At 62.2% G+C, this 115343-nt stretch carries 102 protein-coding genes, 1 pseudogene and 1 riboswitch (1 of these 104 running past the window's edge); of the genes and pseudogenes, 54 read left to right on the forward strand and 49 right to left on the reverse strand.

The features are described from left to right. The 6 genes from etfB to AC515T_RS26860 all read right to left on the reverse strand — a co-directional run. Positions 1 to 751 carry the 5' portion of an electron transfer flavoprotein subunit beta gene (gene etfB / locus AC515T_RS26835; protein ID WP_496530633.1) on the reverse strand. It extends 20 nt beyond the left edge of the window, so 751 of the gene's 771 nt are visible here — the first part of the coding sequence; its start codon is at positions 749 to 751; its stop codon lies beyond the left edge, outside the window. A gap of 13 nt (positions 752 to 764) precedes the next feature. Continuing rightward, the gene (etfA, locus tag AC515T_RS26840) at positions 765 to 1985 is read right to left on the reverse strand and encodes an electron transfer flavoprotein subunit alpha (protein WP_496530634.1); all 1221 of its coding nucleotides are present in this window, start codon (positions 1983 to 1985) and stop codon (positions 765 to 767) included. Continuing rightward, a complete protein-coding gene (dgcB, locus tag AC515T_RS26845; protein ID WP_496530635.1) occupies positions 1985 to 3934 on the reverse strand; it encodes a dimethylglycine demethylation protein DgcB in 1950 nt (649 codons plus the stop codon). Before dgcB ends, etfA begins: the two co-directional genes overlap by 1 nt. 170 nt (positions 3935 to 4104) lie before the next feature. Next, positions 4105 to 6165, reverse strand: a complete 2061-nt coding sequence (gene dgcA, locus AC515T_RS26850; protein WP_045157161.1) for a dimethylglycine demethylation protein DgcA — start codon at positions 6163 to 6165, stop codon at positions 4105 to 4107. Between the two features lie 15 nt (positions 6166 to 6180). Continuing rightward, positions 6181 to 6711: a 4-vinyl reductase gene (locus AC515T_RS26855; RefSeq protein ID WP_003177589.1), complete on the reverse strand. Its 531-nt coding sequence runs from the start codon at positions 6709 to 6711 to the stop codon at positions 6181 to 6183. A gap of 79 nt (positions 6712 to 6790) precedes the next feature. Next, positions 6791 to 7768: a dipeptidase gene (locus AC515T_RS26860; RefSeq protein ID WP_030139307.1), complete on the reverse strand. Its 978-nt coding sequence runs from the start codon at positions 7766 to 7768 to the stop codon at positions 6791 to 6793. Positions 7769 to 8003: 235 nt separating this feature from the next. Between AC515T_RS26860 and AC515T_RS26865 the strand changes: the two genes are divergently transcribed. The 3 genes from AC515T_RS26865 to AC515T_RS26875 all read left to right on the forward strand — a co-directional run bounded on the left by AC515T_RS26865 (position 8004) and on the right by AC515T_RS26875 (position 9733). Beyond that, the gene (locus AC515T_RS26865; protein WP_496533198.1) at positions 8004 to 8405 is read left to right on the forward strand and encodes a lysozyme inhibitor LprI family protein; all 402 of its coding nucleotides are present in this window, start codon (positions 8004 to 8006) and stop codon (positions 8403 to 8405) included. Between the two features lie 86 nt (positions 8406 to 8491). Next, positions 8492 to 9211, forward strand: a complete 720-nt coding sequence (locus AC515T_RS26870; RefSeq protein ID WP_496530636.1) for a bestrophin-like domain — start codon at positions 8492 to 8494, stop codon at positions 9209 to 9211. Positions 9212 to 9316: 105 nt separating this feature from the next. Then, entirely contained in the window at positions 9317 to 9733 is a 417-nt protein-coding gene (locus AC515T_RS26875) for a DUF3010 family protein (protein ID WP_496530637.1), read from the forward strand. 165 nt (positions 9734 to 9898) lie between these two features. Here the strand turns inward: AC515T_RS26875 and AC515T_RS26880 are convergent, their stop codons facing one another. After that, entirely contained in the window at positions 9899 to 11074 is a 1176-nt protein-coding gene (locus AC515T_RS26880; protein ID WP_496530638.1) for an ATP-binding protein, read from the reverse strand. Positions 11075 to 11142: 68 nt separating this feature from the next. Further along, complete coding sequence (locus AC515T_RS26885) at positions 11143 to 12102, reverse strand: GlxA family transcriptional regulator (protein ID WP_496530639.1); 960 nt, start codon at positions 12100 to 12102, stop codon at positions 11143 to 11145. Positions 12103 to 12322: 220 nt separating this feature from the next. Between AC515T_RS26885 and AC515T_RS26890 the strand changes: the two genes are divergently transcribed. From AC515T_RS26890 to AC515T_RS26915, 6 genes are all read left to right on the forward strand, one after another. Continuing rightward, complete coding sequence (locus AC515T_RS26890; RefSeq protein ID WP_496530640.1) at positions 12323 to 13267, forward strand: choline ABC transporter substrate-binding protein; 945 nt, start codon at positions 12323 to 12325, stop codon at positions 13265 to 13267. 71 nt (positions 13268 to 13338) lie between these two features. Next, on the forward strand, positions 13339 to 14226 hold the full coding sequence (gene cdhC / locus AC515T_RS26895; RefSeq protein WP_014340599.1) for a 3-dehydrocarnitine:acetyl-CoA trimethylamine transferase CdhC: 888 nt from the start codon (positions 13339 to 13341) through the stop codon (positions 14224 to 14226). A gap of 142 nt (positions 14227 to 14368) precedes the next feature. Beyond that, positions 14369 to 15334 (forward strand): L-carnitine dehydrogenase, encoded by a 966-nt coding sequence (locus AC515T_RS26900; RefSeq protein ID WP_496530641.1) that lies wholly within the window; start codon positions 14369 to 14371, stop codon positions 15332 to 15334. A gap of 167 nt (positions 15335 to 15501) precedes the next feature. Further along, the gene (locus tag AC515T_RS26905; RefSeq protein ID WP_496530642.1) at positions 15502 to 15978 is read left to right on the forward strand and encodes a thioesterase family protein; all 477 of its coding nucleotides are present in this window, start codon (positions 15502 to 15504) and stop codon (positions 15976 to 15978) included. Between the two features lie 19 nt (positions 15979 to 15997). Beyond that, on the forward strand, positions 15998 to 17161 hold the full coding sequence (locus tag AC515T_RS26910) for a gamma-butyrobetaine dioxygenase (protein ID WP_496530643.1): 1164 nt from the start codon (positions 15998 to 16000) through the stop codon (positions 17159 to 17161). A 380-nt stretch (positions 17162 to 17541) separates the two neighbouring features. Beyond that, a complete protein-coding gene (locus AC515T_RS26915) occupies positions 17542 to 17802 on the forward strand; it encodes a hypothetical protein (protein WP_496530644.1) in 261 nt (86 codons plus the stop codon). 147 nt (positions 17803 to 17949) lie between these two features. Here AC515T_RS26915 and gbdR read toward each other — a convergent pair whose 3' ends face one another. Together gbdR and AC515T_RS26925 are read right to left on the reverse strand one after the other, a co-directional pair. Further along, a complete protein-coding gene (gene gbdR, locus AC515T_RS26920; RefSeq protein ID WP_060740272.1) occupies positions 17950 to 19053 on the reverse strand; it encodes a choline metabolism transcriptional regulator GbdR in 1104 nt (367 codons plus the stop codon). 505 nt (positions 19054 to 19558) lie between these two features. Continuing rightward, complete coding sequence (locus AC515T_RS26925) at positions 19559 to 20935, reverse strand: L-serine ammonia-lyase (RefSeq protein ID WP_496530645.1); 1377 nt, start codon at positions 20933 to 20935, stop codon at positions 19559 to 19561. 425 nt (positions 20936 to 21360) lie between these two features. Here AC515T_RS26925 and AC515T_RS26930 point away from each other — a divergent pair, with 425 nt between their 5' ends. From AC515T_RS26930 to choV, 3 genes are all read left to right on the forward strand, one after another. After that, positions 21361 to 22308 (forward strand): choline ABC transporter substrate-binding protein, encoded by a 948-nt coding sequence (locus tag AC515T_RS26930; RefSeq protein WP_496530646.1) that lies wholly within the window; start codon positions 21361 to 21363, stop codon positions 22306 to 22308. Between the two features lie 71 nt (positions 22309 to 22379). Further along, on the forward strand, positions 22380 to 23225 hold the full coding sequence (gene choW, locus AC515T_RS26935; protein WP_014340605.1) for a choline ABC transporter permease subunit: 846 nt from the start codon (positions 22380 to 22382) through the stop codon (positions 23223 to 23225). Further along, positions 23222 to 24400 carry a choline ABC transporter ATP-binding protein gene (gene choV, locus AC515T_RS26940; protein WP_496530647.1) on the forward strand — a complete coding sequence of 393 codons (1179 nt, stop codon included), beginning with the start codon at positions 23222 to 23224 and terminating at the stop codon, positions 24398 to 24400. Before choW ends, choV begins: the two co-directional genes overlap by 4 nt. A 330-nt stretch (positions 24401 to 24730) precedes the next feature. Here the strand turns inward: choV and AC515T_RS26945 are convergent, their stop codons facing one another. Next, entirely contained in the window at positions 24731 to 26266 is a 1536-nt protein-coding gene (locus tag AC515T_RS26945) for a BCCT family transporter (protein WP_496533199.1), read from the reverse strand. 365 nt (positions 26267 to 26631) lie between these two features. Here AC515T_RS26945 and betI point away from each other — a divergent pair, with 365 nt between their 5' ends. The 9 genes from betI to yccS all read left to right on the forward strand — a co-directional run bounded on the left by betI (position 26632) and on the right by yccS (position 41015). Further along, the gene (gene betI, locus AC515T_RS26950) at positions 26632 to 27252 is read left to right on the forward strand and encodes a transcriptional regulator BetI (protein WP_122566596.1); all 621 of its coding nucleotides are present in this window, start codon (positions 26632 to 26634) and stop codon (positions 27250 to 27252) included. 79 nt (positions 27253 to 27331) lie between these two features. Further along, complete coding sequence (gene betB / locus AC515T_RS26955; protein WP_496530648.1) at positions 27332 to 28804, forward strand: betaine-aldehyde dehydrogenase; 1473 nt, start codon at positions 27332 to 27334, stop codon at positions 28802 to 28804. Positions 28805 to 29025: 221 nt separating this feature from the next. Next, complete coding sequence (gene betA, locus AC515T_RS26960; RefSeq protein WP_496530649.1) at positions 29026 to 30729, forward strand: choline dehydrogenase; 1704 nt, start codon at positions 29026 to 29028, stop codon at positions 30727 to 30729. A 367-nt stretch (positions 30730 to 31096) separates the two neighbouring features. Next, positions 31097 to 32539, forward strand: coding sequence for a TldD/PmbA family protein (locus AC515T_RS26965; RefSeq protein WP_496530650.1), 1443 nt, complete (start codon positions 31097 to 31099; stop codon positions 32537 to 32539). Beyond that, complete coding sequence (locus AC515T_RS26970) at positions 32539 to 33876, forward strand: TldD/PmbA family protein (RefSeq protein ID WP_496530651.1); 1338 nt, start codon at positions 32539 to 32541, stop codon at positions 33874 to 33876. Before AC515T_RS26965 ends, AC515T_RS26970 begins: the two co-directional genes overlap by 1 nt. Before the next feature lie 204 nt (positions 33877 to 34080). Then, positions 34081 to 35508 carry a multidrug transporter subunit MdtD gene (mdtD, locus tag AC515T_RS26975; protein WP_496530652.1) on the forward strand — a complete coding sequence of 476 codons (1428 nt, stop codon included), beginning with the start codon at positions 34081 to 34083 and terminating at the stop codon, positions 35506 to 35508. A gap of 340 nt (positions 35509 to 35848) precedes the next feature. Beyond that, a complete protein-coding gene (gene dbpA / locus AC515T_RS26980; RefSeq protein ID WP_230149652.1) occupies positions 35849 to 37186 on the forward strand; it encodes an ATP-dependent RNA helicase DbpA in 1338 nt (445 codons plus the stop codon). 194 nt (positions 37187 to 37380) lie between these two features. Continuing rightward, the gene (locus tag AC515T_RS26985; RefSeq protein WP_496530653.1) at positions 37381 to 38559 is read left to right on the forward strand and encodes a BaiN/RdsA family NAD(P)/FAD-dependent oxidoreductase; all 1179 of its coding nucleotides are present in this window, start codon (positions 37381 to 37383) and stop codon (positions 38557 to 38559) included. A gap of 272 nt (positions 38560 to 38831) precedes the next feature. Beyond that, positions 38832 to 41015 carry a YccS family putative transporter gene (gene yccS, locus AC515T_RS26990; RefSeq protein WP_496530654.1) on the forward strand — a complete coding sequence of 728 codons (2184 nt, stop codon included), beginning with the start codon at positions 38832 to 38834 and terminating at the stop codon, positions 41013 to 41015. A gap of 134 nt (positions 41016 to 41149) precedes the next feature. Here yccS and AC515T_RS26995 read toward each other — a convergent pair whose 3' ends face one another. Next, a complete protein-coding gene (locus AC515T_RS26995) occupies positions 41150 to 41887 on the reverse strand; it encodes a substrate-binding periplasmic protein (RefSeq protein WP_496530655.1) in 738 nt (245 codons plus the stop codon). Positions 41888 to 42147: 260 nt separating this feature from the next. On the opposite strand from AC515T_RS26995, the gene AC515T_RS27000 reads away from it, so the two are divergent. Further along, entirely contained in the window at positions 42148 to 42600 is a 453-nt protein-coding gene (locus tag AC515T_RS27000) for a GNAT family N-acetyltransferase (protein ID WP_496530656.1), read from the forward strand. Positions 42601 to 42726: 126 nt separating this feature from the next. Here AC515T_RS27000 and AC515T_RS27005 read toward each other — a convergent pair whose 3' ends face one another. From AC515T_RS27005 to AC515T_RS27015, 3 genes are read right to left on the reverse strand one after another with little or no spacing between them, the layout of a single operon-like run. Then, entirely contained in the window at positions 42727 to 43023 is a 297-nt protein-coding gene (locus AC515T_RS27005; protein WP_496530657.1) for a winged helix-turn-helix domain-containing protein, read from the reverse strand. A 4-nt stretch (positions 43024 to 43027) separates the two neighbouring features. After that, positions 43028 to 43531 carry a M48 metallopeptidase family protein gene (locus tag AC515T_RS27010; protein WP_122566584.1) on the reverse strand — a complete coding sequence of 168 codons (504 nt, stop codon included), beginning with the start codon at positions 43529 to 43531 and terminating at the stop codon, positions 43028 to 43030. A gap of 42 nt (positions 43532 to 43573) precedes the next feature. Further along, entirely contained in the window at positions 43574 to 45697 is a 2124-nt protein-coding gene (locus AC515T_RS27015) for a putative bifunctional diguanylate cyclase/phosphodiesterase (protein ID WP_496530658.1), read from the reverse strand. Positions 45698 to 46019: 322 nt separating this feature from the next. On the opposite strand from AC515T_RS27015, the gene AC515T_RS27020 reads away from it, so the two are divergent. From AC515T_RS27020 to AC515T_RS27055, 8 genes are all read left to right on the forward strand, one after another. Then, positions 46020 to 46685, forward strand: a complete 666-nt coding sequence (locus tag AC515T_RS27020; RefSeq protein WP_496530659.1) for a polysaccharide lyase family 7 protein — start codon at positions 46020 to 46022, stop codon at positions 46683 to 46685. A gap of 282 nt (positions 46686 to 46967) precedes the next feature. Then, a complete protein-coding gene (locus AC515T_RS27025; RefSeq protein WP_496530660.1) occupies positions 46968 to 47636 on the forward strand; it encodes a polysaccharide lyase family 7 protein in 669 nt (222 codons plus the stop codon). A gap of 331 nt (positions 47637 to 47967) precedes the next feature. Then, positions 47968 to 48636, forward strand: a complete 669-nt coding sequence (locus tag AC515T_RS27030; protein ID WP_496530661.1) for a polysaccharide lyase family 7 protein — start codon at positions 47968 to 47970, stop codon at positions 48634 to 48636. A gap of 455 nt (positions 48637 to 49091) precedes the next feature. Further along, positions 49092 to 49376, forward strand: coding sequence for a fructose-bisphosphate aldolase (locus tag AC515T_RS27035; RefSeq protein WP_496530662.1), 285 nt, complete (start codon positions 49092 to 49094; stop codon positions 49374 to 49376). Between the two features lie 749 nt (positions 49377 to 50125). Beyond that, on the forward strand, positions 50126 to 50404 hold the full coding sequence (locus tag AC515T_RS27040; protein WP_208665885.1) for a ribbon-helix-helix domain-containing protein: 279 nt from the start codon (positions 50126 to 50128) through the stop codon (positions 50402 to 50404). Beyond that, a complete protein-coding gene (locus tag AC515T_RS27045) occupies positions 50405 to 50719 on the forward strand; it encodes a type II toxin-antitoxin system RelE/ParE family toxin (protein WP_496530663.1) in 315 nt (104 codons plus the stop codon). A 273-nt stretch (positions 50720 to 50992) separates the two neighbouring features. After that, positions 50993 to 51289, forward strand: a complete 297-nt coding sequence (locus tag AC515T_RS27050) for an I78 family peptidase inhibitor (protein ID WP_496530664.1) — start codon at positions 50993 to 50995, stop codon at positions 51287 to 51289. A gap of 433 nt (positions 51290 to 51722) precedes the next feature. Then, a complete protein-coding gene (locus tag AC515T_RS27055) occupies positions 51723 to 52247 on the forward strand; it encodes an RICIN domain-containing protein (protein ID WP_496530665.1) in 525 nt (174 codons plus the stop codon). Between the two features lie 209 nt (positions 52248 to 52456). Here the strand turns inward: AC515T_RS27055 and fba are convergent, their stop codons facing one another. From fba to tkt, 6 genes are all read right to left on the reverse strand, one after another. After that, on the reverse strand, positions 52457 to 53521 hold the full coding sequence (gene fba / locus AC515T_RS27060; RefSeq protein WP_003177554.1) for a class II fructose-bisphosphate aldolase: 1065 nt from the start codon (positions 53519 to 53521) through the stop codon (positions 52457 to 52459). Between the two features lie 273 nt (positions 53522 to 53794). Then, the gene (locus tag AC515T_RS27065; RefSeq protein WP_496530666.1) at positions 53795 to 54130 is read right to left on the reverse strand and encodes an MliC family protein; all 336 of its coding nucleotides are present in this window, start codon (positions 54128 to 54130) and stop codon (positions 53795 to 53797) included. 56 nt (positions 54131 to 54186) lie between these two features. Beyond that, on the reverse strand, positions 54187 to 54411 hold the full coding sequence (locus tag AC515T_RS27070; RefSeq protein ID WP_122566574.1) for a hypothetical protein: 225 nt from the start codon (positions 54409 to 54411) through the stop codon (positions 54187 to 54189). A 31-nt stretch (positions 54412 to 54442) separates the two neighbouring features. After that, entirely contained in the window at positions 54443 to 55606 is a 1164-nt protein-coding gene (locus AC515T_RS27075; RefSeq protein ID WP_496530667.1) for a phosphoglycerate kinase, read from the reverse strand. 24 nt (positions 55607 to 55630) lie between these two features. Beyond that, positions 55631 to 56686, reverse strand: a complete 1056-nt coding sequence (gene epd / locus AC515T_RS27080; protein ID WP_014340625.1) for an erythrose-4-phosphate dehydrogenase — start codon at positions 56684 to 56686, stop codon at positions 55631 to 55633. Positions 56687 to 56835: 149 nt separating this feature from the next. After that, positions 56836 to 58833, reverse strand: coding sequence for a transketolase (gene tkt, locus AC515T_RS27085; protein ID WP_305491258.1), 1998 nt, complete (start codon positions 58831 to 58833; stop codon positions 56836 to 56838). Positions 58834 to 59144: 311 nt separating this feature from the next. Here tkt and AC515T_RS27090 point away from each other — a divergent pair, with 311 nt between their 5' ends. Both AC515T_RS27090 and metK read left to right on the forward strand, forming a co-directional pair. Then, positions 59145 to 60140: an ArsR/SmtB family transcription factor gene (locus AC515T_RS27090; protein WP_496530668.1), complete on the forward strand. Its 996-nt coding sequence runs from the start codon at positions 59145 to 59147 to the stop codon at positions 60138 to 60140. A 19-nt stretch (positions 60141 to 60159) separates the two neighbouring features. Continuing rightward, on the forward strand, positions 60160 to 61350 hold the full coding sequence (metK, locus tag AC515T_RS27095; RefSeq protein ID WP_013694443.1) for a methionine adenosyltransferase: 1191 nt from the start codon (positions 60160 to 60162) through the stop codon (positions 61348 to 61350). 219 nt (positions 61351 to 61569) lie between these two features. On the opposite strand, the gene AC515T_RS27100 is transcribed toward metK, so the two are convergent. Further along, positions 61570 to 62190 carry a LysE family translocator gene (locus AC515T_RS27100; protein ID WP_496530669.1) on the reverse strand — a complete coding sequence of 207 codons (621 nt, stop codon included), beginning with the start codon at positions 62188 to 62190 and terminating at the stop codon, positions 61570 to 61572. 204 nt (positions 62191 to 62394) lie between these two features. Here AC515T_RS27100 and ligB point away from each other — a divergent pair, with 204 nt between their 5' ends. Further along, positions 62395 to 64068 (forward strand): NAD-dependent DNA ligase LigB, encoded by a 1674-nt coding sequence (gene ligB / locus AC515T_RS27105; RefSeq protein WP_496530670.1) that lies wholly within the window; start codon positions 62395 to 62397, stop codon positions 64066 to 64068. Between the two features lie 90 nt (positions 64069 to 64158). Beyond that, positions 64159 to 64554 carry a DUF1090 domain-containing protein gene (locus tag AC515T_RS27110; protein ID WP_496530671.1) on the forward strand — a complete coding sequence of 132 codons (396 nt, stop codon included), beginning with the start codon at positions 64159 to 64161 and terminating at the stop codon, positions 64552 to 64554. Positions 64555 to 64615: 61 nt separating this feature from the next. Here AC515T_RS27110 and AC515T_RS27115 read toward each other — a convergent pair whose 3' ends face one another. Continuing rightward, on the reverse strand, positions 64616 to 65065 hold the full coding sequence (locus AC515T_RS27115) for a c-type cytochrome (protein WP_496530672.1): 450 nt from the start codon (positions 65063 to 65065) through the stop codon (positions 64616 to 64618). Between the two features lie 125 nt (positions 65066 to 65190). On the opposite strand from AC515T_RS27115, the gene mltA reads away from it, so the two are divergent. Then, complete coding sequence (gene mltA, locus AC515T_RS27120) at positions 65191 to 66378, forward strand: murein transglycosylase A (RefSeq protein ID WP_496530673.1); 1188 nt, start codon at positions 65191 to 65193, stop codon at positions 66376 to 66378. Positions 66379 to 66532: 154 nt separating this feature from the next. Here the strand turns inward: mltA and AC515T_RS27125 are convergent, their stop codons facing one another. Together AC515T_RS27125 and AC515T_RS27130 are read right to left on the reverse strand one after the other, a co-directional pair. Further along, entirely contained in the window at positions 66533 to 66916 is a 384-nt protein-coding gene (locus AC515T_RS27125; protein WP_496530674.1) for an MAPEG family protein, read from the reverse strand. 43 nt (positions 66917 to 66959) lie between these two features. Then, positions 66960 to 67793: an EamA family transporter gene (locus tag AC515T_RS27130; RefSeq protein WP_496530675.1), complete on the reverse strand. Its 834-nt coding sequence runs from the start codon at positions 67791 to 67793 to the stop codon at positions 66960 to 66962. A 209-nt stretch (positions 67794 to 68002) separates the two neighbouring features. On the opposite strand from AC515T_RS27130, the gene AC515T_RS27135 reads away from it, so the two are divergent. After that, the gene (locus AC515T_RS27135; RefSeq protein WP_496530676.1) at positions 68003 to 69163 is read left to right on the forward strand and encodes an MFS transporter; all 1161 of its coding nucleotides are present in this window, start codon (positions 68003 to 68005) and stop codon (positions 69161 to 69163) included. A 54-nt stretch (positions 69164 to 69217) separates the two neighbouring features. Here AC515T_RS27135 and AC515T_RS27140 read toward each other — a convergent pair whose 3' ends face one another. Both AC515T_RS27140 and AC515T_RS27145 read right to left on the reverse strand, forming a co-directional pair. After that, positions 69218 to 70099, reverse strand: coding sequence for a formate/nitrite transporter family protein (locus AC515T_RS27140; protein WP_496530677.1), 882 nt, complete (start codon positions 70097 to 70099; stop codon positions 69218 to 69220). Between the two features lie 186 nt (positions 70100 to 70285). Further along, positions 70286 to 70687, reverse strand: coding sequence for an acyl-CoA thioesterase (locus AC515T_RS27145; protein WP_072346269.1), 402 nt, complete (start codon positions 70685 to 70687; stop codon positions 70286 to 70288). A gap of 190 nt (positions 70688 to 70877) precedes the next feature. Beyond that, a riboswitch (S-adenosyl-L-homocysteine riboswitch) is annotated at positions 70878 to 70984 on the forward strand. A 23-nt stretch (positions 70985 to 71007) separates the two neighbouring features. Between AC515T_RS27145 and ahcY the strand changes: the two genes are divergently transcribed. The 5 genes and pseudogenes from ahcY (at position 71008) to rhlE2 (ending at position 77732) form a co-directional block, all read left to right on the forward strand. Further along, a complete protein-coding gene (ahcY, locus tag AC515T_RS27150; RefSeq protein WP_122566560.1) occupies positions 71008 to 72417 on the forward strand; it encodes an adenosylhomocysteinase in 1410 nt (469 codons plus the stop codon). Positions 72418 to 72600: 183 nt separating this feature from the next. Beyond that, a complete protein-coding gene (gene metF / locus AC515T_RS27155) occupies positions 72601 to 73446 on the forward strand; it encodes a methylenetetrahydrofolate reductase [NAD(P)H] (protein ID WP_496530678.1) in 846 nt (281 codons plus the stop codon). Positions 73447 to 73529: 83 nt separating this feature from the next. Further along, positions 73530 to 74612 (forward strand): hypothetical protein, encoded by a 1083-nt coding sequence (locus AC515T_RS27160; RefSeq protein ID WP_496530679.1) that lies wholly within the window; start codon positions 73530 to 73532, stop codon positions 74610 to 74612. 209 nt (positions 74613 to 74821) lie between these two features. Further along, positions 74822 to 75629: pseudogene (locus AC515T_RS27165) on the forward strand (substrate-binding periplasmic protein); the annotation flags it as partial. Positions 75630 to 75863: 234 nt separating this feature from the next. Next, on the forward strand, positions 75864 to 77732 hold the full coding sequence (gene rhlE2 / locus AC515T_RS27170; RefSeq protein WP_496530680.1) for an RNA helicase RhlE2: 1869 nt from the start codon (positions 75864 to 75866) through the stop codon (positions 77730 to 77732). 253 nt (positions 77733 to 77985) lie between these two features. Here rhlE2 and AC515T_RS27175 read toward each other — a convergent pair whose 3' ends face one another. From AC515T_RS27175 to AC515T_RS27185, 3 genes are all read right to left on the reverse strand, one after another. After that, a complete protein-coding gene (locus tag AC515T_RS27175; protein WP_496530681.1) occupies positions 77986 to 78582 on the reverse strand; it encodes a YceI family protein in 597 nt (198 codons plus the stop codon). 32 nt (positions 78583 to 78614) lie between these two features. Further along, positions 78615 to 79166, reverse strand: a complete 552-nt coding sequence (locus AC515T_RS27180; RefSeq protein ID WP_496530682.1) for a cytochrome b — start codon at positions 79164 to 79166, stop codon at positions 78615 to 78617. Between the two features lie 290 nt (positions 79167 to 79456). Beyond that, positions 79457 to 81199 (reverse strand): flavin monoamine oxidase family protein, encoded by a 1743-nt coding sequence (locus AC515T_RS27185; RefSeq protein ID WP_496530683.1) that lies wholly within the window; start codon positions 81197 to 81199, stop codon positions 79457 to 79459. A gap of 222 nt (positions 81200 to 81421) precedes the next feature. Between AC515T_RS27185 and AC515T_RS27190 the strand changes: the two genes are divergently transcribed. Further along, complete coding sequence (locus AC515T_RS27190) at positions 81422 to 82828, forward strand: adenosylmethionine--8-amino-7-oxononanoate transaminase (protein ID WP_208665893.1); 1407 nt, start codon at positions 81422 to 81424, stop codon at positions 82826 to 82828. A 169-nt stretch (positions 82829 to 82997) separates the two neighbouring features. Continuing rightward, on the forward strand, positions 82998 to 83717 hold the full coding sequence (locus AC515T_RS27195) for a 16S rRNA (uracil(1498)-N(3))-methyltransferase (RefSeq protein WP_496530684.1): 720 nt from the start codon (positions 82998 to 83000) through the stop codon (positions 83715 to 83717). Positions 83718 to 83848: 131 nt separating this feature from the next. Here the strand turns inward: AC515T_RS27195 and AC515T_RS27200 are convergent, their stop codons facing one another. Further along, the gene (locus AC515T_RS27200) at positions 83849 to 84751 is read right to left on the reverse strand and encodes a transporter substrate-binding domain-containing protein (RefSeq protein WP_496530685.1); all 903 of its coding nucleotides are present in this window, start codon (positions 84749 to 84751) and stop codon (positions 83849 to 83851) included. Positions 84752 to 84772: 21 nt separating this feature from the next. Then, positions 84773 to 86014, reverse strand: coding sequence for a D-amino acid dehydrogenase (locus tag AC515T_RS27205; RefSeq protein ID WP_496530686.1), 1242 nt, complete (start codon positions 86012 to 86014; stop codon positions 84773 to 84775). A 105-nt stretch (positions 86015 to 86119) separates the two neighbouring features. Here AC515T_RS27205 and AC515T_RS27210 point away from each other — a divergent pair, with 105 nt between their 5' ends. Continuing rightward, positions 86120 to 87043 carry a LysR family transcriptional regulator gene (locus tag AC515T_RS27210; RefSeq protein WP_496530687.1) on the forward strand — a complete coding sequence of 308 codons (924 nt, stop codon included), beginning with the start codon at positions 86120 to 86122 and terminating at the stop codon, positions 87041 to 87043. Here the strand turns inward: AC515T_RS27210 and trhA are convergent. Next, positions 87031 to 87648, reverse strand: a complete 618-nt coding sequence (gene trhA, locus AC515T_RS27215; protein ID WP_122567374.1) for a PAQR family membrane homeostasis protein TrhA — start codon at positions 87646 to 87648, stop codon at positions 87031 to 87033. The two genes, AC515T_RS27210 and trhA, sit on opposite strands and share 13 nt — an antisense overlap. A gap of 280 nt (positions 87649 to 87928) precedes the next feature. On the opposite strand from trhA, the gene AC515T_RS27220 reads away from it, so the two are divergent. Continuing rightward, entirely contained in the window at positions 87929 to 88843 is a 915-nt protein-coding gene (locus AC515T_RS27220) for a LysR family transcriptional regulator (RefSeq protein ID WP_496530688.1), read from the forward strand. Between the two features lie 100 nt (positions 88844 to 88943). Here AC515T_RS27220 and madM read toward each other — a convergent pair whose 3' ends face one another. The 9 genes from madM to mdcA all read right to left on the reverse strand — a co-directional run bounded on the left by madM (position 88944) and on the right by mdcA (position 96197). Continuing rightward, positions 88944 to 89708, reverse strand: a complete 765-nt coding sequence (gene madM, locus AC515T_RS27225) for a malonate transporter subunit MadM (protein ID WP_496530689.1) — start codon at positions 89706 to 89708, stop codon at positions 88944 to 88946. A 5-nt stretch (positions 89709 to 89713) separates the two neighbouring features. Beyond that, positions 89714 to 90106, reverse strand: a complete 393-nt coding sequence (gene madL / locus AC515T_RS27230; protein ID WP_496530690.1) for a malonate transporter subunit MadL — start codon at positions 90104 to 90106, stop codon at positions 89714 to 89716. Positions 90107 to 90173: 67 nt separating this feature from the next. Then, positions 90174 to 91094, reverse strand: coding sequence for a malonate decarboxylase subunit epsilon (mdcH, locus tag AC515T_RS27235; RefSeq protein ID WP_496530691.1), 921 nt, complete (start codon positions 91092 to 91094; stop codon positions 90174 to 90176). After that, the gene (locus AC515T_RS27240) at positions 91091 to 91714 is read right to left on the reverse strand and encodes a malonate decarboxylase holo-ACP synthase (RefSeq protein ID WP_496530692.1); all 624 of its coding nucleotides are present in this window, start codon (positions 91712 to 91714) and stop codon (positions 91091 to 91093) included. Before AC515T_RS27240 ends, mdcH begins: the two co-directional genes overlap by 4 nt. Then, complete coding sequence (gene mdcE / locus AC515T_RS27245) at positions 91708 to 92511, reverse strand: biotin-independent malonate decarboxylase subunit gamma (RefSeq protein ID WP_496530693.1); 804 nt, start codon at positions 92509 to 92511, stop codon at positions 91708 to 91710. Before mdcE ends, AC515T_RS27240 begins: the two co-directional genes overlap by 7 nt. Next, on the reverse strand, positions 92508 to 93359 hold the full coding sequence (locus AC515T_RS27250) for a biotin-independent malonate decarboxylase subunit beta (protein WP_496530694.1): 852 nt from the start codon (positions 93357 to 93359) through the stop codon (positions 92508 to 92510). The genes mdcE and AC515T_RS27250 overlap by 4 nt, the downstream gene beginning before the upstream one ends. Beyond that, entirely contained in the window at positions 93352 to 93651 is a 300-nt protein-coding gene (locus AC515T_RS27255) for a malonate decarboxylase subunit delta (RefSeq protein WP_003206454.1), read from the reverse strand. Before AC515T_RS27255 ends, AC515T_RS27250 begins: the two co-directional genes overlap by 8 nt. Then, positions 93651 to 94526 carry a triphosphoribosyl-dephospho-CoA synthase gene (locus AC515T_RS27260; RefSeq protein ID WP_496530695.1) on the reverse strand — a complete coding sequence of 292 codons (876 nt, stop codon included), beginning with the start codon at positions 94524 to 94526 and terminating at the stop codon, positions 93651 to 93653. Before AC515T_RS27260 ends, AC515T_RS27255 begins: the two co-directional genes overlap by 1 nt. Next, positions 94527 to 96197, reverse strand: a complete 1671-nt coding sequence (mdcA, locus tag AC515T_RS27265) for a malonate decarboxylase subunit alpha (protein WP_053126194.1) — start codon at positions 96195 to 96197, stop codon at positions 94527 to 94529. Between the two features lie 319 nt (positions 96198 to 96516). On the opposite strand from mdcA, the gene AC515T_RS27270 reads away from it, so the two are divergent. Beyond that, complete coding sequence (locus AC515T_RS27270; RefSeq protein ID WP_496530696.1) at positions 96517 to 97011, forward strand: hypothetical protein; 495 nt, start codon at positions 96517 to 96519, stop codon at positions 97009 to 97011. A 329-nt stretch (positions 97012 to 97340) separates the two neighbouring features. Then, entirely contained in the window at positions 97341 to 97835 is a 495-nt protein-coding gene (locus AC515T_RS27275; protein ID WP_496530697.1) for a hypothetical protein, read from the forward strand. Between the two features lie 368 nt (positions 97836 to 98203). Here the strand turns inward: AC515T_RS27275 and AC515T_RS27280 are convergent, their stop codons facing one another. From AC515T_RS27280 to AC515T_RS27305, 6 genes are all read right to left on the reverse strand, one after another. Continuing rightward, entirely contained in the window at positions 98204 to 98665 is a 462-nt protein-coding gene (locus AC515T_RS27280; RefSeq protein ID WP_496530698.1) for a chemotaxis protein CheW, read from the reverse strand. Next, the gene (locus AC515T_RS27285; protein ID WP_496530699.1) at positions 98658 to 104594 is read right to left on the reverse strand and encodes an Hpt domain-containing protein; all 5937 of its coding nucleotides are present in this window, start codon (positions 104592 to 104594) and stop codon (positions 98658 to 98660) included. The genes AC515T_RS27280 and AC515T_RS27285 overlap by 8 nt, the downstream gene beginning before the upstream one ends. Positions 104595 to 104782: 188 nt before the next feature. Then, the gene (locus AC515T_RS27290; RefSeq protein WP_496530700.1) at positions 104783 to 106843 is read right to left on the reverse strand and encodes a methyl-accepting chemotaxis protein; all 2061 of its coding nucleotides are present in this window, start codon (positions 106841 to 106843) and stop codon (positions 104783 to 104785) included. A gap of 158 nt (positions 106844 to 107001) precedes the next feature. After that, entirely contained in the window at positions 107002 to 107541 is a 540-nt protein-coding gene (locus tag AC515T_RS27295; protein ID WP_060740212.1) for a chemotaxis protein CheW, read from the reverse strand. Between the two features lie 10 nt (positions 107542 to 107551). Next, the gene (gene pilH, locus AC515T_RS27300; RefSeq protein ID WP_003206465.1) at positions 107552 to 107917 is read right to left on the reverse strand and encodes a twitching motility response regulator PilH; all 366 of its coding nucleotides are present in this window, start codon (positions 107915 to 107917) and stop codon (positions 107552 to 107554) included. Between the two features lie 45 nt (positions 107918 to 107962). Further along, positions 107963 to 108394, reverse strand: coding sequence for a response regulator (locus tag AC515T_RS27305; RefSeq protein ID WP_413793069.1), 432 nt, complete (start codon positions 108392 to 108394; stop codon positions 107963 to 107965). Positions 108395 to 108618: 224 nt separating this feature from the next. On the opposite strand from AC515T_RS27305, the gene gshB reads away from it, so the two are divergent. The 7 genes from gshB (at position 108619) to AC515T_RS27340 (ending at position 114667) form a co-directional block, all read left to right on the forward strand. After that, positions 108619 to 109572, forward strand: a complete 954-nt coding sequence (gene gshB / locus AC515T_RS27310) for a glutathione synthase (RefSeq protein WP_496530701.1) — start codon at positions 108619 to 108621, stop codon at positions 109570 to 109572. A 76-nt stretch (positions 109573 to 109648) separates the two neighbouring features. After that, positions 109649 to 110545 carry an energy transducer TonB gene (locus AC515T_RS27315; protein ID WP_496530702.1) on the forward strand — a complete coding sequence of 299 codons (897 nt, stop codon included), beginning with the start codon at positions 109649 to 109651 and terminating at the stop codon, positions 110543 to 110545. Between the two features lie 227 nt (positions 110546 to 110772). Beyond that, complete coding sequence (locus AC515T_RS27320) at positions 110773 to 111342, forward strand: YqgE/AlgH family protein (protein WP_496530703.1); 570 nt, start codon at positions 110773 to 110775, stop codon at positions 111340 to 111342. Next, the gene (ruvX, locus tag AC515T_RS27325) at positions 111342 to 111779 is read left to right on the forward strand and encodes a Holliday junction resolvase RuvX (protein WP_003177497.1); all 438 of its coding nucleotides are present in this window, start codon (positions 111342 to 111344) and stop codon (positions 111777 to 111779) included. The genes AC515T_RS27320 and ruvX overlap by 1 nt, the downstream gene beginning before the upstream one ends. Positions 111780 to 111863: 84 nt before the next feature. Continuing rightward, positions 111864 to 112370 (forward strand): bifunctional pyr operon transcriptional regulator/uracil phosphoribosyltransferase PyrR, encoded by a 507-nt coding sequence (pyrR, locus tag AC515T_RS27330; protein ID WP_496530704.1) that lies wholly within the window; start codon positions 111864 to 111866, stop codon positions 112368 to 112370. A gap of 24 nt (positions 112371 to 112394) precedes the next feature. Beyond that, positions 112395 to 113399 (forward strand): aspartate carbamoyltransferase catalytic subunit, encoded by a 1005-nt coding sequence (locus AC515T_RS27335; protein ID WP_003177495.1) that lies wholly within the window; start codon positions 112395 to 112397, stop codon positions 113397 to 113399. Continuing rightward, positions 113396 to 114667 carry a dihydroorotase gene (locus AC515T_RS27340; protein ID WP_092442757.1) on the forward strand — a complete coding sequence of 424 codons (1272 nt, stop codon included), beginning with the start codon at positions 113396 to 113398 and terminating at the stop codon, positions 114665 to 114667. The genes AC515T_RS27335 and AC515T_RS27340 overlap by 4 nt, the downstream gene beginning before the upstream one ends. Before the next feature lie 131 nt (positions 114668 to 114798). Here AC515T_RS27340 and AC515T_RS27345 read toward each other — a convergent pair whose 3' ends face one another. Then, positions 114799 to 115227: an NINE protein gene (locus AC515T_RS27345; protein ID WP_057449544.1), complete on the reverse strand. Its 429-nt coding sequence runs from the start codon at positions 115225 to 115227 to the stop codon at positions 114799 to 114801. Positions 115228 to 115343 lie beyond the last annotated feature (116 nt).

The following is a 115343-nucleotide window of genomic DNA, read 5'->3' on the forward strand; positions in this document are numbered from 1 at the left end:
CCACCAACAACTTGAGGATCGCCTCGGCGCCCGCCTCCGGGCTCACGCCCTTGAGCACTTGCCCACCTCCGCCGCTGGCCTTGGCCGTGGCGGCTTTCATACGATCGGCGCCGCTCTTGGCTTTGATCACTTTCAAGCGCTTGGGCCGTGGCTTGGCCGGTTGCAGGATCGCCGCCGCCAGCAGGGTGTCGTCGATCACGTCGACTTCCTCGGCATGCAAAGCCCCTCGCCGGGCCGGGCCGTAGGCGCTTTGCCGAGGTTTTGGCGCGGCGTTATCCACAGTGGCCAGGAACGGCAGGCGTACTTTGAGACGGCGCCTTTGGCCGCGGGGCAAGGCTTGCAGCACCAGGGCCACGCCGCCGTCGATGGACTCGACCTGAGCCAGCCCCACCACCAGCGGCCAGCCAAGGTTTTCCGCCAACAGAAATGGAAGCATGCCCGAGCCTTCACCGGTTTCCGCCTGGCTGCCGGTGAGCACCACTTGGGCGCCAGCGTCACGCAGGTAATCGGTCAGGGCCGGCAGGGCGTCGGCCCCGTCGGGATTTTCCAGGACGTGGAGTTCATCCAGGCCCATGCCCAGGTAGGCGCGCAGCGCTGGTTCGGCGACGTCGCCGGCGTGCAGCACTTGCAGGTCGTTGCCAGCCAGTTGCAGGCCCAGTTCCACGGCCCGGGCGTCCTGTTCGGCGCGCCGGGGCCGACCGGAAGTGGGGTGTGCGCCGATGGACACGAGGCTGATCACTTGGGTACTCATCAACTTATCCTTCTTAAGCCGCATCGCGCTTGGCTTCGTTGCGGTAAGCCTCTACCGCCGCGATCAAGGCCTGGAGAATCGCCGCGCTGTCACCAATCACCGACAGGTCCGCCCGTTTGATCATGTCGCAGCCCGGATCGAGGTTGATCGCCACCACTTTGTCGCAAGCGCCAATACCCTGCAGATGCTGGATCGCCCCGGAAATCCCCACGGCCACGTAGACCCGTGCCGTGACCCAGGTACCGGACGCACCGACCTGGCGATCGCGAGCCATGAAGCCATCGTCCACCGCCACCCGCGAAGCGCCTTCGGTGGCGCCCAGGGCCGCGGCGGTCTGGTGGAACAGCGCCCAGTCCTTGACCCCGTTGCCGCCGGAGAAAATGAATTCGGCCTCGGCCATCGGGATCGCCCCCGGGTCCACCGCCACCGCGCCAAGGTCTTCGATACGCGACAAGCTGCGGGCTACGCTTGTGGATAACTCCACCGGCAAGGCTTCGTGGCGGGTTTCGCTGACCGGTTCGGCGCATTCGGCCGACGCCAGGATCAAGCGCGCCAACGGCCGGGCCAAGTCTTGCAGGCCCGCACCGGCGCGGCCGATGCACTCCTCGCCCTTGACCTGCCAGACCCGCGTGGCTGGGCGTTCGCCCAGGGCAGCGGCAAAACGCCGGCCCAGTTCTCCGCCACCGGTGCGGCTGTCAGGCAGCAGCCAATGACGTGGATTGAACTGGTTATCCACAGCCCGCAGGCCTTGCACCCGTTGTTCCGGTGCATAACCACTGAATTCTTCGCCATCAAGCACCAGCAAGCGGTCGACGCCCGCCGTGGCGAAGGCGCTTTCCTTGTGCTCACCGAACACCACCGCCAGCACCGCGCCTTCGCTGCCTGCAAGCTGATGGGCCAGGCCCAACAGGTCGCGGTCGTGGCTGCTGAGACGGCCACCGACCATGTCCGGAACGACGCAGATGTGAAACGCCGGTTGCGGTACTTGATGCAGCGGCAATTGCACTTCAACGGCTGCAGTGCGTTTGCTCGCACCACCCTGCTGGGCACCACTGCGGTCGATGCGCTTGATGCCGTTGGGGCCGATGAAACCGATGCCATGGACGTTCTTGCGAATGACGCCGTTGGGCCCCATCCAGCTGTGCTGTACCGGTTGCATGGCCGCATGCAACGGGTGCAGACGGTTGCGGGCGATCCACTCGGCGCGAGGGTCGCGGCGGATGATGTCGCTCATTAATGCACCTCCGCGGGTTCACGTTTGGCTGGGGCCACGGGCTTGCTCGGGGCCGCGTCTTCCAGCAGCGCATCGGCCACCAGTTCGGCAATGTCCTTGATCATCGGCCGCGGTTCGACCACGCCTTCGAGCATCGCGGTGCACTGTGGACAACCCACGGCCACCAGCTCGGCACCGGTTTCGCGGATGTCGTCCATGCGCATGTCGGGGATCCGCTGCTTGCCCGGGATGTCAGTGATCGGCGCACCGCCGCCACCGCCGCAGCAACGCGAACGGAAACCGGAACGCTGCATCTCCTTGACCTCGATACCCAGGGCACGCAGCACCTGGCGCGGTGCCTCGTATTCGCCGTTGTAGCGGCCCAGGTAGCACGGGTCGTGATAGGTCACGCTGTCGCCCTTGTGCTGGCCGAGGTTCAACGCACCGGCGTCGATGATCTCCGCCAGGTAGGTGCTGTGGTGCTGCACCAGGTAGTTGCCATCGAAAGCGCCGTATTCGTTTTTCAGCACGTGGAAGCTGTGGGGGTCGCAGGTGACGATGCGGTTGAAGCTGTATTTGGCCAGGGTCTGGATGTTGCGTTTGGCCAACAGCTGGAACGTCGCTTCGTCACCCAGGCGCCGGGCCACGTCGCCGCTGTCGCGTTCTTCGAGGCCGAGCACGGCGAAATCGATTTTCGCCGCCTTGAGCACTTTGACGAAGGCGCGCAAGGTGCGCTGGTTGCGCATGTCGAAGGCACCGTCGCCGACCCAGAACAGCACGTCGGTGGATTTCTTCTCGCTGAGCAGATTCAGGTTCAGGTCCGCCGCCCAGTTCATCCGCCCGCCTGGGGCGAAGCCGCCAGGGTTGTCGGTGGCGATGAGGTTTTCCAGGACCTCGGCGCCCTTGTTCGGCGTCGCGCCTTTTTCCAGGGTCAGGTGGCGGCGCATGTCGACGATGGCATCGACGTGCTCGATCATCATCGGGCATTCCTCGACGCACGCCCGGCACGTGGTGCAGGACCACAGGGTCTCGGCGTCCACCAGACCGTTGACGATGGGCTGGTGTGGATTGCCGCTGTGTTCGCCCACCGGTTTACCCGGATACGGGCTGCCGGCGAACTTCGCATCGGTGCCGCCGGCCAGGCCGACGACCATGTCCTGGATGAGCTTTTTCGGGTTCAGCGGCTGGCCGGCGGCGAACGCCGGGCAAGCAGCCTCACACTTGCCACACTGCACGCAGGCATCGAAGCCCAGCAGTTGGTTCCAAGTGAAGTCCTTGGGTTTTTCCACACCCAGCGGTGCGGCGGGATCGTTCAGGTCCAGCGGCTTGAGGCCAGTGGAACGGCCACCGCCAAAGCGCTCGGCACGGCGGTGCCAGGCCAGGTGCAAGGCACCAGCGAAGGCGTGTTTCATCGGCCCGCCCCAGGTCATGCCGAAGAACAATTCCGACACGCCCCACAACACACCGACACCCAGGACCGCCGCCACCAGCCAACCGCCAAAGTTCTCCGGCAGGATGCCCGCCACCGGCAGGGTCACCAGGAAGAACGACGCCGAGAAGGCCAGCAGGCTTTTCGGCAGGCGCATCCACGGGCCCTTGGACAACCGGGCCGGCGGGTTGCGCCGACGCAGGTAGACGAAGATCGCGCCGACGAACATCACGGCCGACATCAACAGCAACGCGTAGCCGAGGAAGCGGTTATGCAGGCCAAACCCGTGGACCAGGATCGCCAGCACCACCGACGCCACCGCGCCACCGGCCGTGGCCACGTGAGTGTTGGCAATGTATTTGTCCCGCGCCACCACGTGGTGCAAATCCACCATGTAGCGCTTGGGCATGGCAAAAAGACCGCCGATCAGGTCGACCTTGGCCGGTCGTCCCCGGCGCCACATGTTCACCCGCCGCAAGGCGCCGAGGACCGCGAGGCCCAGGGCAGCGAACAGCAGGATGGGGAGAAGGGTGTTCAGCATGGTGAAGCTCCCAAAGACCTCAGGTCTTGCAGGCACAGAAACCTGGATGTCTTGCTCGATTCCTGTGGGAGCGGGCTTGCTCGCGAAGACGGACTGACATTCAACATCGATGTCGACTGATCCACCGCTTTCGCGAGCAAGCCCGCTCCCACAGGGTTATCCACAAGCCGTTAGAAATCCTTGCACAACCGCAGGGCGTCGTAGATGGCCGCGTGGGTATTACGCTGGGCCACGCAGTCGCCGATGCGGAACAGCAGGTAGCCATCGCCGCTCTGCTCCAGGCACGGCTGGGGCTTGATCGCGAACAGGGCTTCGACGTCGATCTGGCCCTTGTTGCGCGAACCTTCCTTGAGCGCGTAGTAGATTTCTTCGTCCGGCCGCACGCCGTTTTCCACCACCACCTGGTCCACCACGCGTTCTTCCTTGGCACCGGTGTATTCGTTCTCCAGCACCGCCACCAGCTTGTCGCCTTCGCGGTAGACCTTCTCCAGCATCATGTCCCCGGTCATGATCACTTCCTTGGGGTACATGCTGCGGTAGTAGGTAGGGAACGAAGTCCCGCCAATGGCCACGCCCGGCTTGATGTCGTCGGTGACGATCTCGACCTGGCTGCCTTTGTCAGCGAGGAAGTCGGCCACCGACATACCGGTGAACTCGCAAATGGTGTCGTAGACCAGCACGTTCTTGCCCGGCGCCACCTTGCCGTCGAGCACGTCCCAGCTGCTGACCACCAGCCCTTCGGCGGCGCCCCAGTGCTCGTTCTGCTCCAGGTTCGGATGCCCACCGACGGCCAGCACAACCACGTCCGGACGCAGGTCCATGATGGTCGCCGCGTCAGCCGCCACGCCCAGGCGCAGGTCGACTTTCAGCCGCGCCAGTTCCAGTTGGAACCAGCGGGTGATACCGGCGATCTGGTCCCGTTGCGGGGCTTTCGAAGCGGTGGTGATCTGCCCACCGATGAATTCTTTCTTCTCGAACAGGGTCACGTCGTGGCCACGTTCGGCGGCCACACGTGCCGCTTCCATCCCGGCCGGGCCGGCACCGACGACGACCACTTTGCGTTTCGGCCCGGTGGACTTCTCGATGATGTGCGGCACGCCCATGTATTCACGGGATGTCGCGGCGTTCTGGATGCACAGCACGTCCAGGCCTTGGTACTGGCGGTCGATGCAGTAGTTGGCACCGACGCACTGCTTGATCTGGTCGATCTGGCCCATCTTGATCTTGGCGATCAAGTGCGGGTCGGCGATGTGGGCGCGGGTCATGCCGACCATGTCGACGTAACCGCCCTCCAGGATCCGCGTGGCCTGGTTCGGGTCCTTGATGTTCTGCGCGTGCAGCACCGGGACCTTGACCACTTCCTTGATACCGGCGGCCAGGTGCAGGAACGGCTCCGGTGGATAACTCATGTTCGGGATGACGTTGGCCAGGGTGTTGTGGGTGTCGCAACCCGAGCCCACCACACCGATGAAGTCCAGCATGCCGGTGTCGTCGTAGTACTTGGCGATCTGCTTCATGTCCTCGTGGGACAAGCCGTCCGGGTGGAACTCGTCGCCGCACAGGCGCATGCCCACGCAGAAATCGTCGCCCACTTCGGCGCGCACGGCCTTCAACACTTCCAGGCCGAATTTCATGCGGCCTTCGAAGCTGCCGCCCCATTCGTCGGTACGCTTGTTGACCCGCGGGCTCCAGAACTGGTCGATCATGTGCTGGTGCACGGCAGACAGTTCGACGCCGTCCAGGCCACCGGCCTTGGCCCGCCGTGCCGCCTGGGCGTAGTTGCCGATCACCCGCCAGATTTCTTCCGGCTCGATGGTCTTGCAGGTGGCACGGTGCACGGGCTCACGCACGCCGGACGGCGACATCAGGGTCGGCCAGTTGAAACCGTCCCAACGTGAGCGCCGGCCCATGTGGGTAATCTGGATCATGATCTTGGCGCCATGCTTGTGCATGGCGTCGGCCAGGTTCTGGAAGTGCGGGATGATGCGGTCGGTGGACAGGTTCACCGAGCTCCACCATTCCTGCGGGCTGTCGATGGCAACCACCGACGAGCCACCGCAGATCGCCAGGCCGATGCCGCCCTTGGCCTTCTCTTCGTAATACTTCACATACCGGTCGGTGGTCATGCCGCCGTCGGTGGCGTAGACCTCGGCGTGCGCGGTGCTGAGCACGCGGTTGCGGATGGTCAGCTTGCCGATCTGGATCGGCTGGAACATTGCTTCAAAAGCCATGGCGCGATCCTCGACTTACAACGGCTTGACGATGAACAGGCCGTCGTCGTGGCCTTCTTCGGAACCGCCATAGACCTGCTCGGCCACGGTGCGGATCTTGCTGCCGCGAGCGGCGAGGATCTGGTCCATGGCACCGGCGAACCAGCCGGTGAACATGTAGTCGACCTTGCGCCCGACCTTGCCGTACACGTAGACGAACGCCGAGTGTTCGAGCTTGACGCTGGCGGTGCCTTTGTCCAGGTCGATGTCCTGGATCTTGAACAGGCCCCAGCCACGCTGGGACAGGCGCTTCATGTAGTGTTCGAACACCGCGACGCCTTCCAGGCCATGGCATTCGGCTTCTTTTTCACACCAGTGCCAGGCGGATTTGTAGCCAGCCTTGTAGAGGATCTCGGCGTAGGCGTCGGCGCCCAGCACTTCTTCGATGCCCATGTGGTTGTTCACGAAGAAGTGACGCGGTACGTACAGCATCGGCAGGGCGTCGGACGTCCAGACACCGGTTTCGCTGTCGACTTCGATAGGCAGTTGCGGGGCGATTTTGGCCATGAAAACTTGACTCCGGAAATTCGTGGTATTGCCTGCGGCGCAGAGGGCCGCAGGTAGAGGATTAGCGAGGCGGCGGCGGTTATTCGCCCCAGACGTCTTTCAGCACGTTGACCCAGTTCTCGCCCATGATCTTGCGCACCACCCGCTCAGGATGGCCGCGCTTGAGCAGCGTCTCGGTCAGGTTCGGGAACTCGCCCACGGTACGGATGCCCAGGGGGTTGATGATCTTGCCGAAGCTGGTCAGACGACGGGCGTAGCCCTTGTCGTGGGTCAGCATTTCGAAGAAATCCTGGCCGTGGCCCTGGGTGAAGTCGGTACCGATGCCGATGGCGTCCTCACCGACGATGTTCATGGTGTATTCGATGGCTTCGGCGTAGTCGTCGATGGTCGAATCGATGCCTTTGGCCAGGAACGGTGCGAACATGGTCACACCGACGAAACCACCGTGGTCGGCAATGAACTTCAGCTCTTCATCGGATTTGTTGCGCGGGTGCTCTTTCAGGCCGGATGGCAGGCAGTGGGAGTAGCAGACCGGCTTCTTCGATTCGAGGATGACCTCTTCGGAGGTCTTGGAACCGACGTGGGACAGGTCGCACATGATGCCGACCCGGTTCATCTCGGCGACGATCTCGCGACCGAAGCCCGACAGGCCGCCGTCGCGCTCGTAGCAACCGGTGCCGACCAGGTTCTGGGTGTTGTAGCACATCTGCACCACACCCACGCCCAACTGCTTGAAGATCTCGACGTAGCCGAGCTGGTCTTCGAAGGCGTGGGCGTTCTGGAAGCCGAAGATGATGCCGGTCTTGCCCTGTTCCTTGGCACGACGGATATCGGCGGTGGTTTTCACCGGGATCACCAGGTCGCTGTTCTCGCGGATCAGCTTCTGGCTGGCAACGATGTTGTTGATGGTGGCCTGGAAACCTTCCCACACCGACACGGTGCAGTTGGCTGCGGTCAGGCCGCCCTTGCGCATGTCTTCGAACAGGTCGCGGTTCCACTTGGCAATGATCAGCCCGTCGATAACGATGCTGTCGGCGTGCAATTCGGCTGGGCTCATCAGGCAGTCCCCTTTTATCAGCGATTCATGCGCCGAATCGTGTGCCGGCGCTTTGGGGCCAGCATATGCCTGAGGGCCGTTGCGACCCGGTGCAAAAACGACAGGGGAATTGCCGAAAGCGTCAATCCACGACAATGGGCTACGACAGGCCTACCCTGCCCGTCTGTTCTTTACCCGACGCTTGCGCCAGAATCCGCCGCATCACTGGTTTCCACTGGACTTGAGCGGCAACGCGATGAAATCAATCTTCCTGGCTTTGGCACTGATCAGCACCCTGGCACACGCAACCGAAGACACCGAGCCCAACCCCTGCGACGAAGTTGAAAACGACGTCCAGACCCTGGCCTGCTCGGCCTATGGCAAAACCGCCGCCGAACAATTGCTGGGCGAAAATCTGCAAAGCCTCCTCGATCGCCTGAAAACCCGCTACGCCAGCGACAAGACCCAACTCAACGACATCACCGCCAAGGTCAAGGCCGCCCAGCAAATGTGGCAAAAACAGCGCGACGCCGACTGCGCCATCGCCGCTTTCCCGGCCAAACCCGGTAGCGAAGCCTACAAAATCGCCGAAAACGACTGCATGGCCCAGGTGAGCGACGATCGGTCGGAGTTTTTGGAGTCGATTGGGCAGGAATAACCCTCCAGCACTGTCTACACTGTCCGCATACCCGTCCGAGCCGGGCTGTACAGACGAGCCACACACGACAATCAAAGGATTCTCGTATGCACTCTCTTACCGCCCTGCCCTTCTACGGGTTAGTGATCTTTATCGCCATCGTGCTCGGCATCGAGGCCGGTCGTCGGGTCGGCAACCGTCACCTGGCCCAGGACCCCGACGGCGCCCGCCAGGGCATCGGGGCCATCGAAGGCGCGGTGTTTGGCCTGCTGGCGCTGCTGATTGCCTTTACCTTTTCCGGCGCGGCTTCGCGCCTGGATCAGCGCCGTGCCCTGATCGTTGCCGAAACCAACGCCATGGGCACGGCCTGGTTGCGCCTGGACCTGCTGCCGGCCAGCGAGCAGCCGGCCCTGCGCCAAGCGTTCAGGGATTATGTCGACGCCCGCATCGAGTACTACCGCGACCTGCGTGAGGACGAAGTCGACGAGGCCGCCCATGACCGGGCCAATGACTTGCGCCAAACCATCTGGAAACGCACCGTCGCTGCCCTGCAACAGATGCCCACCCCGACCCTGGGAACCCCGGTGCTGCAGGCGCAAAACGAAATGATCGATATCACCACCACCCGCGCCGTGGCCCACGAAACCCACCCACCGCTGATCATCTACTTGATGCTGGTGGTCATGGCCTTGATCAGCGCCGTGTTGATCGGCTATGGCATGGCCGGTACAAAGCAGCGCAACTGGCTGCACAGCCTCGGCTACGCGGCGGTCATGGTCTGCGTGCTGTATGTGATCCTGGATTCGAGTACCCGCGCTTCGGCGTGATCCGGGTCGACTACTTCGACAAGATCATGCTGGACCTGCGCGCGAGCATGAATTGATCAAGGCGGATAAACTGACGCCCCAGACCTCCCGAATCCAAGGCCAAGCATGATCATCTGCGGCATCGAAATCAAAGGCAGCGAAGCGATCATCGCCGTTGCCTCGCTGGATCAACAGGCGTTGAGCCACGTCGCGCTGAACACCAAGAAAATCGCCCTGGACGACGATGACGACGCCGCCAACGTCAAGGCTTTCGCCGCCCAGGTGCGGGCGTTCGTGACGGACAACGGCATCGAACGCATCGCCATCAAGAAGCGCAGCAAGAAAGGCGAGTTCGCCGGTGGGCCGACGACGTTCAAGATCGAAGGGGTTTTCCAGTTGCTGGAAGGGTGTGAGGTGACGCTGCTGTCACCGCAGACCATCAACGCCCAGAGCAAAAAACATGACTTCGCCCTGCCGGCGACGCTGAACAAGTATCAGCATGAGGCTTATAAAGCGGCGTGTTCGGCGTTGATGAAGAAATAGACCTCCTAACACCACTCCCGTGGCGAGGGAGCTTGCTCCCGCTCGGCTGCGCAGCAGTCGCAAACCGGTTTGCAGGGTTTACCTGTTGCACCGCGGCGTCTGTTTTTGGGCGGCTGCGCCACCCAGCGGGAGCAAGCTCCCTCGCCACGGGATGCATGTCCAGGCTCAATATTGCTTGCGATACCCCTTCAACCAATCCGCAAACGCTTTATCCTCCAGCGCATAACCGCCGCGATTGGACTTCCACACCAATTCCTTGTCACGCAGCGCGTCGATGCACGATTGGATGGTCTGGGTACCGGGCACGACTTCGCTTCCCATGCTCTTCAGCGCCTTGCCCACCGCCTCCAGTGTTGAATCGGTGAAGGGTGCGAAGGGCTCGTTGTTTTGCGAGCGCTCGGCCATGACCTGCAGCACGGCGCGTTGCGGCACCGTCAGGGCGTTCCAGGCGCTTTCGAACTCGGTCCAGACGCCGGCGCGCAGCATTTCGGCGCTGTTGCGCAGCAATTCACCCAAATGGCTCGCTTCACCCAGCTCCAGAGCAATTTCGCCGATGACGCTGCGCAACATCTCGGGACGACGCCCTACCAGCTCAAAGGCCTGATCGAGGTCATCGGCGTTGAACTGGTTGGTCTGGGCCAAGTGTGCGTTCAAATGGGCGGTGTAGGCTTGGGTGAAGGCTTTGCCCAGCAACGGAAACGGCGTAATGCTGGACCCGTAGAACGGTTGGTTGCGGCTGAGTACCAAGTGGGCGAGCTTGTCGCGATTGGAGCCGGTGAACACCAGGCGCAGTCCGCTGGTATCACCCTCACGCCCCTGATTGAGCTGATCGCGAGCGGCCTTGAGGCCGAACATCGCATTGACGCCGGCCTCGGTGGTCAACGCATGCTGGGCCTCGTCGATGACCAACACCACGGTTTTACCGGCAGCACTGTGCAGCAACTCCAGCGCCTGGGTCAGCGTCGCGCCTTCGGGCAGTTGCGGCTGGCTGAAATCCCAGGACAACGTGCGCAAGAAGCTGAGTTTGTCGATACCCATGGACTTGGCAAGCTTGCGGATGCCCTTTTCATAAGGCACCAGTGCCCCGGCGATGGCCGAGGCGATCAGCTCGGCAGGGTCCTTCTCCTTGTTGGCCCAGAGGTCGACGTAGACCGTGAGCCAACCACGGGCCTCGCATTCGGGAATCAAGTCTTCGCGCAGAAAGGTACTTTTTCCGGTGCGTCTCGGCGCGGCCAGGAACAGGCCGGAGGTGTAATCCTGAATCCCGGCACCGACCAACCCATCGACAATATTGCGGGCCAGATCGGGGCGCCGAAAGACAAAACCGGGGTGCTTGGACATGGTTTTATACTCAATTATGGCGACAGGTATAATTTATAGTCGCGAGTATAATTAACTATAAAAGCCTGTCAAACCAGCTCCCGCCCATCCCCCTGTCGCCGCCGATCCTCCCGTGGGCAGCGCGCAAACCTGGCCCGATAGCTGCGGGTGAAGTACGACGGCGACTCAAAGCCGCAGGCAATGCTCACCTCCAGCACGCTCATGTCGGTCTGGCGCAGCAACTGCCGGGCCTTTTCCAGGCGCAGGCGCAGGTAGAAATTGCTCGGGGTGTCGTTCAGGTGCAGGCGGAACAGGCGTTCGAGCTGGCGACGGGTGACGTTGATCGACTCGGCCAGCGCCAAGGTGCTCAGGGGTGGTTCGCTGTGGGTTTCCATCTCGCCGATGACGTGCACCAACTTCTTGTTGCGAATGCCATAGCGGTTGGCGATTTCCATGCGCTGGTGGTCTTTGCGCGGGCGGATGCGGCCGAGCACGAACTGCTCGCTGACCTGGATCGCCAGCTCCGAACCATGGGCCTGGCCGATCAAGTCCAGCATCAGGTCGATGGACGCGGTGCCGCCCGCACACGTGATGCGGCGACGGTCGATTTCAAACAGTTCCTGGGTCACGCCAAGCTGTGGATAAGACTCCTTGAACGCTTCGATCGCTTCCCAGTGCAAGGTCACGCGGTGCCCTTCCAGCAGCCCCGCTTCGGCCAGGACCACACTGCCGGTGTCGATGCCGCCCAGGATCACGCCGTCGCTGTCCAACCGATGCAGCCAGCGCTCCAGGGCCGGGGTGGCGAATTTCAGCGGCTCGAACCCCGCCACCACCCACAGGGTCGCGCCTTTCTTCAAGGGCTCCAGTGCGGCATCGGCGTTGACCGACATGCCATTGCTCGCCAGCACCGCCCCGCCATCGATACTCAGCACGTGCCAGCGGTACAGCTCGCCGCGAAAACGATTGGCCACCCGCAACGGCTCGATGGCCGAAATGAAGCCGATGGCTGAAAAACCCGGCATCAACAAGAAATAGAAATCCTGGGACATGGAGCGCACTCGGTTGGCGGGTAGCGTGCGGATCTTGATACGCCAGTTGCAAGGGCTGTTCAAGCGCTGCAGGCCCCTATTCGTGAAACAGGACACTAGGTCGCCGCAGTGCAAGAGCACGTCGCCGCTGTGCGTTTTGCCAGGCGTGGGGCTGCGTAACTTGGCATCACCGGCGCACAGACACCGGACCCCATAACAATAAGCTGCCGAGGAACCCGACATGAAACGACTGATCAGCTCCTGCGTCCTTGCACTCAGCGGTACCGCTTTCCTGAATGGCGCGGTCATGGCGGCCGAGCCCGCCGCGTGCCAGAACGTGCGCCTGGGCGTGGTCAACTGGACCGACGTCATCGCCACCAGCGCCCTGACCCAAGTGATGCTCGACGGCCTCGGCTACAAGACCAAGCAGACCAGCGCCTCCCAGCAAATCATTTTCGCTGGCATCCGCGACCAGCGCCTGGACCTGTTCCTGGGCTACTGGAACCCGCTGATGACCCAGACCATCACCCCGTTCGTCGAGGCCAAGCAGGTCAAGGTGCTGGAGCAGCCCAGCCTCAAGGACGCCCGCGCCACCCTGGCCGTGCCGACCTACCTGGCCGACAAGGGCCTGAAGACCTTCGCCGACATCGCCAAATTCGAGAAAGAGTTGGGCGGCAAGATCTACGGCATCGAACCCGGTTCCGGCGCCAACACCCAGATCAAGGCGATGATCGCCAAGAACCAGTTCGGCCTGGGCAAATTCCAACTGGTGGAGTCCAGCGAAGCCGGCATGCTCGCCGCCGTGGACCGCGCCGTACGGCGCAAGGAAGCCGTGGTGTTCTTCGGCTGGGCGCCCCATCCGATGAACGTCAACGTGCAAATGACCTACCTCACCGGCAGCGAAGACGCCCTCGGCCCGAACGAAGGCATGGCCACTGTGTGGACCGTCACCGCGCCGGACTACACCCAGCGATGCCCGAACGTGGGTCGCTTGCTGAGCAACCTGACGTTCAGCGCCGAGGATGAAAGCCGGATGATGCAGCCGCTGCTGGATCACAAGGACCCGCTGGAATCGGCCCGGCAATGGCTCAAGGATCATCCGCAAGACAAGCAGCGCTGGCTCGAAGGCGTGACCACCTTCGACGGCAAGCCGGCCGCCGACAACCTGAAACTCACCAGTAACTGACCCACCGTTATCCATCTGCGCAGCACCAACGGGCTGCGCAGTGACTCACCACGCCTGAAGGAATCCGCACCATGAACCACGACGTCATCATCACCTGCGCACTCACCGGTGCTGGCGACACGACCGCCAAGAGCCCACATGTGCCGGTCACTCCGAAACAGATCGCCGCCGCTGCCGTCGAAGCTGCGAAAGCCGGGGCCACCGTGGTCCACTGCCATGTCCGCGACCCGCAGACCGGCAAGTTCAGCCGCGACGTCGCGCTGTACCGCGAAGTGATGGAGCGCATCCGTGAGGCGGACGTGGACATCATCGTCAACCTCACCGCCGGCATGGGCGGCGACCTGGAGATCGGTGCGGGCGAACGGCCGATGGAATTCGGCCCCAACACCGACCTGGTGGGACCGCTGACGCGCCTGGCCCACGTCGAAGAGCTGTTGCCGGAGATCTGCACGCTGGATTGCGGCACCCTGAACTTCGGCGACGGCGACACCATTTACGTCTCCACCCCGGCGCAACTGCGGGCCGGTGCCAAGCGCATCACTGAACTGGGGGTCAAGGCCGAGTTGGAGATCTTCGACACCGGCCACCTGTGGTTCGCCAAACAACTGATCAAGGAAGGCCTGCTGGACAACCCACTGTTCCAGCTCTGCCTGGGCATCCCGTGGGGCGCACCGGCCGACACCACCACCATGAAAGCCATGGTCGACAACCTGCCTGCCGACGCGGTGTGGGCTGGCTTCGGCATCGGCCGCATGCAAATGCCGATGGCCGCCCAGGCGGTGCTGCTGGGGGGCAACGTGCGGGTCGGGCTGGAAGACAACCTCTGGCTGGACAAAGGCGTCCTCGCCACCAACGGCCAACTGGTGGAACGCGCCGGCGAAATCCTCAGCCGCCTCGGCGCCCGCGTGCTCACGCCGGCTGAGGGGCGCAAGAAGATGGGCCTGACCCAGCGCGGCTGAACCCAACTGACACCTTTCCCTGTGGGAGCGAGCTTGCTCGCGATAGCGATATTCCGGCCTCTGAAGATGCATCGGATGTAGCACCGCCATCGCGAGCAAGCTCGCTCCCACAGGTGATCTTCACTCTTTTCAGGAAATCACCATGAGCTTCATCACCAACATCAAGACCTTCGCCGCCCTGGGCAGCGGTGTGATCGGCAGCGGCTGGGTCAGCCGGGCCTTGGCCCATGGCCTCGACGTGGTCGCCTGGGACCCGGCACCCGGCGCCGAAGCGGCATTGCGCAAACGCGTCGCCAACGCCTGGGGCGCCCTGGAGAAACAGGGCCTGGCCCCCGGTGCCTCGCAGGATCGCCTGCGCTTTGTCGCCACCATCGAAGAATGCGTGCGCGACGCCGACTTCATTCAGGAAAGCGCCCCCGAACGCCTGGAGTTGAAACTCGAGTTGCACGCCCAGATCAGCGCCGCCGCCAAGCCGAACGCGCTGATCGGCTCCAGCACCTCGGGGCTGCTGCCAAGCGAATTCTACGAAGGCTCCACCCACCCGGAACGCTGTGTGGTCGGCCACCCGTTCAACCCGGTCTACCTGTTGCCACTGGTGGAAGTGGTCGGCGGCAAAAACACCGCGCCCGAAGCGGTGCAAGCGGCAATGAAAGTCTATGAATCCCTCGGCATGCGGCCACTGCATGTACGCAAGGAAGTACCCGGTTTCATCGCCGACCGCCTGCTTGAAGCGTTGTGGCGCGAAGCCCTGCACCTGGTCAACGACGGTGTCGCCACCACCGGGGAAATCGATGATGCGATCCGTTTTGGTGCCGGGTTGCGCTGGTCATTCATGGGCACGTTCCTGACCTACACCCTGGCCGGCGGCGATGCCGGCATGCGGCACTTCATGGCCCAGTTCGGCCCGGCGCTGCAACTGCCGTGGACCTACCTGCCAGCGCCGGAACTGACCGAGAAGCTGATCGACGACGTGGTGGACGGCACGAGCGAGCAATTGGGCAGCCACAGCATTTCGGCCTTGGAGCGCTATCGTGATGATTGTCTGCTGGCGGTGCTGGAGGCGGTGAAGACCACCAAGCAAAAGCATGGGATGGCCTTCAGCGAGTAAACCCGGGCTTGTTGGGCCAGCAGGTCTGGCCCCATCGCGAGCAAGCTCGCTTCCACAAGGATTTCGCGGTGTGAATACTCTTTTATTTCACTCAGAAGATCCCCTGTGGGAGCGAGCTTGCTCGCGATAGCGCCCGCCCAGTCACCACAACTGTCGGAACCAGGACCATGCCCACCCTCACTACCTACCAAACCCGCATCCTCCCCGAATGGGTCGATTACAACGGCCACCTGCGCGACGCCTTCTACCTGCTGATCTTCAGTTACGCCACCGACGCGCTGATGGACAGCCTCGGCATGGACAGCCAGAACCGCGAAGCCAGCGGACACTCGCTGTTCACCCTCGAACTGCACCTGAACTACCTGCACGAAGTGAAACTCGACGCCGAAGTCGAGGTGCACACGCAGATCATCGGCCACGACGCCAAACGCCTGCACCTCTACCACAGCCTGCACCTGGTCGGCGGTGATAAAGAGCTGGCCGGCAATGAACAGATGCTGCTGCACGTCGACCTGGCCGGTCCGCGCTCGGCGCCCTTCACGGAACCCACCCTGGACCGCCTCAAAGCCCTGCTCGACCAACAATCCGACCTGCCGCCCCCGGCGTACATCGGCCGGGTCATCGCCCTGCCCCCCGCCCGATAAGCCTCGCACAGGAGATCGCATGAACACCGCCGCCGCTTTTGCCGACTTCCGCCGTTATCCCCTGATCTTCGCGTTAACCGCCGCAACCCCCTTGGCCGACCAGGTGCAAGTGACATGGGCCGATGGCCGGACCAGCCCCTTTCATCACCCATGGCTGCGGGACAACTGCCCTTGCGCCCAATGCGTCTACAGCGTCACCCGCGAACAGGTGCTGGAAATCGTCGACGTCCCTGAAGACATGTCACCCAGGGCGGTCCGTCTCGACGCCGAAGGCTGCCTCTGCGTGGACTGGCAGGACGGCCACCAGAGCCGTTTCGATCCGGGCTGGTTGCGCGCCCACGCCTACGACGATCAATCCCGGGCCGAACGCCTGGCGAACAAACCCCGGCGCCAGCTGTGGCGGCACGACCTGCCACTGCCGGTGTTCGATTACCCGGCGCTGATGGACGATGCCGATGCGTTGCTGCAATGGTTGCTGGCGGTACGCGACATCGGCCTGACCCAAGTGCGCGGCGTGCCTACCGAACCCGGCTCACTGAAACGGGTTGCCCAACGCATATCCTTCATCCGCGAGAGCAACTTCGGCGTGCTGTTCAACGTGCAATCCAAGGCCGATGCCGACAGCAACGCCTACACCGCTTTCAACCTGCCGCTGCACACCGACCTGCCAACCCGGGAGTTGCAGCCGGGGCTGCAGTTCTTGCATTGCCTGGTGAATGACGCCGACGGTGGCGAGAGTATTTTTGTCGACGGTTTTGCCATCGCCGAAACCCTGCGCCAGGAAGACCCCGAGGCCTTCGACGCGCTATGCCAGATCCCGGTGGAATTTCGCAACAAGGATCGCCGCAGCGACTACCGCTGCCTGGCACCGATCATCGCCCTGGATGCCCTCGGGCAGGTCTCGGAAATCCGCATGGCGAATTTCCTGCGCGGACCGTTCGACACCTCGGTCGAGCAGATGCCCAGGCTTTACCGTGCCTACCGCCGCTTCATCGCCCTGACCCGCGAGCCACACTTTCGCCTGGTGCAGCGCCTCGAACCCGGCCAGCTCTGGTGCTTCGACAACCGCCGCACCCTCCACGCCCGCAACGCCTTCGACCCGGCCTCAGGGGCCCGGCATTTCCAGGGGTGCTATGTGGATCGGGATGAGTTGTTGTCGCGGATTCTGGTGTTTCAAAGGTAGACCGCGTAACGGCCATTCGCGAGCAAGCTCGCTCCCACATTGAATTTGTGAACGCCACAGAACCCCTGTGGGAGCGAGCTTGCTCGCGATAGCGCCCTGTCCGACAACCCATCACCACCTGATTCGCCCAGGCAAAAAAATCCCCGATCAAGCCGTGACAGGATCGGGGCAGGAGCGTTACTGGAGGAGCTGTCGCGCGAGGGTGACCAAACCATCGTGATTCAGCTTGGGGCCAGTGTGCCCAGTCCAGGCCTGGGCAAGTTAGCCGAAAACGACGCCTCCATAGTCATTCATGACATTGCGACCATTTGCCCTTGCCGCCGCTTCGGGTGGCTACCAGAATCGAGTCAGACCCCAATCCCTGAACAAGGAAAAGCGTCATGATGCACGCCGATTTGATCGACCAGGAAGACCTGCTGGGCCAGCTCAAGGCCCTGGGGTTGCAGATACCCAGCGGCGCCACTGCCGAGCAGGCCTGCGAATATGCCGTGCGAGGGCTGGACACGGCCCGCGCCAATGAACTGCGCCTGATGGTCAAAAACATGTACACCAGCAGCGCGACGATCCTGCCAGCCGTGCGCCAGGCGATCAATGAGCAGCTGTTACCGGCGTTGAGCGATTACCAGCAGACCCATAGCTGACCTTGTGGCGAGGGAGCTTGCTCCCGCTCGGCCGCGTAGCGGTCGCAAACCCGGCGCACGCGATATCCCTGGGACATCGCGAAATCAGGTTTTGGGGGGCTTCGCCCCCAGCGGGAGCAAGCTCCCTCGCCACAAAAGCCGTCGGTCTTAAAGCCTCACACTGGCAAACGTCGACTCATTGCGCGCCTGGCTCAATGCCGACAGCGGCCCGGACAACGGCGACAGTACCAGCGCCTGCGGCAGCGGCATCATCGCCACCTGTTGCGTGGTATTGGAACCGACGCGTTCGTCCCGTGGCGGAATGCCGAAGTATTCGCGGTAGCACTTGGAGAAGTGCGGGGTGGAGACAAAACCGCACACCGACGCCACTTCGATGATCGACATCGGCGTCTGCTTGAGCAGTTGCCGCGCACGAATCAGCCGCAGCTTGAGGTAATAGCGCGACGGCGAGCAGTGCAGGTATTTCTGGAACAACCGCTCCAGCTGACGCCGGGACACGGCCACGTACACCGCCAGTTCATCCAGGTCGATCGGCTCTTCGAGGTTGGCTTCCATCAGCGCGACGATTTCCTGCAACTTCGGCTGGTTGGTGCCAAGCATGTGCTTGAGCGGCACACGCTGGTGATCCTGCTCGTTGCGGATACGCTCGTAGACAAACATTTCCGAGATCGCCGCCGACAGCTCGCGACCGTGATCGCGACTGATCAGGTGCAGCATCATGTCCAGCGGCGCGGTGCCACCGGAGCTGGTGAAGCGGTTGCGGTCGAGGGTGAACAGGCGGGTGCTCATCGATACCCGCGGGAAAGCTTCCTGCATCGCCGCCAGGCATTCCCAGTGCACGCTGCAGTCGAAACCGTCCAGCAGGCCGGCGCAGGCCAGGGCCCAACTGCCGGTGCAGACCGCGCCGAGGCGACGGGACTGGCGAGCCTGGCTTTGCAGCCACGACACGTGTTCACGGGTCACGGTGCGCTGGATACCGATGCCGCCACAGACGATGACGGTGTCCAGAGGCGGCGCCTTGTGCATGGAGGCGTCGGGGGTAATCTGCAAACCGTCGCTGGCCCAGACCTGGCCGCCATCGACCGTGAGGGTGGTCCAGCGATACAGCTCGCGACCGGACAGCTGGTTGGCCATGCGTAGCGGTTCTACCGCGGACGCCAGGGAAATCAGCGTGAAATTGTCCAGCAGCAAAAAGCCGATGGATTGAGGCGCACGGTTCTGGGGTTGGGCCCCGGAGTTGGACGTCGTCATCGCGGTATCTCCTCACACAAAGCGGGTGATGGCCTCAGGCGGAGGCTCTTGTTATTGCCACGTTCTCTTGCGCGAGACAGGGCTTTATCGGAATAGAGCAATTGCCATGCCTAAAATTGAATGTGCGTTCAATAAATCCTGAAAACGACATCGCGACCTGTCTATATAAGGCGCGCATCGAGTGCAGGTTTCAGGTGCCATCAAGGGCGGCAGGTACCGATCACAGAAGGCTGTGAGCAGTTCGGTAGCACTTGTGGGAACTGGGCTGCGCGGCTTGCGCAAGGAGTAGCACCGCAGGTGCGGGTGACGGACGGTCGAGCGCGATTCAGCGGCTGGCTCGACAACCGAGGGCTTGTCTGTTTGCGACGCGCTAAAAGGTGGCGCATTTGTGGATGGGTGTTCATTTTACGAGCGATTTTCGATGTCGCGAATAAAGGGAATCTCTGTGGGAGTAAGCTTGCTCCCACAGAGCCCCTCTTGTGACAAAGGTTGTGCGAACGCGCTTTCAGCACTCCACCGCACTGACCGCCAAACCGCCGCGCGAGGTCTCTTTATATTTGTCATGCATGTCGGCACCAGTATCACGCATGGTGCGGATCACCCGATCCAGGGAGATGAAATGCTGGCCATCCCCGCGCAGGGCCATTTGGGCGGCATTGATGGCCTTGACCGCGGCGATTGCATTGCGCTCGATGCACGGCACCTGCACCAGACCGCCCACCGGGTCGCAGGTCAGGCCGAGGTTGTGCTCCAGGCCGATTTCCGCCGCGTTGCACAATTGCTCCGGCGTGGCCCCGAGGATTTCCGCCAGACCCGCCGCCGCCATGGCGCAGGCCGATCCCACCTCGCCCTGGCAACCGACTTCGGCGCCGGAAATCGATGCATTCTTTTTGCACAGGATCCCGACGGCCGCCGCGGCGAGGAAATAATCCACGACGTTGGCGTCGGTGACCGCTTCGCTGAATTTCATGAAGTAGTGCAGCACCGCCGGGATGATCCCCGCCGCACCGTTGGTGGGCGCCGTAACCATGCGCCCACCGGCCGCGTTCTCTTCGTTGACCGCCAGGGCGAACAGGTTGACCCACTCCATGGCGCTGAGGGTCGAGCCGATGACATTGGGCTTGTTCAGCTCTTGCAGGCTGCGGTGCAACTTGGCCGCCCGCCGACGCACATTCAAACCGCCCGGCAGGATGCCTTCGTGCTTGAGGCCCTGCTCGACGCAATCCTGCATGGCCCGCCACAGCTTCATCAGGCCACTGCGGATCTCTTCTTCGGAACGCCAGACCTTTTCGTTGGCCAGCATCAACTCGGCCACCCGCAAGTTGTGGGTACGGCATAACTCAAGCAACTCTTCGGCACTGGAAAAATCGTAAGGCAGCTCAGTGCTGTCCAGGTCCACCACGCCGCTGGAGGCCTGGGCCTCATCGACGACAAAGCCACCGCCAACCGAGTAATAAGTGTCACGGTGCAGCTCACCGTCGGCGCCTTCGGCCACCAACGTCATCGCATTGGGGTGGAATGGCAGGTTCTCGTCGATCAGGCGCATGTCCCGGGACCAGATGAACGGCACCGGCAGGCGACCGTCGAGCAGCAGGGTCTGGGTTTCACGCAGCAACTTGATGCGCGGGCCGATCTGCGACGGGTCGATAGCGTCCGGCCACTCCCCCATCAGGCCCATGATCACAGCGTTGTCGCTGCCGTGGCCGATGCCGGTGGCCGACAGCGAACCGAACAACTGCACCTCGAGCCGGCGCACATCATTGAGCAGGGCCTTCGCTTTCAGCGCTTCGACGAACAGCGCCGCGGCGCGCATGGGCCCCACGGTGTGGGAACTGGATGGGCCGATACCGATTTTGAACAAGTCGAAAACGCTGATTGCCATTGCCGATAACCTCCAGAACAGGCACATCCGGGCGCAGGAGCGTCCGGTGACGGAGCTGCTACGCTCAACGCCGGGATGGCCGCATCATCCGGTTTTTACCTGAGTGCCCGACGTCTGACACCGACGCAATCATGCCCACCAACGCCGCCGGTCCCCGCCCCCGGTTTTGCGGCGTTTTTCTGCGTATCAGAGGCCCGTCGGGGGCGGAAAAAATCTGTAAACGACGTCACCGACACTGGATGCGACCATCCCTGTACTGGATACGACCCACCCTGTAGGCGTCAGATTTGCACTGGTACATGATCGGTTACGGCTCGTTTGCAAGGCCGCGTGTCAGAGAGTGCCCACGCGCCACCAACCGCAACATCCAATTAAGCGCGGTTGTCCTGACCGGACACCGCCGATAAAACACCAGGAGTCCACCCATGAAAGGTTCCAAGCCGTTGTTGTTGGCCGCCATGCTGAGTCTTCCGATGCTGGCCAACGCTGCAGAACCCGAAAAGTGCAGCACCGTCAACTTCTCCGATGTCGGTTGGACCGACATTACCGTGACCACGGCGACCACCAGCGTGGTGCTGGACGCGCTGGGCTACAAGACCAAGACCACCATGATTTCCGTGCCGGTGACCTACAAGTCCCTGGCCGATGGCAAGAACATGGATGTCTTCCTCGGCAACTGGATGCCGACCATGGAAAACGACATCAAGGCCTACCGCGAAGCCGGCACCGTGGAAACCCTGCGCGCCAACCTGGAGAACGCCAAGTACACCCTGGCCGTTCCCGAAGAGCTGTATAACAAAGGCCTCAAGGATTTCGCCGACATCGCCAAGTTCAAGAAAGAACTGGACGGCAAGATCTACGGCATCGAACCGGGCAACGACGGCAACCGCCTGATCCAGAGCATGATCGACAAGAACGCCTTCGGCCTCAAGGACGCCGGTTTCAAGGTCGTCGAGTCGAGTGAAGCGGGCATGCTCTCGCAAGTCGACCGGGCCCAGCGTCGCAGCACCGCGGTAGTGTTCCTGGGCTGGGAACCGCATCCGATGAACACTCGCTTCAAGATGAAATACCTCACCGGTGGCGATGAGTATTTCGGCCCGAACTTCGGCCAGGCAACCATCTATACCAATACCCGCAAGGGCTACGCCCAGGAATGCAGCAACGTTGGTCAGTTGCTGAAAAACCTGGTCTTCACCCTGGACATGGAAAGCACGCTGATGGGCAACGTGCTCGACGACAAGATGAAACCAGAGGCCGCCGCCAAGGCCTGGCTGAAGAAAAACCCACAGGTACTCGATACCTGGCTCGCTGGCGTGACCACCATTGACGGTAAACCTGGCCTGGAAGCCGTGAAAGCCAAACTTGCGCAATAACTGCCTATGTTATGCCGGGCGAGTTCGCTCGCCCGGGCTGTTTATTCCCTTGCATGCGGACGTTCACTACCATGCTTATTGATCAGAAAATACCCTTGGGCCAGTACATCGCGGGCTTTGTCGAATGGTTGACGCAAAACGGCGCCAACACCTTCGACGCAATCGCGCTGTTCCTGGAAACGATGATTCACGGCGTGACGTTTGCGCTGACCTGGTTCAACCCCCTGGCCCTGATCGGCCTCATCGCGCTATTGGCGCACTTCATCCAGCGCAAATGGGGCCTGACCGTATTCGTCATCGCGTCCTTCCTGCTGATTCTCAACCTGGGTTACTGGCAAGAGACCATGGAAACCCTGGCCCAGGTGCTGTTCGCGACCCTGGTCTGTGTGCTGATCGGCGTGCCGCTGGGCATCGTTGCCGCGCACAAGCCGATGTTCTACACCATGATGCGTCCGGTACTCGATCTGATGCAGACCGTACCGACCTTCGTCTACCTCATTCCTACCCTGACCCTTTTCGGTCTGGGTGTGGTCCCGGGCCTGATCTCCACGGTGGTGTTCGCGATTGCCGCGCCCATCCGCCTGACCTACCTGGGCATCCGCGACGTACCGGACGAACTGATGGACGCCGGCAAGGCCTTCGGCTGCTCCCGTCGTCAACTCCTGTCGCGTATCGAACTGCCCCATGCGATGCCAAGCATCGCGGCCGGTATCACCCAGTGCATCATGCTGTCGTTGTCGATGGTGGTGATCGCCGCGCTGGTGGGTGCCGATGGCCTGGGCAAACCCGTGGTCAACGCACTGAACACCGCCGATATCGCCCTGGGCTTCGAAGCCGGCCTGGCGATCGTCCTGCTGGCGATCATGCTCGACCGAATCTGCAAACAACCCGACGCCAAAGTAGGGGGTGACGCATGAGCATAATTCGCTTTGAAGACGTTGATGTGATCTTCGCCAGGGACCCTCGCGAGGCCCTCAAGCTGCTCGACCAGGGCATGACCCGCAACGAAATCCTGAAGAAAACCGGGCAAATCGTCGGCGTGGAAAAAGCCAGCCTGGACATCGAGAAAGGCGAAATCTGTGTCTTGATGGGCCTTTCCGGCTCCGGCAAATCCAGCCTGCTGCGCTGCATCAACGGCTTGAACACCGTCAGCCGTGGCAAGCTGTTCGTCGAACACGAAGGCCGACAGATCGACATCGCCTCCTGCACCCCCGCCGAACTGAAGATGATGCGCACCAAGCGCATCGCCATGGTGTTCCAGAAGTTCGCCCTGATGCCTTGGCTGACGGTGCGCGAGAACATCAGCTTCGGCCTGGAAATGCAGGGCCGCCCGGAAAAGGAACGGCGCAAGCTGGTGGATGAGAAGCTCGAGCTGGTGGGCCTGACCCAGTGGCGCAACAAGAAGCCCGACGAACTGTCTGGCGGCATGCAGCAACGGGTCGGCCTGGCCCGCGCCCTGGCGATGGACGCCGACATCCTGCTGATGGACGAACCGTTCTCGGCCCTCGACCCGCTGATTCGCCAAGGCCTGCAGGACGAACTGCTGGAACTGCAGCGCAAGCTGAGCAAGACCATCGTGTTCGTCAGCCACGACCTCGACGAAGCCCTGAAGCTGGGCAGCCGTATCGCGATCATGAAGGACGGCCGGATCATCCAGTACAGCAAGCCCGAAGAGATTGTACTGAACCCGGCGGACGACTATGTGCGCACCTTCGTCGCCCATACCAACCCGCTCAACGTCCTGTGCGGTCGCAGCCTGATGCGCACCCTGGACAACTGCAAGCGCATCAATGGTTCGGTCTGCCTGGACCCGGGCGGCGACTCCTGGCTTGACCTGGCCGAAGGCAACACCATCAAGGGCGCCCGGCAGAACGGCGCGGTCCTGGACCTGCAAAACTGGGCACCGGGCCAGTCCGTGGAAGACCTGGGCCGGCGTCCGACCCTGGTGGATTCCAACATCGGCATGCGCGACGCCTTGCAGATCCGCTACCAGACCGGCAACAAACTGGTGCTCCACGATAACCAGAAAGTCGTCGGGATCCTGGGCGACAGCGAGCTGTACCACGCACTGCTCGGCAAGAACCTGGGCTGAGCCCACACACACAAAAACGCCGCGAGATGATCGCGGCGTTTTTGTTTGTGTCCTCTCAGGCTGGATGCTGATGCCTGGTTTGAAATGCTGATGCTTGGGTTTGAAATGCTGATGCTTGGCTTGAAATGCTGATGCTTGGGTTTGGAATGCTGACACCCGTGGCGAGGGAGCTTGCTCCCGCTCGACTGCGCAGCAGTCGCAAACCCTGGTTCACTTGGTCTGGCTGAAACCCTGCGGCGTCAGGCTTTGGGGTTGCTTCGCAACCCAGCGGGAGCAAGCTCCCTCGCCACAAAAAGCGTCCTTGCCACAAAAACAGGGTCAGACAGAACCTCAGCCAAAGACCCGGCCCAGCGCCGCCAACTCCGCCCGCTCCTGCTCGGCCTGCACATCCTGGCGCATGGCCTTGTGCAGCCCGAACATGAAGAACACCAGCACCACCGAGAACGGCAATCCGGCCAGCACGACCATGGTTTGCATGGCTTCGAAATTACCGGCGAACAGCAGGCCGATGGTCACCAGCGTGATTGCCACCGACCAGAAGATCCGCAACCAGTGCGGCGCATCTTCATCGACGTTACCGCCCTTGCACGAAAGGTTGGCCATCATCACCGCGCCAGAGTCGGCCGGGGTCAGGAACAACACAAAACCGACGAAGATCGACACACCGATCACAACCTTCGACGCCGGGTAATACTCCAGCAACTGGTAGATCGACATGGACGGCTGCGTCAGCGCCGTCTTGCCCAGTTCCACCGCCCCCTGGTTCATCACCAGGTCCAGGGCCGAGTTACCGAAGATCGACAGCCAGGCCAACGTAAAACCCAAGGGAATCAACAACACGCCCGCCACCAGTTCGCGCACGGTGCGACCCCGGGAGATACGCGCGATGAACATGCCGACGAACGGGGCCCAGGAAATCCACCAGGCCCAGTAGAACAGGGTCCACAGGCCCAGCCAGCGATCGGACTTGGCGCTGTCGTCCACATACACGTACAGGTCGAACGTCTTGAGAATCACACCGTTGAGGTAATCACCGATGTTCTGCACGAAGCCATTGAGCAAGTGCAGGGTCGGACCGAACAGCAAGACGAAAATCAACAAGCCACTGAACAACACGATGTTCAGGTTCGACAAGCGACGAATGCCGTTTTCCACGCCGGACACCGCCGCGATGGTCGCCACGGTGCTCATCACAATGATCACGATCAGCAGGTTGGTGTTGCTGTGTGCCATGCCGAACAGGTTTTCCAGCCCGGAGGCGACTTGCAGCGAGCCGATCCCTAGGTTGGTCACCAGTCCCAGCAATGTCACAAACATGCCGAAACCGTCCACCGCGTGACCGGCCGCGCCTTTGACCCAGCGCTCGCCCACCAGCGGATACAACGCCGAACGCAGCGCCAGCGGCTGGTTGTGCCGGTAGGCGAAATACGCCACGGCCAGGCCCACCAAGGCGTAGATCGCCCAGCCGTGCAGGCCCCAATGCAAGAACGTCAGCTGCACGGCCTGGCGGGCGGCCATTTGGCTGCCGGCCACGCCTTCGGGCGGATTGAAGTAGTGGTCCAGCGGCTCGGAGGCGCCGAAGTACAGCAAGGAAATGCCAATGCCGGAGGAAAACAGCATCCCGGCCCAGGCGCCGTAGCTGAAGTCCGGTGTGTCATCCTTGCTGCCCAGCTTGAGCTTGCCATAGGAGGAAAACGCCAGGCCGACCACAAACACCAGGTAAGCCGCGATCACGACCATGTAGTACCAACCAAAGCTGCGGGACAACCACGCCTGGGCGATGCCGAGCAATCGGCCGGCCTCCTGCGGGGCGACAATCAGGATGGCCGTCAGCAGCAGAATCAACGCGGTGGAGGTGTAGAACACCCAACCGTTGACCGTCACCTTTTGCGGTGGGGTCTTTATTAGAAAGGCAGAACTCATTGCACGGATGCTCCAGGCAGTGCGAGAGAAGGACAAGGCAACGCGGTACCCGACCAATCGGTCAGTGGGCAGCCGACCGGCGGATGTTATAAAGACACCCTTAAAGCCCTTGCCCCCGTAATGCGTGGGTCTTGGGTCCTTGATGTCTCGCTTCTGCGCCATTTACGCGTAGGAAATTTCGGCAAATCGCGACGAATTGTCGCAGAGCTTATTCTTTGTTGATTGAACGTTCAATCAAAACAAAATAGACTGGCCCTCGCCATGACGGACTGCACTCGTCCGCCTGCGGGCCTAAGGAGATGTGCTAGATGCCCAAGGTCGGTATGCAACCCATCCGCCGCCAACAATTGATCGAAGCCACGTTGCAAGCGGTCGATCAGGTCGGCATGGGGGATGCCAGCATTGCGCTGATCGCTCGTTTGGCCGGTGTCTCCAACGGCATCATCAGTCACTACTTTCAGGACAAGAACGGCCTGATCGCGGCCACGGCCCAGTACCTGATGAGTGTCCTGAGCGAGAACGTCACCGCGCGCCGCCAAGCGCTGGAGGATGCAAGCCCCCGGGCTCACCTCAAGGTGATCATCGAAGGCAACTTCGACGCCAGCCAGGTCAATGGCCCGGCAATGAAAACCTGGCTGGCCTTCTGGGCCACCAGCATGCACCACCCGTCTTTGCACAGGTTGCAGCGGATCAACGATCACCGTCTGTATTCCAACCTGTGTTGCCAGTTCCGCCGCGTGCTGCCCGTTGATCAGGCACGCAGCGCGGCACGGGGCCTGGCCGCGCTGATTGACGGTTTGTGGCTGCGCGGAGCGCTGTCGGGAGACGCGTTCGATACCGCCCAGGCGCACCAGATCGCTTACGAATACATGGATTTCCAACTGGCCAAGGCAGGGGCGCCAGAGCACACAGAACCGCTCGACTCCTGAACCGCCGCCGCAGCGCGTAGTCAGCTATAAACGACACGCTCGGTGGGCAGCCAACCACTCATGCACTTGCGAGGACTTTATGGCCCGTTTCGAACTGCAAAAACTCTACATCGATGGCGCGTACAGCAATGCCAGCGGCGACGCCACTTTCGAAGCCATCAACCCGGCCAACGGTGAAGTACTCGCCCTGGTGCAGCGCGCGACGTTCGAGGACGTCGAGCGCGCCGTGGTCAGCGCCGAAAAGGGCCAGAAAGTCTGGGCCGCCATGACCGCCATGCAGCGCTCGCGCATCCTGCGCCGCGCCGTGGACATCCTGCGCGAGCGCAACGATGAACTGGCCGCCCTGGAAACCCTCGACACCGGCAAGGCCTACTCCGAAACCCGCTACGTCGACATCGTCACCGGCGCCGACGTGCTGGAATACTACGCCGGCCTGGTGCCCGCCATCGAAGGCGAGCAGGTGCCGCTGCGCACCACGTCATTCGTCTACACCCGTCGCGAGCCCCTGGGCGTGGTGGCCGGTATCGGCGCGTGGAACTACCCGATCCAGATCGCCCTGTGGAAGTCCGCCCCGGCCCTGGCGGCTGGCAACGCGATGATCTTCAAGCCGAGCGAAGTTACCTCGCTGACCACCCTGAAACTGGCCGAGATCTACACCGAAGCCGGCGTTCCAGCAGGTGTGTTCAACGTATTGACCGGCAGCGGCCGTGAAGTCGGCACCTGGCTGACCGAACACCCGCGCATCGAAAAAATCTCCTTCACCGGCGGCACCGACACCGGCAAGAAAGTCATGGCCAGCGCCTCGAGCTCTTCGCTCAAGGACGTGACCATGGAGCTGGGCGGCAAGTCGCCGCTGATCATCTTCGACGACGCCGACCTGGATCGTGCCGCCGACACCGCGATGATGGCCAACTTCTACAGCTCCGGCCAAGTTTGCACCAACGGCACCCGCGTGTTCGTGCCGAGCCACCTCAAGGCCGCCTTCGAAGCCAAGATCGCCGAGCGCGTGGCGCGCATCCGCGTCGGCAACCCAGAGGACGAAAACACCAATTTCGGCCCGCTGGTGAGCTTCGCCCACATGGAAAGCGTGCTGGGCTACATCGAGAAAGGCAAAGCCGAAGGCGCGCGCCTGCTGTGCGGCGGCGGTCGCCTGACCGAAGGCGCATTGGCCAAGGGCGCGTTCGTCGCCCCGACCGTGTTCACCGACTGCACCGATGAGATGACCATCGTGCGTGAAGAAATCTTCGGCCCAGTAATGAGCATCCTCACCTACGACACCGAAGAAGAAGTGATCCGCCGCGCCAACGACACCGACTTCGGCCTGGCCGCCGGCGTCGTGACCCGCGACCTGAACCGCGCCCACCGCGTGATCCACCAGCTCGAAGCCGGCATCTGCTGGATCAACGCCTGGGGCGAATCGGCGGCCGAAATGCCGGTCGGTGGCTACAAGCAATCGGGCGTGGGTCGGGAGAACGGTATCAGCTCGCTGAACAACTTCACCCGCATCAAGTCGGTACAGGTCGAACTGGGCGATTACGCGTCGGTGTTCTGATCTGACACCGAGCCTGAGGCCGGGGCCTTTTGTGGCGAGGGAGCTTGCTCCCGCTGGGCCGCGAAGCGGCCCCGACTTCAGGCTCCAAGCTCATCCAGACAGAACACGGTCGCCCTGTTTGCGACTGCTGCGCAGCCAAGCGGGAGCAAGCTCCCTCGCCACGGAGAACGTGGCACTCGAGGAGCGCGACCTGAACCCAATTCAAAAAGAGGGTGCATTTCATGTCCCAAGAATTCGATTACATCATCATCGGTGCCGGCTCGGCCGGTAATACCCTGGCCACCCGCCTGACCGAAGACGAAGGCGTCACCGTCCTGCTGCTCGAGGCCGGTGGCCCGGACTATCGCCTGGACTTCCGCACGCAAATGCCCGCCGCCCTGGCGTTCCCGCTGCAAGGCCGGCGCTACAACTGGGCCTACGAGACCGACCCGGAGCCGCACATGAACGGCCGCCGCATGGAGTGCGGTCGCGGCAAAGGTCTGGGCGGTTCTTCGCTGATCAACGGCATGTGCTACATCCGCGGCAACGCCCTGGACTATGACAACTGGGCCAAGCTACCGGGCCTGGAAGACTGGACCTACCTCGATTGCCTGCCGTATTTCCGCAAAGCCGAAACCCGCGATATCGGCCCGAACGACTACCACGGCGGTGACGGCCCGGTCAGCGTGACCACGCCCAAGGCCGGTAACAACCCGCTGTTCCACGCCATGGTCGAGGCCGGCGTGCAGGCCGGTTACCCACGCACCGAAGACCTCAACGGCTACCAGCAGGAAGGTTTCGGCCCGATGGACCGTACCGTCACGCCCAACGGCCGTCGCGCCAGCACCGCGCGCGGTTACCTGGACGTCGCCAAGAAGCGCTCGACCCTGACCATCGTCACCCACGCCCTGACCGACAAGATCCTGTTCGAAGGCAAACGGGCGGTCGGCGTGCGTTACCTGGTGGGCGCCGCCGAAGAGCGCGTCGAAGCCCGGGCGCGCAAGGAAGTGCTGCTGTGCTCCGGCGCCATCGCCTCGCCACAGATCCTGCAACGCTCCGGCGTCGGCCCGGCCAAGCTGCTGGAAAGCCTCGACATCCCGGTGGTCCACGACCTGCCCGGCGTCGGCGAAAACCTGCAGGATCACCTCGAACTGTACCTGCAATACGCCTGCACCCAACCGGTCTCGCTGTACCCTTCGCTGCTCTGGTACAACCAGCCGGCCATCGGTGCCGAATGGCTGTTCAACGGCACCGGTATCGGCGCCAGCAACCAGTTCGAGGCCGGTGGTTTCATCCGCACCCGCCCGGAATTCGATTGGCCGAACATCCAGTATCACTTCCTGCCGGTGGCGATTAACTACAACGGCAGCAACGGCGTGAAGGAACACGGTTTCCAGGCCCACATGGGCTCCATGCGCTCGCCAAGCCGTGGCCGGATCCAGGCCAAGTCCAAGGACCCGCGCCAGCACCCGAGCATCCTGTTCAACTACATGGCGACCGAGCAGGACTGGCAGGAATTTCGCGACGGGATCCGCCTGACCCGCGAGATCATGCAGCAACCGGCGCTCGACCCGTTCCGGGGTCGCGAGATCAGCCCGGGCATCGACGTACAGACGGATGCGCAACTGGACCAGTTCATCCGCGAACACGCCGAAACCGCGTTCCACCCGTCCTGCTCGTGCAAGATGGGCACCGACGACATGGCCGTGGTGGACGGCGAAGGCCGCGTGCATGGCATGCAAGGGCTGCGCGTGGTAGACGCCTCGATCATGCCCATCATCACCACCGGCAACCTGAACGCGCCGACGATCATGATCGCCGAGAAAATCGCCGACAAGATCCGCGGCCGCAAGCCCCTGCCACGCAGCACCGCACCGTACTACGTGGCGGGTGACGCGCCGGTGCGCGGCAAGCCGTTGCGTGAAGTGGGACCAACCGCCCAGTAAGGCGCTGCACCGCCATCGCGAGCAAGCTCGCTCCCACAAGGGATCTGCGGCGGACACAGCTTTTGTGCCCGACAACCATCAACTGTGGGAGCGGGCTTGCTCGCGAAGGGGCCCTCACAGCCAACATCTTCTCTGCCTGTTACACCGCTTTCGCGAGCAAGCCCGCTCCCACAAGGGTTTGCGGCGGACACAGATTTTGTGGTCGCTGAAGATCCAATGTGGGAGCGAGCCTGCTCGCGATGGCGTCCAACCTGACACGCCTTGATTCCTTCCCACCTTGATCCCTCCCCCACCCCAGGCCTACTCTAGAGCCACCGCGTCAACACGCCGCACCTCGCTGCATCGCCACTCCAGACAAGGAGGTTTCATGTTCGACTTCCACCCCCAGCTCAAGCAGCGTTTTGCTGCCTTGCGCACGGGCGCTGAATTCTTTTCCCTGCGCTACGTGCGTGAATCCGGCCAGCATTTGTCGGTGCGCAAGAACGTCGCCGAACCGCCGAGTCTGGGCCGTGACGAAGGTGCGATGCTCACCGCGCGGGTCAACGGGGTCGAGGCGTATGCCGCCACCAACGACTTGTCCCAGGCCGGCCTTCAAGCGGCACTCGAGCGCGCCGAGCAACACGCGCGCCAGCTCAAGCCCCATGCCCTGCTCGATCTGCGCGAGCAAGCAGTGTCCAGCGACCGCGCCGATTACTTCTCGCCGCATTTCGACCAGGCCTTCCCGCCCCTGAGCGATTGCTACCAATTGCTCGGCGACGAATCGGCCGCGGTGCCCCGGGACGAGCGCCTGGTGAACTGGCAGGCCAGCATCGGCCTGACCCAGGTCGAGCAGATCTACCTCAACAGTGCCGGCGCCGAACTGCGCCAGGCCCAGCGCTTCATCTACCCGGCCCTGGAAGTCACCGCCTTCGACGGCCACGACAGCCAGACCCGCACCCTGGGTCGGGAAAATTTCGGCCAGCAAGGTGGCTTCGATGTGATCAGCCGCTGCGGCCTGATCGGTGCCGGGACAAAAATCGCCGACCAGGCCCTGCAGTTGCTGATGGCGCCGAACACGCCGCAAGGCCCCCGCGACCTGCTGCTGATGCCCGACCAGATGATGCTGCAGATCCATGAGTCCATCGGTCATCCGCTGGAACTGGACCGCATCCTCGGGGACGAGCGCAATTACGCCGGCACCAGCTTTGTCAAGGCCAGCGATTTCGGCCACCTGCAATACGGCTCCAGCCTATTGAACGTGACCTTCGACCCGGACATCCCCGAGGAGCTGGCGAGCTACAGCCATGACGACGACGGCAGCGCCGCCAGCAAACAGTTCCTGATCCGCGAAGGTCTGTTGCTGCGTCCATTGGGCGGTGCGTTGTCGCAGTTCCGCGCCGGCCTCGACGGTGTCGCCAACAGCCGCGCCTGCGGCTGGAACCGCCCGCCCATCGACCGCATGGCGAACCTGAACATCGAACCCGGCGACCAGTCCCTGGAACAACTGATCCAAGGCACCGAACATGGCGTGCTGATGCGCACCAACCGCTCCTGGTCCATCGACGACGCCCGCAACAAGTTCCAGTTCGGCTGCGAGTGGGGCCAGTTGATCGAGAACGGCGAGCTCAAGGGCGTGGTCAAGAACCCCAACTACCGGGGTATTTCCGCGCAATTCTGGAAGAGTCTGCGCGCCGTGGGCGATGCCAGTACCCTCCAGGTTTTGGGCACGCCGAACTGCGGCAAGGGCGAACCGAACCAGGTCATCCGCGTCGGCCATGCGTCGCCTGCCTGCGTGTTCAGCAACGTTGATGTGTTTGGGGGAGATGCCTGATGAGCACTGTCAATAATCAGGCCGGAGCGTTCAAGGCGTTGGTCGACTGGCTGCGCGATGCCCTTCGTGAGCCTGAACAGTTCACCCTCGGCTACGCCGCCGAGTCTTCGGCCTTCGTGCGTTTCAACCACGGCAAGGTCCGCCAGGCCGGGCAGGTGCAGCAGGCCAATGTCAGCTTCAAACTGATCGACGACGGTCGCCACGCCGACTTGCAGATCACCCTGTCCGGCGACCCCGAGACCGACCTGCAACGCCTGGCCGAAGGCCTGCAACAGTTGCGCGAAACCTTGCCCCTGCTGCCCGCCGATCCTTACCTGCTGCTCAACCCCGACCACTGGCAGAGCCACAACGTGCAGGAGCATCCGCTGCCGGACACCGAACAGGCCGTGGCTGAAATCACCCGCGCCGCCGAAGGCCTCGACCTGGTGGGGTTCTACGCTGCCGGGCCCATCAGCCGAGGTTTCGCCAGTTCTTCGGGCGCGTTCGGCTGGCACCAAGCCAACAGCTTCAACTTCGATTTCAGCCTGTTCCATGAAAACGGCCAGGCGGTGAAAGCCAGCTACGCCGGGCATGAATGGAGCAGTGACGGATTTGCCCGGCGCTTCGAACAGGCCCGCGAGCAACTGGCGTTTCTCGGCCGTCCGCTGCGCACGTTGCCACCCGGCGAATACCGCGCCTACCTGGCGCCGGCCGCCCTGGAAGAGATCATGGGCATGCTCAGTTGGGGCGGGTTTTCGGCCCAGGCCATTGCCAGCAAGCAGAGCCCGTTGCAGAAGTTCTACGCCGGCGAAGCTCACTTCAGCCCCAACGTGTGGCTGAGCGAGCAGGTCAGCGGCTCCTTGAGCCCCGCTTTTTCCGACGAAGGTTATCCCCGCGATGACTTGGGCCTGATCGCCAAGGGCACGGCCAATGCGCAATTGATCAACTCACGCAGCGCCGCCGAATACAGCCTCGTGGCCAATGGCGCCAGCCGCTACGAATACCCCACGGCACTGGACATGCAGGGCGGACAGCTGGAGCAAAAATACGTCCTCGAACAACTTGGCACCGGGCTGTACATCAGCAACCTCTGGTACCTGAATTACTCCGACCAACCGGCGGCGCGCCTGACCGGCATGACCCGCTTCGCCACGTTCTGGGTCGAGAATGGCCAGATCGTCGCGCCGGTCAGTACCATGCGTTTCGACGACAGCGTCTACAGCCTGCTCGGCTCGCAACTCGAAGGCCTGACCCGAGAGCGGGAACTTCTGCTCTCGGCCAGCACCTACAGCCAGCGGGCGACGGCCTCGATGCTGTTGCCGGGGGCATTGGTCAAGCGGTTGACCTTGACCCTGTAATACCAAGAAGGGGGCCTTGTACCCAGTGGCGAGGGAGCTTGCTCCCGCTGGGGTGCGAAGCCCCCCAAACCAGCCAACACGGTGTACCTGAAAGATCGCGTCGCCTGGATTGCGACTGCTTCGCAGCCGAGCGGGAGCAAGCTCCCTCGCCACAAGAGCGCCCCTCGCCGCAGGTAATTGTTCACTTTTCATACAAGAGGTCCCATGCCCAACCGCGCTCCGCTCGACGCCGTCACCGCCCGCTGGCTTCCGTGGGTCGTGGCGATTGCCTTCTTCATGCAGTCCCTGGACGGGACCATCCTCAACACCGCCCTGCCCGCCATGGCCAGTGACCTGGCGGAGAACCCGTTGCGCATGCAGGGCGTGATCATTGCCTACATGCTCACCGTGGCGCTGCTGATCCCGGCGTCGGGCTGGGTCGCCGACCGCTTCGGCACCAAGAAGATTTTCTTCGGGGCGATCCTGTTGTTCAGCTTCGGCTCCCTGCTGTGCGCCCTGTCCAATTCGTTGAGCATGCTGATCGGCGCCCGAGTCATCCAGGGCCTGGGCGGTGCGCTGATGCTGCCTGTGGGCAGGCTGGTGGTGCTGCGGGCGTATCCGCGCTCGGAGCTGGTGCGGATCATGGGCTTCATCACCATTCCCGGCCTGCTCGGCCCACTGATCGGGCCGACCATGGGCGGCTGGATGGTCGAGTACCTGACCTGGCACTGGATCTTCATCATCAACCTGCCGGTGGGCGTGATCGGTTGTTATGCGGTGTGGAAATACATCCCCGACCTGCGTGGCAGCGAGCGCACCCGGTTCGATGGGCTGGGGTTCCTGCTGTTCGGCGCGGCGATGGTGCTGATCACCATCGCCATGGAAGGTTTGGGTGAACTGCATTTGCCGCACCTGCGGGTGATGTTGCTGCTGTTCGGCGGCATGGCCTGCCTGGCGGCCTATTGGTTGCGGGCCGGGCACGTCGAGAACGCATTGTTCCCGCCGTCGCTGTTCGAGACCCGGACCTTCGCCGTGGGCATCCTCGGCAACCTGTTCGCGCGCCTGGGCAGCGGCGCCTTGCCGTTCCTGGTGCCGTTGCTGCTGCAAGTCGCCCTGGGTTACTCACCGTCCCAGGCCGGCATGAGCATGCTGCCTCTGGCGGCGGCGGCCATGGTCGCCAAGTCCGTGGCTCGCCCGTTGATCGAACGCCTGGGCTATCGCATCGTCCTGACCGGCAACACCGTGGCCCTGGGCGTGATGCTGGCAAGCATGGGCCTGGTCAGCGAACAGACGCCGTACTGGCTGCTGCTGGCGCAACTGGCGGTGCTGGGGGCGATCAACTCGCTGCAATTCACCGCGATGAATACCGTGACCCTGATTGACCTGGACGACGCCAACGCCAGCAGCGGCAACAGCCTGCTGTCGGTGGTGGCGCAACTGTCCCTGAGCCTCGGCGTGGCCTGCGCCGGCGCCCTGCTCGGCGGCTTTACCGCCCAGGTGGGCAACGACGGGGTGGACACCGTGCTGGGCGCGTTCCAACTGACGTTCGTGACGGTGGGGATCATGGCGATGCTGGCGGCGACGATTTTTTCCCAGTTGTCGAAGCAGGACGGGCGGCGGAACAAGCGACCGGATGAGCATATCGAGCACTAGTTTCCAGGGGGATCGGGAAACTTTTGGCTTTTGGCTTTTGTGGAGAGGGAGCTTGCTCCCGCTCGGCTGCGCAGCAGTCGCAATCCAGGCGACGCGAACTTCCAGGCACACCGTGTTGGCCGGTTTGGGGTTGCTGCGCAACCCAGCGGGAGCAAGCTCTCTCGCCACGGGTTCCACCATCCCCCGGACTAAACAGTTCTGCCGTTTGGCCCCCACAGCTCGTCCAGAACTTTCGAAGAAAGTGGCACGAGGCTGCTACACTGCGCGACATTTTGTTTTGCAGGCCAGTCCCGTGACCACCATTGCCACCGCTTTTAATACTTTGCCGCTGTCCGCCGCCATGCTGGCTAACCTCGAATCACTCGGTTATGCCCAGATGACGCCGATCCAGGCGCAAAGCTTGCCGGTGATCCTCAAAGGCATGGACCTGATCGCCCAGGCCAAGACCGGCAGCGGCAAGACCGCCGCCTTCGGCATCGGCCTGCTGAACCCGATCAACCCACGCTTCTTCGGCTGCCAGGCACTGGTGATGTGCCCGACCCGCGAGCTGGCCGACCAGGTTGCCAAGGAAATCCGTCGCCTGGCCCGCGCCGAAGACAACATCAAGGTCCTGACCCTGTGCGGCGGCGTGTCCTTCGGCCCGCAGATCGCTTCCCTCGAGCACGGCGCCCACATCATCGTCGGCACCCCAGGGCGCATCCAGCAGCACCTGCGCAAGGGTTCGCTGGTCCTCGACGGCCTCAACACGCTGATCCTCGACGAAGCCGACCGCATGCTCGACATGGGCTTCTACGACGCCATCGAAGACATCATCCAGCAGACCCCGGAACGCCGCCAGACGCTGCTGTTCTCCGCCACCTACCCGGTGGGCATCAAGCAACTGTCGTCCAAGTTCATGCGCAATCCGCAGCAAGTGAAGGCCGAGGCGTTTCACTCCGACGCGCAGATCGAGCAGCGCTTCTACGAAATCTCCCCCGAGGAGCGCATGGACGCGGTGGTCAAGGTGCTGGCGCATTTCCGCCCGGCCTCCTGCGTGGCGTTCTGCTTCACCAAGCAGCAGGTCCAGGAAACCGTCGACCACCTGACATCCAAGGGCATTTCTGCCGTCGGCCTGCACGGCGACCTGGAACAGCGCGACCGCGACCAGGTACTGGCGATGTTCGCCAACCGCAGCACCTCGGTGCTGGTGGCCACTGACGTGGCGGCCCGCGGCCTGGACATCGATGCCCTGGACATGGTGATCAACGTCGAACTGGCCCGGGACTCGGAAATCCACATCCACCGCGTCGGCCGCACCGGTCGCGCCGGTGAGAAAGGCATCGCCATCAGCCTGGTGGCGCCGTCCGAAGCCCACCGCGCCCAGGCCATCGAGCAACTGCAGAAGTCGCCACTGAGCTGGGACCAACTGGACAATCTCAAGCCCCAGGGCGGCGGCCCGCTGTTGCCGGCCATGAGCACCCTGTGCATCGGCGCCGGGCGCAAGGACAAGGTCCGCCCCGGCGACATCCTCGGCGCCCTGACCGGCGAGGCCGGCATCCCCGGTGCCCAGGTCGGCAAGATCGCGATCTTCGATTTCCAGGCCTACGTGGCCGTGGAACGCGGCATCGCCAAACAGGCCCTGCAACGCCTGAACGATGGCAAGATCAAGGGCCGCTCGTTGCGGGTGCGGATCCTCTGATTGCTGTTGGCTTACCCTGTGGCGAGGGAGCTTGCTCCCGCTGGGCTGCGCAGCAGCCCTAAAAACTATAAGCGCGGCTCTTCAGACAGTTCGCGTTCGTTGGTCTTGCGACCGCTTCGCGCTCGAGCGGGAGCAAGCTCCCTCGCCACAAGAGCGAACTCCTGCCAGACCCCATACATTTAGAGGACACCGTTTTGCGCTCTACCGAAGTCGTGATCATTGGCGCTGGCGCCGCGGGGTTGATGTGTGCGCTGACCGCAGCCGCGCGCGGGCGGCAGGTGCTGCTGCTGGACCACGCCAACAAGGCCGGCAAAAAGATCCTCATGTCCGGCGGTGGGCGTTGCAATTTCACCAACATGTACACCGAGCCGAGCAATTTCCTCTCGCAGAACCCGCACTTCTGCAAGTCGGCCCTGGCCCGCTACACCCAGTGGGATTTCATCGCGCTGGTGGCCAAGCACGGCGTGCCCTATCACGAGAAAAAGCTCGGCCAGTTGTTCTGCGATAACAAGTCCAGCGACATCCTCGGCCTGCTGTTGGATGAGTGCGACCAGGCCGGCGTCAGCCTGCACCTGGACACGTCGATCACGCAGATCGAAAAAACCGACGGCGGCTACCTGCTGCAAACCACCCTCGGCACCCTCGCCTGCCAATCCCTGGTAATCGCCACCGGTGGGCTGTCGATCCCGACCCTGGGGGCAACCGGCTTCGGTTATCAGGTGGCGAAACAGTTTGGCCATGCGCTGCTGCCGACCCGCGCCGGGCTGGTGCCGTTCACCATCACCGATCAGCTCAAGGCCCTGTGCACCGAACTGTCGGGCACTTCGGTGGATTGCCTGGTGAGCTGCAACGACCAGAGTTTTCGCGAGAACATCCTGTTCACCCATCGCGGCCTGAGCGGGCCGGCAATCCTGCAGATTTCCTCGTTCTGGGAACCGGGGGACACGGTGCAGATCAACCTGCTGCCTGACCACGACGTGCCGCAATGGCTGCAGCAGCAACAGGCCGAACGCCCCAACAGCGAACTCAAGACCCTGCTGGGCGAGCTGTTCACCAAGAAGATGGCCAACCTGCTGGCCGACACCTGGTTCGTGTCCAAACCCATGAAGCAATACACCCACGCGGAGCTGGCGGACATCGCCGAGAAACTGGCGAGCTGGAACGTCGTCCCCGCCGGCACCGAAGGCTACCGCACCGCCGAAGTCACCCTCGGCGGCGTCGACACCCGGGAAGTCTCGTCCAAGACCATGGAATCGTTGAAAAGCCCTGGCCTGTATTTTATCGGCGAAGTGCTGGACGTCACCGGGCACCTGGGCGGGTTCAACTTCCAATGGGCCTGGGCGTCGGGTTACGCGGCTGCGCAGTACGTCTGAATCGATGCTGAGCCTGCTTTTGTGGCGAGGGAGCTTGCTCCCGCTCGACTGCGCAGCAGCCGCAAAACAAGGCACTGTGCTCTATCTGAAAGAGCGCGCGTAGACCAAAGGGGCTGCTTCGCAGCCCAGCGGGAGCAAGCTCCCTCGCCACAGATAAAGTAGCCTCAGGTGTCCCCCGGAACACTTTTTGCTGTCAGATGTGATCGCCGCCATTGCGTCGGCGTCATTACTGCCTCAATTTAGCGTCATTGCCCGTCAGGCCCGTGCACTTCATGTCAGCGAACTCGTTTAGTCAGTCTTTGCGTCGCCTTTGGGCGTTGGATAAATTCAGTTATAGCGTGCGGGTCTTCATCGCCCTGACGGGCAGCATGGGGCTGTGCTGGTACCTGGATGAAATGGCACTGCTGATTCCCTTGTTCCTGGGCATCATCGCCAGCGCCCTGGCCGAGACCGATGACAGTTGGCAGGGCCGCCTCAATGCGCTGGCCGTGACCCTGGTGTGCTTCAGTGTCGCCGCGTTGTCGGTGGAATTGCTGTTCCCCTACCCCGTCCTGTTCATCATCGCCCTGGCCCTGGCGGCCTTTGGCCTGACCATGCTTGGCGCCCTGGGTGAGCGCTATGGCGCAATCGCCTCGGCCACGCTGATTCTTTCGGTCTACACCATGATCGGCGTGGATCAGCGCGGCGGCGCGGTCAACGATTTCTGGCATGAACCCCTGCTACTGGTCGCCGGTGCCGCGTGGTACGGCTTGCTGTCGGTGGTGTGGCAGGCATTGTTTTCCAACCAGCCTGTGCAACAAAGCCTGGCGCGACTGTTTCGTGAGCTGGGGCGCTACCTGAAATTGAAATCGTCGCTCCTGGAGCCGATCCGCCAACTGGATGTCGAAGCCCGCCGCCTGGAACTGGCCCAGCAGAACGGCCGGGTGGTCGCAGCACTCAACAGCGCGAAGGAAATCATCCTGCATCGCGTCGGCAATGGCCGGCCCGGGTCGAAAGTCAGTCGCTACCTGAAGCTGTACTTCCTGGCCCAGGACATTCACGAACGGGCCAGCTCTTCCCACTACCCCTACAACGCCCTGGCCGAAGCCTTCTTCCACAGCGACGTGCTGTTCCGCTGCCAGCGCCTGCTGCGTCAGCAAGGCAAGGCCTGCCAGGCGCTGGCCGAATCGATCCAACTGCGCCAGCCGTTCGTCTACGACGACACCTTCGCCGAGGCCCTCAACGACCTGCACGCGTCCCTCGAACACCTGCGCATCCAGAGCAACCCGGCCTGGCGCGGCTTGCTGCGGTCGTTGCGAGCGCTGTCGGTGAACCTTGGCACCCTGGACCGCCTGCTCAGCGACGCGAGCAACCCCGACGCCCTGGCCGACGCTACCGACAGCAGCCTGCTGGACCGCTCGCCGCGCAACCTCAAGGATGTCTGGCTGCGCTTGCGTACCCAGCTCACGCCCACCTCGCTGCTGTTCCGGCATGCCCTGCGCTTGCCCCTGGCTTTAAGCGTGGGTTACGCCGTGGTGCACATGATCCACCCGTCCCAGGGCTACTGGATCATCCTCACCACGCTGTTCGTGTGCCAACCCAACTACGGCGCCACCCGGCGCAAGCTCGGCCAGCGGATCATCGGCACCGCCATTGGCCTGACAGTGGCCTGGGCGCTGTTCGACCTGTTTCCCAATCCGCTGGTGCAATCGAGCTTCGCCATTGCCGCCGGGGTGGTGTTCTTTACCAACCGCACCACCCGCTACACCCTGGCAACTGCCGGGATCACCATCATGGTGCTGTTCTGCTTCAACCAGGTGGGCGACGGCTATGGGCTGCTGCTGCCGCGGCTGTTCGATACCTTGCTCGGCAGCCTGATTGCCGGGCTGGCGGTCTTCCTGTTCCTGCCTGACTGGCAAGGTCGGCGACTGAACAAAGTGCTGGCCAACACGCTGACCTGCAACAGCATTTACCTACGCCAGATCATGCAGCAATACGCCGCCGGTAAAAGTGACGACCTGGCCTACCGCCTGGCCCGCCGCAACGCCCACAACGCCGATGCCGCGCTGTCCACTACGCTGGCCAACATGCTGATGGAGCCAGGGCATTTCCGGAAGGAAGCCGATGTGGGGTTCCGCTTTCTGGTGCTGTCCCACACCCTGCTCAGTTACCTGTCCGGCCTGGGCGCCCACCGGGGCACCGAACTGCCGACGCAAGTACGCGAACAACTGATTGACGGTGCCGGGGTGAAACTGGCGGCGAGCATCGACGAAATCGCCCAGGGCCTGGCGAGCAAACAGCCCATTGCGATCCAGAGCGACGAAGAGGAAGCCCTGGCCAGCGAGCTTGAGCAGATGCCCGATGAAATTGACGAGGGGCAGCGCCTGGTGCAGACGCAACTGGGGTTGATCTGTCGACAGTTGGGGCCGTTGCGGACCTTGGCGGCGCATCTGATCAAGGACACCAGCGAGGCTTGAGGGTTGTGGTGTTTGGATGGGCCTCATCGCGAGCAAGCTCGCTCCCACAGTGGATTGTTGGTGTACGCAGACGTTGTGTCACAGCAGGCCCCTGTGGGAGCGAGCTTGCTCGCGATAGGGCCCGTCCAGACACCCTACATCCCATGCGCCTTCAATAATCGCGCATAACTCCCATCCGCCTTCATCGCCGCGATCTCCCGATCGAACCCGGCCACGATTTGCTCATGCTCCGGGTTCTTCAGGCTGACCAGGATGTGCAGGCTGTTTTCGCTCAGGGGCTTGGGCAGGAACTCCACGGCGCTGCGCACCTTGGGCGATTCGCGGGCCAAGTAATAGCGGGCGACGTACTCGTCTTCCAGGGTCAGCTTCACGCGGTCGGCAGCCAGCATGCGCACCGCCATGGCGAAGTTATGCACCGGGACTTTCTGCATTTGCGGGTCTTCATCGAAGGCCTTGGCGTAGGCATAACCGCGCACGACAGCGATGGGATAGGCACGCAACTGTTGCAGGCTGTCGAACTGGATCGCCTCGTCCTTGCGCTTGATGAAGCGCACACGGTTGAGCAGGTATTCGGCCGAGAACCGGCCTATATGGGTGCGCTCCTCGCTGTACCAGACGTTGACCAGCACGTCATAGCGGCCCTCGCCGATGCCCAGCATCGCACGGGCCCAGGGCACCTGCTCGAAGTCCGTGGCGTAGCCGGCCCGCGCCAGGGCCGTGCTGACGATATCGGTCGCCAGGCCGCCATTGATCAAGGTGGAATCGGTAAAGGGCGGCCAGGCATCGGCGACCAGGCGCAACTTCTGCGCGCAGGCCTCGTAGCTCAGCAACAGCAACCCGATCAATGCAAGAGCTCGATGCAATCGCGGCATGCCAAACGTCCTTGACGGGTTCAAAGCCCGGTTTGTTTTTAGCCGAAACTCAACAGGCGTCCTCAGACACCCGGTCCTAACATTAGCTCATTGGAACCGCTGCGCAGGGCTGTCATGAAGATTACACAAAGACGAGAGCACCGCGACAAAGGAATGATGGCATTTTGGTCTTTGTCACAGATTTTCCGGTCGCGCGAGCAAGAGACTTCCAAGCCAAGCACGCTTAATATCGGCATCAGGTTCTTCAGGAAATTCAAAAAATGGATATCGAGTGGGTCTGTAAACATCACAGTGACCTGAGCAAGGAACAGCTGTATGCCATCCTCAAATTGCGCGCCGAGGTGTTCGTCGTCGAGCAGAACTGCGCCTACCCGGACGTCGACGGCCTGGACCTGGAGGGCGACACCTGCCACTTGATGGCCTGGCACGACAACCACCTGGTGGCCTACCTGCGCCTGCTCGACCCGCATTCGCAAAACAGTGACGTGGTGATCGGGCGCGTGATCATCGCACCCCAGGCGCGCGGCCAGGGGTTGGGCCACACGCTGATGGAACAAGGGCTCAAGCAGGCCGAGAAACATTGGCCCGGGACATCGATCTCATTGTCGGCCCAGGCGCATCTGCAGGGGTATTACGGGCGGTACGGGTTTGAAGTGGTGGGGGTGGAATACATGGAGGATGGGATTCCACATATCGGTATGCATCGGCCCTGAAAATGTCTTCGCGAGCAGGCTCGCTCCCACAGTGGATCTTCAGTGAACACAAAATCTGTGTACGAAGATGATTAAAATGTGGGAGCGAGCCTGCTCGCGAAGGGGCCCGCACCGACAACGACATATTCAGGGATACTCGAGCACCGCCTTGATCCGCTGCAGATTCTCCTCGATCCACCCCCGATCGATCGCCCCCCAATCGCGAATCCGATAGCGCCCGGCATGGTTGCGCGCGCCGTCCTCCTGCTCGAATTCACACACGATATCCAGGTCAGCCAGCGCGACGATCGTGTCCTGGGCCGTGCGCCGGGGCATGCCGGTGGCTTCGGTGAGCGCCGGGACGTTGCAGGCCAGGCCGCTGTCGATCAGGTAAGCCACGTACAGGCGACGGTAGAAACTGGTCTTGGTCTTGCTCACGTCCATTCAATCAGTCCTTGTGAGGTTGCAGGTCACGCCAGGTCAGGTACACCCGCAGGTCGAATTCCAACTGGTGATAGCCCGGCAGCATGTGTTCGCAGAGCTGGTAGAAGGCCTTGTTGTGGTCCGATTCCTTGAAGTGCGCCAGTTCGTGCACCACGATCATCTTCAGGAACTCGGGGGCCGCGTCCTTGAACAGCGCCGCGATGCGGATTTCCTTCTTGGCCTTGAGCTTGCCGCCCTGCACCCGCGACACCGCGGTGTGCAGGCCGAGGGCGCGGTGGGTCAGGTCCAGGCGACTGTCGAACAACACCTTGTCGATGGCCGGCGCGTTACGCAGGTATTGCTGCTTGAGGTCCAGCGCATAGCCATACAGCGCCTTGTCGCTCTGGATCGGATGCCGACCCGGGTAGCGCTGTTGCAGGTAATCGCCCAGGCGATCCTGGGCAATCAATTGCTGCACTTGGGCTTGCAGGGCGGCGGGGTAGGCCTGGAGGTATTTGAGCGCGGTCATCGGCGGGCAACACAGTCACAAGAGGCCGCCAGTGTAGCGAATTCAGGCCTGCACCGCGCTCCAGTCGAAGGGCGTGGCGAAGGCATTGGTGTCTTCGGCCATCAACGGTCGCGCCACGAGGAACCCCTGCACGAACTCGCAGCCATGGGCCTGTAGCCACAGATACTGCTCGCGGGTTTCCACCCCTTCGGCGATCACCCGCAAGCCCAACTGCGTACACAGGTCGATGACCGAGGCGGCCAACGCGGCATCCCGGGGCGACCCTGGCAGGCGGGCGATCAAGTGCCGATCGAGCTTGAGGGTATCGAGTTCAAGGTCGCGCAGATGCGCCAACGAACACGGGCCAGAACCGAAGTCATCCAATGCCACGCGCACCCCGAGCTGGCGCAGCAGGCGCAATTGCTTTTGGGTTTCATCGGGATTGCGCATCAGCGCATCCTCGGTCACCTCGACCTCCAACTGCCGAGGCTTCAAGGCATGGCGTTCCAGGACCTGGCGCAACTCGGTCACCAGGTTCGGCATGCCGAACTGAGTGCTGCTCAGACTCACCCCCAACACCAGGTCGTCAGCGAACAACCGCTCCCAGACTTTGCGCTGGGCCGCGCTGCGATGATAAATCCAGCTGCCCAACCGACTGATCAATCGCGCCTCTTCCAGCAACGGCAGGAACAGGCCCGGCGGCACATCCCCGACGCTCGGGTGCTGCCAGCGCAACAGCGCCTCGAAACCGCGGATCCGCCCGTCGACGATGCTTACCTGGGGCTGGTAGACCATATTGAAATCGCGGTTCTCGATGGCCGAGCGCACGCTCTCTTCCAGCATCAGCCGTGAACGGGCTCGACCGTTCATTTCGTGGTCGTAAAAACGGTATTGCTGGCGACCGGCACGCTTGGCTTCGTACATGGCGATATCGGACGCCCGTAGCAAGCCATCGAGGTTGGCGCCACAGTCCGGGTACGTCGCGATGCCGATGCTGGCGCCGAGCGCCACGTCCATGCCTTCGATCTGCTGGCAGATCGCGACGCGCTCGATGAGTTTCTCCGCGATCTTGGCCGCCTGCTCGGGAAACTCCAGGTCCAGCAGGGCCGTGAACTCGTCACCGCCCAGCCGCGCCAGGATATCGAAGGGACGCAGGCACGCCTTCAACTGCTCCGACACCCAGCGCAGGACCCGGTCCCCGGCGTCGTGCCCCAGCGAGTCATTGACCCGTTTGAAGCCATCGAGGTCCAGGTACAGCAGCACCCAATTGCTTTCCAGCCGCTCGCTGCGCATCAACAGGTTTTCCGCGGTCTGGTAGAAGCCCCGACGGTTGAGCAAACCGGTGAGCGGGTCCGTGACGGCCTGGTATTCGAGCTGCTGGTGCAAGTGGCGCACCACGGACATATCCTGGAGTGTCACCACCATCGCCTTCTGTTCCGAGGGCAGCGGCGCGCAGGACAAGGCCACCGACACTTGCTGGCCGGGTGCCGTGCGCAGCACCGCGTCATGCAATCGCCAGGTTTCACCCCGCCGGTAAGCGTTTTGGATCTGGGAATCGACCCACTCGGGGATGTGGGGTTTCTGCAGGAAATCCAGGAACGGCATCCCCTGCAACTGCTCGGCGGTGGCATTGAGCAAACGGCAGGTCGACGGGTTGGCGAAACGGATACACCCATTCTCATCCACCACCAGGATGCCTTCGGCGGCGTTGTCCAGTACCGAGGCATTGAAGGCCCTGGCCGCTTCGAGATCCTGGCTCAGGCGCTGCAAGGCCCGGCGATTGCGCTGGTGTTCGAGCAACGCCTGGACCTTGGGCTTGAGGATTTGCGGATCGAAGGGCTTGAACAGGTAATCCACGGCGCCACTGGCGTAGCCCTTGATGACCGCGTCCTGGGATTGCTCGTTGGCCGTCAGGAAAATGATCGGCGTGAGCCGCGTGCGCTGACTGCCGCGCATCAGGCGCGCCACTTCGAAACCGTCCATGTCGGGCATCTGCACATCCAGCAGAACCAGGTCGATGTCGTGTTCGAGCAGCAGGTTAAGCGCCTCGACCCCCGAGGACGCGGTCATGACCTGCCAATCCTGGCGCTGCAACAAGGCCCGCATGCTGAGCAGGTTTTCAGGGTAATCATCAACAATCAAAAGGACAGAGCTGTCTTCGCCGGGCGTTGGTTGCGCGCATTCCATGCTGCTTCTCTTATCGGGCGCCACGTCCGTTTTTACGTAGCAAAGCGGACAAATACTGTCCCCTCACTCTAGACCGGGATTTTGAAAAGCAGTAGGTGTCATCACGCCATCATCCAGGCAAAGCCCGAAATAGCCGACTAACGGTCACCCTCCTCGGGCACAGAAACTGCAAAGACATCTACGACGGACAATTGACGTCAGACATCCGCCGAACGGTTATCAAAAAATTTTCCCTTCGACGTGATTAATACGCCTACAAGCGCGAGCTAGAGCCTCTCGCTGGGCGCTCAGCATTTTCACTCCCGCTATGTAGGATCCGATCATGATTGATCTCGCCACCTGGAACCTGAGTATCCCCGAAGGTAGCCCACCGACGACCATCGCAACCTCTCAACTGGTGCAAGGGTTCCAGAACCAATATTTCCATGCCGACTCCGGCACGGTGTTTTTCTGGGCACCGGTGACCGGCGCCACGACCGCTAATGCTATTTATCCGCGCAGTGAACTTCGTGAAACCTACAGCAACGGCACCTTGCGCAATTGGCTGTACTCGGCGGCGGACAACAAGCTGGCCGCCACCCTGGCCGTCAGCCAGGTGCCCAGCTCCGGCAAGGTCGTCATTGGTCAGATCCATGCCAAGGACAGCACCAGCCCTATGGTGAAACTGGAGTACCAGTACAAAACCTACAGCTCCACCGGCAACATTGTCGCCAAGGTGCGCATGCGCCCCGATGACGAGTCGGGTCAGGTCATCACCATCGCCACGGGCATAAAGCTCAATCAGTCCTTCTCTTACCTGATCCATCTCAGCCCCACCGGCGTGCTGACCATCAATGGCGCGGGTTATCAGTGGAGCTCCCCCATCAGCTCCACTTGGAGCGACAAACCGCTGTACTTCAAGGCGGGCGTGTACGTGCAGGACAACACCGGTTATCCCACTGAAGGCGCGACCGTGACGTTCAGCCTGCTGGATATCGATCACCTCTAGACGCTTTGCGGGGCGCCATGGCCGCAGCGCCATGGTGCCCGCCCAGGCGACCGTATCGATGAGAAATCGTTCAGGGCGAGCTATAAATTGCCGACTAACGGTTATCCATCCGGGCACAGATGCTGCAATTGACATATCCGACTGACAATTGACGTCAAATGTCCGCCGGATGGTTGATTCAAAAACCACCTTCCTGCGTGATCAACACACTCCAAATGCTCGGAGTAGAGCCTCCCGCTTTGGTACTCAGCACTTTTACGCCCCGTTACGCAGGATCCGACCATGATCGATCTGAACACCTGGAACTTGAGCATCCCCGAAGGCAGCCCGGCAATGACCATCGAAACGCCGCGGCTGGCACAAGGGTTCAAGGACGAATATTTCCACGCCGACACCGGCACGCTGTTCTTCTGGGCGCCGGTGACCGGCACCAAGACTGCAAACGCGATTTACCCGCGCAGCGAACTGCGGGAAACCTACAGCGACGGCACCCTGCGCAATTGGCTGTACCCGGCAGCGGACAACATCCTGCGTGCCGCCGTAACCGTTAACCAGGTGCCCAGTAGCGGCAAGATCGTGATCGGTCAGATCCACGCCAAAGACAGCACCAGTCCGATGGTGAAACTGGAGTACCAGTACAAGACCTACAGTTCCACCGGCAACATCGTCGCCAAGGTACGCATGCGCCCCGACGACGAAACCGGCCAGGTCATCACCATCGCTACCGGCGTGAAGCTCGACCGCAGCTTTACCTACATGATCCACCTCAGCCCGAAGGGCGCGTTGGGCATCAGCGCGGCGGGTTACAACTGGAGAACCACTATCGACCCGTCCTGGAAGGTCAAACCGCTGTATTTCAAGGCGGGCGTGTACGTGCAGGACAACACCGGCTACACCACTGAAGGCGGCAAAGTGACGTTCAGCCTGCTGGATATCGATCACAACATCTGATCGCTTTTCCTGGCGCCATGGCAGCACGGATGCTGCTTGCGTGCCCTCCCCTCAATGCCTCGGCATTCGCCTCTCAAGCTCGATCGAACCGAGCGCATGCACCGGTGCCATATCGCCATCGTTCAAAAAAATTCCGCTTTAGCCGACTAACGGTCGCTTGTCTCGGGCACCAAAGCGGCAAACGCCACTCTGACGGTCTGCTGACGCCAACCCTCCGCCGGAATTGCGTGAACAACGTACGATCCCGCTTCCTCCTGGCGTCGGCGAAAGCGCGTCCTAGAGCCTTCGGCTGTGGCGTAAATCATTTCTTATGTACAGAAAGGATCCGAACATGGTCGATCTTGCAACCTGGAACTTGAGCATCCCCGAGGGCAGCCCGCCGAAAACCATCGAAACGCCTCGGCTGGTGGATGGGTTCCGGGATAAATATTTCAATTCCGAAGGCAGCACGGTGTACTTCTGGTCACCGGTTACCGGTACCAAGACTGAAAACGCGATCTACCCGCGCAGTGAATTACGCGAGACCTATAAAGACGGCACCTTGCGCAACTGGCTGTATCCCGATGCCGACAATAAATTGAGCGCCACACTGGTGGTCAACCAGGTTCCCAGCAGTGGCAAGATCGTCATCGGTCAGATTCATGCCAAGGACAGCAGCAAGCCCATGGTGAAGCTGGAATACCAATACAAGGATGCCAGCAGCACCGGGGACATCGTCGCCAAAGTCCGCATGCGCCCCGATGATGACGAAGGTCGGGTCATCGCCGTCGCCAGCGGCGTGAAACTTAATCAGGCCTTCAGTTATCGGCTCCACCTCGACCGTACCGGTGACCTGGGCATTACTGCGGCGGGTCGTAGCTGGTACACCACCGTCAGCACCAAATGGAAGGTCAAGCCGTTGTACTTCAAGGCTGGGGTGTATGTGCAGGACAACAGCGGCTATACCAGCGAAGGCGGGAAAGTGACGTTCAGCAAGCTGGATATCGATCACAACACTTAAAAGTGCTTCCGAAAATCTCGTAGGAAACATCCCCTTGTGGCGAGGGGATTTATCCCCGCTGGGCTGCGCAGCAGCCCTCTCCTTTCGTCAGCCCTACCGCATGCCCAGGTTTTGCGGCGGCTGCGCCCCCGAGCGGGAGCAAGCTCCCTCGCCACAAGGGCCCGGTGCGTCCTACAGGTCGATTTTGGCCTTGAAAATCTCCTTTATAGTTCGGTGGGTCTGCTGGCTTTGGTCGGTGGGCAGGGGTTTCGCAGCCCCAGTGAGTTAGAATCACGACCGTCAAAAATCGGCGTAGGGCATCCTGCCTACGTTCGGCTTTTTATGGCGGCTGTGTGTGGGAGATCTTCGGATCTGCCGGGTGCTAACTCCTCGGTCTGCGAACCCGCACATGGCTGCCACCCATTTGTTTCGCAGCAAACGGTGGCAAATACTTTTTCTTGAGTTAGAGGTTTGTCATGAAAGCCGAACAATCGCTTAGTCGCTTCACCCCTCTCACCCCGATCGCCACCACCCAACCGGTCCTGTTCATCGACAAAACCGCCCCGCTAACAGAGCTTCACGCCTGTGCCAGCGAACGCCTGCATGCCACCCTCGACTACCTGACGCTCATGGCCTGCGCCACCCTGCGCGATTCGGCCGCCAGCGACCTCAACACCCTCACCAACGTCGCCCGGATCCTGGTCCAGGATGTCACCGACGTGTTCGGCGTCATCGAACAACGCGGCCTCGAAGACCAATAAAGCCCTCCCGGCGGGAGATGATCCCCTGTGGGAGCGAGCTTGCTCGCGATAGCGCTGGGTCAGCAGCATGGATGGCGACTGACACAGCGCTATCAGGGTCTGTGTGTATATCCATTTCTTTGGTAACGGCCACTTATGGTTCCGCCCTTACGGCGGGTCACTTTTGAAGAGCGCAAAAGTAACCAAAACGCTCCTGCCCCACCACTCGGCACCTCGCCTAGGCTCGGTGTGCCCGAACGAAGGCATTGCTCCGTGGGCCCGCCGCGAAGGGCCATCCATGGCCCAGCGCGGCTATCCCGGCATCCATGCCGGGATGCCCACTCCACAATGCCTGCGTTCGGCCAGCGTGGTTAACGGGGCGCCGAGATCAACGTCCACCACGAGGCGGCCTGACAGCCGACCTGGCTCTCCTGCTCGTACACCCACCAGATCTGTGGGAGCAAAGCTTGCTCGCGATGACGACAGCACATTCGACATCTTCATCGACTATGGCACTGCCTTCGCGAGCAAGCTCCCACACTAGATCTTCAGCACCCACAAAATTCATATACACCGCTGGGGCCAATGTGGGAGCGGGCTTGCTCGCGAAGAGGCCAATACATTCAACATCTTCATCAACTGAACCACCGCAATCGCGAGCAAGCTCACCCTTAATCCACCTGCAAAGTCATCGAGGATGACAGGAGGTCATGTGCATAATTCTTTTGAGCAGAGTAGGATTAAATCCTATCTTATTCAGGAGACTCATCATGCGTAGCACTCAACAGTTCAGCATCACGCTGCCTAACCAGATGGCTGACGTAGTGAAAGCCAAGGTGGCTGCTGGTGAGTACGCCACTGAAAGTGAAGTCATTCGTGATGGCCTCCGGGCGCTGCTCGCTCGTGATCGTGCTTTGGAAAACTGGCTCGTAGGTCAAGTAGCCCCAGCTTACGATGCCTTGAAAGCTGACCCCTCGCGCACGCTAAGCGTTGATGAGGTGCGCTCTCGATTGGCTGCAGAACACCAGAACGCCACCGTAAAATCGTAAATGGCCCATACCGTGGAGTTTGCACCGGAAGCCCTTGAGCAGTTAGCTGCGCTCTATCGCTACATTGCCACAGAGGCTTCGCCGGAAATTGCCCATCGGTATACCGACGCCATCGTGACCTACTGTGAAGAGCTACAGACGTTCCCGCACCGGGGAAACCAGAGGGACGATATACGTCCCGGTTTGCGCATCACAAACTACCGTAAGCGGACCGTGATTGCCTTTGCCGTTGATGCCCAGCAGGTTTCCATTTTGGGCGTTTTTTACGGTGGACAGGCTTTTGAGGGCGCTTTGCAGTGCGAACTGGACGATTGACGCAAACCCGCTCGCGAGGAGGCGTACAAGCACATCCAACATCTTCATCAACTGAACCACCGCCATCGCGAGCAAGCTCGCTCCCACAGGTCTGCATTCGCTGTTAGAGCGGGGCGGTCAATTGCTTATTCGTATTTAATGACAAAAAAACCAGAGACAAATTCGAAAAGCTCTAAACAACTGTCATTTATTACAGTAGATCAAAAATTTTAACTCCCCAGACTGTGCTTACCCAGACGGGTAATCATCGCTCTAGACATGGAGGTAAAAACCATGAACAGCAAATTTTTATTTGTGGCGCTATCCCTGTTGCTTGGCAATGTCGTCCAAGCGCATGCGGCCTGCAACGCGACGCTCGTAGAGAGTTTTGTCGGCAAGGAAGCCAGCGAAGAAAACATGAATGCCGCCGTTAAAGCGGCCGGGGCGAGAGCTTATCAAAAGATCTCACCAGACAAAGCACAAGACAAAAGCATAACCCCGGACCGCCTTAATATTTACACCGACGCAGCTGGCACCATTACATCGTTAAACTGCAGCCCCCCAGGTATAAAACTTCAACCTGCTTCGTAACAAATCGCTCGCCTTGGGCAAAAAAGGGGCGAATTAATTTAACGATATGAATTCGTCCCCTTTACCGAAAACATTACCAAGCGGATTTTCTGCCCTTTGCGAAACGACATCGCTATCGATTCGACAGTCGCCATTTTTTCGGAGCTGGGCCTTTTGGCGGTCCTCCAATGGGCTCACCCTTTTTCATCGCCACTCACTTCTTTGCGCATGAGGAGCTGAAGAAAGAAGGGTGACAGCGCCTTGGCAAGGCTGACAGCTGTCAACGTTGACAGTCAGCTCACTCACAACCTCCCGCTTATAGCCATTCTGTCTATCTAAACATTTAAATAGTCATTAAACCTGTCAACTCTGACAGTAGATTTGTTCCCGAAGAACGACCAGCATCCATTATCTTTTATATCGCTCACGCTACACCACACACGAGGAAACTGTCATGCAGGATGAAAACACCTCTAAAAATGAAATAGATCATGAGAATGAGCAGATAACTCAGGGCGCCCCCGGACCGATAATAGCAATCCCACCCGGCCACTATAAAATTTTCATCTATGCCAAAGACACATTTCTCATTAAAATGATTCTCACAGAAAGTAACGGAGCCCATGCAGTTAAACAGTATCAGAATAACGACGCGTCCGAATCCACCTGGCGAATTTCGAACACCTCTAGTTTAGAACATCGGATTATTAATGAAACAAACGATCACCTATGGCTCGAGGCCAGAGATGATTATGGTAGAAGTGTCGTTGCCTCGCTTGTAAGCCCTGCTCACCCAACCCCAAACCACTTGTGGTATTTCAAAGAGGCAGGCAGCGGCTTCTACTACATTCAAAACAAGAAGTTAGGCACAGTATTGGATGTTAAGGATGAATACTTAGGAAACAATGCCGATATAATTAACTATCCTTATCATGGATTGGAAAATCAAAAATTTAGACTTGTGAAGATAAGAGACTAGCCATGATGAGCTGTATTTATAACGTAAAGCCCCCTAATGGGCGACCATTGATAGCGGGCGTGCTCACAGGAATGCTAGGGGGATTTCGCGACAGCAGCGCCTCGACCGAAGTGATCAGACCAGAAACGAAAGTGCCATCAACTTGACCAAGGAAAAAAGTACTGCATAAAAAACCCGCATCACTGCGGGTTCTTTAATAACGCGAAAGCTTAGTTAACCTTAGCGTTCAACTCACCTTTCAAATAACGCTGATACATAGCTTCCAGGGAGATCGGCTTGATCTTCGAAGCATTACCCGCCGTACCAAACGCCTCATAACGCGCAATACACACATCACGCATCGCCGTCACGGTCGCACCGAAGAACTTACGCGGATCAAACTCGCTAGGATTGGTCGCCATCAAACGACGCATCGCACCCGTGGAGGCCAGGCGCAAATCGGTATCGATGTTGACCTTGCGCACACCGTACTTGATACCTTCGACGATCTCCTCAACCGGCACGCCGTAGGTTTCCTTGATGTCGCCACCGTACTGGTTGATGATCGCCAGCCACTCCTGCGGCACCGAAGAAGAACCGTGCATCACCAAATGCGTGTTGGGAATGCGCTTGTGGATTTCCTTGATGCGGTCGATGGCCAGCACGTCACCGGTAGGCGGCTTGGTGAACTTGTAGGCGCCGTGGCTGGTGCCGATGGCGATGGCCAGGGCGTCGACCTGGGTCTTCTTGACGAAATCCGCGGCTTCTTCCGGGTCGGTCAGCATCTGGCTGTGGTCCAGCACGCCTTCGGCGCCGATGCCATCTTCTTCACCGGCCATGCCGGTTTCCAGCGAACCCAGGCAACCCAGCTCACCTTCCACCGACACGCCGCAGGCGTGGGCCATGGCGACGGTCTGCTGGGTGACGCGCACGTTGTATTCGTAGTCGGTCGGGGTCTTGCCGTCTTCGCCAAGGGAACCGTCCATCATCACCGAGCTGAAGCCCAGTTGAATGGAGCGCTGGCAGACGTCCGGGCTGGTGCCGTGGTCCTGGTGCATGCACACCGGGATGTGCGGGAATTCTTCGATCGCCGCCAGGATCAGGTGACGCAGGAACGGTGCGCCGGCGTATTTGCGGGCACCGGCCGAAGCCTGGACGATCACCGGAGAGTCAGTCTTGTCAGCGGCTTCCATGATGGCGCGCATCTGCTCAAGGTTGTTGACGTTAAAGGCTGGAACGCCGTAGCCGAACTCGGCTGCGTGGTCCAGCATCTGACGCATGCTGATAAGTGCCATTGTGTCTTTCTCCCGGTCGAGGGTCGTTAATCGTGCCAGCCTGCCGGAGCGGCGGCGGCTATTCAAGTCATTGCGGATCGGGGGTGACCCCGGCCTGCGTGTTCGGTGTCGCTAAACCAAATACTGATGCGATCCCTGTGGGAGCGAGCTTGCTCGCGATGAGGCCGGCACATTCAACATCACCGTTGCCTGATACACCGCCATCGCGAGCAAGCTCGCTCCCACACTGGATCTGCTCTCACATTTGGATCTCTGTGGATCAGTTCAATCGTATTACTGCGCCTTGCAACCCCGCCCAATCAAGTCATTGGTGGCGACCCAGTACACCAGGCCTTCCTCACCTTTGACGTGAAACGCCAGCATGTCATCACTGTACAGCGAACCTTCGGCACCCAGTTCAAGCATGAGGCGATACACCTTGTCGGCGCCGCCCAGGCGTACATCGACCTCCTTGCGGGCGGCATCGGTGTAGCGCCAGAGCACTTTGGCCTCGCTGTCACAGGTCCAGCTCGTCCAACCCTCTGCAACGGGCTCGGACGACTGCAAAAAACCCAGTTGCGAGCAACCGGCCAGCAATGCCAACGCCACAACGGCGATCAAGCCTTTCATCCGTGTTCCTCGACGGACGGCACACGCCGCCCGCCATGAGTTAAGAGTCAGACCCGTCAAGGACAACCATGTTCCTTGGCCGGGGTTTGCGTCTCGTATTTGTCCAGGCCGTCCGGGCCGGAACGCTTGTTCAGCACCGGGTTGGTCTCGGCCTGCCAGTCGGCCTGGTAACAGCCTTCTTCGGGCGTCGGCGTGCCGGTTTGCGGGGCCGGAGCCTCCGGGCTGCTTGAGCAAGCCACCAGCATCGTCGCCGCCAGCAGCAACGTGAACGTCTTGACCATCAGAACACTCCTTTGCCTGGTCAACGCAGCTTCAGGCCTTGGCCCGGCTTTCCAGGACTTCCACGGCAGGCAGCACTTTGCCTTCGACGAACTCGAGGAATGCGCCGCCACCGGTGGAAATGTAGGAGATCTGCGCGGCCACGCCATATTTGTCGATGGCCGCCAGCGTGTCGCCACCGCCGGCGATGGAGAACGCAGCGCTTTCGGCGATGGCCTGGGCCAGTACCTTGGTGCCGTTGCCGAACTGGTCGAACTCGAACACGCCGACCGGGCCGTTCCACAGGATCGTCTGGGAGGATTTCAGCAGTTCGGCGAAGTTGGCTGCGGTTTGCGGACCGATGTCGAGGATCATGTCATCCTCGGCCACGTCGGCCACCAGCTTGACGGTGGCGGTGGCGCTTTCGGCGAATTCCTTGGCCACCACCACATCCACCGGCAACGGTACGCTGACCTTGGCGGCGATTTCCCGGGCGGTGTCCAGCAGGTCCGGCTCGTACAGGGATTTACCCACCGGGTGACCGGCAGCGGCGAGGAAGGTGTTGGCGATGCCGCCACCGACGATCAACTGGTTGCAGACCTGGCTCAGGCTGTTGAGCACGTCCAGCTTGGTGGAGACCTTGGAGCCGGCCACGATGGCGGCCATCGGCTGGGCCGGCGAGCCCAGGGCCTTGCCCAGTGCATCCAGTTCAGCTGCCAGCAGCGGGCCGGCAGCGGCGACTTTGGCGAACTTCGCCACGCCATGGGTCGAGCCCTCGGCGCGGTGAGCGGTGCCGAAGGCGTCCATCACGAACACGTCGCACAGGGCGGCGTATTGCTGGGCCAATTCGTCGGCGTTCTTTTTCTCGCCCTTGTTGAAGCGTACGTTTTCGAACAACACGACGTCGCCGGCCTTTACATCGACGCCGTTCAGGTAGTCAGCGACCAACGGCACGTCACGGCCCAAGGCCTTGCTCAGGTAGTCGGCCACAGGCTTGAGGCTGTTTTCCGCCGAGAACTCGCCTTCGGTCGGACGGCCCAGGTGGGAACAGACCATCACGGCCGCGCCTTTTTCCAAGGCCAGCTTGATGGTCGGCAGCGAAGCCAGGATACGCGCGTCGCTGGTGACAACACCGTCCTTGACGGGGACGTTGAGGTCTTCGCGGATCAGTACGCGCTTACCTTGCAGATCGAGGTCGGACATCTTCAACACGGTCATGGGTCGCAATTCCTGGGTAACTGTTTAGAGAGCAGGTTTTTTCGAAGCGGTTTGCAGGTAATGCTCGGCAACGTCCAGCATTCGGTTGGCAAACCCCCATTCGTTGTCGAACCAGGCCAGGATGTTCACAAGCCTCGGCCCGGAAACACGGGTCTGGCTGGCATCGACAATGGCCGAATGGGGGTCATGGTTAAAATCACAACTGGCGTGAGGCAACTCGGTGTAGGCCAGGAGGCCTTTGAGCGGGCCGCTGGTAGCGGCTTCGCGCAGGATCCGGTTGACCTCGGTGGCGTCGGTATCGCTCACGGTCTGCATCGTGATGTCGAGGCAGGACACGTTGACCGTCGGCACCCGCACGGCTTTGGCCTGAATTCGCCCGGCAAGTTCCGGCAGCAGCCGCTCAATGCCGCGCGCCAGACCAGTGGACACCGGAATCACCGATTGGAACGCCGAACGGGTGCGGCGCAGGTCCTCATGATGATAGGCGTCGATCACCGGCTGGTCGTTCATCGCCGAGTGGATGGTGGTGATCGACACGTATTCCAGACCAATGGCCTGGTCCAGCAGGCGCAACAGCGGCACGCCGCAGTTGGTGGTGCAGGACGCGTTGGACACCAGCAGCTCTTCGCCGGTCAGGCAATCCTGGTTCACACCGTAGACGATGGTGGCGTCGACGTCCGCTTCGCTGGCCATCGGTTGGGAGAACAGCACCCGTGGCGCGCCGGCAGCGAGGAAACGCTGGCCGTCTTCGCGGGTGTGGTAGGCACCGGAACACTCGAGCACCAGATCGACATCCAGGGACGCCCAATCAATGCCTTCGGGGGTGGCGCTGCGCAGAACCTTCACGCAGTCGCCATTGATATGCAGACAATCGCCCTCGACCCGCACTTCGCCCGGGAACCGGCCGTGGGTGGAGTCAAAGCGTGTCAGGTATTCGATGCTGGCCATGTCGGCCAGATCGTTGATGGCCACGATTTCGAAACCGGCCTTGGCCCCTCGCTCGAACAACGCACGCAAGACGCAACGACCTATCCGGCCGTAGCCGTTGAGTGCAACTTTGTAGGGACGCGGTTGGGGCATGGGGGTTCTCTGACCAGGGTGAATCCATCAGGACAGCGTTGCCGGGGCCACTGCCATCGCGAGCAAGCTCGCTCCCACAGGGTCGGTGGAGATCCTTGTGGGAGCGAGCTTGCTCGCGATGGCGTCAGCCCGGACGACGCGACTTCGGATCAGTCTTCCAGCAGCTCTTCAGCCTGACCCAGGATGTTGTCCAGGGTGAAGCCGAACTCCTCGAACAGCGCCGGCGCAGGCGCCGATTCGCCGTAGGTGGTCATGCCGATCACGCGACCTTCCAGCCCCACATACTTGTACCAGTAATCAGCGTGAGCAGCCTCGATGGCGATCCGCGCGCTGACTTGCAGCGGCAGTACCGCCTGCTTGTAGCCAGCATCCTGGGCGTCGAACACGCTGGTGCACGGCATGGACACCACGCGTACGTTGCGGCCCTGTTCGGTCAGCTTGTCGTAGGCCTGGACGGCCAGGCCGACTTCGGAACCGGTAGCGATCAGGATCAGCTCTGGCTCGCCGATGCAATCCTTGAGCACGTAGCCGCCGCGGCTGATGTCGCCGATCTGGTCGGCATCGCGGTTCTGGTGCTGCAAGTTCTGACGGGAGAAGATCAGCGCCGATGGACCGTCGTTACGCTCGATGGCGTATTTCCAGGCCACCGCCGACTCCACGGCATCGCACGGGCGCCAGGTGTCCAGGTTCGGCGTGCAACGCAGGCTCGCCAGTTGCTCGATCGGCTGGTGAGTCGGGCCGTCTTCGCCCAGGCCGATGGAGTCGTGGGTGAACACATACAGGATGCGTTTTTTCATCAGCGCCGACATGCGCACGGCGTTGCGGGCGTATTCCATGAACATCAGGAAAGTAGCGCCGTAAGGCACTAGGCCGCCGTGCAGCGCGACGCCGTTCATGATCGCGCTCATGCCGAACTCGCGAACGCCGTAGTACATGTAGTTGCCGCTGGCGTCTTCGGCGCTGACGCCTTTGCAGCCTTTCCACAGGGTCAGGTTGGAACCGGCCAGGTCGGCCGAACCGCCCAGCAGTTCAGGCAGCAATGGGCCGAAGGCGTTCAGGGTGTTCTGGCTGGCCTTGCGGCTGGCGATGGTTTCGCCCTTGGCGGCGACTTCAGCGATGTACGCCGAGGCTTTCTCGGCGAAGTCGGCCGGCAGCTCGCCACTGAGGCGACGCACCAGCTCGTTTGCCAGCTCGGGGAATTCGGCGGAATAGGCGGCGAAACGCTGGTCCCACTCGGCTTCGAGCGCACGACCCTTTTCCTTGGCGTCCCATTCGGCATAGATGTCGGCCGGGATTTCGAACGGGCCATGGTTCCACTTCAGCGCGGCACGGGTCAGGGCGATTTCCTCGGCACCCAGTGGCGCGCCGTGGCAGTCTTCCTTGCCTTGCTTGTTCGGCGAGCCGAAGCCGATGGTGGTTTTGCAGCAGATCAGGGTCGGCTGGGCGCTTTTGCGAGCGGTCTCGATGGCGGTCTTGATCTCTTCCGGGTCATGGCCGTCGACGTTGCGGATCACCAGCCAGTTGTAGGCCTCGAAGCGCTTGGGGGTGTCGTCGGTGAACCAGCCTTCGACTTCGCCGTCGATGGAGATGCCGTTGTCGTCGTAGAACGCGATCAGCTTGTCCAGGCCCAGGGTGCCGGCCAGGGAGGCGACTTCATGGGAAATGCCTTCCATCATGCAGCCATCACCCAGGAACACGTAGGTGTGGTGGTCGACGACGTTATGCCCTGGACGGTTGAACTGCGCCGCCAGGACTTTTTCCGCCAGGGCAAAACCCACGGCGTTGGCCAGGCCTTGGCCCAACGGGCCGGTGGTGGTTTCCACGCCCGGGGTATAGCCGTATTCCGGGTGGCCCGGGGTGCGGCTGTGCAGTTGGCGGAAATTCTTCAGGTCATCGATCGACAGGTCATAGCCGGTCAGGTGCAGCAGCGAGTAGATCAACATCGAACCGTGGCCGTTGGACAGCACGAAGCGGTCACGGTCGGCGAACGAGGGGTTGCTCGGGCTGTGCTTGAGGTAGTCGCGCCAAAGCACCTCGGCGATATCCGCCATACCCATGGGGGCACCGGGATGGCCGCTGTTGGCTTTCTGCACGGCATCCATGCTGAGGGCACGAATGGCATTGGCACGCTCACGACGGCTGGGCATCGCTGTTCTCCTGCGGGTATTGAATCGAGAATGAATAAAACGAAACTGAAAAAAGGCGAGCATTTTCCCTCACCCACCCGCCCCGGGGCAATGACAGATAGTCATCCGTGAGCGTTTTTCCGGTGGATAAAGTCGCATTCGCCAGGTGAAACCTTTCCGCTGATGGCTTGTAGAGTCAAGCACGGTCTGGGAAGTGCCATTTATCAATCAATATCAAAACTTTTTGATATTGAACTTGCGATGAGCCAAACCCCTCACTAGACTGCCTCACTGAAACGGACTGCCCCACTAATGGAACACACTGACGCACGATGAACCTACCCGCGCCCTCCATTCGCCATGACGACTGCGATGAGCTGGCGGCCCTTTGCAAGGCCGGCGGCGATCCGTTGCGGCTCAATGTATTGCGCGCCCTGGCCAACGATTCGTTCGGCGTGCTGGAACTGGCGCAGATCTTCGGCATCGGCCAGTCCGGCATGAGTCACCACCTCAAGGTCCTGGCCCAGGCCGACCTGGTGGCGACCCGCCGGGAAGGCAACGCCATCTTCTATCGGCGCGCCCTGCCCCACACCGAGCTGCTGGGCGGCAAGCTGCACGCGGCGCTGCTGGACGAAGTGGACGCATTGAACCTGCCTATTGATGTGCAGGCGCGCATCGCCCAGGTCCACGGGCAACGGGCCGCCGCCAGCCAGGACTTTTTCGCACGGGTCGCCGAGAAATTTCGCGCCCAGCAAGACCTGATCGCCGGCTTGCCGCAATACCGCGAAAGCGTGGTGGCGCTGCTCGACAAACTGAGCTTCGAGCCCACGGCCACGGCGATCGAAGTCGGCCCCGGCGACGGTGCCTTTCTGCCGGAGCTGGCGCGACGCTTCAGCCAGGTGACGGCGCTGGATAACAGCCCGGCCATGCTCGAACTGGCGCGCCAGCTGTGTGAGCGCGAAGCCCTGGCTAACGTGCGCCTGCAACTGGCCGATGCACTGGATGGCATGAACCCGCAGGCCGACTGCGTGGTATTGAACATGGTGCTGCATCATTTCGCCGCGCCGGCCGAGGCACTCAAGCACATGGCCGGCCTGCTGCAGCCGGGCGGCAGCCTGCTGGTGACGGAGTTATGCAGCCACAACCAGAGCTGGGCCAGGGAAGCCTGCGGCGACCTCTGGCTCGGCTTTGAACAGGACGACCTGGCCCGCTGGGCCACCGCAGCGGGTCTCGTGCCCGGGGAAAGCCTCTATGTAGGCTTACGTAATGGTTTCCAGATCCAGGTTCGCCACTTTCAGCGGCCCACTGGCAACACTCACCAACGGTAACTTGTAGGAAAACATCGAGATGAGCGAATACTCCCTTTTCACCTCCGAGTCCGTGTCTGAAGGGCATCCGGACAAAATCGCCGACCAGATTTCTGATGCGGTGCTGGACGCCATCATTGCTGAAGACAAGTTCGCCCGCGTGGCGTGCGAGACTCTGGTGAAAACGGGCGTGGCGATCATCGCCGGCGAAGTCACCACGTCGGCCTGGGTCGATCTGGAACAGATCGTCCGGGACGTCATCCTGGGCATTGGCTACAACAGCTCCGACGTCGGCTTCGACGGCGCGACCTGCGGCGTGATGAACATCATCGGCAAGCAGTCCCCCGACATCAACCAGGGCGTTGATCGGGCCAAGCCTGAAGACCAGGGCGCAGGCGACCAGGGCCTGATGTTCGGCTACGCCAGCAACGAGACCGACGTGCTGATGCCGGCTCCGATCACCTTCTCGCACCAACTGGTTCAACGCCAGGCCGAGGCCCGTAAATCCGGCCTGCTGCCTTGGCTGCGCCCGGACGCCAAGTCCCAAGTGACCTGCCGTTACGAAGGCGGCAAGGTGGTCGGCATCGACGCCGTCGTCCTGTCGACCCAGCACAACCCTGAGGTGTCCTACAAAGACCTGCGCGAAGGCGTGATGGAACTGATCGTCAAGCATGTGCTGCCTGCCGAGTTGCTGTCCAAGGACACCCAGTTCCACATCAACCCGACCGGCCAGTTCATCATCGGCGGCCCGGTGGGCGACTGCGGCCTGACCGGTCGCAAGATCATCGTCGACAGCTACGGCGGCATGGCCCGTCACGGCGGTGGCGCGTTTTCCGGCAAGGACCCTTCCAAGGTTGACCGTTCGGCCGCCTACGCCGGTCGTTATGTCGCCAAGAACATCGTGGCCGCCGGCCTGGCCGAGCGCTGCGAGATCCAGGTGTCCTACGCCATTGGCGTGGCCCAGCCTACGTCGATCTCGCTGAACACCTTCGGCACCGGCAAGATCGGCGATGACAAGATCATCAACCTGGTCCGTGAAGTATTCGACCTGCGTCCATACGCCATCACCACCATGCTCGACCTGCTGCACCCGATGTACCAGGACACCGCCGCCTATGGTCACTTCGGTCGTACGCCGCAGACCAAGACCGTGGGTGACGATACCTTCACCACCTTCACCTGGGAAAAAACCGACCGCGCCGACTCTCTGCGCGCCGCTGCCGGCCTGTAACACCCGCGTGTGAAAAAGCCCCTGGCGACTGAGTCGCCAGGGGCTTTTTCATGCACTGAAGATCACCGCCAAACACTGTGGCGAGGGAGCTTGCTCCCGCTGGGGTGCGAAGCGCTCCCCTCTAATCCTCAGACGCACTGAATTCGCCGGACGTTTGATGGGGCTGCTGCGCAACCCAGCGGGAGCAAGCTCCCTCGCCACAAAGGTTTAGCGCAATGTTCAGGTCCGCCGTGCCACCAGCAAAAACGAAGCCGCACTGGCCAGCAACCCCGCACACATCCGGTTGAACAAACGCTTGCCGCTGGGTCGGGCAAACAGCCGCCGCGCATGAATCCCCATGTAGCAATACAAGCCGATGGCAATGCACTCCAACGCCAGGAACAAGCCACCCAGCACCGCGAATTGTTGGGTGACAGCGCCCGTACGGTCGACGAATTGCGGCAGGAACGCAGTGAACAACAAAATTGCCTTCGGATTACCGATCGCCACCAGGAACTCCTGGCGCGCCAGGCCGGCCCGGCTCATCGACACGTGCCCGGCCTCGCTGTCGGCCTCGGGCTGGGCCCGCCACAACTGCACGGCCAAATAGAACAGGTAACCGGCACCGACGAGCTTGATCCCCAGGAACAGCAGCTCCGAGGTGTGCAACACGGCGGTGAGCCCCACCGCGGCCAGGGCAATCATGATTGCAAACGCCAGCAACCGACCGATTCCGCCACTGCACGCCCGGACGAAGCCATAACGCGAGGCGTTACTGATGGAGAGCAGGTTGTTCGGCCCCGGCGCCATGTTCAGCGCAAAGCAGGCCGGAATGAAAACAGCGAGTGTCGGCAGGTCCATTCGCGCGTTCCAGGCAGGTGAATCGAAGGCTCATTCTGCACCGGTCATTGAGGGGTTCAAGGGACAGTTGCGTGGCTAAATCGCGCCGGACTGTACCGCCGCGGTTTTGCCATCAGGCGCCGCAAAATCCGGTAACGCTCCGCCCCTCGCAACCGCCGGGACGCTGACTAGCCTTCAGGGACTCAACCGAGCAAGGATGCCTCGATGTCACCATTCCTGTATGCCCTCGCCTGTCTCGTATTCATTGCCCTCCCCGCAATCGCCGCGCCCTGCCCCGACTGGCCCGCTGAACGGGCCCGGGCCGAGATCGCCGCGCTGCAACAACAAATCGACACCTGGGACGACCGTTACCACCGCCTCGGCCAGTCGCAGGTGGCCGATGAGCTTTACGATCAATCCCGCACACAGCTAGGCCAATGGCGCCGCTGCTTCAACCTCCCGGCAGCCGAAAACCCGCTGCGCTCAGCGGGCGGAAAGGTGCCGCACCCCGTCGTCCATACCGGCCTGGAAAAACTCAAGGACGCCGACGCCGTGAGGGCCTGGCTGCTCGGTCGAGAGGACGTCTGGGCGCAACCGAAAGTCGATGGCGTGGCGGTGTCCCTGGTTTACCGCAAGGGGCGCCTGCGCCAGGCGATCAGCCGCGGCGATGGCGTCCTGGGGCATGACTGGACCTCGCATGCGCGCAAGATCGGCGCCATCGCACAGCAACTGCGCCAGCCCGTGGACCTGGTCGTTCAGGGCGAGTTGTACTGGCGCCTGGACGGCCATGTCCAAGCCAGCCGCGGCAGTCTGAACGCCCGCGCAACCGTGGCGGGCTTGATGGCGCGTAGCAATGTGACGGCGCAGGAGGCGTCTTCCATCGGCCTGTTTGTCTGGGACTGGCCTGAAGGGCCCGGGACCCTGCCCGAGCGGACGGCCGCGCTGAACGCGCTGGGTTTCGCCGACACCCGCGACTACAACCAGCCTGTCCGGGCACTGAGCGATGCCGAGCGATGGCGCGACCACTGGTATCGCACGCCGCTGCCCTTCGCCAGCGACGGGATCGTCCTGCGCCAGAGCCGCCGTCCACCCGCCGAGCGTTGGCAGGTCAGGGCGCCGTTCTGGAGCGTGGCCTGGAAATATCCGTATGCCCAGGCCCTGGCCGAAGTGCGCAAGGTGCGCTTCAAGGTCGGGCGTACCGGGCGCATCACCCCCGTGCTGGAACTTGAACCGACCCTGCTCGACGATCGGCGGATTCGCCGGGTGAGCGTCAGTTCCCTCAAGCGCTGGGAGGCGATGGACATCCGTCCCGGCGATCGGGTCGCCATCAGCCTGGCCGGGCTGACCATTCCACGGCTCGACGAGGTGGTGCTGCGCAGCCTCGAGCGCCAGGACGTCAATGCCCCCGCGGCGAGCGATCATCACTTCTTGAGTTGCTGGCAAGCGACGCCCGGCTGTGAAAGCCAATTCCTCGCACGCCTGAACTGGCTCAGCGGCAAGCACGGGCTCGCCCTGCCCCATGTCGGCCCCGGCACCTGGGAAAAACTCCTGGCTGCCGGTCGACTCCACGGATTGTTGGATTGGTTGACCCTCGATGCCGCCGAGCTTGCTAACATTGACGGCTTCGGCGAACGCACTAGCGCGCGCCTGCTCGCCAGCCTCGACAGCGCCCGGCGACGCCCTTTCGGGCAATGGCTGAAGGCCTTGGGCCTGCCACCCACCGGTGAGGCCCGGTTGGAAGGGCCGTGGCAGGCGCTGGCCGAGCGCAGCATCGAACAATGGCAAGCCGAAGCCGGCATCGGACCGGGACGCGCCGCGCAATTGAGCGCCTTTTTTCGCGATCCGCAGGTGCTGGCCTTGAGTGACGAATTACGCACCGCCGGGGTCGACGGTTTTTAATCCGCCCCCCGTGCGGTTGAACCCAAGGGGCGAACATGCGTTCCAACAGCGCATCTGTACCGACCGCTCGCGATTTTTTACGGAGTTGCTATGAATTTCCTGTCCCCCGTTGCCCTGCTGGTCTTATGCAGCGCCGTGGCCGCCCCTTTGATGGCGGACGAGCAAACCCCGGAGCTCACCGGCTGCGCGGCCAAGCGCCAGGGCATCATCAACCAGATCGAACTGGCCAAGTCCCGCGGCAATCAGGATCAGCAGGCAGGCCTGGAAACCGCATTGAATGAAGTCACTACTCATTGCACCGATGCATCCTTGCGCAAGGAGCGTGAAAACAAGGTGCTCGATGCCAAGCACGAGGTCAGCCGACGTCAGGCCGACCTGGAAAAGGCCATGAAGAAAGGCGATGCCGAGCGGATCAACAAACGCAAGGACAAGCTGGCAGCCTCCCGCAAGGAGCTGCAGGAAGCGGTGGATGAGTTGGACAAATAGGCTTCAAGCTGCAAGTTCAAAGCTCCACACTTGCAGCTTGAAGCCTGCATCTGCTTCAAAATCAATAATCCCGAAACTCTTTATGACAGGCACTGCACGCATCTTCGACCTTCTGCACTGCCGGCCCCAGGTAACTGGCCCTGTAAGGTTGGACTTTGCTGGCGGTCACCAACTCACCGGTGGCCGCTTCAAGGCTGCGGGCCAGTTCCTGGAAGCGCGCCTGTTTTTGCCAGACCTCATCCCGGGCGCTGGTGTGGTCTTGCTCGCGTACTTGCGGGAAGTGCTTCCACGGCTCATGGGACAATTGGTCCAGTTGCGCCGCGCCCTCGGCGAAACGTGCGCCGTCAAACGGCACGCGGCCGCGCAACATGCCACCCAGCTCTTCGTTGGTCTTGAGCATCTGCTTGAAGATCGTCTTGCGCTGGCCCAGGGGAGAATTGGGATCGACGCCGCCACAGGCGGACAACATCAGGCAGACCAGCACCGCCATGGAAAATCGTTTTACAAACATCTTGGCCTCGGGGCAGGAAACGGCGGTTAGTATCCTCGGGTCATCGGCAAAGACCAATGGCCCTATCAACAATACGGGTTGTTCGAGCGCCTGACAGCGCTCGAATGGCTGCAAAGGAAATCTTCATGAACAGCCGCATCAAGCCCTGGCACAAAGGCCTGGCATTGACCCTACCGCTGATCGCACTGTTGGCCGGTTGCAATCGCGGCGAAAAGGTCGAAGAGCCTCAGACCCATGCCCTCGCCACCTATGTCAGCGCACCCTGGGAGGCGCTGCCGGCGGTGTCCGATGCGGACCTGCTGGCCGGCTTCGGTTCCTGGCGCAGCGCGTGCACCCGGCTCAAGGCCGATGCGACCTGGGGCCCGACCTGTGCAGCAGCGGCCAATGTGCCGCAAACCGCCGTGGCTGTACGCAACTTCCTGAAACAGAACCTGGACGTCTATGGCCTGCGCTCAGGGGACAACAGCCCCAACGGCCTGATTACCGGCTACTACGAACCGGTCTACCCCGGCAGCCTCACCCAGACCGCCACGGCGAACATCCCGGTTTACGGTGTACCAGAAGACATGATCATTGTGTCGCTGGACAGCCTCTACCCTGAGCTCAAGGGCAAACGCCTGCGCGGCCGCCTCGAAGGCCGGGTGCTCAAACCGTACGACGATGCGGCCACCATCGAAACCCATGGCGTGAAGGCACCGGTCATTGCCTGGCTGACCGACCCCATGAACCTGCAATTCCTGCAAATCCAGGGTTCGGGACGTATTCAACTGGCTGATGGCCGCCAACTGCGCATCGGCTATGCCGACCAGAACGGCCACCCTTACCGCCCCATCGGACGCTGGCTGGTCGAACAAGGCGAACTGAAGAAAGAAGACGTGACCATGGGCACCATCAGTGCCTGGGCCAAGGCCAACCCGAATCGCATTCCCGAATTGCTCGGCAGCAACCCCAGCTACGTGTTCTTCAACCGCAACCCCGACAGTAACGAAGGCCCGCGAGGGTCGCTGAATGTACCGCTGACCGCCGGCTACAGCGTGGCGGTGGACCGCAAGGTGATTCCGCTGGGCAGCCTGTTGTGGTTATCCACCACTCGCCCCGACGGCAGCGCCTTGAACCGGCCCGTCGCCGCCCAGGACACTGGCGGTGCAATTACCGGCGAAGTGCGGGCGGACCTGTTCTGGGGCACGGGCGAGGCCGCCGGACAGTTGGCCGGGGACATGAAGCAACAGGGACAGATCTGGATGCTCTGGCCCAAGGGCATGGCGTTGCCGTCGGTGCCGCAGGTGGCGAATGCAGTGACTGCCAATCCCTAAAGAGATGTGTTGATTGTCCCGGCCCCATCGCGAGCAGGCTCGCTCCCACAGCTGATCTCAGTGAACACATCTTTTGTGTGCACATCTGATCCAATGTGGGAGCGAGCTTGCTCGCGATAGGGCCAGCACAGACACCGGGAATCAACAGCCAGGCTCAGACCGAAACGAAAAAGAAACTCAAGACCAGCCCAACCCCCACGAACCACACCAGCGAACGCAGGATCGCCCAGTCCGCCAGATAACAAATGATGTAGAGCAGGCGGCTGGTGATGAACAGCACCGCCAGCACGTTGATGGTGACCAGTTCGGCATTGCCGGCCAAGTGCGCGACGATCACGGCGGCGGCGAAGAACGGGCTGATTTCGAAGCTGTTCAGTTGTGCCGCGTAGGCACGCCGGGGGGCGCCTTCGAGCGAGTCCAGAAAGTCCCGGGGGTCGTGGTTATCCTGCAACCGGTATCTCCCACCGACCTTGGCGATCCCGACGCACAGGTAAGGCAGGAGAAAAGCAATCAACACACACCACAGGGCAACCGTCATACGCACTTCCTTTTCGAGTTTTTTAGAGAGAATCGAGCGCCAGTCAGGCTTTCATCACCAGCATGCCAATCAACACCAGAGCGCAAGCTAAGAGCCGCGGCCGGCCAAAAGGTTCTTTCAGGTAACGCATGCCGAACAGCACCACCAGGATCACGCTGATCTCCCGCAGCGCCGCCGCTTCGGCGATCGAACCCAGTTGCATGGCCCATAGCACCAGAGCGTAGCTGAACAATACGCAGAATCCGACCGCCAACCCCAGCCGCCATTGTTCGCGCCAGAATCGCATGAACGCCGGCCGTTTGCTCACCAGCGCCAGCAATGGAAACGGCCAGGCACTGAGCAGCGTGACCCAGACCAGATAATCCAGCGGATGGGACCAGCGCCGCAGGGCATGACCGTCGATAAAGGTGTAGCAACCGATGCACAGGCCTATCAGCGCCACCACCGGCAACATCGACCAGGGCAGCCGGTCACCGCCACCGCCCTGCCACAACAGGCAAAGCATGCCGAACGGGATCAGCAAGATACCGATGACCTGCTGGGCCGTCAGTGCTTCACCGGCGAAAATGAATGTCAGGGCCAGCACCACCAGCGGCGACAAGCCACGCATCAGTGGATAGACCAACCCCAGGTCGCCGACCCGATAAGCCTGGATCAGCAAATAGCGGTACAACAGCTCGAACGCCGCCGACGCCAGGATCCACGGCCAGATTTCCAACGGCGGCCATGCCACAAACCCCAGGGCCAATGCGACGAACAGCAGGGCGACACTGTCCATGCACGCCACCACCAGCAAACGTTCGCCGCTGAACTTGATCAGCGTATTCCACGCCGCATGCAACAGCGCCGCTACCAACACCAAAGCCGTCGCAAGCACGGCACGCTCCTTGTCTGGCTCCCGCTCCTACGATCAGCGGGACTCATGAATTGATTCGCTATCGTTTATACTGCAAGCCGATCACGCCGCACTCAGTTGCGCATAAAGCCAATTCCAATAATTTCGCTGTTGTCCCGTTCACTCGAACCGGGGCGCCGGCATGCGTATGCCTGATCCGGGCGTCAAGACTACAGACAGAGACCTTGCGCATGCCACTCGCCTTGCTTGCTTTGGCCGTTGCCGCTTTTGGCATCGGCACGACTGAATTCGTCATCATGGGCCTGTTGCCCGATGTCGCCCGAGACCTGGCCGTGAGCATTCCCCAGGCCGGGCTGCTGATCACCGGCTACGCCCTGGGCGTGGTGTTCGGCGCGCCGATCCTGGCGATCGGCACCGCCAACATGCCGCGCAAGACCACGCTGCTGGGCATGACCCTGATGTTCATTCTGGGCAATGTGCTCTGCGCCCTGGCGCCAAACTACACCACGCTGATGGCCGCCCGGGTCATTACCGCGCTGTGCCACGGAGCGTTCTTTGGCATTGGTTCGGTGGTGGCGGCGGGGTTGGTGGCACCAAACAAACGGGCCCAGGCGATCGCCATGATGTTCACCGGCCTGACCCTCGCCAACGTGCTGGGCGTCCCGTTGGGCACGGCCCTGGGTCAATACGCCGGCTGGCGCTCGACCTTCTGGGCGGTGTCGATCATCGGCGTGATCGCCGCCATCGCCCAATGGGTCTGGCTGCCCAAGGAAATCCCCATGGACAAAGCCAACCTGGCCAGCGAGTTCAAGGTCCTGGGCAAGGTCAACGTATTGCTCGCCCTGGGCATGAGCGTGCTGGCCTCCACCAGTTTGTTCAGCGTGTTCACCTACATCGCGCCGATCCTGCAGGACATCACCGGTGTCAGTCCCCACGGCATCACCGTCATGTTGCTGCTGTTCGGCGTCGGTCTGACGGCCGGCAGCTTCCTCGGTGGACGCCTGGCGGACCGGCGCCTGCTGCCTGCGCTGGTGGGCATGGCCTTGGCCGTGGTGCTGGTGCTGGCCGCGTTCAGCCAGACCAGCCGGTCGGTGATCCCGGCGGCGATCACCCTGGTACTGTGGGGCATCTTCGCCTTCGCCCTGTGCCCGATCCTGCAACTGCTGATCATCGACCAGGCCCACGAAGCACCGAACCTGGGCTCCACACTCAACCAGAGCGCATTCAACCTGGGCAATGCGGCCGGGGCCTGGATGGGTGGGTTGGTGGTGGCCAGTGGTGCCGACCTGGCGGATCTGCCATGGACCGGGGCCGTTGTCGGCGGCCTCACGGCATTGACCGCCTTGTTCTTCATCCATCGACAACGGCGCTTGGCGGCAGTCGCTGTTTGAAGGCCTGGGAATCAGCCCTGCCCGTGAGCGGGGCGCCTGATAACCGGTTCGTGCCTACTCCGAGTCGCTGCGCCGCGCTGGCGTAGCCGATGATTTATCTTTGGGCAGGCCAACTTCGCTGCGGATCTGCGCATGGCTGATCAAGGCGAAGATAAAACTCCCACCGACGATGTTGCCTGCCAGCGTCGGCCCGGCGAACACCATCCAGAAGTCTTCCCAGGACAACTGGCCGGCGAACACCAGGTAGGACACTTCGGCCGAACCGACGACGATGTGGGTGAAATCCCCAAGCGCCATGAGGTAGGTGATCAGAATGATGATCCACATCTTGGCGCTTTCCATGGAGGGGATCATCCAGACCATGGTGGCGATCATCCAGCCGGAAATGATGCCCTTGGCGAACATCTGACCGGTGTCGTTCTCCATGACCTTGCGGCCTATCTCCAGGAAAGCCTGGTCGGTGCGCTGGTCGAAAATCGGCAGGTGCAGCATCACGTACGCCACCAACACGGTGCCGCACAGATTGCCCACCAGCACCACGCCCCATAGCCGCATCAACCGACCGAAATTGCCCAGGGTGGGTTTGCTCATGATCGGCAGGACGGCGGTCAGGGTGTTTTCGGTGAACAGTTGCTGCCGGGCCAGGATCACCGCGAGAAAGCCGGCGCAGTAACCGAAACTGGCGATGACCTTGAAGCCTTCGTGGTCCGGCAGTCGAGAGTTGAGCAACCCCATCGCCATCAGCGACAGGCCCATGGTCAACCCGGCCGCCAGGGCCGACCACCACAGCGCGGCGATACTGCGCTCCAGTTCCTGGTTGCCCTGGGTGCGGATGATTTCATGCAGCACCGCGGCCCGCGGTGGCTGGTTACGGTCGACTTCGTGCTGTTCCTGCGCCGAAAGATCAGGGGTCTTGCCTTCTTCGTGGGTGTCCATACAGCTCCTGAACCGGTGGCGTGATGTACCTACGACACGCGGCGTTCGGAGCTGTTCAGTGGCGGCCTTAAACCGCCATCGCGAGCAAGCTCGCTCCCACAGGGGATTGGTGGTGGACGCCTATCCTGTGACCGGCCCAGAACCCTTGTGGGAGCGGGCTTGCTCGCGATGGCAGCGCCGTCGATCTTACTCGACGACATCGTCCTTGAACTGATCCTTGACGTATTTGATCTCAGTCCGGCCATGGGGCGCGGGCAGACCGTCTTCCCCAAGATTGACGAAAACCATCTTCTCCACGGTCAGAATGCTCTTGCGGGTGATTTTGTTGCGCACCTCGCAGGTCAGGGTGATGGACGTACGACCAAACTCGGTGGCGGTTATCCCCAGCTCGATGATGTCGCCTTGGCGCGAAGCACTGACGAAATTGATTTCCGAGATGTACTTGGTGACCACGCGCTGGTTGCCTAGCTGGACGATGGCGTAGATCGCCGCCTCCTCGTCGATCCAGCGCAACAGGCTGCCGCCGAACAGTGTGCCGTTGGGGTTGAGGTCTTCGGGCTTGACCCATTTGCGGGTGTGGAAATTCATGTTCACTCCTGAGCGTCTGGCCGATGAATGCCAGCATCATGGCAGACCGGGCAGTCAGGCTCTACGTCGCGGGCCCTATAACGGTCATCGGCAATTTTGATTTGTCGACAGAAACCCTTTTGGAAGATCCGATTAGCCCGTTATAATCGCCCCGCTTTACCCGGTCCACCCTTTGGACCGTTCCCGCCACCTGTCCGAGGGGCGCTGCAGCAGGCTCGACCTGTCAGGCTCGGATGGGGCGTTGTTTGTACGGGCCTGCCCGCACGGACACTAAACGCACAACGGCGCCCATTCGCATACATTACGAATGGAGGCTCTTCATGAGCGCTGTTATCACGCCTGCAGCTTTTACCGATTACAAAGTCGCCGACATGTCCCTGGCTGCCTGGGGCCGTCGCGAAATCATCATCGCCGAATCCGAAATGCCCGCCCTGATGGGCCTGCGTCGCAAGTACTCTGGCGAACAGCCATTGAAGGGCGCAAAAATCCTCGGCTGCATCCACATGACCATCCAGACCGCCGTGCTGATCGAAACCCTGGTTGCCCTGGGTGCCGAAGTGCGCTGGTCGTCCTGCAACATCTTCTCGACCCAGGATCAGGCCGCTGCCGCCATCGCCGCCGCCGGTATCCCGGTATTCGCCTGGAAAGGCGAGACCGAGCAAGAGTACGAGTGGTGCCTGGAGCAGACCATCCTCAAGGATGGCCAGCCATGGGACACCAACATGATCCTCGACGACGGCGGTGACCTGACCGAGCTGCTGCACAAGAAATACCCGGCCGTGCTGGACAAGGTCCACGGCGTGACCGAAGAAACCACCACCGGCGTGCACCGTCTGCTGGACATGCTGGCCAAGGGCGAGCTGAAAATCCCGGCCATCAACGTCAACGACTCGGTGACCAAGAGCAAGAACGACAACAAATACGGCTGCCGCCACAGCCTCAACGACGCCATCAAGCGCGGCACCGACCACCTGCTGTCTGGCAAGCAGGCCCTGGTGATCGGCTACGGTGACGTGGGCAAGGGTTCGTCCCAGTCCCTGCGTCAGGAAGGCATGATCGTCAAGGTGTCCGAAGTCGATCCGATTTGCGCCATGCAGGCTTGCATGGACGGTTTCGAGCTGGTTTCGCCGTTCATCGACGGGATCAACGACGGCACCGAAGCCAGCATCGACAAGGCCCTGCTGGGCAAGATCGACCTGATCGTGACCACCACCGGCAACGTCAACGTCTGCGACGCCAACATGCTCAAGGCCCTGAAAAAGCGCGCCGTGGTCTGCAACATCGGTCACTTCGACAATGAAATCGACACCGCTTTCATGCGCAAGAACTGGGCATGGGAAGAAGTGAAGCCACAGGTCCACAAGGTGCACCGCACCGGCACTGGCAGCTTCGACCCACAGAACGACGACTACCTGATCCTGCTGGCCGAAGGCCGCCTGGTTAACCTGGGCAACGCCACCGGTCACCCAAGCCGCATCATGGACGGTTCGTTCGCCAACCAGGTCCTGGCCCAGATCTTCCTGTTCGGCCAGAAATACGCCGACCTGTCGCCGGCCCAGAAAGCCGAGCGCCTGACCGTGGAAGTACTGCCCAAGAAACTCGACGAAGAAGTGGCCCTGGAAATGGTCCGCGGTTTCGGCGGCGTGGTCACCCAGCTGACCAAGCAACAGGCTGACTACATCGGCGTCACCGTCGAAGGCCCGTTCAAGCCGCACGCTTACCGCTACTGATCGGCGCTGCTCCCCCGTGGGAGCAGGCATTTCTGTGGGAGCGAGCTTGCTCGCGATTGGCATCGCCTCGGCCTGGCAACTGAATCGAGGTGTCTGCATCGCGAGCAAGCTCGCTCCCACGCAAGCCCGTCTCTCAAGGGATGTGCAGGCCTCCCCGGCTTACGCGTTTCCAAGGATATGACCATGTCCCAAGACCGTCGCTACAGCTTCGAGTTCTTCCCGACGAAGACCGATGCTGGGCATGAAAAACTGATCGCCACTGCCCGCCAGTTGGCCAGCTACAACCCCGATTTCTTCTCCTGCACCTATGGCGCCGGCGGTTCGACCCGTGACCGCACCCTGAACACCGTGTTGCAGCTCGAAAGCGAAGTCAAAATCCCGGCCGCCCCCCACCTGTCCTGCGTCGGCGACAGCAAGGACGACCTGCGCAGCCTGCTAACCCAGTACAAGGCCGCCGGCATCAAGCGCATCGTTGCCCTGCGTGGCGACCTGCCGTCGGGCATGGGCATGGCCAGCGGTGAGCTGCGCCACGCCAACGAACTGGTGAGCTTCATTCGTGAGGAAACTGGCGACCACTTCCACGTCGAAGTGGCTGCGTATCCTGAAATGCACCCGCAAGCGCGCAATTTCGAAGACGATCTGCGCAATTTCGTGCGCAAGGCCAACGCTGGCGCCAACAGTGCCATCACCCAGTACTTCTTCAACGCCGACAGTTATTTCTATTTCGTCGAACGTACCCGCAAGCTGGGCGTCGACATTCCTGTCGTGCCGGGCATCATGCCGATCACCAACTACAGCAAGCTGGCGCGCTTCTCCGACGCATGCGGTGCAGAGATCCCACGCTGGATCCGCAAGCAACTGGAAGCCTATGGCGACGACGCCTCGAGCATCCAAAGCTTCGGCGAGGAAGTCATCACGCAAATGTGTGAGCGTTTGTTGCAAGGCGGCGCACCGGGGCTGCATTTCTATACCCTTAACCAGGCCGAGCCCAGCCTCGCGGTATGGAACAACCTCAAGCTGCCACGCTGATGACTTAATGCGCTGGTACAAGAGGCCTTGGCGAAAACCAAGGCCTTTTTTTTTAAGCACAGACATCGGGAGGATTGCAGTAGATGCCTAATGGTCAAAGGCTAACGACCCCACAACTCATTTATCTGGTCTACGGGGCCGAAACCTATCACCAGGAAGCGTTGTTCAGCATCGCCAGCGCGTTGGCCGGTCTGCGCAAGACGCCGGACGAAGCCTTGGATATCCAGGTGTTCACCGACAATCCAGCACCATACGCAGGGCTGCCGGTGCGTTTGCGCCCGCTGGACAACGAGACCCGCCAGGCCTGGATCGAACCCCACGGGTATCACTTCCGTGCCAAGCACGTGGTGATGCAGAAAGTGCTCGAAGAAGCTGAAGTGGCGCTGCTGATCGACACCGACACTTTTTTCCATTGCTCCCCCCTCGAACTGTTTCGCCGCGTCCAGCCCGGCACGCTGCTGTGCAATGCTTTCGGCCTGACGTATGGCGCCAACAAGGACGCCGGGCTTTACCTGACACTGGCCGACATACTGCGCCAGCGGCAGTTGGCGGACGACGACATGCCCTTGTTGAACTCCGGGGTCATTGGTCTCAACTGCGCCGATGCGGCAGTCCTGGATCGCTCGATCGCCCTGATGGATGAACTGTATCCATTGGCCAAGGGTGCCTACACGCTGGAAGAATTCTGCCTTTCGGTAGCGGCCTATCGCTTGGTGCAGGTACGCGAATGCCCGGACCTGATCCACCATTATTGGAGCCGCAAGCAGCTGTTCCGCGCCAAGACCAAAGCCTGGCTCGACAAACACCGTGCCGCGCCGATTTGCCAGCGGGCACTGGATGAAACCGGTCAAGTCACCGCCACCCTGCCCCGGCCACCGGCCTTCCAACGCCTGGCCTACAAGTTCATCACCCTGGGGCTGCCCAGCCATAAACGCCAGTTCATGCGCGAGATCCTTTATGGCTGCTACCGCCATACCAACGAGTTCGACCAGGCCTGCGCCCCGGTCTGGTGGGAAAAAGCCCTGGAGAACGTCGAACATCGCCTGGAAAAATCGCTACAGGACCATGAACTCAAACGCTGGCTCGATCATCCGCTGATTCGCCTCGTGCTGGGTGAGCGCCGCGAAGCCATCTATGCGCACCTGATGCAGGCAAAAGGCAACTAGCGGCCTGTGTGGTTCGTTCGTTCAAATTCGGATGCCAGAGTCCATAGCCAAGGCGCTGTGACGAGTCATCGCCCGCCATGGCGAGGAGCAGCAACGCAGGGGATGGGCTTCTGGCCGACGTTGAGTAACAGAGCTAACCACACAGGCCACTAGACCGCAGGCCAGAGCGCTCTAGCTATTTGATGAGCTCTCGTCGTAACCTCAGGCCCATGCCCGTCATTGCCCAACTGCTGACCACCCTTCTTCTCTTGTGCCTGAGCGTGACCGCCCAGGCCGAGAAGTTGCGCATTGTCACCGAGCCCTGGGCGCCTTATGTCTACGAAGAGAACGGCAAGATGCTCGGCCTGGACTACGAAACCACGGCCATCGTGTTCAAGCGCCTGGGCATCGACGTGGAATGGCAGTTCCTGCCCTGGAAGCGCTGCCTGGCGATGCTGGAACAGGGCTTGGCGGACGGTGCGCTGGACATTTTCCACAGCGATGAGCGCGATGCTCTGCTGCTTTACCCCAGCGAACCGCTGTCGGACGTGGAATTCGTGATGTTCTACGCCAACGCCCGCCCCCATCCGTTTCGCACGCTCGATGACCTGGGCGGCCTGACCGTCGGCACCTCGCCCGGTTACCTGTACAGCCAGGCCTTCAGTGAGTCGACTCTGTTCAAACGTGAAGCGGCGCCCACCCACGAAGCCAATTTCGGCAAGTTGCAACTGGGTCGGATCGACCTGCTCATCACCGACCGCAGGGTCGGCCGACATGTGCTCGAACAAATGCAGTTGGGCGACCAGATCACCGAAAACCCGGTGGTGGTGAACCGTCAAAGCCAATACCTGGCGGTGCGGCGCAAAGCCGGGATGGATTTGCTGGTGCAACGCTTCAGTGCCGAACTCAAGCGTTTCAAGCGCGAACCGGCCTATGCCGAATTGAGCGCCCGCTACGGCGCGAGCGCTATGACCAAGGCCACTCGCCCAGCCGGGTCCAGCGCTGAAATAAACCGTTGAGCAGCAGGAAAGCGGCGCAGGGCGTTTGCTCTGTTATACTCCGGCCTTCCCGCCAGGCTCACGCCCGGACGCCCGGTCTTGCAAAAGGCATCCCGACACCGCTACAGCGCAGCCTACAGCCCGCGCGAGCCTTGTCCGGACCTGCCTTCGAGGCCCGGCAGGACCGGACGGGATGACGTCTTTTGGTTGAACGTCATTCGCGCCCGGCAAGACTATCCCATTGGGCCAGGCCCTCACTAAAACAGGATTACTCATGTCCTTTGCTTCCCTCGGTCTCTCCGAGGCTTTAGTCGGCGCCATCGAAGCCGCCGGCTATACCCAGCCTACCCCGGTGCAACAGCGGGCCATTCCCGCCGTGTTGCAAGGTCGCGACCTGATGGTCGCGGCGCAGACAGGTACTGGTAAAACCGGCGGTTTCGCCCTTCCGATCCTGGAGCGGTTGTTTCCCAACGGTCACCCAGACAAATCCCAGCGTCATGGCCCGCGCCAACCGCGCGTACTGGTCCTGACCCCAACCCGCGAACTGGCGGCCCAGGTCCACGAGAGCTTCAAGGTCTACGCTCGCGACCTGAAGTTCGTCAGTGCCTGCATTTTTGGCGGCGTCGGCATGAACCCCCAGGTCCAGGCCATGTCCCGTGGCGTCGATGTACTGGTGGCCTGCCCCGGTCGCCTGCTCGACCTGGCCGGCCAAGGCAGCGTCGATTTGTCCCACGTAGAAATCCTCGTGCTGGACGAAGCCGACCGCATGCTCGACATGGGCTTCGTCCATGACGTGAAGAAAGTCCTCGCCCGCCTGCCCGCCAAGCGCCAGAACCTGCTGTTTTCGGCGACGTTCTCCAAGGACATCACCGACCTGGCCGGCAAGCTGCTGCACAACCCGGAGCGCATCGAAGTCACGCCGCCGAACACCACGGTCGAGCGTATCGAGCAGCGTGTGTTCCGCCTGGCGGCCAGCCACAAGCGTGCCCTGCTGGCGCACCTGATTACCGCCGGCGCCTGGGAACAGGTCCTGGTCTTCACCCGCACCAAGCACGGCGCCAACCGTCTGGCCGAGTACCTGGACAAACATGGCCTGCCAGCCGTGGCGATCCACGGCAACAAGAGCCAGAACGCCCGCACCAAGGCCCTGGCCGACTTCAAGGCCGGCGAAGTGCGCATCCTCGTGGCCACCGACATCGCGGCCCGTGGCCTGGACATCGACCAGCTGCCCCACGTGGTCAACTTCGAGCTGCCGAACGTCGATGAAGATTACGTTCACCGTATCGGCCGTACCGGCCGGGCCGGTCGTTCGGGCGAAGCGATCTCGCTGGTCGCGCCGGACGAAGAAAAGCTGCTCAAAAGCATCGAGCGCATGACCAAGCAGAAAATTGCCGACGGCGATCTGATGGGCTTCGATGCCAGTACCATTGAGGCCGAGAAGCCTGAAGTACGCGAACGTCCGGATGTGCGTAACCCGCGCAATGCCCGTGGCCCACGCGGCGACGGTCCGAACGGCGGCGGTGGTGGCGGCGGTCGCAAAGACAAAGGCAAGGACAAGGGCAAGGAAAAATCGGCCAGCAACAGCAATGGCCGCGGCGAACGCCCTGCCCGCGAGCAGAAGCCCCGCGAAGGCACTCCGGCCCGTGAACAGCAGCGCCCAGCCCCACGCGCCGCAGCCGATCGTGCCCCGGACGAGTTCCTGGATGACGATGTCGATAACTTCGGTAACCGCGTCGACTACGTGCCGCAGCAGAAACCGGCCCAGGGCCGCGGTCGCCGTCCGGGCGCCCCGGCGCAGGGCGCCGGTGCAGGCGCTCCGCGCACTGGCCAGCCACAGGGTCGCCAGAACGGTCCACGCAACAGCAACGGCTCGTCCACCGGCACACCGCCGGCCAAGCGCAGCGGTCCACGCAACGGCGCCCCGCGTGACGGCCAGGCCCGTCGCGACGACACCCGCCCGCGCCGCCCGGCCCGTGACGACCAGCCTCGCCAGGAACCCGCCGTGCAGAACCCGCGCAGCAACCAGCCAAAGATCATGCACAAGGAATCGAAAGCCGATCGTTTCCCGACGCCTGAGCAGCTGGATCAACTGCCAAGCCGCCCACGGGGCGAAAAACCGGCGTTGCTGACGCGCAATCGCTGAGTTTTTCAAAGCCTTGAAAAATGCCCCAGGTCTCGCGACCTGGGGCATTTTTTTGGTCCTACACAATTCCAAATGTGGGAGCGGGCTTGCTCGCGAATGCGTTCTATCAGGCAATATTTTATCGACTGACCCACCGCATTCGCGAGCAAGCCCGCTCCCACAGAAGTCCTGCGCTGTTTATTCGATTTTCATGTGGCAATAAAAAACGCGCCTGGTCGCAAGACCAGGCGCGTTTTTTTGTCAGGCGCGAAGGTTACTTCGCTTTGACACCTTCAAACGAGACGTACAGTTCGACCGCGTCGGAGGTTGGACCCAGGTCTTTCTGCTTGCCGAAGTCCGAACGCTTGATGCTGGTGGTGCCTTCGAAGCCAGCACGGTAGCCGCCCCATGGGTCCTTGCCTTCACCCAGGAAGGTGGCCTTGACCACGACCGGCTTGGTCACGCCCAGCAGGGTCAGGTCACCCGTCACATCGGCGGTGTCCTTGCCATCAGCGTTCTTGCCAGTGGGCTTGACGCTGGTGGAAACGAAGGTGGCCTTGCCGAATTTGCTGGTGTTCAGGAAGTCAGCGCTGGCGATGTGCTTGTCACGCTCGGCGTGGTTGGTGAACACACTGGCGGTATTGACGTTGAACTCGATCTTGCTGGCTTCAGGCTTGGCGGCGTCGAAGCTGAACTTGCCGTCGATGTCCTTGAAGGTACCGGTGATGTAGCTATAGCCCAGGTGGCTGATCTTGAAGTCGACGAAGGCGTGCTGGCCTTCCTTGTCGACGACGTAGTCGGCAGCCATGGCCTGACCGGCCGACAGCAGGGCAGAACCAATTGCCAGGGCGGCGAGCGTCTTTTTCAACATGCTTTCTATTCCTTTGGAGTCGAGGTTGAACATCAGGCTTGGCGCCCCAGCATTCGCTTGAGGGTCGCGTCACGGTCGATAAAGTGGTGTTTCAATGCTGCCAACGCATGAAGGCCGGAAAAAATGACCAGCGCCCATGCCAGGTAGAAGTGAATCTGGCCGGCGACGTCTGCCTGATCGGGCAGTCCGGACACCAGCGCGGGTACTTCAAACAGGCCAAACACCGGGATCCCGACACCGTCTGCGGTGGAAATCAGGTAACCGGCAATCATCACGGCGAACAACCCGAGATACAGTGCGCTATGGCCAAGCTTGGCGCCGACGCGGGTCAAGCGGCCATAGGTGGGCAGGGTCGGTGGTGGCGGGCTGACAAACCGCCAGATCACCCGCAGCAACATGACCGCCAGCAGCACCAGGCCAATGCTCTTGTGCAGGTCCGGCGCGTCTTTGCGCCAGGTGCTGTAGTAATCCAGGCCGACCATCCACAGGCCCAGGGCGAACAGCCCGTACACCACCAGCGCAACGCCCCAGTGCACAGCGATACTGACCCAGCCATAGCGAGAAGAAGAGTTGCGAAGCTGCATTGCTCATATCCTGTAAAAACTGCGATCAAGACTAGCGAGTTATCTATCGATTTAAAGCGGAAAATTTCGCTTTGAAATATCGAGAAATACGATCTTGAGTCTGGAGGGGGTGGGTTAAGGAAAGATTAAAGCCAATACGATGCGTGATATCAGGACGGGCCTCATCGCGAGCAAGCTCGCTTCCACACTGGCCGAGCGCAATCCCGGTGAGAGTGAGCTTGCTCGCGATAGTGGCTCTACAAGCAAAAAAAGCGCGGCTGACATGCCGCGCTTTTTTCTGTCACCGAGCCTTACTGAGCCTTGGTCTCAGTCACTGCCGGCTTGGCCGCCGGTTTCTTCGCCGGCGTAGCTTTCTTCACCGGGGCTTTTTTAGCCGGGGCCTTGGCGGTTGGTTTTTTCGCCGCGGGTTTGGTCGCAGCCTTCTTGGCTGGCTCAACCTTCGCCGGCGCAGGTGCTGGTGGTTCCACCGGTGCCGGCGCTGGGGCGGGGGCCGGCACGGGAGCAGGTGCTACCGGCTCTGGCGCCTTGACCGGCTCCGGCTTCTTGTCGTCATCCGAACCGCCAAACAGGTTGCTGAAGAAGTTGCCCTTCTTCGCGGCCACCGCACCGGCCGCTGCCGCTGTGGCCGCCGGAGCCACCTTGGCCGGCTCGAACGACTTGCCAGCCGCCAGGTCTTCAACCTGGCTGGCTGCCCGTTGGCCGCTGCGCAACGCGCCTTCCAGGGTGCCCGGATACAGGGTGTCGGTGTGTTCACCGGCAAAGGCTACGCGCTGCAATGGCTTTTCCCACAGGCGCCAGTACTTGCTGATCTGGCCCGGGCCAAAGGCCAGGTACGCGCCGCCCATGGACGGGTCGGTGCTGTAGCGGCGGATTTCATAGCCGGTGAACGCGCCACGGGCCTGTGGATAAAACGCGTGCAGGCGGATCAGCACCTGATCGACCATCTGCTTGTCGCCGAAGGCCTGCATCACCCGGGCGTTGTCGCCGGACAGGTTGATGACCACGTTGGCGCCGCCCTTCATGGCCGGCTCGATCCACATCATGCCCAGGCCGGCGTTGCTGTAGATTTCGCCCGACATGCGGGCCTTGCTGTCCCAGACCGGGGTCTTGAACTTGAGCATGATCTGGTCGCGCCAACCGTAGTTGGTGCCTTTGATCGCACCTTGATGCTGGGCATCCAGGGCCGGGGTCAGCTGGATCTTGTTCAGCGCTCGCAACGGCACCGCCAGCACCACATAGTCAGCCTGGTAGCCAACGCTGCCGACCTTGACGGTCACGCCGTCCTTATCCTGGGAGATGGCCGACACCGGCGAGTTGGTCTTGATGGTTTTCAGTTGCTTGACGAACGCCTGGGCCAGTACCGGACTGCCGCCAAGCAGGCGCGAGGCCCGCAGGTCGCGGTCGGACACGCCACGATAGACGCGGTTCTGCTGGGCGAAATACAGCAGCGACAGGCGCGAAGGTTCGTCATAACGGGTGCGAATCTCCTGGTTCACCAACTGACGCGCCGTGGCCGGCAGTTGCAGGCGATCGAGCCAGTTGGACACGGTGATCTGGTCCAGCGCGTGCAACGTGTTGTTGGCCGCCGGATTCTGCGGGTCTTCGATGGAGCGCGCCAGGTCATCCAAGGTGGTCTCGTAGCGCTTGAGGGCTTCGGCGGTGGCCGGCTGCTTGGTCGCCAGGTCGGCGGCGGTGAAGTAGGTGCCGTCGATCAGGTAGCTGGGGGTACGCACGAATTCCGGGGCCGGCGTGGTGCTCAGCTTGAAGGTGGAGACGTACTTGTTCAGCACCGGCTGGGTCTTCTCGTTGCCGATCCACTCGCTGGTGGCCATGCCCGAGCGACCACCCAGGTCCGGCTTGGCTTCCAGCAGCGTCACCGCCCAGCCTTTGTTCTGCAACTCATAGGCCGCGGTGAGCCCCGCCAGGCCACCGCCGATGACGATGGCCGTCGGTTGTTTGTCCTTGGCCAGCGCCGAAACGCTGAACAGCCCTATCATCACCAGCGCACAGGCGCGCAGCCAACCAGCAGACATTCAACGAACTCCGGATTAAACGTAGGAAATTTCAGCTTTCGAGCCAGTCGGCTCAGGGAACGGCGAAGAATACGACAGCCATCAAAACGCCGCCAGCGACGTCTATCGCCTCGCTCAAAGTAGTACCGATGACACAATGGGTTGTCCCCAGGGCCGCCATTGCATAGGCTTGCGCGATTGTTTTGCCCGCGCCCGCCGCGAGCCGCCTCGAGGAGACTGTAAATGGGCCTGAATAACCAGTGGATGCAACGCGACCTCGCGGTGCTGTGGCATCCCTGCACCCAGATGAAAGACCACGAACAGCTGCCGCTGATCCCCATCAAGCGCGGTGAAGGTGTGTGGCTGGAAGACTTCGAAGGCAAGCGCTACCTCGATGCCGTCAGTTCCTGGTGGGTCAACGTGTTCGGCCACGCCAACCCGCGCATCAACCAGCGCATCAAGGACCAGGTCGATCAACTGGAGCATGTGATCCTGGCCGGCTTCAGCCATCAACCGGTGATCGAACTGTCCGAGCGCCTGGTCAAGATGACGCCCGAGGGCCTGACTCGATGCTTCTACGCCGATAACGGCTCGTCCTGCATCGAAGTGGCGATGAAGATGAGCTTCCACTACTGGATCAATCGCGGCCGGCCGGACAAGAAGCGCTTCGTCACCCTGAGCAACAGCTACCACGGCGAAACCATCGCGGCGATGTCGGTGGGCGATGTACCGTTGTTTACCGAAACCTACAAGGCGTTGCTGCTGGACACGATCAAGGTGCCGAGCCCCGACTGCTACCACCGTCCCGAAGGCATGGGCTGGGAGGAGCATTCACGCAACATGTTCGCCGCCATGGAGCAGACCCTGGCCGAGCACCACGACACGGTGGCGGCGGTGATCGTCGAACCGCTGATCCAGGGCGCCGGCGGCATGCGCATGTACCACCCGGTGTACCTGAAGTTACTGCGCGAGGCGTGTGACCGCTATGGCGTGCACCTGATCCATGACGAAATCGCCGTCGGCTTTGGCCGCACCGGGACGATGTTCGCCTGTGAGCAGGCCGGCATCACCCCGGACTTTCTCTGCCTGTCCAAGGCCCTGACCGGTGGTTACCTGCCGCTGGCCGCCTGCGTAACCACCGACGAGGTCTACAGCGCGTTCTACGACGACTACCCGACCCTGCGCGCCTTCCTGCATTCCCACAGCTACACCGGCAACCCACTGGCCTGCGCGGCGGCCCTGGCGACGCTGGATATCTTCGAAGAAGACAACGTCATCGAAAACAACCAGGCCCTGGCCCAGCGCATGGCGAGCGCCACCGCGCACCTGGCCGACCATCCGAACGTCGCCGAAGTGCGCCAGACCGGCATGGTGCTGGCCATCGAGATGGTCAAGGACAAGGCGAGCAAAACCGCGTATCCATGGCAGGAACGGCGTGGCCTGGCGGTGTTCCAGCATGCTTTGGAGCGGGGTGCATTGTTGCGGCCGCTGGGCAGCGTGGTGTATTTCCTGCCGCCGTATGTCATCACCCCTGAGCAGATCGATTTCCTTGCCGAAGTGGCCAGCGAAGGCATCGACATCGCCACCCGGGACAAGGTCAGTGTGGCGGTGCCGAAGGATTTTCATCCGGGCTATCGCGATCCGGGCTGACGACAACTTTCCCTGTGGCGAGGGAGCTTGCTCCCGCTGGGCTGCGAAGCGGCCCCATTCTTGCGATTGCTGCGCAATCGAGCGGGAGCAAGCTCCCTCGCCACAAAAGCGTCCTCGCCACACTCAATCAGGCTGCAATGTCGAATTCAGATTCAGTAGAGAACAGAGCATGAGACTGTCCCGCTTCTTCATCGACGCCCCCCTGGGCCTCGGCGACCACGAACTGCCTGAAGCCCAGGCCCATTACATCGGCCGGGTGCTGCGCATGGCCGAGGGCGATGGGGTGCAGGTGTTCGATGGCTCGGGCCAGGAGTTTCGTGGCACCCTGGCCGAAGTCGGCAAGAAACGCGTGCGGGTGCAACTGGACGAGCAGTTCGCCGGACAGCCTGAATCGCCGCTGCGCATTCACCTGGGCCAGGGCTTGTCCCGAGGCGAGCGCATGGACTGGGCGATCCAGAAAGCCACGGAGCTGGGGGTCAGCGAGATCACGCCGATTTTCAGCGAACGCTGCGAAGTGCGCCTCAAGGACGAACGCGCCGACAAGCGCCTGCTGCACTGGCGCCAGGTGGCAATCAGCGCCTGCGAACAATGCGGGCGCTCGACCGTACCGGTGATCCATCCGCCGCTGCTGCTGGCCGACTGGTTGAAGCAGGCCGAGGCCGAACTGAAGCTGGTGCTGCACCCGGTGGCCGAGCCGCTGGTCAGCCATGCCAAGCCGCAGACTTTGGCCTTCCTGATCGGCCCCGAAGGCGGGTTGTCGGAGGTCGAGGTCGAACAAGCCAAGACCGCCGGCTACCACGCCGCCCGCCTCGGCCCCCGCGTGCTGCGCACCGAAACCGCGCCGGTGGTGGCGCTGGCGGTGGCGCAGCAGTTGTGGGGGGACTTCTAGAGTCAGACATCCCCTTCCCCTGTGGGAGCGAGCTTGCTCGCGATTGCGGCGGGTCAGCTTGCATCCATGCTCAATGTTGAACCGCTATCGCGAGCAAGCTCGCTCCCACAGGGGTTATCGATGTACAGCGCTCACTGCACCGGCTCGCTGGTCGGCTTGGCAATGATCGCCTTCAACTCGCTGGTCATCGGGAATTCCAGGTTCAGGCCCTTGGGTGGGATCGGTTTCTGGAACCAGCGCGCATAGATCTCGTTGATCTCTCCTGACTTGTACAAATCGGCCAGGGTTGCGTTGACCAGCGCCAGGAATTGCGGGTCGTCCTTGCGCACCATGCAGCTGTAGATTTCCCGAGATTGCTCCTGCCCCACCACCACCCATTTGTGCGGGTCGCGGGCCTTGGCCCGTTCGCCATAGAGCAGCGCATCGTCCATGTAGAACGCCGCCGCGCGGCCGGTTTCGAGCATCTGGAAGGATTCGCCGTGGTCCTTGGCGCTGATGATGAACATCTCGGCCTTGTTGTCCTGGTTGTAGCTTTTCAGAAAGCGTTCATTGGTGGTGCCGGCGGTGGTCACCACGTTCTTGCCGCGCAGGTCGGCGAAGCTGTGGATGCCGCTGTCCCTGGCCGTCAGCAACTGGCCCTTCACATAGATGAAGCCGTAGGAAAACGCCACTTGCTTCTGCCGCTCGGCCGTCACCCCGGTCGAGCCGCACTCCAGGTCCACGGTGCCGTTCTGCACCAGTGGAATGCGGGTCTGGGACGTGACCAGGTTGTACTTCACGTTCAGTTGCGGCAACGCCAATTGGGTCTTGATGCGCTCGACAATCTTGCCGGCCAGTTCCACCGAGTAACCCATCGGCTGGCCGCTCCTGTCACCGACATAGGAAAACGGTACCGACGCGTCGCGATAGCCCAGGGTAATGCTGCGGCTGCTGGCGATTTTGTCCAGCGTGCCGGCCGGGGGCGCTTCGTTGGCAAGGGCCTGGACGCTTAGCAACAGGCTCAGGGTGCAGCCGATCAACGTGATTGTTTGCATTGTTATTCTCCGTTGGGTGGGTCAGGCGGCGCGGGGCGTGAGGCCCTGCAGGTCGATGGAGGGCGTGTGCTGGCGGATCAGCTCGCTGAGCAAGCGAGCACTGCCGCACGCCAAGGTAAAGCCCAAGGCCCCATGGCCCAGGTTGAGCCACAGGTTACGGTAGCCGGTGGCGCCGATCAGCGGCACGCCGCTGGGGGTGGCCGGACGCATGCCGGCCCATTCGATGGCACGCTGGTAATCCCCGGCCTGGGGGAAGGTTTCCAGGGCCTGGCGCTTGATCAGGGCCAGGCGCCTGGGGTCCGGTGTCGGGTCGAAGCCGACGATGTCCACCATCGCCGCCACGCGCAATTGTTCGCCGATGCGAGCGTAGACCACCTTGCGGTCGTAGTCGGTGATACTCAGCGCCGGTGCCCGGTGCTGTGGGCCAATGGGCACGGTCAAGCTGTAGCCCTTGAGCGGATACAGCGGCATCCGCACGCCGGGCACCGCGAGCGCGGCGCTGCGGTGGCCGGCGGCAATCACCAGGTGCTCCACCGGTAACCGCTGCCCGTCCAACACAATGGCCCGCACCGCACCATTGGCGTGTTCGATGGCGCTGACCGGGTGCCCCAACAGGAACTCGCAACGCCCCGACGCCCGCAGATGTACCGCCAACTGTCGGCAGAAAGCATGGCAATCGGCGACTTCCTCATCCGGCGTGTAGATCCCGCCCACGTATGGCACGCCGACCAGGGCCGGTTCCAGGCTCGCGCACTCGACGGGGCCAAGCACCTGCTGACAAGCACTGTCCGCCAATCCGCGCCGCGCACGCTGGAAATGCCCCGCATCGCGAAACGTCACCAACTTGCCGTTGCGCCGCCAGTTGAAACCATCGAGGCGATCCTGCTCGCGCCAGCCCTGCAAAGTGGCCTGGCTCAACAACGCCAGGCGCAACAGGTGGGCGCCGTTGCGCCGGTTGACCGAGGTCCGGCAGGCGCCGATGAACGCGGCCATCCAACGCCACTGCGCCGGGTCCAGGCGCGGTCGCAACTTGAGAGGCGAGTCACCGCGCAGCATCCAGCCCAGCGCCTGCCAGGGCACGCCGGCATCCGCCAACGGGGTGACGTAGCGATAGGACAACTGGCCACCGTTGGCGAAACTGGTTTCGCTGCCCAAGGTCTCCCGGGCCTCCACCAGCGTCACGTCGATGCCGTCGCGCACCAGCGCATAAGCCGTCGCCAGCCCGACCACGCCACCCCCGATGATACAAACCCGCTGAGCCATGTCCGTCTCACATCTGTTTCCAATGTATCGAGGTTAGGGCCAGGTGACAGGCCCCGGACAATGAATAAAGATGGAGTCCCTATAAACAAAGGTTATGGGCTCGCCATGCGCCTTCGCCATATCGAGATTTTCCAGGCCATACGCCAGACGGGCTCCATCAGCGGGGCCGCCCAACTGCTGCATGTTTCGCAACCGGCGGTGACCAAAGTGCTGCAGCATGCCGAGCAGCAATTGGGGTTTGCGTTGTTCCTTCGGGTGCGCGGCAAGTTGCAGGCCACCCCCGAAGCGCTGGAGTTGGAGCGCGAAGTCGACAAGGTCAGCGAGAGCCTGCAAGGTGTCCGCCGCCTCGCCCAGAGTCTGCGCCGCGAGCCGGGCCACAGCCTGCGGATCGGCGCGACACCGGCCCTGGCCCTGTCGCTGCTGCCGGCGGCCATTCATCAATGGACCCGACGCTATCCGGACATCGTCTGCGAGTTGTCCAGCGCCCACAGCCGCGAACTGGTGCAGAACCTGTTGATGCGCGAAATCGATGTCGCCCTGACCCTGCAACCGCCCGATCATCCGGGACTCAAGGCCCAGGCGCTGGCCAGCGGTGTGCTGGTGGCCCTGGCGCCGAGCGGGCATTGGCCCGAAGCGCAGGTGGGCCAGCCGATGCCGTTGCAGGCACTGGCCGGCGCACCGTTGATCGGCCTGTCCAGTGCCGACCCGCTCTCGGCCAGGCTGGACGGCTACCTCGAGGCTGTGGAACCACCGCCGCGCATCAGCATCGCCGTACAGACCTATTCACTGGCCCGGGCCATGGTCGAGTCCGGTGCCGGGCTGGCGGTGATCGACCCGTTCACCGCCCTGGGCGCCTCAAGCACCCGCACGGCCATCCGGCCGTTGTCGCCACCGCTGCCGATCTCCCTGTATGCCGTGACCCGGGCCAACGAGGCCCCGGTGCACACCCTCGGCGCATTGCTGGAAATTTTTGCCAACCAGGCCCAAGCGCAACTCGATCGCCTGTTCGCGACCGCTCAGAGCACATAGAACAGAATCGCCACGAAGTGCAACAGACTGCCGGCCATGACAAACAAGTGCCAGATGCCATGGGCGTGGCGCAGCCGATGGTCGAGGGCGAAAAAGATGATGCCGACGGTGTACAACACGCCGCCCGAGGCCAGCCAGGCGAACCCGGTGCTGCCCAAGGCCGCCAGCAGGGGCTTGACCGCCACCAGCACGATCCAGCCCATCACGGCGTAGATCACGATCGACAGGATCCGTGCTTCGGAACGCGGCTTGATTTCCTGCAGGATACCAATCACGGCCAGCCCCCAGACGATCCCGAACAACGTCCAGCCCCACGGCCCGCGCAGGGTCACCAGGCAGAACGGGGTATAGCTGCCGGCGATCAACAGGTAGATCGAAAAGTGATCGACCTTTTGCATGATTTCTTTTTTGCGCCCGCGCACGCTGTGATAGACCGTCGAAGCGCTGTACAGCACCAACAAGGTAAACCCGTAGATCGCCACGCTGACGATCTTCCACGGATCGCCCGCCATCCCGGCGATCACCAGCAACCACACCGCGCCGATAAACGCCGCCACCGCCCCCACCAGGTGCGTCCAGGCGTTGAGTCGTTCCCCGTGATACATCCAATACCACCTCACATTTAGAAACAGGTGCCAAGGCTCAGGCCTGGCGATTGAAAGTGCAATGGTTTGTACCCGTGCTGTACACAAAACCCGTGGCGAGGGAGCTTGCTCCCGCTTGACCGGGCGGGCGCTCCAGTGCGCGGCGCTCACAAGATCCTTGGGGCTGCTGCGCAACCCAGCGGGAGCAAGCTCCCTCGCCACAACAGCTCCCGAGCCATATAAATCGCGTCGCCGGGAAGACATGGGGCACAATCGCGCGATACGAATAAGAGTCCACCCCATGCTGATCGACGAAGAATTGACCCTGAAGAAACTGGAGGTGTTCCTGGCCTTCATGCGCACCGGCAACCTGGCGCGGGCGGCGGCCGAGTTGCAGACCAGCAACGTCAGTGTGCACCGGGCCATTCATTCGCTGGAAAGCGCCCTGCGCTGCCCGTTGTTCAAGCACGAAGGCCGCAACCTCACGCCGCTGGAAAGTGCTTATGTGCTGGAGGAGCGGGCGCAGAAGCTGATCCAGGATGTGGTCGACAGCGTGCGCCTGACCCGCGAAGCCGCCGGTTTCTCCGCCGAGCGCTTCAAGCTCGGCTCGCTGTATTCGCTGACGGTCAAGACCGTGCCGCAGTTGATCATGGGCCTGAAGATCCGCCGCAGCGAACTCAATATCGACCTGATCCTGGGCTCGAACATCGACCTGCTGTACAAGCTCAAGAACATGGAGGTGGACGCGATCCTGATCTCCCTGGACGACAGCGTCAACGACCCGGACTGCGAGCATATCGAGCTGTTTTCCGACGACATCTTCCTCGCCACGCCAGCTGATTCGCCTTTCGCCCAACGCGCCGAAGTCGACCTGGCCGAGGTCCGCGACGAGACCTTCATCACCCTGACCCAGGGTTTCGCCACGCACCAGGACGGCGTCCGGGTGTTCAAGCAGGCGGGGTTCGAGCCGAAGGTGGCGATGCAGGTCAACGACATCTTCACCCTGCTGAGCATGGTCAGCTCCGGGGTGGGCTATGCCTTGCTGCCAGGCCGGATTGCGGCGGTGTATGAAAACCGGGTGAAACTGATCCCATTGCAGGAAAAGTACCGGTTGCAGCAGCACATCGGCGTGGTGTTCCTGAAAGCCAAGGAGCGGGATCCGAACCTGCTGGCGCTGTTGGCCGAGTGCCGGATGTATGCCAATCGCCAGGTTTGAAACCCAGTTATCCCCAATCGCGAGCAAGCTCGCTCCCACAGGGACACGCGGTCAACTGTGGGAGCGATGGCACCAATGCTTTCAATGAGGATTGAAAGCCCTACCCCAACAACCCCCGCATGATCAGAAACAACAACGAAGGCCCCAACAAGCACCCCAGCGCCGTATAAAACGCCGCCGTCAGGCAACCATACGGCACCAGCTTCGGATCGGTGGCCGCCAACCCTCCGGCCACGCCGCTGGAGGTGCCCATCAAGCCACCGAAAATCACCGCGCTGCGTGGATTATTGAGGCCAATCAACGGTGCCACGAACGGCGTCGCCACCATCACCAGGATCGCCTTGATCAAGCCGGCGGCGATGGACAGGGCCATCACCTCGGAAGTGGCCCCAATCGCCGCCCCGGTCACCGGCCCGACGATGTAGGTCACCGCCCCGGCACCAATGGTGGTCAGGCTCACCGAATCGGTATAACCGAAGGCCATCGCCACGCCAACGCCGGCTATGAATGACGTACCGACACCGACGAACAACGCCAGCACCCCCACGAAACCGGCGCGCTTGAGTTCTTCGATACTCACGCCGAACGCTGTGGCGACGATGGCGAAGTCTCGGAGCATGGCACCGCCCAGCAGGCCAATCCCAGACAGCAGCGGGATGTCCACCACACCCTTCTGCCCGCCGGTCATTGCCCCGCCGATGTAGGAGAGCACCAGCCCCAGCAGAATGGCGATGGCCGAACCGTGCAGGCGACCTTTGGTGAACGTATTGCTGATCCAGTAGGACACCCACATGGTGATGCCGACAATGGCGAAACCGCTGATCAGGCCGTAGCCGGTGATGACTTTCATCATGGATTCGTACATGGCAATCACCCGACCGTCTTGACGGAAACATCGGCCTGAGGATCTTTGTTGCCAATACGTACCAGCACCGGCACCAACGCAAAGGCAATCACCACCGCCAGGGTCCCGGCCAGAATCGCCATCGGCCCGCCCTTGAGCGCACCGTAGACATTTTGCTGCGCCGCCATGGCCACCACGATGGGAATGTAGACCGCGCTCCAGAACTCCACGCCGGCCTCGGATTTGCCCTTGAACAAGCCGCGTTTGCTCAGGTAACTGCCCAGGCCGATCAATAGCAGCATCGCAATGCCGACGCCACCGACGTTAGCCGGCACGCCGATCAATTTGCCTAGCAGCTCGCCGATAAAAATACCCGCCAGGGTACAAAAGGCCAGAAACGCCACACCGTAAATAATCATTGTCGTAGTCCTCAATGTGCATCGTCGAAGTTGTTGTTTTTGTGCTTCGCCAGCTTGAGTCGGTGGTCTAGGGTTGGCGGCTTCCCTCCTCACGCAACAGCGCCTGCAAGGTATCGAGCCGGGCGCCGTCGAAAGCCATGACCGTGCCCTGCTCGAATACCCGGCGCGCGAGCCCGGTCAATACCGCACCGGGCGGCAGTTCGATCTGCAACCGCACGCCGCGCTCGTAGGCGCTTTGCACCGTGCCGCGCCAATCGACGACGCGGCACATGTTGAAGGCCAGGTCGTCGCGCAGGGCCTCGGTGTTAATGACCGGCCGGGCGCGGCTGCCACTGAGATAGCCCAGGGTGGGTGCTTTCAACGTCACATCGGCAAACGCTTGGGCCAATGCTTGCGCCGGAGTCTCCAGCAACGGGCAATGGGACGGCACGCTCACCGCCAGTCGACAAGCCTTGCCCGCACCCAGGCTTCGCGCCTGTTTGGCAACGCTGCTCATGGCCTCGTCGCTGCCCGCGATAACCACCTGATTATCCGCGTTGATGTTGGCCAGGTAGACCGGTGTGCGGTCGCTGTGCACCTGCACCAGCAACGCTTCCACTGCCGCCAGGTCCAGACCGATGATCGCCGTCATGCCATAGCCACGCGGATACGCCTGCTGCATCAACTCACCGCGCAGGCTGACCAGCCGCAACGCATCGTCAAACCCCAGCGCACCAGCCACCACCGCCGCCGGATAGGCGCCGATGGACAGCCCCGCCACGTAGTCCGGCGCAGGTGCCTGTTCCAACAGTTGCCGGGAAGCCGCCACGCCGGCGATCAACAAACACAGCTGCACGGCGCGGGTCGATCGCAGGGCTTCGGCGCTGTCCAGTTGCAGGACGTCCTTGCCGAGCACGTCGTTTGCCTCGTCCAGAATGTGCGGCGCAAGACCATGGAGCATGCCTGCTCGCTGCGCACCCTGACCGGGAAAGACGAAGAGGCTGCTCACGCGACCTGCTCCACTGAAGGCTGCCAAGGATCGCTCACCAACCGGGCCCGAACATCATCCTTGAGCAACACCCGGCGCGCCGGACCCGCCCACTCACGCAGGGCCACGGCGCCGCAAGGCGTTTGCAACTGCATGTCCACGGCGCATACCGAAGTATCCAGTTGCGCCAGCAACTCCCTGGCCTGGAGACGATCCAGACAGTGCGGCGTGCGCAGGATCAGGTCCAGGTCACTGCGCTCATGCAGCGCCTCGATCCCCGTGGCGAGCTCGAACCCGGCACTGCCGCTGACGCCCCAGGTCCAGCCGCTGGCGTCGAGCAGCGGGCGCAGCCGGGCCAGCGCTTGCAGGGCTGGCAAGTCGCGAGTCGAGGCAACGTGACAAAGGTCTTCTGGCCTGACGCGACGGGCAATCGCCGTGATCGCCATCGACGTTGCATAACGCTGCTCGCGCAAGCGCCCGCGCACGCCGACCGCGATTTGATCCGGTGCCGTCAGCGCGCGCCGAACCACCACCGGTTGACCGGCGGCGATCGACTCGACCACCCAGGCCGGCGCATCCGCTGCCAACTGCCGCGGGGTCATCCCCCACAGCAGATCATGGGCCAGAAACATACTCACCACTGCTCTCTCAGCAGTTGGCGAACCCTGCTCGACGCGATGCGGTTGTACGCACCCAGACGTCCGCTCAGATCACGCGCCCCCGCCTCTACAGCTTCAATCGCCTGGAGCAGACACGCCGTCACCCGCGCCAGATCCTCCGCCGACGGCTGCTCGATCTGCTCCACCGACAGGGTTTCCCACAACAGACCCAGGCTGGCAAAACTGTCGATGTCATAGGCCATCGGCGGCACGCTGGCGGCCAACGCCTCAAGCTCTTCGACACTGCGCAAGGTCACCCGCGCCGCCGAAGCCTTGCCCATGGCGTGGACCATCACCCCCGGATCGCGCAGAGCAATCAGCCGGTTGGCCTGGTAGCCGTGGGCCAGGAACGCCCCCGACATCGCCTTGCCCACCAGCAAGCCAACCACCGGATGCCCGGCCAATCGGGCGCGGGCGTAGCTGTCGGCGGCACCGGCCAGGGCCTGATGAATGCCCAGGGCTTCTTCGCGCCGGCCATAGGCCTGGCTCGGGACATCGACAATGGCGATCAGCGCACGCTTGTGGGTGGCATCGCGGTCGGCGTCGATGGCCTCATCCACCGCTTTAGCCAGGCCCCAGCCCTCCAGCAAGCCGACTTCGCCGTTGCGTGCCCGTGGGAAACGGTTGTCGGGATCGGCCACCACCGCCAGCAAGCGCACGCTTTGCTCGCCCAGTCTGACGTCGGCGACTTTCAACGAAGCCGGCAAGCCTTCCAGCGGTTTGGCGTCGCCACTCAGGGCCTCGAACCAGCGCAAGCCTCTCAATGAATACGAACTCATGGGCGTTCTCCCTGATACAGCTGACGAACCGCTGCCGGTTCGATTTGCACGTCAGTGTCCAAGCGGGCCAGGCGCTGCAGAAACAGTTCGGCCTGGCCGCTGCGGTGTTGCGCGGGCACGCCCAGGTGCAGCAACTGGCTGACTTGTTGACGGATCTGCGTCACGTCGTCGGCCCCATAACGGTCCACCAATCCCGTGGCGAAACGCTGCTCGCCACCGGTCAGGCTCCAGATGAAGGGACGGTCACGGGAGTCGTATTCGTCGAGGCCGGCTTCCTGTTCGATCACTTGTGGACCGTTCAGGCCCAGCCGTGCTTCCCGGGTCACCAGCAGATAACTGCACAACCCGGCGGCGATGGACATGCCGCCAAAGCAACCGACGCTGCCGGCGACCACGCCAACCACCGGCTGGTACTGGCGCAAATCGACAATCGCCGCATGAATCTCGGCAATCGCCGCGAGCCCGAGGTTGGCCTCCTGCAACCGCACGCCGCCGGTTTCCAGCAGCAGCACGGCGCGGGTCGCAATGCCTTTGCGGTTGTCGTCGGCCGCCAGTTCCAACGCACCGGCAATCTTCGCCCCGCCGACTTCGCCGAGGCTGCCACCCTGGAACGCGCCTTCGATGGCGGCAATCACCACGGGCAGGCCATCGACGCGGCCCTTGGCGATCACCACGCCGTCGTCGCTTTGCGGCACCACGCCCTGGCGCAACAGCCACGGCGACATGATTCGCTGGAACGGGTCGAGCAACTCGCGGAACGTACCGTCATCGAGCAAGGCCTTGGCCCGTTGCCGGGCACCGAGTTCGACGAAGCTGTGCTTGTTGAGCAACGCTGCGCTGTCAGTCATGGCCGATCTCCTCGAAGCCTTGTTCCAGACGCAAACGCACCACGCCGGGGGTGGCGCCGAAATCATGGATGTCGATGGACAGGGCCGGTGGCGTCTGGCCGTCGAACATGCGGGCGAACAGGTGCTGCCAGCGTTGTTCGCTGCCATTGACGGAGGTCTGCACCTGGATGGTCAGCTTGCCCGCCAGCCCCGGCTCGATCAGCACTTCCAGGTCGCCCGAACCGACGCAGCCCACCAGCGCTCGGCCCCGTGGCGGCTGCCCGGCGGGAAATTCAAAGGATAAGGTTTCCATCAGCACACTCCAGGGAAGAGGCCATCGCCGCGCTCGATACGATCGAGGAACAGGCAGGCGGCGAGCAGGTCGGCAGCGCCACCGGGCGAGGCGTTCAAGGCAATCAGTTGTTGGTCCAGCGCGTGCAATTGACGACGACCGCCCAGGCTCGCACTGCCACCGGCATCGAGCACCGCGCTGGCGCCCTGTTGCATGGCCTGCAAACCCGCTTCGCCAGCGCGGTAGAGCACGCAGGTGTCGGCCAGGGTGGTCATGATCGCCAGCAAGGCATCGAGCCGGGCGTTCTGCTCGCCCGCCCCCGCCGCGCGGCTGCGCTTGAGCTGCGGCAGGCCCAGGCCCGTCACCGCCGGGAACGCCAGTTGCGCTTCTTCCCGGGCTCCGCGCACGCCGTAGCGCTGGGCGACCTGGGCGCCGTGGCTCAGGGGTTGGGGCGCGTAGCGGTCGTTGAGTAAGGCCAGGCGGGCGGCGCGTAGCGTGACGGCACTGGCGACGTTGGATTCAGGCTCCAGCGCCGTCGCCGCCACGAGCAAGCCCAAGGCCCAGATCGCCCCACGATGGGTATTCACGCCGTCGGTGGTCGTGAGCATCGCCGCTTCCCCCTCACGGCCTATCCGACCAAGGGCTTCACGCAGTGGCAAGCCGATCTCGCCGCAGTCGAGGGCGGCCTCGGCCATTTCCTTGAACGCCGGCCACAGCGACAGCGCCGAGGCGTGCATCAGGCCCAGGTGCAGGTCGGTGTGGGCGCCATTGCCGCGACGGTCCACCAAAGCCGGTTTAGGCGACAGGTCGGCTTCGTCGATCAGCGCATCCACCGCCATGTCCGCCAGGTGCTCGGCCAAGGACAGTTTTTTCGGTTGCAGGTTGAAGGCGTGCATTTACCAGCTCCTGAACTTGGCGGGCGGGTTGTAGAGGCCACCGGACCATTCCACCAGATCGGCCACGCTCTTGGCCGCGAGCAACTCGCGGGTGGCGTCGGTGCGACGGATGCCGAGGTCTTCGGGCAAGGCGATCAGCCCTTCGCGGCGCATGCGCGCGGTGTCTTTCGGGTCATGGCGCAAACCGATGGCGGTGACCCCGGCCACGGCGGCGATCATCGCCTGGCGCTCTTCCAGGGAGCGGGCCTTGTACAGGTAGGCGATGCCCTCTTCGGTGAGCAAGTGGGTGACGTCGTCGCCGTAGATCATGATCGGTGCCAGGGGCATGCCGGCTTTCTTCGCCACATCCACCGCGTCGAGGGTCTCGACGAAGGTGGGTTTGCCGCCTTCCTGAAAGGTTTCGACCATCTGCACCACCAGCTTCTTGCCGCGTTCGAGCAACGGCGCTTCGCCATCGCCGTGGCGCATGTCGAGCCAGGCCGGAGTGCCGTGACGGCGACCGCGGGGGTCGTGCCCCATGTTCGGCGCACCGCCGAAACCGGCCAGGCGACCACGGGTCACGGTGGAGGAATGACCGTCGCCGTCCACTTGCAGGGTGGCGCCGATGAACAGGTCCACCGCGTACTGGCCGGCCAGTTGGCAGACCATGCGGTTGGAACGCAACGAGCCATCGTGGCCGGTGAAGAACACGTCAGGGCGAGCGGCGATGTAGTTTTCCATGCCCAACTCGGTGCCGAAGCAATGAACGCTTTCGACCCAGCCACTTTCGATGGCCGGGATCAGGGTCGGGTGTGGATTGAGGGTCCAGTTGCGGCAGATCTTGCCCTTCAGGCCCAGGGATTCGCCGTAGGTGGGCAGGATCAATTCGATGGCGGCGGTGTTGAAACCGATGCCGTGATTGAGGGACTGGACGTTGTGTTTTTCGTAGATCCCACGGATCGCCATCATCGCCATCAGCACATGCACAGGCTTGATGTGGCGCGGGTCGCGGGTGAACAGCGGCTCGATGTAGAACGGCTTGTCGGCCACCACCACAAAATCGACCCAGGACGCGGGGATGTCGACACGCGGCAGGTCGCTGACATCGTCCACCAATTGGTTGACCTGAACGATGACGATACCGTCACTGAACGCCGCCGGCTCGATCAGCGCCGGTGTGTCTTCGGTGCTGGGGCCGGTGTAGATATTGCCGGCGCGGTCGGCCATGAAACCGGCCGAAAGCACCACGTTGGGAATCAGGTCCACCACCAGCCGGGCATAGAGCTCGATGTAGGTGTGGATCGCGCCGATTTCCAACAGGCCGTCTTCCAGCAACTGGCTGATGCGCAGGCTCTGGGTGCCGGCGAAGGAGAAATCGAGCTTGCGGGCGATGCCGCGTTCGAACAAGTCCAGGTGCTCGGAACGACCGACGCTGGGCATGATCATGTGCAAGTCATGCAGCTTGCCCGGATCGGCCTTGGCCAGGGAGCGCGAAAGGAAATCCGCCTGCTTCTGGTTATTGCCCTCCAGCACCACACGGTCGCCGGGCAGGATCAACGCCTCCAGCGCCGCGACGATCTTGTCGGTGGGCAACACCACACCGTCGGCCAGCCCCTTTACCAGCCCCAGCCGTCGCTGCTTCTCGCTGCGCCGCCGCGTCCAGCGCGAGTCGGGGGATATTGTTGTTGTCATGACCACTCCACGGGTTCGCTGTCGTGGGGGTCACATTAGGAGTGTTGAGGCGAGGGCATCAATCAAGCTCAGCGGCGAACTGTTACGGTCATAGTAATGATCTACCAACGCGCTGCCACAGGGGGTAGGGTTGAATTCGAATTTCTTGGCCGTGAAAGTGGCTTGTTGACGCGATACCGCTGGTCGAGAGGCCGCTTCAACCTGTAAATCCTGACAGTAGCCAACCCGTCCATCGCAGCGCCGAATAGGTTTCGCTACCGACCTCCGATGTCCGGCCCCACGGGCAGGGTCGAAAGCGCTTGCGATCGGAGTAACAAAAATGAAGAGCTTCGAGGACTTTACCGATTTTAAAGAAGGCAATTGGAACGGATGGAAAAATGGTCCGGGCATTCGACCCGCTGGAGAGCTCAAGACCGAGAAAGGCACGAATACCTTCTGGTCCGGCAAGCTGGAAGTAGACCCCGGACACCCGCAGGGAATACAGCCATCCATCTATAAGGAATTTGACTTTCAGGAAGTCGAGGAACGGAGAGCTTACTATCAAGTAACTTTCGATTATCGCGTTCATCCATTACAACCGGGTGAAGCAAACGCCATCGGAGTCGTGGTTACTACAGAGCGCACATCTCAATACTTCACCCAGCATATTCCGACCGATGTTGAGCTCAACAAGTGGCATCCAATGGGGACTATCACCCCATTTTTCATAGATGGCTCGAAACAAATCTGGTTCGGAACCCGAGGCGGGGCAAACGAAGAACCATTTCGCAAGATAGACATCGATAACATCCGTGTCCGGCGGCTTACTTTTTAGTGTGAACAGACTGTCCATCCTTGGGTTGTATCAATCATTGTGGAGCGGGCTTGCTCGCGAAGGCGATGTACCAGGCAATGTTGATGTTGCCTGACACTCCGCTATCGCGAGCAGGCTCGCTCCCACAAGAGGTGTAGTTGTATTCGAATAGCGACGCGATCCTCAAGTCGCGGCGCCAATGCATGCCCGCTTGTCGGATGGCGGTATCAGCCTGTCAATCCTGACAGTAGTCAAAGAGTCTTTTCCAGTGCCCACTAGGCAGAGCTGCGGCGCCCAATGTTCGGTTTCCCGGGCAGGGCCAACAGCCTATGTGATCGGAGGATCCTAATATGAGTTTTCCTGATAAAACCGACTTCGAATCGAAGGACAGGAACGGATGGGTAGAAGGCGAAGAAATACCTGGAAGGCTTGTTACAGAAGGGGGAAATACTTTCTGGGCAGGTGAACTTAAGCCCCTGCCGACCTTTCCGGACTTCGGAACCTCTCTTAAGAAGAGATTTACGATTCGCGATGAGGAAAGAAGCGACATTTACTATATATCCTTTAATTATCGAGTTTACAAACTGGAAGACCACGAGGCAAGATCCCTTGTACTTTCGCTTGCTCCAGAGAACCCTCTCAACTCCACCAATTTAGATATTGATTTGGATGCGAATACTGAAGTAGACACATGGTTGACAGCGACGACGGAGCCAAAGCTGGAACGAGATTGGTTCTCGCGCTCAAATGACATAATTCAGATTGGCACGCGAGGCGGGTCAGACGACAAGACAAAATCTCGTCGAATAGATATCGATAACATTGAGGTTTGGAAAAAAACCTAATCTAAAAACCTGGCTCGTGATATTTATCGGGCCAGTTCCCCACGAGTGATTGAAGGTGAATATTGATAACATCCGAGTCCGGCGAATTTCCTTGCAATATGAATAGTGAGTCCCAAAAAGGGACTTATCGGTCCCCGTTTGGGACTGATCGTTAGTCGACAAAATTAGCATCTGACGTTCAACGTGGCCCACTTGGTCGACATGGTCCGGTCGCTGGTGGACACGACGCCGGATTGACGGCATGGCTGAACTCCATGATCGACACATAACCCTCTGTGCGAGCTTGCCAGAGATGACGTCGAAAGAGTCAGTATCGATGCTGCCTGACCCACCGCTATCGCGAGCAGGCTCGCTCCCACAGTTTTGACTCAGGTTGTGGCCAACCCCGCCGCCACCACCAACTCTTCCAACGCCAGCAGATCCGGCACTTTCGCCACATGTTCCCCCACTTGCACCGCCGCCTGTTCCAGCCCGCACAGCGGCACGTCGACGTAGCTCAACTGGCTGTCGAGCTTGCAGGAGCGCGGGATGCCTTGCACCAGCAGGGCGATGAAGCGTAACTCCGGCCGGCCGCCCAGGGCGTTGAGCACGACGATGCGCACGCGCTCGCCGATCACGGTTTTCTGGCCGCAGGCCGACTCGAAGCTCAGCAGCGGGATTTGCCGTTCGCGCCAGCTCACCCAGCCCAGGAACCACGGTGGGGTGTCCAGATCGAACGCGCTGCTTTGGTAGTCGATCAGTTCGGCCACCGCCACGTTGGGCAGGATCAGGTGGCGGTCGGCCAGGGGCAGCAGCAACCCGGTGAGGTGGCTGGCGCGATGTTCATGCATGGGTTTTGCTCCAGTAGGCGATGCTGTCGAGCAACACCGATTCCTGGTACGGCTTGCCCAGGTAGTCGTTGACGCCGATGGCCATGGCGCGGTCGCGGTGTTTCTGGCCGGTGCGGGAGGTGATCATGATGATCGGCAGGTGCGCCAGGCGCGGGTCGTTGCGCACTTGCGTGGCCACTTCGAAGCCGTCCATGCGCGGCATCTCGATGTCCAGCAGCATCAGGTCGGGCGCGTGTTCGGCCAGCAACGCCATGGCATCCACGCCGTCCTTGGCGGTCAGGACGTGCATGCCATGGCGCTCCAGCAGGCGGCTGGTGACCTTGCGCACCGTCACCGAGTCATCCACCACCAGCACCAGCAGGGGCCGTTGCGGTTCGCCCTCGCCTTCAGCCGGCACCTGGCGGCGCGGGACCTGGTGGGGCAAGGCGCGGATCGGCGCCAGCAGGTCGAGAATCAACACCACCCGGCCGTCCCCCAGGATCGTCGCCCCGGACAGGCCCTGCACCGCCGAGAATTGCGGGCCAAGGCTCTTGACCACGATCTCCCGAGTCCCGGCGATAGCGTCCACCTGCACGGCCACGTGCCGCTCGTTGCACTGCACCAGCAGCACCGGCAATGGCTGGCTCTGGCCCAGCAACTTCGGCCGTGCGCTGGTTTTCAGCAGTTCGCCCAGATAGCACAGCTCATAGCGCTGCCCGGCGTAGGTGTAGGTCGGCGGATCGAGTTGGTAATAGCCGTCCAGCTCGGCCGGCAACACCCGGACAATGCTCTCGATGGCGTTCAGCGGGATCGCGTACTGGTCTTCATGACAGTGCACCATCAACGCCCGGTTCACCGCCACGGTAAACGGCAGGCGAATGCGGAAATGCACGCCCTGCCCCGGCGTGGAATCGATGGTCATGCTGCCGCCCAGTTGCCGCACCTCTTCGTGGACCACGTCCATGCCCACGCCACGCCCGGAGATCTGGGTGATCTTTTCCGCGGTGGAAAACCCTGGTTGCAGGATGAACTGCAGCACGTCGCGGTCGCTGATGTCGCTGTCCGGCGCCAGCAGGCCACGCTTGATCGCCTTGCTCCGCACCGCCTCCAGCGGCACACCGGCGCCGTCGTCGCGGATGTCGAAAATGATGTCGCCGCCTTCGCGCGACAGGTCGAGGCTGATGCGCCCTCGCGCCGGCTTGCCGGCGGCGATGCGCACGTCGGCCGGTTCCAGGCCGTGGTCGACGGCGTTGCGCAGCATGTGTTCCAGGGGCGCGGCCATGCGTTCCAGGACGTTGCGGTCCATCTCGCCGTCGGCATTGCCGACCACGAACTCCACGTCCTTGCCCAGCTCCTGCGCCACTTGCCGGACGATGCGCTTGAGCCGCGGCAGCATGCGCTCGAACGGCACCATGCGCGTGCGCATCAGGCCTTCCTGGAGTTCGGTGTTGATCCGCCCCTGCTGTTGCAGCAGGACCTCGGCATCGTGATTGCTGCGATCCAGGGTCTCTTTGAGTTCGAGCAAGTCCGAGGCGGACTCGAACAGCGCCCGGGACAGCTGCTGCAACTGGGAATGCCGGTCCATTTCCAGCGGGTCGAACTCTTCGTAGCCCAGGCGCTCGGCCTCCACCTGCTGACGGCTGAGAATCCGCCCCTGGGTTTCGGTATCCAGGCGCCGCAACTGGTCGCGCATACGCTCGATGGTGGTTTCCATTTCACCCAGGGCCACGCGTGCATCGTTGACCTGCTGTTCGATGCGCCCACGGAAAATCGACGTTTCGCCCGCCAGGTTCACCAGGTCGTCGAGCAGTTCGGCGGAGACCTTGACCATGTCCGCACCGTCGCCCGCTGCGCTGAGGTCTTGCCTGGCGGGCGCCGCGGTCGGACTGGCGCTGGGCGCAGTGATCGGCTCCGGTGTCGGGACAGCCTGTGGCGCGGCACTTTCCTGGGGATGATTCACCGCCTGGATCTGCGCGATCAGCCGATCGGCCAGCGGGCAAGGATGGCCGGCGCGCACCGCGTCGAGCATCTGCGCCAGTCGGTCATGGCTGCTTTGCAGCAAGGCGAACAGCGCCGGGGTCGGCTGGAGCAGGCCCGCCGACAGGCCTTCGTAGAGGTTTTCCAGCTCGTGGGCCAGGTCGCCGATGGGGACGATTTCCACCATCCGCGCACCGCCCTTGAGGGTGTGCAGATCCCGCAGCAGGGTTTCCACGGCCTGACGATTCGACGGTTCTTCCTGCCAGCGCAGCAGCGCCGCGCCTGAGCTGTCGAGGATGTCGAAGCCTTCTTCAAGGAAAATCTCCAACAACTCGGGATCATGGCCGGCACCGTCGATCTGGGCCGCGGCGCTCGTCTCGATGGCGTTCGGCTTGTCCTGGCGGAACCTTCGGATGGAGTCGATCAGTGCAACGGGATCGCCCAACGGCTGGCCCTGTTGCAACTGCCCGAGCAACAGGTCGAGGCGTTCGTGGCTGCTGCCGAGCAGTTGCGCCAGTTCCTCGCTGTAGCTGTAGCGCCGGTCCACCAGTCCTTCGTAGAGGTTTTCCAACTCCTGGGCCAGGTCGCTCACCGGCCGGATGTCGGCCATCCGCGCGCCGCCCTTGAGGGTGTGCAAGTCACGTTGCAGCGAGGACAGCGGCGCACCGTTGTCCGGATCGGCCAACCAGCGCTGCAGGGCCTGGGCGGCGCTTTCGAGGATGTCCTGGGCCTCTTCGAGGAAAATCGAGGCGAGGTCATCTTCCATCGAGGTCTCGGCGGACGCGCCACGTTCCATTTCCGCCGTCGCGTGGCCCAGTTCGCGAATGCTCAGGGTGCGGCTGCCGTCGCTGCGGATCAGGCCGGTGGCCGACGGGTCGAGGCTCTCCTGGAGCAGGCGACGCAGGGCCGCTACCCGTTCTGGCTGCGGACGCACGTGCTGCCCGGCCGCCAGTTGATCGAGCATGTCGATCAGCGCTTCATGGGCGAGCTGTGCCTGCTGGAAAAATTCATCGCTGACCGCCAGGCTGCTTTCTTCCACCGCGCCATAGAGGTCCAGCAAGGCTTCGCAGAGTTCGTCCACCGGGTGCAGGTCGGCCAGGTGCGCGCCTTCGCCGAGGGTGGTCAGTTCATCCAGCAACGCACTCAGTTCCTGGCCTTCACCGGGGTGCTGCTGCCAGCGCTGCAAGAGGCTTTCGGCGTCCAGCAGGATGTCCATGCCCTGGGCGAGGAAGTTGTTGATCAGTTGTGGATCGCGCTTGGTCCGTAATGCTTTGTCCGGCGCGCTGTTGGCGGCGTGCAGACGCTCGGCCAGCAGGGCCTGGGCGCGTTGGATCAGATCCTCGGCGCCGGGGATCGGCGCCAGCGGCTCGCTGTGCAACTGGCGCAGGCCGCGACGCAGCAGCCCTTCGGCCTCCAGCAACAATTCCACCTCATCCAGGTCGAGGGCGATCAGGTGCGCCCGGTATTCCCGGGCCAGTTCATCCATCGCACCGGCCAGCTCGGCGATAGGCAGAACGCCGGCCATCGAAGCGCTGCCCTTGAGAGTGTGCAAGGCCCGCTGCAATTCATCGCTGGCCTGCAACGGCAGGTGATCGGCTGCCTGGTCGAGAAAACGATTGAGGCTGGCGAGGTGACCCTGGGCTTCGTTGTCGAAGATCTTCAACAACAGCGGATCGAGAGCGGCCACGTCCTGCTCATCGTCTTCATCGTCTGCATCGCCGCCCTTGGCCAGGGCATGGGCGCGGGCGGCCAGGCGGTCGACGTCGTCGCGTTGGCGCTGTCGATTGGCGGCGAATTCGGCCACCAGGGCCGGCAACAACTGCACGGTGTCTTCGAGCAACTGGCGGACCGACGCCTGCGGCTCGACGCTGCGCTCCAGTACCCGGTTGAGCAGGTTTTCCACGGCCCAGGCCAGTTCACCCAGCACCAGCGCCCGGACCATCCGGCCACTGCCCTTGAGGGTGTGGAAGGCCCGGCGCAGTTCGCTCAGGGCACCGTGGTCGTCGGGATGCGCACTCCAGCGCGGCAAGTATTCACGCAGGACGTCGAGCACCTCGGCGGTTTCCTCGAGGAACACCTCGCGCAACTCATCGTCCACCGGACTTTCATCCAACGGTGGTGGCAACAGGCTGCCCGGGGTGCTCCTGGCCGGCGGATTGACCGCCGAGACCGGACTGGCCAGCACCTGTGCCAAGGACTGCACCGTCTGCGGGTCATCCAATTCCTGCAAGTCCTGCATGACCTGGGCTTCGTTGGGGCTCAACACATCATCGAGCACCGGCACCCGCGCTTCGTCAGGGTAATAACCGAGCGCAGCCAGGCTCCGCTCGACCCCATCGAGCAAGGGCTCGCCAGGGGTTTCCGGGTCTTCGCTCAGGCGCTCCAGGTAGTATTCGAGGCCAGTGATCACGTCGGCCAGGTGGTCGAGTTCTTCCCAACCCGGCTGCGCCTTCTCCAGCAGCAGATGGTCACGGATGAACGCGTTGCAGGCCTCCACCAGGCTGGCGGCACGGCTCAGGGGGATCATCGCCAGTGCCCCGCGCACCTGGGTCAGCAGCGCCGGCAAGGGTTGCAGTTGCTCGCTGTTCCAGTCCGCGTCGATGTAGTCGACGATCATGTCCTTGGCCTGTTGCAGGCAGGTGTGGGCTTCCTTGATGACGATCTGGTGGATCTGGGTCAAGTCGGTGGTGGGCAGGTGCGTGTCTTCACGGCTCTCGGGCTCGACGGTGCCGACCATGCCGGCCAGGGTCGCCTCGACGTAAAGCAAGGCCCCGGCGACGTCCATGAGGGTCGCGTCGTCCGGCTCGCGCTGGCCCTGGGCAAGGCTCAGGACCACCGCCAGTTGATCAATGATGACCTTGCGCGGCTGGCCGAAACCCAGCACCGCCAGGGTGTCGGCGATCTGCCGCAACGGCGCCAGCAGGCTGTCCAGTTCCGAGGCGTGCTGGCGATCGCTGCGCACGAACAGGTCCAGGCGCTCCTTGACCCGTACCAACTCCTCGCACAGCGCGGCGAGCACCGAGCGCATGGCATCGCGGTCGGGCCCGGCCAGGCGCGCGCGTTCTTCGTCGACCATGGCGCTGTCGGGCAGCGCGTCGTCCAGTGAGTAGCGTTCTTTCATGATCTGCATCTGCCCGCTGGGGTGTTCGGCCTTGGCAATATAGAACAACAAGCTCTTGAGCAGGTGGGGCGGTGCCGGCTGATTGATCCCGGGCATGCCTTGGTCCAGCAGGCGCTTGAGTTCCTTGTCGGCTTCCTTGAACAGGCTGCGCAGCGCCGGGCTGTTGGCGATGCGCCCGTCACGCATGCCTTCGACCAGCGCCGACGCCACCTGCCATAACGCATTGAGCGGTGCCCCGGCGCACAACGTTTCCAGGCGCTGGAAAACCTTGGCCAGGTAACCGAGGTGGGTCGCGTCATCCTGCTCACGCAGCAGGCCCACCAGGGCCATTTGCAGGGTCTGGCGCCATTTGCGCAAGGTGTTGGGCAGGTCGGTGGGTTCGAGGCGCTGCAAGGCCTCGTCGTCCAGTGGCGCAATATCGGGCAACTCGGGACTGAACAGGCTGGTTTCCGACAACAGGCTCTCGCCCCGGGCACTGCGCAGGTCGTTGATCAGGGGCAGTACCACCAGCGGCAGGTCGCGGCGGGCGCCTTGTATGCGGTCCAGGTAGATCGGCAACTGCCCCAGGGCCTGGCTCAACAGGCTGATGGCTTCGTCGCGATGGGTGACGCGGTTGTCCTGCAGGGCGGCGCACAGCTGCTCCATCTCCTCGGCCAGCAACGCCGCACCGTAGAACTCGACCATCTGCAGGCCGCCGTGGACCTGGTGAATGCAGGCCAGGCATTGCCCGAGGGCATCCGACGCCTGGGGATCGTCCACCAGGCGGTTGAGGGCCAGATGCGCCTGCTTCAGCGTTTCGGCAATCTCGCCCTTGACCCATTCCAGGGCCACGTAGTCGTGCCGATCACCCATAACCACTCCAAATCAACAGTCATATGCCGAGGGCAAAATCAAACCCCGTGGCGAGGGAGCTTGCTCCCGCTGGGCTGCGCAGCAGCCCCCTTTTTTGTGAGCGCTGCGCACTCAAGCGGGAGCAAGCTCCCTCGCCACAAAAACGCCCTTACACACATCATTCCCTCCAACAGAAAAATCCCTTTGGATCACGCTTTGTCGTCCTCGACCGACGGCTTCGCCGGCAAGGTAAACCCCGACACCGAACGGCGCAGCTGGCTGGCCATTTTCGCCAGGTTGCCGATGCTTTCGGCAGTGGCGGTGGAACCCGACGAGGTCTGCGTGGTGATCTGCTGGATCACGTTCATGGTCAAGGAAATCTGCCCCGCCGAGGTGGTCTGTTGCTGCGCCGCATTGGAGATGCTCTGGATCAGCGCCGCCAGGGTCTTGGACACGCCTTCGATCTCTTCCAGGGCGACGCCGGCGTCCTGGGCCAATCGCGCGCCGCGCACCACTTCGGTGGTGGTCTGCTCCATGGAAATCACCGCTTCGTTGGTGTCGGCCTGGATCGCCCGCACCAGGGTCTCGATTTGCCGGGTCGCCGCCGAAGAACGCTCGGCCAGGCGCTGCACTTCATCGGCCACCACCGCGAACCCGCGCCCGGCATCACCGGCCATGGACGCCTGGATGGCGGCGTTGAGGGCCAGGATGTTGGTCTGGTCGGCGATGTCGTCGATCAGGCTGACAATGTCGCCAATTTCCTGGGATGACTCACCCAGGCGCTTGATGCGCTTGGCGGTGTCCTGGATCTGCTCGCGAATGTTGTCCATGCCATGAATGGTGTTGTGCACCACCTCGTTGCCCTTGTTGGCAATCTCCACCGAACGCTCGGCCACCGCCGACGACTCAGCGGCATTGGCCGACACCTGGTCGATGGACTGGGCCATTTCATTAATTGAAGTCGAAGCTTCGGAAATTTGCTGGGCCTGGTGCTCGGACGCCTGGGCCAGGTGCATCGCCGTGGCTTGGGTTTCCTGCACGGCGGCGGCGACCTGGCCGGCGGTGAGGTTGATGGTCGCCACCAGGTCGCGCAGCTGGTCCACCGAGTAGTTGATGGAATCGGCGATGGTGCCGGTGAAATCCTCGGTGACCGAGGCCGTGACGGTCAGGTCGCCGTCGGCCAGGTCTTCGATTTCATCCAGCAGCCGCATGATCGCGTTCTGGTTGCGCTCGTTCTTTTCCGCGGTTTCGTGCAACTGGCGGTTGGTCTCGCGGACCATCACCAGCCCGATCAGGATGATCGACATCAGCGCCATCAGGCCCAGCACATAGCCGCCGATGGTATTGACGGAACGCCCGCCGGCCAGGTTTTCGAAGGCTGTGGCCAGGTGCGAAGCCTCGTCGAGCAGGGTCTGTGACAGGTTGAAGATGTTGCCGGCCGATTCGCGGACCTTGAACAGCTCCGGCGAGGTCTCGAGGATTTCATCCACCGAGCCCGAGACAAACTCGAACAGCTCGCTGATTTCGCTCAGCCGCGCCCGGGCATCGCGGTCCTGGACCTGGGAGATCTTCAGGCCCGGGTCACCTTGCAACATGCCATTGAGCACCTGGCCAAAACGCGCCGCGTCGCGACCGAAGGTATCGGCGGCCTGACTGGCGTTTTCATCCCCCGCCAGCACGGTATTCACCGCGCCGAGAATCCGTTCGGCCAGCAGCGACTGGCGCTGGGCCATGGCCACCTGGGTGGCCGGCGCGCCACGTTGCAGCAGGATCTCGACGATTTTTTCGTACTCGACCTGCAACTGCGGCACGGTTTCGGCCAGGGTGGCCGCCACCTGGTGCAGCGACAGCACGGTCTGCTCGCTGGAGAGGATCGCATCGGTGTTCTTGAGCAGGCGCTCCCAATCCAGCTGCACGGCACGCATCTGCGGGCGCAGGGTGGCGGGCGCAGGCGGCAGGCCGGTCACCGGGTCGCCCTGCTTCAGGTAACCCCAGCGCTGGGCGAAGTCATTGCGCGCGTCGCTGAGCAGTTTGAACGCCGCCGGCTTGCCGGCGGCGGCCTCGGTGGCGTTCTTGGCGATGCGCTGGGACAGCACCCGCAGCTCACCGGCATGGCCGATGTACTGTTTGTCGTAGGTGGATTGGGTGTTGAGGTAAGCGAAGTTGGCGAACAGCAGCATGATGAAGACGATCAGTGCGACGAACAGCACGATGATCTGCGAACGACTGCGCGACGCTTCCAGTGGCTTGCCTGCTTTTGCTTTGATCATCGGTTCTCGCCTGTGCTGCCCAGTCCAACTCACTCACCGTGGTCTCCCTGTGGGAGCGAGCTTGCTCGCGATAGCATTGGATCAGTCAGCATTGCTGTAGCTGACCCACCGCAATCGCGAGCAAGCTCGCTCCCACAAGGGGCCTGCGCTGCATCTCGTTAAATCGCCACATCCATGAACCCCGGCGACCGTGCCAGAGCAAACGGGCTGAACACCTGCCATTCGCGCTCGCCGCCGAACCGGCCCTTGACGAAGGCCGCTTCCGGGCCGTCGTGGTCATCCACCAGCATCGGCTCCAGGCTGTCCTGGGCAAAGTGCTGCAGCCCGAGGACCTCGTCCACCAGCAACCCGGCGAACACCTCGTCGTGGTCCACCACCAACACCCGCCGCTGCTTGCGCACAGTGGACAACTCATGGCCGAAGAACCCGCACAAGTCCATCAACGGCAACAAGCGCCCGCGCAGGTTAGCCACGCCACGCACCCACGGCTTGACCCCGGGCAAATGCGTGTGACGTGGCTCGTGCAGCACCTCGCTGACTTCGCCCATCGGCGCCACGTACCAGTGCTCTCCCAGGCGAAAGCCAATGCCGCTCCAGCCGGCGCGGTGGGTCGGCTGGGAAGGCAGGTCCGCCCCCAGCAGCCGGCAACGCCGGTCGATCTGCAGCAGCAGTTCGAAGGCCGTCAGGGATTGGCTCATGGCCGCGCCGTCAACCCGCCAGTACTTTGTTCAGGGTCGCGATCAGGGTTTCTTCATCCACCGGCTTGGTCAGGTAGTCCTTCGCCCCCTGGCGCGTGCCCCAGACCTTGTCGGTGTCCTGATCCTTGGTGGTGATAATGATCACGGGGATGTGGCCGGTGTCCGGGTCCTTGGTCAACTGGCGCGTGGCCTGGAAACCATTGAGGCCAGGCATGACGATGTCCATCAACACCGCATCGGGTTTTTCCTGGCGGGCCAGGGCCACGCCATCGGCGCCATTCTCGGCCTTCAGGACTTGATGGCCGTGCTTTTCCAGCATGCCGGTCAGTTTGTACATTTCAGTCGGCGAATCATCGACGATCAGAACTCGTGCCATGGTGTTCCCCATTCTCTTGTTGACCCCAGGCCCGTTGGCCGAGTGTCATTGATGTGCCTGGTGCGGCTGGACAGCGGCAAAGCCCGGGACATGGGCCTGTATCGCCCCCAGCAGTTCTTCCTTGCTGAACGGCTTGGTCAAAAACTGATCGGAACCGACGATGCGCCCCTTGGCCTTGTCGAACAACCCATCCCGGGACGACAGCATGATCACCGGCGTGGCCTTGAACGCGCTGTTGTTCTTGATCAGGGCACAGGTCTGGTAGCCATCGAGGCGCGGCATCATGATGTCGACGAAGATGATGCCTGGATGATGGTCGGCGATCTTGGCCAGGGCATCGAAACCGTCGATGGCCGTGATCACCTCGCAGCCCACGTTGCGCAGCAAGGTTTCGGCGGTGCGGCGGATGGTCTTCGAGTCGTCGATGACCATGACCTTCAAGGCGCTGGGTTGCTGCTGCGTGAGATGCTCTGCCATTGCCACTGCGGACCGATTTTTAACGCGTAAGTGTGATCGACAGCGCAAACCCTTGATGTTCAAGGCCCGCACGTCACATGGCAGCCTTTTTAGCACAGTCTCCATCGCCGATCTATCGGCCGCTCGGCGCGGTGGTTTTTCCTTGACCGCCAATCTTCCGGGCGCCACTCTGACGCCACTTTTTCACGCCATTATGTGCCCATCACATTTCGAGGAACCAAGCCATGAGCGTACGCGTCGGCATTGTCATGGACCCTATCGCCAGCATCTCCTATAAAAAGGATAGCTCGCTGGCCATGCTGCTGGCCGCTCAGAAGCGCGGCTGGGAGCTGTTCTACATGGAGCAGCGCGACCTCTACCAGGCCGAAGGCCAGGCGCGGGCGCGGATGAAGCCGCTGAACGTCTTCGCCAACCCCGAGAAGTGGTTCGAGCTGGGCGACGAAAGCGACGCACTGCTCAGCGACCTGGACGTGATCCTGATGCGCAAGGATCCGCCGTTCGACATGGAGTTCGTGTATTCCACCTACCTGCTGGAACAAGCGGAAAACGCCGGCGTGCTGGTGGTCAACAAGCCCCAGAGCCTGCGCGACTGCAACGAAAAGCTGTTCGCCACGCTGTTCCCGCAATGCACGCCGCCGACCATCGTCAGCCGTCGCCCGGACGTGTTGCGCGCATTTGCCGACCATCACGGCGACGTGATCCTCAAGCCTCTGGACGGCATGGGCGGCTCCTCGATCTTCCGGCACACCGCCGGCCACCCGAACCTGTCGGTGATCCTGGAAACCCTGACCTTGCACGGCCAGCAGCAGATCATGATCCAGGGCTACCTGCCGGCCATCGTCGATGGCGACAAGCGCATCCTGATGATCGACGGCGAACCGGTGGACTATTGCCTGGCGCGTATCCCCGCCGCTGGCGAAACCCGGGGCAACCTGGCGGCCGGCGGACGTGGCGAGGCGCGGCCGTTGACCGAGAAGGACCGCTGGATCGCCGCCCAGGTCGGCCCGACCCTGCGCGAAAAAGGCCTGCTGTTCGTGGGCCTGGACGTGATCGGCGAGCACCTGACGGAAATCAACGTCACCAGCCCGACGTGCATTCGCGAGATCGACAACGCCTTTGGCACGGACATCGGCGGCATGCTGATGGATGCCATCGATCAGAAGCTCAAGGCTCGTTGATCCAGATCTGCTGAAGGAAACCCACATTGCGTTATCATGCCCGGCCTGAAAAAAACGCGATGTTGGTTTCCTTGTCATGACACTTCCGTCCGATCTGCCCCTAGAGCTCGCCCATCGTGGCGTGCGCCCGGCTGATCGCCTCGGTTTTACCCTGTTCCTGGCGGCGTTGATCCACCTGGCCTTGCTGCTGGGCGTCGGGTTTGCCACGGTCGAGCCCAAGCAGATCAGCCAGACCCTGGAAATTACCCTGGCCACCTTCAAGAGCGAGACCAAGCCCAAGAAGGCCGATTTCCTCGCCCAGGAAAACCAGCAAGGCAGCGGCACCCTGGAAAAAAAGGCGGTCCCCAAGACCACTGAAATCGCGCCATTCCAGGACAACACGGTGCAGAAAGTCACCCCACCGCCAGCGGCCAAGCCCGAAGTGCAGGAGACGGCGCCCAAGGCGGCCGTGACCACCGTGGCGCCGAAGCCGAAAAAAGCCCCGGTCAAGGAAGAGGTCAAGCCCGACCCCAAGCCCAAGGCCCCGGCACCGACTTTCGACAGTTCCCAGTTGTCCAGCGACATCGCCAGCCTGGAAGCCGAACTGGCCCAGGAGCAACAGCTCTACGCCAAGCGCCCGCGCATCCACCGCCTGAGCGCCGCCTCGACCATGCGCGACAAGGGTGCCTGGTACAAGGACGAGTGGCGCAAGAAGGTCGAGCGCATCGGCAACCTCAATTACCCCGACGAAGCGCGGCGCAAGCAGATCTACGGCAACCTGCGGCTCATGGTCTCGATCAACCGCGACGGTTCGTTGTATGAAGTGCTGGTGCTCGAATCCTCCGGCCAGCCGCTGCTGGACCAGGCTGCCCAGCGGATCGTGCGCCTGGCGGCACCGTTCGCACCGTTTACCGGGGACCTGTCGGACATCGACCGGCTGGAAATCATCCGCACCTGGAAATTCGCCCGCGGTGACCGCCTTTCCAGCAACTGAACCGGTGCCCTGCACAGTTCCCCTGTGGGAGCGAGCCTGCTCGCGATAGCCATTGATCATTCAACATAGATGGCGACTGTCACGCCGCATCGCGAGCAAGCTCGCTCCCACAGGGTTCTGTGGCGGACATGACATCCGTGCTCCCAGTGGGGTTTCATGTCAGTCTCAGGCATTTCCTGCACATCCCCAGCTTGTCAGTTCGGCCCTGCGCCGCCACACTAGCGCCTATGAAAAACGTCAGCCCCACCTACCTCAAGCATCACTTCCTGATTGCCATGCCGCACATGGCCGATCCGAATTTTGCCCATACCTTGACCTACATCGTCGAGCACACGGCCAATGGGGCCATGGGGCTGGTGATCAATCGCCCGCAGGAGCTGAACCTGGCGGACATTCTTGAGCAACTGCGGCCCGAGATCGAACCGCCACTCTTGTGCCAGCACGTGCCGATTTTCATCGGCGGCCCGGTGCAGACCGACCGCGGCTTCGTGCTCCATCCGTCGGGCCCCAAATACCAGGCCACGGTGGACCTGGACGGCGTATCGCTGTCCACCTCCCAGGACGTGCTGTTCGCCATCGCCGACGGCGTCGGCCCGGAAAAAAGCCTGATTGCCCTCGGCTATGCCGGTTGGGAACCCGGGCAACTGGAAGCCGAGCTGGCCGACAACGCCTGGCTGACCTGCCCATTCGACGCCGACATCCTGTTCAACACCAGCAGCGAACTGCGCCTGGAAGCGGCGGCCAGCCGGTTGGGGGTCAACCTCAGCCTGCTCACCAGCCAGGCAGGACACGCCTGATGGCCCTGCGCTTGCTGCTGGGCTTCGATTACGGCACCAAACAGATCGGCGTAGCGGTCGGCCAGGTCATTACCGGCCAGGCCCGCGAGTTGTGCACCTTGAAAGCGCAGAATGGCGTTCCGGACTGGAACCAGGTCGAAGCGCTGATCAAGGAGTGGAAACCCGATGCCGTGGTGGTCGGCCTGCCGCTGAACATGGACGGCACGCCCAGCGACATGTGCCTGCGCGCCGAAAAGTTCGCCCGCCGGCTCAATGGCCGCTACAACCTGCCCTTCTATACCCATGACGAGCGCCTGACCACGTTCGAGGCCAAGGGCGAGCGCCTGGTGCGCGGCGGGCAGAAAGGCAGTTACCGCGACAACCCGGTGGACGCCATCGCCGCCGCCCTGCTGCTGCAAGGCTGGCTCGACGCCAACGCCGCCCTGTTCGAAACCTGATTTTTTGAAAGCGCCGCCAAGGCGCTTTCTCTTAGCGATAGACCGCGCCACGCACCACCGGCCCGGGAACCTGAAGGAGCCAGCATGAGCCTGCCCAATCCTGCCGAACTGATCAGCCAGATGGCGATTCGTCTCACGGCACACCTGGAACAACGCGGCATCAGCGAACCGCGCTACATCGGCATCCGCACCGGTGGCGTCTGGGTCGCCCAGGCCTTGCTCGAAGCACTGGGCAGCCAATCGCCGCTGGGCACCCTGGATGTGTCCTTCTACCGCGACGACTTCAGCCAGAACGGCCTGCACCCGCAAGTACGCCCCTCGGCGCTGCCGTTCGAGATCGAAGGCCAACACCTGGTGCTGATCGACGACGTGCTGATGAGCGGCCGGACTATCCGCGCCGCCCTGAACGAACTGTTCGACTACGGTCGTCCGGCCAGCGTGACACTGGTGTGCCTGCTGGACCTGGACGCCGCCGAGCTGCCGATCCGGCCGAACGTGGTCGGTGCGACGCTGACGCTGGCCGCCCACGAGCGGGTCAAGCTCTCCGGGCCGTCGCCGCTGCAACTCGAACTGCAAGACCTTGCCCTTTAACTGCCCTTGTAAGAGTCCATCGCGATGACGCCTCTCGAAACCAAGCGCCCGCTGCAGCTCAACGATCAGGGCCAGCTGCGGCACTTCCTGTCCCTCGACGGCCTGCGCCGCGAGCTGCTGACGGAAATCCTCGACACTGCCGACTCGTTCCTCGAAGTCGGTGCCCGGGCAGTGAAGAAAGTCCCGTTGCTGCGCGGCAAGACCGTGTGCAACGTGTTCTTCGAAAACTCCACCCGCACCCGCACCACCTTCGAACTGGCAGCCCAGCGCCTGTCGGCGGACGTGATCACCTTGAACGTGTCCACGTCCTCGGCGAGCAAGGGTGAAACCCTGCTCGACACTCTGCGCAACCTCGAAGCCATGGCCGCCGACATGTTCGTGGTGCGCCACGGCGACTCCGGCGCTGCGCACTTCATTGCCGAGCACGTGTGCCCGCAAGTGGCGATCATCAACGGCGGCGACGGCCGTCACGCCCACCCGACCCAGGGCATGCTCGACATGCTGACCATCCGTCGGCACAAGGGCAGCTTCGAGAACCTGTCGGTGGCCATCGTCGGCGACATCCTGCACTCGCGGGTGGCCCGCTCGAACATGCTGGCCCTCAAGACCCTCGGCTGCCCGGACATCCGCGTGATCGCGCCGAAAACCCTGCTGCCCATCGGCGTCGAGCAATACGGCGTGAAGGTCTACACCGACATGACCGAAGGCCTCAAGGATGTCGACGTGGTGATCATGCTGCGCCTGCAACGCGAGCGCATGACCGGCGGCCTGCTGCCCAGCGAAGGCGAGTTCTACCGCCTGTTCGGCCTGACCACGGCGCGCCTGGCCGGAGCCAAGCCGGATGCCATCGTCATGCACCCGGGGCCGATCAACCGCGGCGTGGAGATCGAGTCGGCGGTGGCCGACGGGCCGCACTCGGTGATTCTCAACCAGGTGACCTACGGCATCGCCATCCGCATGGCCGTGCTGTCCATGGCCATGAGCGGGCAAACGGCCCAGCGCCAATTCGACCAGGAGAACGCCCAGTGAAGCTCAGCATTCTCGGCGCACGCGTGATCGATCCAGCCAGTGGCCTGGATCAAGTGACTGACATTCATATCGATGCCTGCAAGATCGTCGCCCTTGGCGCGGCGCCGACGGGTTTTGTCGCGGTCGACATCCTCGACGCCCAAGGCCTGGTGGCCGCTCCCGGCCTGGTGGACCTGAACGTCGCCCTGCGCGAACCGGGCTACAGCCGCAAAGGCAGCATCGTCAGCGAAACCCGCGCCGCCGCCGCCGGTGGCGTGACCAGCCTGTGCTGCCCGCCGCAGACCAAACCGGTGCTGGACACCTCGGCCGTGGCCGAACTGATCCTCGACCGCGCCCGCGAAGCCGGCAACACCAAAGTCTTCCCGATTGGCGCCCTGAGCAAAGGCCTCGATGGCGAGCAATTGGCCGAGCTCATTGCCCTGCGGGATGCCGGTTGCGTGGCGTTCGGCAACGGCCTGAACAGTTTCCGCAACACCCGCACCCTGTGCCGCGCCCTGGAATACGCGGCGACCTTCGGCCTGACGGTGATCTTCAACTCTCAGGATCATGACCTGGCCGAAGGTGGCCTGGCCCACGAAGGCCCGACCGCCAGCTTCCTCGGCCTGCCGGGCATCCCGGAAACCGCCGAGACCGTGGCCCTGGCCCGGGACCTGCTGTTGGTGGAACAAAGCGGTGTGCGCGCCCACTTCAGCCAGCTGACCAGCGCCCGCGGCGCGGCGCTGATCGCCCAGGCCCAGGCTCGCGGCTTGCCGGTGACCGCCGACGTGGCGCTGTACCAGTTGATCCTGACCGACGAAGCGCTGATCGACTTCAATAGCGTCTATCACGTCCAGCCGCCGCTGCGCACCCGCGCCGACCGCGATGGCTTGCGCGAGGCAGTGAAATCCGGGGTCATCTCAGCCATCTCCAGCCATCACCAACCCCATGAACGCGACGCCAAGCTGGCCCCGTTCGGCGCCACCGAGCCGGGCATCAGCAGCGTCGAACTGCTGCTGCCGCTGGCCCTCACGCTGGTGGAAGACGGCTTGCTCGACCTGCCGACCTTGCTGGCGCGCCTGAGCGCCGGCCCGGCCCAGGCGCTGCAATTGCCGGCGGGGAAACTGGCGGTGGGTGCCGCGGCGGACCTGGTGCTGTTCGACCCTGCCGCGTCCACCGTGGCCGGTGAAGCCTGGCGCTCCAAGGGCGACAACTGCCCGTTCCTCGGTCACAGCCTGCCGGGCGTGGTGCGTTACACCCTGATGGATGGGCGGATCACCCACCAGGCTTGATACCGAGTCGCCTGCTTCGCGAGCAAGCCCGCTCCCACATTGGATCTGGGGTGTTCACACATCATGTGTTCACGGCGATCCCTTGTGGGAGCGGGCTTGCTCGCGAATGCAGGCGACTCGGCCGAGCTGACTTAGTGAAAAGCCCCACGCTTCTGCGCATTCCGAATCGAGACCTGATCGTTCAGCGTCCAGAAGTCATACAGCACCCCGAGAAAAAACACCCCGCCGGTCAGCAGGTAAAGGATCCCGCTGAGCCACTTGCCCTGATACATCCGGTGTACGCCCAGCACCCCGAGAAACGTCAGCAGGATCCACGCCACGCTGTACTCGATGGGCCCGGGGGTGAAACGCAGGTCCGCTTCGCGGTCCATGGCCGGGATCAGGAACAGGTCGATCAGCCAACCGATGCCCAGCAGCCCGAAGGTGAAGAACCAGATCGTGCCCGTGACCGGCTTGCCGTAATAGAAGCGATGGGCGCCGGTAAAACCGAAAATCCACAGCAGATACCCAATGACTTTGCTGTGGGTATCGCGGATTGCGTCCTGCTGATAGCTGTTCATGAATGGCCTCTTTTGCCTCGATAGAAAAATTTGTTCGGACTTTTTGTGACTTTTTTGTGTCTCGCCGACAAGCGGTCATGGGCGACTTTGAACCAAGGAAACCCCCGTGGTGTCTG

This window comes from Pseudomonas sp. FSO-7 (genome assembly GCF_059579345.1).

Coding starts and splice junctions, on each gene's coding strand:
- AC515T_RS27285 (WP_496530699.1), bottom strand. CDS start 104,594: ATGGGTGATCGGCACGACTACGTGGCCCTGGAATGGGTCAAGGGCGAG.
- dgcB (WP_496530635.1), bottom strand. CDS start 3,934: ATGCTGAACACCCTTCTCCCCATCCTGCTGTTCGCTGCCCTGGGCCTC.
- AC515T_RS27345 (WP_057449544.1), bottom strand. CDS start 115,227: ATGAACAGCTATCAGCAGGACGCAATCCGCGATACCCACAGCAAAGTC.
- AC515T_RS27045 (WP_496530663.1), top strand. CDS start 50,405: ATGGCCCATACCGTGGAGTTTGCACCGGAAGCCCTTGAGCAGTTAGCT.
- AC515T_RS26930 (WP_496530646.1), top strand. CDS start 21,361: ATGAAAGGTTCCAAGCCGTTGTTGTTGGCCGCCATGCTGAGTCTTCCG.
- trhA (WP_122567374.1), bottom strand. CDS start 87,648: ATGTATCACGGGGAACGACTCAACGCCTGGACGCACCTGGTGGGGGCG.
- ligB (WP_496530670.1), top strand. CDS start 62,395: ATGTCACCATTCCTGTATGCCCTCGCCTGTCTCGTATTCATTGCCCTC.
- AC515T_RS27195 (WP_496530684.1), top strand. CDS start 82,998: ATGAGACTGTCCCGCTTCTTCATCGACGCCCCCCTGGGCCTCGGCGAC.
- AC515T_RS26890 (WP_496530640.1), top strand. CDS start 12,323: ATGAAACGACTGATCAGCTCCTGCGTCCTTGCACTCAGCGGTACCGCT.
- madM (WP_496530689.1), bottom strand. CDS start 89,708: ATGTACGAATCCATGATGAAAGTCATCACCGGCTACGGCCTGATCAGC.
- cdhC (WP_014340599.1), top strand. CDS start 13,339: ATGAACCACGACGTCATCATCACCTGCGCACTCACCGGTGCTGGCGAC.
- AC515T_RS27315 (WP_496530702.1), top strand. CDS start 109,649: ATGACACTTCCGTCCGATCTGCCCCTAGAGCTCGCCCATCGTGGCGTG.
- AC515T_RS27280 (WP_496530698.1), bottom strand. CDS start 98,665: ATGCATGAACATCGCGCCAGCCACCTCACCGGGTTGCTGCTGCCCCTG.
- AC515T_RS27020 (WP_496530659.1), top strand. CDS start 46,020: ATGATTGATCTCGCCACCTGGAACCTGAGTATCCCCGAAGGTAGCCCA.
- AC515T_RS27125 (WP_496530674.1), bottom strand. CDS start 66,916: ATGACGGTTGCCCTGTGGTGTGTGTTGATTGCTTTTCTCCTGCCTTAC.
- metF (WP_496530678.1), top strand. CDS start 72,601: ATGTCCCAAGACCGTCGCTACAGCTTCGAGTTCTTCCCGACGAAGACC.
- AC515T_RS27030 (WP_496530661.1), top strand. CDS start 47,968: ATGGTCGATCTTGCAACCTGGAACTTGAGCATCCCCGAGGGCAGCCCG.
- AC515T_RS27000 (WP_496530656.1), top strand. CDS start 42,148: ATGGATATCGAGTGGGTCTGTAAACATCACAGTGACCTGAGCAAGGAA.
- AC515T_RS26900 (WP_496530641.1), top strand. CDS start 14,369: ATGAGCTTCATCACCAACATCAAGACCTTCGCCGCCCTGGGCAGCGGT.
- AC515T_RS27295 (WP_060740212.1), bottom strand. CDS start 107,541: ATGAGCCAATCCCTGACGGCCTTCGAACTGCTGCTGCAGATCGACCGG.
- AC515T_RS27040 (WP_208665885.1), top strand. CDS start 50,126: ATGCGTAGCACTCAACAGTTCAGCATCACGCTGCCTAACCAGATGGCT.
- AC515T_RS27070 (WP_122566574.1), bottom strand. CDS start 54,411: ATGGTCAAGACGTTCACGTTGCTGCTGGCGGCGACGATGCTGGTGGCT.
- AC515T_RS26880 (WP_496530638.1), bottom strand. CDS start 11,074: ATGTCCAAGCACCCCGGTTTTGTCTTTCGGCGCCCCGATCTGGCCCGC.
- AC515T_RS27115 (WP_496530672.1), bottom strand. CDS start 65,065: ATGTTTGTAAAACGATTTTCCATGGCGGTGCTGGTCTGCCTGATGTTG.
- gbdR (WP_060740272.1), bottom strand. CDS start 19,053: ATGACGACGTCCAACTCCGGGGCCCAACCCCAGAACCGTGCGCCTCAA.
- AC515T_RS27190 (WP_208665893.1), top strand. CDS start 81,422: ATGGGCCTGAATAACCAGTGGATGCAACGCGACCTCGCGGTGCTGTGG.
- AC515T_RS27090 (WP_496530668.1), top strand. CDS start 59,145: ATGAACCTACCCGCGCCCTCCATTCGCCATGACGACTGCGATGAGCTG.
- AC515T_RS26865 (WP_496533198.1), top strand. CDS start 8,004: ATGAAATCAATCTTCCTGGCTTTGGCACTGATCAGCACCCTGGCACAC.
- AC515T_RS27050 (WP_496530664.1), top strand. CDS start 50,993: ATGAACAGCAAATTTTTATTTGTGGCGCTATCCCTGTTGCTTGGCAAT.
- AC515T_RS27135 (WP_496530676.1), top strand. CDS start 68,003: ATGCCACTCGCCTTGCTTGCTTTGGCCGTTGCCGCTTTTGGCATCGGC.
- AC515T_RS27260 (WP_496530695.1), bottom strand. CDS start 94,526: ATGCACGCCTTCAACCTGCAACCGAAAAAACTGTCCTTGGCCGAGCAC.
- rhlE2 (WP_496530680.1), top strand. CDS start 75,864: ATGTCCTTTGCTTCCCTCGGTCTCTCCGAGGCTTTAGTCGGCGCCATC.
- AC515T_RS27205 (WP_496530686.1), bottom strand. CDS start 86,014: ATGGCTCAGCGGGTTTGTATCATCGGGGGTGGCGTGGTCGGGCTGGCG.
- choV (WP_496530647.1), top strand. CDS start 23,222: ATGAGCATAATTCGCTTTGAAGACGTTGATGTGATCTTCGCCAGGGAC.
- dbpA (WP_230149652.1), top strand. CDS start 35,849: ATGCTGGCTAACCTCGAATCACTCGGTTATGCCCAGATGACGCCGATC.
- AC515T_RS27015 (WP_496530658.1), bottom strand. CDS start 45,697: ATGGAATGCGCGCAACCAACGCCCGGCGAAGACAGCTCTGTCCTTTTG.
- AC515T_RS26915 (WP_496530644.1), top strand. CDS start 17,542: ATGATGCACGCCGATTTGATCGACCAGGAAGACCTGCTGGGCCAGCTC.
- tkt (WP_305491258.1), bottom strand. CDS start 58,833: ATGCCCAGCCGTCGTGAGCGTGCCAATGCCATTCGTGCCCTCAGCATG.
- AC515T_RS27035 (WP_496530662.1), top strand. CDS start 49,092: ATGAAAGCCGAACAATCGCTTAGTCGCTTCACCCCTCTCACCCCGATC.
- ahcY (WP_122566560.1), top strand. CDS start 71,008: ATGAGCGCTGTTATCACGCCTGCAGCTTTTACCGATTACAAAGTCGCC.
- AC515T_RS27025 (WP_496530660.1), top strand. CDS start 46,968: ATGATCGATCTGAACACCTGGAACTTGAGCATCCCCGAAGGCAGCCCG.
- AC515T_RS26855 (WP_003177589.1), bottom strand. CDS start 6,711: ATGGCCAAAATCGCCCCGCAACTGCCTATCGAAGTCGACAGCGAAACC.
- AC515T_RS27255 (WP_003206454.1), bottom strand. CDS start 93,651: ATGGAAACCTTATCCTTTGAATTTCCCGCCGGGCAGCCGCCACGGGGC.
- AC515T_RS26905 (WP_496530642.1), top strand. CDS start 15,502: ATGCCCACCCTCACTACCTACCAAACCCGCATCCTCCCCGAATGGGTC.
- AC515T_RS26875 (WP_496530637.1), top strand. CDS start 9,317: ATGATCATCTGCGGCATCGAAATCAAAGGCAGCGAAGCGATCATCGCC.
- mltA (WP_496530673.1), top strand. CDS start 65,191: ATGAACAGCCGCATCAAGCCCTGGCACAAAGGCCTGGCATTGACCCTA.
- madL (WP_496530690.1), bottom strand. CDS start 90,106: ATGATTATTTACGGTGTGGCGTTTCTGGCCTTTTGTACCCTGGCGGGT.
- AC515T_RS27210 (WP_496530687.1), top strand. CDS start 86,120: ATGCGCCTTCGCCATATCGAGATTTTCCAGGCCATACGCCAGACGGGC.
- AC515T_RS26910 (WP_496530643.1), top strand. CDS start 15,998: ATGAACACCGCCGCCGCTTTTGCCGACTTCCGCCGTTATCCCCTGATC.
- betB (WP_496530648.1), top strand. CDS start 27,332: ATGGCCCGTTTCGAACTGCAAAAACTCTACATCGATGGCGCGTACAGC.
- AC515T_RS27185 (WP_496530683.1), bottom strand. CDS start 81,199: ATGTCTGCTGGTTGGCTGCGCGCCTGTGCGCTGGTGATGATAGGGCTG.
- pyrR (WP_496530704.1), top strand. CDS start 111,864: ATGAGCCTGCCCAATCCTGCCGAACTGATCAGCCAGATGGCGATTCGT.
- betA (WP_496530649.1), top strand. CDS start 29,026: ATGTCCCAAGAATTCGATTACATCATCATCGGTGCCGGCTCGGCCGGT.
- AC515T_RS27270 (WP_496530696.1), top strand. CDS start 96,517: ATGAAGAGCTTCGAGGACTTTACCGATTTTAAAGAAGGCAATTGGAAC.
- mdtD (WP_496530652.1), top strand. CDS start 34,081: ATGCCCAACCGCGCTCCGCTCGACGCCGTCACCGCCCGCTGGCTTCCG.
- dgcA (WP_045157161.1), bottom strand. CDS start 6,165: ATGGCTTTTGAAGCAATGTTCCAGCCGATCCAGATCGGCAAGCTGACC.
- AC515T_RS26925 (WP_496530645.1), bottom strand. CDS start 20,935: ATGGCAATCAGCGTTTTCGACTTGTTCAAAATCGGTATCGGCCCATCC.
- AC515T_RS27180 (WP_496530682.1), bottom strand. CDS start 79,166: ATGCAGCTTCGCAACTCTTCTTCTCGCTATGGCTGGGTCAGTATCGCT.
- AC515T_RS27290 (WP_496530700.1), bottom strand. CDS start 106,843: ATGATCAAAGCAAAAGCAGGCAAGCCACTGGAAGCGTCGCGCAGTCGT.
- AC515T_RS27075 (WP_496530667.1), bottom strand. CDS start 55,606: ATGACCGTGTTGAAGATGTCCGACCTCGATCTGCAAGGTAAGCGCGTA.
- mdcE (WP_496530693.1), bottom strand. CDS start 92,511: ATGAGTTCGTATTCATTGAGAGGCTTGCGCTGGTTCGAGGCCCTGAGT.
- AC515T_RS27100 (WP_496530669.1), bottom strand. CDS start 62,190: ATGGACCTGCCGACACTCGCTGTTTTCATTCCGGCCTGCTTTGCGCTG.
- ruvX (WP_003177497.1), top strand. CDS start 111,342: ATGGCCCTGCGCTTGCTGCTGGGCTTCGATTACGGCACCAAACAGATC.
- mdcA (WP_053126194.1), bottom strand. CDS start 96,197: ATGACAACAACAATATCCCCCGACTCGCGCTGGACGCGGCGGCGCAGC.
- AC515T_RS27335 (WP_003177495.1), top strand. CDS start 112,395: ATGACGCCTCTCGAAACCAAGCGCCCGCTGCAGCTCAACGATCAGGGC.
- gshB (WP_496530701.1), top strand. CDS start 108,619: ATGAGCGTACGCGTCGGCATTGTCATGGACCCTATCGCCAGCATCTCC.
- AC515T_RS26870 (WP_496530636.1), top strand. CDS start 8,492: ATGCACTCTCTTACCGCCCTGCCCTTCTACGGGTTAGTGATCTTTATC.
- epd (WP_014340625.1), bottom strand. CDS start 56,686: ATGCCCCAACCGCGTCCCTACAAAGTTGCACTCAACGGCTACGGCCGG.
- AC515T_RS27010 (WP_122566584.1), bottom strand. CDS start 43,531: ATGACCGCGCTCAAATACCTCCAGGCCTACCCCGCCGCCCTGCAAGCC.
- AC515T_RS26885 (WP_496530639.1), bottom strand. CDS start 12,102: ATGTCCCAGGATTTCTATTTCTTGTTGATGCCGGGTTTTTCAGCCATC.
- AC515T_RS27065 (WP_496530666.1), bottom strand. CDS start 54,130: ATGAAAGGCTTGATCGCCGTTGTGGCGTTGGCATTGCTGGCCGGTTGC.
- AC515T_RS27275 (WP_496530697.1), top strand. CDS start 97,341: ATGAGTTTTCCTGATAAAACCGACTTCGAATCGAAGGACAGGAACGGA.
- metK (WP_013694443.1), top strand. CDS start 60,160: ATGAGCGAATACTCCCTTTTCACCTCCGAGTCCGTGTCTGAAGGGCAT.
- AC515T_RS27175 (WP_496530681.1), bottom strand. CDS start 78,582: ATGTTGAAAAAGACGCTCGCCGCCCTGGCAATTGGTTCTGCCCTGCTG.
- yccS (WP_496530654.1), top strand. CDS start 38,832: ATGTCAGCGAACTCGTTTAGTCAGTCTTTGCGTCGCCTTTGGGCGTTG.
- fba (WP_003177554.1), bottom strand. CDS start 53,521: ATGGCACTTATCAGCATGCGTCAGATGCTGGACCACGCAGCCGAGTTC.
- etfA (WP_496530634.1), bottom strand. CDS start 1,985: ATGAGCGACATCATCCGCCGCGACCCTCGCGCCGAGTGGATCGCCCGC.
- AC515T_RS27305 (WP_413793069.1), bottom strand. CDS start 108,394: ATGGCAGAGCATCTCACGCAGCAGCAACCCAGCGCCTTGAAGGTCATG.
- AC515T_RS27145 (WP_072346269.1), bottom strand. CDS start 70,687: ATGAATTTCCACACCCGCAAATGGGTCAAGCCCGAAGACCTCAACCCC.
- choW (WP_014340605.1), top strand. CDS start 22,380: ATGCTTATTGATCAGAAAATACCCTTGGGCCAGTACATCGCGGGCTTT.
- AC515T_RS27220 (WP_496530688.1), top strand. CDS start 87,929: ATGCTGATCGACGAAGAATTGACCCTGAAGAAACTGGAGGTGTTCCTG.
- betI (WP_122566596.1), top strand. CDS start 26,632: ATGCCCAAGGTCGGTATGCAACCCATCCGCCGCCAACAATTGATCGAA.
- AC515T_RS27140 (WP_496530677.1), bottom strand. CDS start 70,099: ATGGACACCCACGAAGAAGGCAAGACCCCTGATCTTTCGGCGCAGGAA.
- AC515T_RS27005 (WP_496530657.1), bottom strand. CDS start 43,023: ATGGACGTGAGCAAGACCAAGACCAGTTTCTACCGTCGCCTGTACGTG.
- AC515T_RS26995 (WP_496530655.1), bottom strand. CDS start 41,887: ATGCCGCGATTGCATCGAGCTCTTGCATTGATCGGGTTGCTGTTGCTG.
- AC515T_RS27055 (WP_496530665.1), top strand. CDS start 51,723: ATGCAGGATGAAAACACCTCTAAAAATGAAATAGATCATGAGAATGAG.
- AC515T_RS26970 (WP_496530651.1), top strand. CDS start 32,539: ATGAGCACTGTCAATAATCAGGCCGGAGCGTTCAAGGCGTTGGTCGAC.
- AC515T_RS27320 (WP_496530703.1), top strand. CDS start 110,773: ATGAAAAACGTCAGCCCCACCTACCTCAAGCATCACTTCCTGATTGCC.
- AC515T_RS26965 (WP_496530650.1), top strand. CDS start 31,097: ATGTTCGACTTCCACCCCCAGCTCAAGCAGCGTTTTGCTGCCTTGCGC.
- AC515T_RS27250 (WP_496530694.1), bottom strand. CDS start 93,359: ATGACTGACAGCGCAGCGTTGCTCAACAAGCACAGCTTCGTCGAACTC.
- AC515T_RS27200 (WP_496530685.1), bottom strand. CDS start 84,751: ATGCAAACAATCACGTTGATCGGCTGCACCCTGAGCCTGTTGCTAAGC.
- AC515T_RS27110 (WP_496530671.1), top strand. CDS start 64,159: ATGAATTTCCTGTCCCCCGTTGCCCTGCTGGTCTTATGCAGCGCCGTG.
- AC515T_RS26860 (WP_030139307.1), bottom strand. CDS start 7,768: ATGAGCCCAGCCGAATTGCACGCCGACAGCATCGTTATCGACGGGCTG.
- AC515T_RS27160 (WP_496530679.1), top strand. CDS start 73,530: ATGCCTAATGGTCAAAGGCTAACGACCCCACAACTCATTTATCTGGTC.
- pilH (WP_003206465.1), bottom strand. CDS start 107,917: ATGGCACGAGTTCTGATCGTCGATGATTCGCCGACTGAAATGTACAAA.